Raw genomic sequence first — 115,343 nt, 5'->3', positions numbered from 1 at the left:
CAGGGGGCGCCGGCGGCGGGCTGTTCCCCGCCGAGTGGGAAGGGGCGGGCGCAAGTCAGAGCACGTCCCCGTCCCGCCAGTCGAAGACCAACGCGTCCGACACCGCCGGCAGGCCCGCCGCACCCGGCCACAGATACGTCGTCCCCTCCTCCTCCGGCAGCGCCACCACCCCGCCCGGACCCAGCGCGGCGATCGCCCCGGCCCACACCTGCCACCCCCGCGCCGCATACAGCGCCGCGCCCTCGTCCGACGCGGACAGCGCGCCAACCCGGTACGCCGAGCCGATCACGCACTCCAGCGCGTCCATCACCCGGCCGCCCAGGCCCTGCCTGCGCCGGTCGGACCGTACGGCCACCGCCTCGACGTAACCCACGCGCAGGGAGCGCCCGCGGTGCAGGACCCGGCGCTGGATGACGCTGCCGTGCGCGGCGATGCCGCGGCTGTCCCGCACCCACGCGTGGACGCCACCCAGTGCGTGGTCCCAGTCGTCGTCGCTGAAGTCGTGGTCGAAGGCCGCGTCGAGGAGGTCGCGGATCTCCTGGCGGGCGGCCGGGTCCAGCTCCGAGGTGTGGGCGGTGTGCAGCGACTCAGTCATGCACAGCACTCTCCCAGCACCCGCCCGTGACAGGTACCCGGTTGCCCACCGGGCGGCCGGTCAGTCGCGGACACGCCGCTGCCCCCGCCGGACGTCCGGCGGGGGCAGCGGCCGTGGCTCAGAACACGTTCACGCCGTACGCGGCGAGGGCCTCCTTCACCGGCTGGTGGATCGCCGAGCCGCTGGTACCCGTGCAGCCGGAGCTGCCCGAGTGGATGCCGAGGGCGACGGAGCCGGCGAAGTGGGCGCCGCCGCTGTCGCCGCCGGCCGAGCAGGCGGTGGTGCGGACCATGTTGTGGACCGGGCCGTCCCCGTAGTTGACGGTGACGTTGACCGCGCTGACCGTGCCGCTGGTGACCTTTGTCGTCGAGCCGCTCTTCTTGATGGCCTGGCCGACGACCGCGTCGGCGGCGGACGCGATGTCCTGGTAACTGCCGTTGTAGAGGTTGACGTTGCCGACCGCCGACGAGGCGGCGTTGTAGCGCACGATGCCGTAGTCGTTGGTCGGGAAGCTGCTGCCCTCACGGACTCCGATCACCGGACCGCCCGAAGTGGCCGACCAGTTGGCGGAGATGTTGGTGCAGTGCCCCGCCGTCACGAAGTACCGGGTGGCGCCCTTGGCCACGTTGAACGCCGACGAACAGCGTGAGCCGCCGCCGTAGATGGCGTCGCCCCCGGAAAACTCCCGCTTGAAGACCCCCGGCACGCGCTCGACGCGCACCGCGTCGCCGAGCTTGGCCGCCGTCTTGTTCAGCCGGGCCATGTCCGGCGCGGACACGGACCGGTCGGCCTCGACCGTGATCCGGTTGATCCTGGGGTCCAGGCCCCAGGACGTGCCGGTGATCTTCGCCTCGGACTCCAGGGTGTCCACGGCGGCGTCGAGCTGCGCGGCACTGCGCTGTACGCGCCGGGGTGTCGCACCGGCCGCGCGGACCTGCTCGGCGGCGCGGTCGCTGGTGACGGTGACGACGAGGTCGCCGGTGCGCCGGTCGAGGTAGGTGCCCGCGGTGTCGTCGCCGAGCCGCTGGGTGAGGGCGGAGTCCAGGGCGTACGGCGAGGGGGCGGCCGAGGGCTCGGCGCCCGCCGGGGCCGCGCCGACGCCCAGGGCGCCGATGACGATCAGGGCGGACAGGGCAGCGTGCGTACGAACGGTACGTCTCATGGGGGGGGGAAGCTCCTTGGTCCGTTTTCCGTGGGGGGCTCTGCGGAGAATTTGACATGCCCATTGCCATTCCACAAGACCGCCTGAGCCGCCCCGCCGACGGAGAGCCACCGCACCGGTATGGGGTTCGTTCCGCCCGCGCGGGGCACCAGGAGTTGCGACGAAGGAGGCGAGCACATGAGTAGCAGAACCATGGCAGGGCGGGGCAAACGTACCGCGAGGCAGGCGTCGGACAGTTCTGCCCTGGAGGCCGCCGCACGCTGGGGCTTCGGGGCGCGCGGGGTGCTCTACATATTGATCGGGCTACTGGCCCTGCAGATCGCCTTCGGCGAAAGCGGCGGGAAGACGGCCGACCGGGGCGGCGCGCTCGCGCAGCTCTCCGAACAGCCGCTGGGCTCCGTCATGTTGTGGGTGCTGGGCATCGGACTGGCCGGCATGGCGCTCTGGCGGCTCTCCGAGGCGATCTTCGGCTCCGCGGGCGCCGACGGTCGCAAGCCCCGCAAGCGCCTGTTCTCCCTGGCCCGTTTCGTCTTCTACGGCTTCGTGGCCTACTCGGTGCTCGCGTTCGCCTCAGGTGACAAGGGCAGTGGCAGCGGTGAGAGCGACGGCCAGTCCGAGGACGTGACGGCCAAGGTCTTCGACTTTCCCGGCGGGCGGTGGATCGTCGCCGTCGGTGGCCTGGCCATCGTGGGCGTGGGCCTGTGGATCGGCAGCCGCGCGGCCCTGCGCAAGTACCACAAGCACCTGAGGATGAGCGAGCTGACGGGCCGTACCCGCACCGCCGTCGACGTCACCGGTGTGGCCGGCGGCATCGCACGCGGCGTGGTCTTCGCCGGGGTCGGCGGCTTCGCGGTCAAGGCCGCGGTCGACTACGAACCGGACAAGGCCAAGGGCATCGACGACACCCTCCACTCCTTCACCCAGACCCCGGCGGGACCGTGGCTGCTGGCCGTGATCGCGGTGGGCCTGGTGCTGTTCGGCGTCTTCTCCTTCGCGATGGCCCGCTGGCGCAAGATCTGAGCGGAGCCAAAAGCCCCCGCCCCCGGACACACGAACCGCCCCCGTCCGGCGTGGGGCCAGGACGGGGGCGGGGGCTCGATTGGGCGGCACAACGCCCGGGGCGGTCAGCCCTGGTGCGGGTAGGTGTACTCGGTCGGGGCGACCAGGGTCTCCTTGATGGCCCGCGTCAACGTCCAGCGCTGGAGGTTCTGCGGCGCGCCGGCCTTGTCGTTGGTGCCCGACGCGCGGCCACCGCCGAAGGGCTGCTGGCCGACGACGGCGCCGGTCGACTTGTCGTTGATGTAGAAGTTGCCCGCCGCGTAGCGCAGCTTGTCCATCGTGTGCGCCGCCGCGGCGCGGTCGCCGGAGATGACGGCGCCGGTCAGGGCGTAGTCCGATGCCGACTCCATCTGCTCCAGCATGGCGTCGTACTTCTCGTCCTCGTAGACGTGGACCGCGAGGATCGGGCCGAAGTACTCGGTCGAGAAGACCTCGTTCGCCGGGTCCGTGCACGCGATGACCGTCGGGCGGACGAAGTAGCCGACCGAGTCGTCGTACGTACCGCCCGCGACGATCGTGCAGGTCGGGTCGGCGGCGGCGCGGTCGATCGCGGCCTTGTTCTTGGCGAACGAACGCTCGTCGATGACGGCGCCCATGAAGTTCTGCAGGTCGGTGACGTCACCCATGGTGATGCCGTCGACCTCGGCCGCGAACTCCTCCTTGAAGCCGGAGTTCCAGATCGAGGCCGGGACGTACGCGCGCGAGGAGGCCGAGCACTTCTGGCCCTGGAACTCGAACGAACCGCGGGTCATCGCCGTCTTGAGGACGGCGCGGTCGGCGCTCGGGTGGGCGACGACGAAGTCCTTGCCGCCCGTCTCACCGACCAGACGCGGGTACGTGCGGTACTTCTCGATGTTCTCGCCGACCGTCTTCCACAGGTGCTGGAAGGTCTTGGTCGAGCCGGTGAAGTGGATGCCGGCCAGGTCGCGGTGGGTCAGGGCGACCTCGGAGACGGCGATGCCGTCGCCGGTGACCAGGTTGATGACGCCCTTGGGCAGGCCCGCCTCTTCGAGGAGCCGCATCAGCAGCACCGCGGCGTGCGTCTGCGTCGGGGACGGCTTCCACACGACCACATTGCCCATCAGGGCCGGGGCGGTCGGCAGGTTGCCCGCGATGGCCGTGAAGTTGAAGGGCGTGATCGCGTAGACGAAGCCCTCCAGCGGACGGTGGTCCAGCCGGTTCCACACGCCCGGGGAGTTCGCCGGGGGCTGCTCGGCGAGCAGGTCGCGGGCGTACTTGACGTTGAAGCGCCAGAAGTCGATGAGCTCACAGGGCGTGTCGATCTCCGCCTGCTGGGCGGTCTTCGACTGGCCGAGCATCGTGGAGGCCGCGAGGGTCTCGCGCCAGGGGCCCGAGAGCAGCTCGGCCGCGCGCAGGATGATCGCGGCGCGGTCGTCGAAGGACATCGCGCGCCAGGCCGGAGCGGCGGCGAGCGCGGCGTCGACCGCGTCCTGCGCGTCCTGCTTCGTGGCGTTGGCGGCGGTGCCGAGGACGGCCTTGTGGTTGTGCGGCTGTACGACGTCGAATCGCTCGCCACCACCCAGTCGCTTCTCACCATTGATCGTCATGGGGAGTTCGATGGGGTTCTCGGCCAGCTCCTTGAGCTTGGCGTCGAGGCGGGCACGCTCCGGAGTACCGGGTGCGTAGGAGTGCACCGGCTCGTTGACCGGCGCGGGGACCTGGGTTACAGCATCCATGGTTGCCGAATCTCCTTGGGTAATAGAGGTGATCAGCCGCGGCTGACGAGCGAGCGGAGGAAGAAGGCGAGGTTGGCCGGTCGCTCCGCGAGGCGGCGCATGAAGTATCCGTACCAGTCCGAGCCGTACGCGACGTAGACACGCATCCGGTGCCCCTCCGCGACGAGGCGTTCCTGCTCGCCCTCGCGGATGCCGAAGAGCATCTGGAACTCGTACTCGTCGAGCTTGCGGCCCGCACGGCGGGCCAGCTCCTGCGCGATGGCGACCATGCGCGGGTCGTGCGAGCCGACCATCGGGTAGCCGTCGCCGGCCATCAGGATCTTCAAGCAGCGGACGTACGCCTTGTCGACCTCGGCCTTGTCCTGGTACGCGACGGTCGCGGGCTCCTTGTAGGCGCCCTTGACCAGACGCACCCGTGAGCCTTCCCCGGCGAGTGCCCGGCAGTCGTCCTCGGTGCGGAAGAGGTACGACTGGAGGACCGCGCCGGTCTGCGGGAAGCTTCCGCGCAGCTCGGCGAGGATCGCGAGCGTGGAGTCGACCGTGGTGTGGTCCTCCATGTCGAGGCTGACCGCGGTGCCGATCTCGGCGGCGGCCTCGACGACGGCCCGGACGTTCTTCAGCGCCAGGTCGTGACCGCCGGGCAGCGCCTGTCCGAAGGACGAGAGCTTCACCGACATCTCGGCGCGCACGCCCAGGTCGAGCGGCTTGAGCGCGTCGACCAGAGCCAGATACGCGTCACGGGCGCGCAGGGCCTCGCTCGCGTCGGTGATGTCCTCACCGAGCACGTCGAGGGTGATTTCGAGACCGCGGTCGGCCATCGCCCGGACGGCCGTCATCGACTGCTCAAGCGACTCCCCGACGATGAAGCGGTCCACCACGGGCCGGGTGACCGGCGCGGCGGAAACGATGCGGCGCATCTTGTCGCTGCGCGCGGCAGCAAGAATCACAGGAGCCAGCACGGGGCACCTCCACGGACGAGGAAGGACAAAGCCGCAGACCCTACAGGGCCCGAACGGCACGGAGAACCACCGTGAAATCTAGGGATCGCTCCGATCCTGAGCCATCGACACCTGTCACGCATCCGTGGCCCGCATCTCATACAAATGTCTGAAGGGGTGCGAGTATGGAGAAGTGAAAGACGATTACCAGGAGCTGGTCGACGAGATCTCGGCGCTGCTCGGCGCCCCCGCGACGCTGGAGGACAGGGATTTCCGGCTGATCGCGTTCGGCGCGCACGACAGCGACAGCGGCTTCGACGAAACGGCCATGGACCCGGTCCGTACGCGCTCGATCCTCACCCGGCGCTCGACCGCCGAGGTACGGGCGTGGTTCGAGAAATTCGGCATCGCGACGGCGGAGGGCCCGGTGCACATCCCCGCCGACCCCGCGGCCGGAGTACTGCGCGGTCGGCTCTGCCTTCCCGTGCGCCACCGGGGCACCGTCCATGGCTATGTGTGGCTGCTCGCCGGGGACGACGAGCCGCACGGTCCCGTGCCGGACGAGGCGATGAAGGTCTGCGCCCGGATCGGGGCGCGTCTCGCGGACGAGGCCCGCGCCCGCGCCGACCTCGGCCCGTATCTGCGCACGCTGCTCACCACGGAGTCCGCCGAGCGCCGGGCCGCGGCGCTGGCCTCGCTGGGTACGGCGCTGGGCGGCGGAGGCCCGTACGCGCTGCTGTGCGCGGCGCCCTGGACGGAACTCGCGCCGGGGGTGCGCACGGTCCCGGGCGCGGCGGCCCTGAGCGTGGTCCCGGTGCCGGGACCCGCCGGTCCGAGGCTCGCCGCGCTGATCAGGGTCCGTACCCGCACGGACCTCTCCCCCGCCCTCGCGGCGGCCAAGAATCTCCTCGCCGGCGCCGGACCCGTCGTCGGCATCGGCAACGCCGTGAGCACGCTCGACGAGCTGCCCGGCGCCTGGCGGGAGGCCTCGGCCGCGGCCCGTGCGGCGCTGGCCCGGCCGCATCTCGGACCGGTCGCCGAGTGGGCGTCGATCGGCCCGTACCGGCTGCTGGCCGCACTCCCCGACAGCGGCCCCGGCCATCCCGTCGACCCCGCGGTACGTCCCCTGCTCGACCCCGCGCACGCCGAGCTCGCCCGCACCACGGAGGCGTACCTGGACTGCGCGGGCCAGGCCGGCCGCACGGCGAGTGTCCTGAACATCCACCGCCAGACGCTCTACTACCGCCTGTCCCGGGTGGAGCAGCTCACCGGCCTCGACCTGCACGACGGCGAGGACCGACTGCTGCTGCACATGTCCCTCAAGGCGGCCCGGCTGTAGCCCCCGGCTCCGCAGCGGCGCGCCCGGTATGCAGGGTCTGCATACCGGGCGCGCCGCTCAGTGCGTTGTACAGGGCGTGCGTCAGTCGGCGAGGTTGACCGAGCGGGCCGAGGCCGCGCCGATCTCGTCGCTGATCTCCGCGAGCACGGCCGGCGGGATCGTGTCGTCGATGGTGAGGACGACCAGCGCCTCGCCGCCCACGTCCGCGCGCGAGACCTGCATGCCCGCGATGTTCAGCCCGGCCTCACCGAGGATGCGGCCGACTGTGCCGACGACACCCGGGCGGTCCTGGTAGCGCAGGACGACCATGTGGTCGGCCAGCGTCAGATCGATGTCGTGCTCACCGATCGCGACGATCTTCTGCAGGTGCTTGGGGCCGGCCAGCGTGCCGGAGACCGAGACCTCCTCGCCGCCGGACAGCGTGCCGCGCACCGTGACGACGTTGCGGTGGTCCGGGGACTCCGAGCTCGTAGTGAGGCGGACCTCGACGCCGCGCTCCTGCGCGAAGAGCGGGGCGTTGACGTAGCTCACGGTCTCGTCGACGACATCCTCGAACACGCCCTTGAGCGCGGACAGTTCGAGCACCTTGACGTCGTGCTGGGTGATCTCGCCGTACACCTCGACGTCGAGCCGGGCCGCGACCTCGCCCGCGAGCGCGGTGAAGATGCGGCCGAGCTTCTCGGCGAGCGGCAGGCCGGGGCGCACGTCCTCGGCGATGACGCCGCCCTGGACGTTGACCGCGTCCGGCACGAGCTCACCGGCGAGCGCGAGGCGCACGGACCGGGCGACGGAGACGCCCGCCTTCTCCTGGGCCTCGTCGGTGGAGGCGCCGAGGTGCGGCGTGCAGACGACCTGGTCGAACTGGAACAGCGGGGAGTCCGTGCAGGGCTCCTTCGTGTACACGTCCAGACCGGCGCCGGCGACGCGGCCCTCCTTGAGCGCGGAGGCCAGCGCCTCCTCGTCGACGATCCCGCCGCGCGCGGCGTTGACGATCCGGACCGACGGCTTGACCTTGTGGAGCGCTTCGTCGCCGATGAGGCCGAGCGTCTCGGGGGTCTTGGGGAGGTGGACCGTGATGAAGTCCGAGACCTCGAGGAGCTCGTCGAGCGAGAGGAGCTTCACGCCCATCTGCGCGGCGCGCGCGGGCTGTACGTAGGGGTCGTACGCGACGATCTTCATGCCGAAGGCCGACATGCGCTGGGCTACGAGGACACCGATCCGGCCGAGGCCGACGACACCCAGCGTCTTCTCGCTCAGCTCGACACCCGTGTACTTCGAGCGCTTCCACTCGCCGTTCTTCAGGGCGCTGTTGGCCTGCGGAATGTTGCGCGCGGTGGCGACGAGCAGGCCGCAGGCGAGCTCGGCCGCGGTGACGATGTTCGACGTCGGAGCGTTGACGACCATGACGCCGGCCTTGGTGGCGGCGGAGACGTCGACGTTGTCCAGACCGACGCCCGCACGGGCGACGACCCGGAGCTTCTTCGCGGCCGCGATGGCCTCGGCGTCGACCTTCGTCGCGGAACGGACAAGAATCGCGTCCGCATCGGCAATGGCGGGCAGCAACTCGGCGCGGTCGGCGCCGTTGCAGTGCCGGATCTCAAAATCCGGACCCAGGGCATCGACAGTGGCCGGCGACAGCTCTTCCGCGATGAGTACGACTGGTTTCGAGCTCACGTGAGTCCTCACTGGTCCTTTGCGGACGGCCGTCCCGACGGCCGAAGGCGGTGGAGGGGCTAGCCGCGTGTGAGACGCACGACGCTGTGGGCCTTACGCGTGTATGTGTGGATGAGTGTAGTGGGACCGGAAGACGCGTCCTGTGCCTCGACGGAAGGATCACCCGTCCGTGGCTGGACGTTGTGTCCACTTGCGCTCGGGCCGGGTGTGCCCGAGGGGCCGCGGCGGCTGCCGCGGCCCCTCGGGCGGAAGGCTTACGCCTCGTCGTTGTCGACCCAGCTCATGAGCTTGCGGAGCTCCTTGCCCGTGGTCTCCAGCAGGCTCTCGCTGTCGGCCTTCTTGTACTCGTTGTACTTCTTCAGACCGCCGTGGTACTCGGCCATCCACTGCTTGGCGAAGGTGCCGTCCTGGATCTCGGTGAGGACCTTCTTCATCTCGACCTTGGTCTGGTCGGTGATGATGCGGGGGCCGGTGACGTAGTCGCCCCACTCGGCGGTCTCGGAGACCGACCAGCGCATCTTGTCGAGGCCGCCCTCGTACATCAGGTCCACGATCAGCTTGAGCTCGTGGAGGCACTCGAAGTACGCGATCTCCGGCTGGTAGCCGGCCTCGGTCAGGGTCTCAAAACCGGCCTTGACCAGGGCGGCCGTACCACCGCAGAGAACGGCCTGCTCACCGAACAGGTCGGTCTCGGTCTCCTCGGTGAAGGTCGTCTTGATGACGCCCGCACGCGTGCCGCCGATGGCCTTTGCGTAGGAGAGCGTGAGCGCGAAGGCCTTGCCGGTCGCGTCCTGCTCGACGGCCGCGATACACGGAACGCCGCGGCCCTCCTCGTACTGACGGCGGACGAGGTGGCCGGGGCCCTTGGGGGCGACCATGCAGACGTCGATGCCCTCGGGGGCCTTGATGAAGTCGAAGCGGATGTTCAGGCCGTGGCCGAAGAACAGCGCGTCGCCGGCCTTGAGGTTGTCCTTGATGGACGCCTCGTAGATCTCGGCCTGCAGCGGGTCCGGGACGAGGATCATGATGACGTCGGCCTCGGTGGCGGCCTCGGCGACGGTGACGACGCGCAGGCCCTGCTCCTCGGCCTTCGCCTTGGACTTCGAACCCTCGTGCAGACCGACTCGGACGTCGACACCCGAGTCGCGCAGCGACAGCGCGTGGGCGTGCCCCTGACTGCCGTATCCGATGACCGCTACCTTGCGGCCCTGGATGATGGACAGGTCGGCATCGTCGTCGTAGAACAGCTCGGCCACTGGGATTCTCCTTGGTGTGCACGTCTTGGAATTGACGCTGTTTGCGTCCCACCGTACGGCGGGATGGGGGCGGGGGTTCTTGGGTCTCGCCATGCGAACAACAGGACTGCCGCGAACGGCGGGGCTCAGGGGAACAGCAGGACCAGGCGCCGTGCGAGCCGCCGGACGCGGCACCGCACGGACACCGCGGTCACGCGGACCTGTCCAGCGATCGCAGGCTGCGGTCCGTGATGGACCGGGAGCCTCGCCCTATGGCGATCGTGCCGGACTGGACGAGCTCCTTGATGCCGTACTGCTCCAGCATCTTGAGCATCGCTTCGAGCTTGTCGGCGCCGCCGGTCGCCTCGATGGTGACGGCCTCCGGCGAGACGTCCACGGTCTTGGCGCGGAACAGCTGGACGATCTCGACGATCTGCGAGCGCGTCTCGCTGTCGGCCCTGACCTTCACCAGGACGAGCTCGCGCTGGACCGCGGCGCCGGACTCCAGCTCGACGATCTTCAGCACGTTGACGAGCTTGTTGAGCTGCTTGGTGACCTGCTCAAGCGGCAGCGCCTCGATCACGTTCACCACGATCGTGATGCGCGAGATGTCGGGGTGCTCGGTGGTGCCCACCGCGAGGGAGTCGATATTGAACCCGCGGCGGGAGAACAGGGCCGTGATCCGCGCGAGGACACCCGGCTTGTTCTCGACCAGGACGGAGAGTGTGTGCTTGGACATGGGCTTGAAGTCTCTCTCTCGTCTTCTCAGTCGTCTTCGTTGTCGCCGAAGTCGGGGCGGACCCCGCGGGCGGCCATGACCTCGTCGTTGGAGGTGCCCGCGGCGACCATCGGGTACACCATGGCGTCCTCGTGGACGATGAAGTCGATCACGACGGGGCGGTCGTTGATGGAGTTGGCCTCGGCGATGACCTTGTCGAGGTCGGCCGGGTCCTCACAGCGGATCGCGTAACAGCCCATGGCCTCCGACAGCTTCACGAAGTCCGGGACCCGGGTGCCCGCGCTCGGCTGCTTGCCGTCGGCGTCCGGACCGCTGTGCAGCACGGTGTTGGAGTAGCGCTGGTTGTAGAACAGGGTCTGCCACTGGCGGACCATCCCGAGGGCGCCGTTGTTGATGATGGCGACCTTGATCGGGATGTTGTTGAGCGCGCAGGTGGTCAGTTCCTGATTGGTCATCTGGAAGCAGCCGTCGCCGTCGATCGCCCAGACCGTACGGTCCGGCATGCCGGCCTTGGCGCCCATCGCGGCGGGAACCGCGTATCCCATCGTTCCGGCGCCGCCCGAGTTGAGCCAGGTAGAGGGCTGCTCGTACTGGATGAAGTGCGAGGCCCACATCTGGTGCTGGCCGACGCCCGCCGCGAAGATCGTGCCTTCCGGGGCGAGTTGGCCGACGCGCTCGATGACCTGCTGCGGTGACAGCTGGCCGTTCTCGGGCAGGTCGTAGCCGAGCGGGTAGGTGTCGCGCCAGCGGTTGAGGTCCTTCCACCAGGCGGTGTAGTCGCCGGTGTTGCCCTCGGTGTGCTCGGCCTGGACGGCCTGCACCAGGTCGGCGATGACCTCGCGGGCGTCGCCGACGATCGGGACGTCCACGGCGCGGTTCTTGCCGATCTCGGCGGGGTCGATGTCCGCGTGGATGACCTTGGCGTACGGCGCGAAGCTGTCCAGCTTGCCCGTGACCCGGTCGTCGAACCGGGTGCCGAGCGCGATGAGCAGGTCGGACTTCTGCAGTGCGGTGACGGCGGTGACCGCACCGTGCATACCGGGCATTCCCACGTGCAGGGGGTGGCTGTCGGGGAAGGATCCCAGCGCCATGAGGGTGGTGGCGACGGGTGCTCCGGTGAGCTCTGCGAGGACCTTCAGTTCGGCGGTGGCACCGGCCTTCATGACGCCGCCCCCGACGTACAGCACCGGCCGCTTGGCCTGGGTGATCAGCTTGGCGGCCTCGCGGATCTGCTTGGCGTGCGGCTTGGTCACCGGGCGGTAGCCGGGCAGGTCGTTGGTGGGCGGCCAGCTGAAGGTGGTGCGGGCCTGGAGGGCGTCCTTGGCGATGTCGACCAGAACCGGCCCGGGGCGTCCCGTCGCGGCGATGTGGAACGCCTCGGCGATGGTCCGCGGGATGTCCTCGGCCCTGGTGACCAGGAAGTTGTGCTTGGTGATCGGCATCGTGATGCCGCAGATGTCCGCCTCCTGGAAGGCGTCGGTACCGATGGCCTTGGAGGCCACCTGGCCGGTGATCGCGACCAGCGGGACGGAGTCCATGTGGGCGTCGGCGATCGGGGTGACCAGGTTGGTGGCGCCGGGTCCCGAGGTCGCCATGCACACCCCGACCTTGCCGGTCGCCTGGGCGTAGCCCGTTGCCGCGTGACCCGCGCCCTGCTCATGACGGACGAGGATGTGGCGGACCTTCGAGGAGTCCATCAGCGGGTCGTACGCGGGGAGGATCGCACCGCCGGGAATGCCGAATACCGTGTCGGCCCCGACTTCCTCGAGGGAGCGGATGAGCGACTGCGCGCCCGTCACGTGCTCGACAGTGGCGACGTGCTGTCCGCCGGTGCGGGGCCGCGGTTGCGGATGGTGGGCCCCGGTGGCCTGCTCGGTCATCGGCATTCTCTTCTCGAAGCTGAGGGTTTTACGAGGGTTTGGGAGGTGCCAGTGCAACAAAAAACCCCTCGTGCCGGGAGGCAAGCGAGGGGAGCGCGTCGGGTGGGGTCTGCAGGGCCTTGGTCATGCCCTGCTTCAGCCGACGCGCTTTCCAAGTACGAGAATTCGGGTGCGCATGGCACTGACCTTCCCTCCGGCGCCCGGCGCCTGTCAAGTAGGTGGGACGGGCGTCTCAGTATTTGAACGCATCGGAGTATGGGTGAGCGCGTCGCTTCCGGTCGCGCCCACATGCCTGACGGGAAGTGATCCGCCCACCAGCACCGGCTCCGGCGCCCCGCCGGGCACCGGGAAGTCGCCGCGCACCAGGGCGCGGCGCAGCCGGTACTCGTCGAGCGGCCCGGAGAACGCCATGCCCTGGCCATGGGTGCACCCCATGGCACGCAGCGCGATCACCTGCTCGGGCACGTCCACGCCGTCCGCCACGGACTGCATGCCGAGGTCGCCGGCGATGCGGAGCAGCCCGCTGGTGATCTTGTGCAGCCGGGCGGACTCCACGACGCCCTCGACCAGACCGCGGTCCAGTTTCAGTACGTCGATGGGGAGCCTGCGCAGTGCGTTGATGGCGGCATAGCCACTGCCGAAGCCGTCCAGCGCGATACGGACGCCGAGCCTGCGCAGCGCCACCAGGCGTCGCTCCAGCTCGTCGAAGGAGAACCGCGGGTCGCTGTCGGCCAGCTCGATCATCAGGGCCCCCGACGGCAGCCCGTGCCGAGTGAGGAGGGCCTCGATGGAGCCGAGCGGCATGGCCAGGTCCACCAGCCGGCGCGCCGAGATCCGGACCGCGACGGGCACCGGGTGGCCCGCGCGGTTGCGCTCGGCGGCCTGCTCGACGGCCTCCTCCAGGAGCCAGCGGCCCAGCTCGGCGGTGCGGTCGTTGTCGTCGGCGACCCGCAGGAACTCGGCGGGCGTGAAGAGGATGCCCTGGGTGGAGCGCCAGCGGGCCTGGGCGGCGACGGCGGCGACCCGGCCAGTGGTGAGGCTCACCACGGGCTGATGGAGCAGCGCGAACTCGCCCTCGTGCAGCGCGGTGCGCAGTCGGGCGGCCAGCTCGGTCCTGCGGACGACCTCGGCCTGCATCTGCGGCGCGTACAGCTCGACCCGGTCCTTGCCCGCAGCCTTCGCGCGGTACATGGCGAGGTCGGCGTTGCGCATCAGGTCGGTGGGGGTGACGCCGTGCTCGGCGAAAGCGACCCCGATGGACGCGGCGACCCGCACCTCGTGACCGTCGATCTTGTACGGCTGGGAGAGCATCAGCCGCAGCCGGTCGGCGATCTCGTGCACCTGGCACTCGCGGGAGGCCTGGTCGTGGGAGCCCTCGCCCATGATCAGGGCGGCGAACTCGTCACCGCCCAGCCGGGCGGCGGTGTCCCCGGACCGTACGGAGTCCTGGAGGCGGCGGGCGGCCTGGATCAGCAGCTCGTCGCCGGCCTGATGACCGATGGTGTCGTTCACCGCCTTGAAGCCGTCGAGGTCGATGTAGAGCACGGCGGTGCCCGGATCGCAGACCCGGCGCCCGCCCAGCGCCTGCCGGACGCGCGCGGTGAACAGGGCGCGGTTGGGCAGGTCGGTGAGCGGGTCGTGCTCGGCGTTGTGCTGCAACTGGGCCTGCAGGCGCACCCGTTCGGTGACGTCACGACTGTTGAAGATCAGGCCGCCCTGGTGGCGGTTGACCGTGGACTCGACATTGAGCCACTCCCCCGTACCCGATTTGAAGCGGCACTCCATCCGGGTCGTGGGCTCCTCCGAGGGTGGAGTGGCCAGAAAGCGGCGTACTTCATGGACCACCCGGCCCAGATCCTCGGGGTGGATCAGTGAGGCGAGCTCGGAGCCGATCAGCTCCTCGGCGTCCCGCCCGTAGACCCCGGAGGCGGCCGGGCTGACGTACCGCAGTATCCCGGTGGGCGCGGCGATCATGATGACGTCGCTCGATCCCTGCACCAGGGAGCGGAAGTGGTTCTCCTTCTGCGCCAGCTCCTGGGTGAGGGAGATGTTGTCGACGAGCATGATGCCCTGGCGCACGACCAGGGCGAGCACGACCGTGCATCCGGTGAAGACCACCACCCGGTCGACGCGGCGGCCCTCCGTCACGTTGTAGAGGATGCCGAGCGTGCAGACCGCGGCGGCGAGGTACGGGGTGAGGGCGGCCAGGGAGCCGCCGATGGGCCGGCTGCCCGGATCGCGGGAGCCCCGGTGGTACGGAGCGCCCTCCCCCCACTGCCCCGCGCGGCGCGCGCCCCAGGGCGCGTAGGCGAGGAGCAGCGAGCCGGCGAACCAGCCCGCGTCGAGGAGCTGGCCCGAGCGGTAGTTCTCACGCAGCAGGGGCGAGGTGAACAGCGCGTCGCACAGGACGGTCGTGGCGAGGGCTGCGATGGTGGTGTTGATCGCGGTGCGGTTGGCGTTGGACCGTCGGAAGTGCAGCGCGAGAACCATGCTGACCAGCGCGATGTCGAGCAATGGATAGGCGAGGGAGAGGGCGGCGTGGGCCACGGTCTCGCCCTGGAAGTGCGCGGTGTGCGCGAGCGCGAGGCTCCAGGACAGCGTGAGCAGCGAGCCGCCGATGAGCCAGGAGTCCAGCGCGAGGCAGACCCAGCCGGCCCGGGTGACGGGCCGCTTCGCGAGGACGAGCAGCCCGACGATGGCGGGCGGCCCGAAGCACAGGAAGAAGAAGTCGGCGAAGGAGGGCGAGGGGACCTTGCTGTCCAGCACGACCTCGTACCATCCCCAGACCGCGTTGCCGCAGGCGGCCATCGCGGAGGAGAAGGAGAACAGCAGCCAGGCCGGCCGAAAGCGGCTCTCGCGCGCGCGTGCGTAGAGGAAGCAGGACACCGCGGCGAGCAGGGCGGCGAGCGCGAGGCCGAAGTCGCCCATGAAGAGGGCGAGTTCGGGGGATCCCCAGCCGAGGGCCGCGCCGGTGGCATAACCTCCGCAGATCAGCGCCAGAAGAAGCTGGGAGTACAGCCCCGCTCCGCCGCCGGAGAACGCCCGCCGGGTGAGGAGTGCTCCCGGGGCGGTCACCGGGCCACCAGGGAGTCCGGACCCCGGGGCGCCCGGAGCCGGTGCGGGCCCGGTCTGGCCCCCGGATCGCACGAGGGTTGTCGTAGGTGGCCCCGCCGCGTCGGATCCTTCGCCCATTGGCCGTGCATCGCCCGTCGCCCCCCTCACAGTCCGTTCGCTCCCCAACGCCGTGACGGTGCGCGGCGCAGCCCCTTGGTCGGGACGATACACCAGTCTCGTTACTCAGGGACATAGGTTCTCTACTCTGCGTAACGGTCGGGGGTTTGGCTGAAACTCGGCGCTTCCGGGCGGCTTTCGGAGCGTGTCCGCGACGGCCTTCGGGGTGTCCGGGGCGCGTCGTCCTCAGCCTGTGGTGAGGGCGATGTTGTGCAGCGGTTCCCCGGCGGCGAACCGGGTGAGCTGGGCGGCCAGCAGGCGCTTGGCCCGGGGCGCGAACGCCGAGGTGCTGCCGCCGACATGGGGGCTGATGAGCAGGCCGGGGGCGTGCCAGAGCGGGTGGCCCGCGGGAAGCGGCTCGGGGTCGGTGACGTCGAGAGCGGCGCGCAGCCGGCCCGACTCCAGCTCGGCGAGGAGCGCTTGGGTGTCCACGACGGGGCCGCGCGCGACGTTCACCAGGAGCGCCCCGTCCTTCATACGGGACAGGAAGCCGGCGTCGGCCAGACCCCGGGTGTCGTCGGTGAGGGGCGTGGAAAGGATCACCACGTCGGCTGCCGGGAGCAGTTCGGGCAGCTCCGCCAGCGGATGCACGGGCCCGCGCTCGGTTGTACGGGCGGAGCGCGCGACGCGCACCACCCGCGCACACTCGAAGGGAGTGAGCCGGTCCTCGATGGCGGCTCCGATCGATCCGTAACCGACGATCAGGACGGACTTGTCGGCGAGCGCCGGGTAGAAGCCGGACCGCCATTCCTGCTTGTCCTGGCCGTGCACGAAGCCGGGGATGTCACGCAGCGAGGCGAGGATCAGGGCGAGGGTGAGCTCGGCGGTACTGGCCTCGTGCACGCCCTTCGCATTGCAGAGGCGTACGCCGGCGTGCAGGTCGCCAAGTCCCGGCTGGACATGGTCGATCCCCGCGGAGAGCGTCTGCACGGCGCGCACCTTCGTCATCGCGGCGAGGGGCCGTACCGCGATCTCGGAGCCCTTCAGATACGGGACGACGTAGAAGTCGCAGTTCGCCGGGTCGGCGGGGTAGGTCTCGTCGCCGTCCCAGAAGTGGTAGTTGAAGCCCTCGGGGAGCCCCTCGATCTCATCGGCCCGGTAGGGGAGCCATACGTCGGAAGTCATGGTCAGGAGGCTATGCGAAGAGGGCTGTGCGAAGGGCGGGGAGGTGCGGGGGTTAGCTTTGGGGAGCGGCGAGGGAGGGTACGGGCAGGTGGAGCGCAGGACAATCGGTGCGACAGCCCTCGAAGTGGGCGCGATCGGGCTCGGATGCATGCCGATGAGCTGGGCGTACACCGGCTCGCAGCAGCGCGGGGACAGGTCTTCGCGTACCGTGCACGCCGCGCTCGACCAGGGTTCGAGCCTGCTCGACACGGCCGACATGTACGGGCCCTTCACCAATGAACTGCTGGTGGGGCGGGTCCTCAAAGAGCGCCGCGCGGACGCCTTCGTGTCCACCAAGTGCGGGCTCCTCGTCGGGGACCAGCACCTCGTGGCCAACGGGCGGCCCGGGTACATACGGCGGGCCTGTGACGCCTCGCTGCGGCGGTTGCAGACCGATGTGATCGACCTCTACCAGCTGCACAGGCCCGACCCGGAGGTGCCGGTCGAGGAGACCTGGGGCGCGATGGCGGACCTGGTGCGGGCGGGGAAGGTACGGGCGCTCGGGGTGTGCGCGGTGGGCGCGCGGGCCTCTCGGCGCTCCGGCGCACCGCTGCACGACGGGACGATCCGGCAGCTGCGGCGGTTGCAACAGGTCTTTCCGGTCAGCGCGGTGGAGGCCGAGCTCTCGGTGTGGTCACCGGAGGCCCTGGCGTCGCTGCTGCCGTGGTGCGAGGCGCACGGGATCGGTTTTCTGGCCGCGATGCCGCTGGGCAACGGCTTCCTCACCGGGACGATGAAGCCGGGCCAGGGCTTCGAGCCCGACGACGTACGCGCCCGGCATCCGCGGTTCACCGCGGAGATGATGGCGGCGAACCAGCCGGTGGTGGCGGGGTTGCGGCGGATCGCGGAGCGGCACGCGGCGACTCCGGCGCAGGTCGCGCTGGCGTGGGTGCTGAGCTGCGGGCGGCAGGTGGTGCCGGTGCCGGGCGCCAAACGGGAGCAGTGGGTGACGCAGAACGCGGGGGCGGCCGGGCTGCGGCTGACGGCGGAGGACCTCGTGGAGATCGCGGCGCTGCCGGCCGCGCGCGGTTCCTGGGACTGACGCGTGGGGCCGCCGCGTGGGGCCCGGTGGCGGCGACATCGGCGGCGCCGTGGTGCGTGGGAGTGAGTAGTCGGACCGGGTGATCGGGAACCTTGGGCGCGGCAGCGGTGTATGAACAGTAGAGCTGCTGCCGTCGAAAGGATCCGTACCGTGCAACGACCCGCTGTGACAGCTGTATTGGCTGCCTTCGTCCTCCTGCTCGCGGCGGGCTGCTCGGACCCGCAGGAGGGGACGCCCGGCGGGGACAGGAGCTCGGCGTCCACTCCGACGGGCGACGGGACGGCCTCGCCGTCCTCCTCGCCGCCGAAGAGCGGCTCCCGGGCCGAACCACCGCCCGCGAAGGGCTCGGTGAAGGTGGCGGGCACGCTCACCGAGGGCCTCAAGTCGCCCTGGGGGCTGGCTGCGCTGCCGGACGGCGACCTGCTGGTCTCCTCGCGCGACGAGGGCACGATCACCCGGGTCGACGGCGAGACGGGCAAGAAGACCGGGGCCGGTTCGGTCGGCGGATCCTCACCGGCCGGTGAGGGTGGCCTGATGGGCCTGGCCGTCTCCCCCGACTTCGCCACCGACCGCATGGTCTACGCGTACTTCACCACCGCGTCCGACAACCGCATCGCCCGCATGCAGTACGACGAGAAGAAGCCGGCCGGGCAGCAGTTGGGCGCACCCGACACGATCTTCAAGGGCATCCCGAAGGGGACCATCCACAACGGTGGCCGGATCGCCTTCGGCCCGGACAGGATGCTGTACGCGGGGACGGGCGAGACGGGTGAGGACGGGCTGGCGCAGGACAAGAAGTCGCTGGCCGGGAAGATCCTGCGGATGACTCCGGACGGCGACCCGGTGCACGGCAATCCGGAGGCCGACTCGGTCGTCTACTCGTACGGGCACCGCAATGTGCAGGGACTGGCCTGGGACTCCGAGAAGCGGCTGTGGGCCGCCGAGTTCGGCCAGAACACCTGGGACGAGCTCAATCAGATCCAGCCCGGCAAGAACTACGGCTGGCCCGAGGTGGAGGGCGAGGGAAACCGGGACGGGTTCGTGGACCCGGTCGCGCGGTGGAAGACGTCCGAGGCCTCGCCGAGCGGTATCGCGTACGCCGAGGGCTCGATCTGGATGGCGGGTCTGCGGGGTGAGCGGCTGTGGCGGATTCCGCTGGCGGGCACCGAGGCGCTGGCCGACCCCGAGCCGTTCCTGACGGGCGAGCACGGGCGTCTGCGCACCGTGGTGGCGGCGGGCGGCGACAAGCTGTGGCTGGTCACGAGCGAGACGGACAGCCGGGGTACGCCGGAGCCGGGGGACGACAAGATCCTGCGGCTGGAGGTGAAGTAGGCGCGGCGCCCGCCTCGGGCCCGCTGCCCCGGCCCGTTTCCGGGACGGGTTGCCTACCCTGGAGGGAAGGGCCCGAGACAGGGGGACACCTGCTTGAGGAATTCTTCGCACCGGGGCGCAAGCACACCGACGACGAACGCGAGCGGCTCGTCCAGACCCGGGTCGACCTGGGCGACAGCGACCCGGGGCGAGGCCGGATAGACCTCACCTCCGGGAAGGTCGTCATACGGCTGCCTGATCCACCCGACCCGTCCGACGATCCTGGGCCGGCCCGTCCGTGAAGAGCCGCAGCCGGTGCGCCACGGCCGCCGCCTCACCGCGGCCCGCGACGCCCAGCTTGCCGAGGATGTTGGAGACGTGGACGCTCGCCGTCTTGGGTGAGATGTAGAGCTCCTCGGCGATCTGCCGGTTGCTGCGGCCCGCCGCGACCAGGCGCAGTACGCCCTGTTCGCGCGGGGTCAGCCCCAGCGAGCCCGCCGCACCCTCGGCGGGGACCGGGAGCACGACGGCCGGAGTCAGGGGCAGCCGGGCGCGCTGGGCCAGCAGCGCGATGCTCTCGCCCAGCGGGCGGGCACCCAGCCGCTCGGCGACGGCGCGGGCGCGGCGCAGCAGCTCCGCCGCCCGGTCGCGCGCCTCGGCGTCGGGTCCGGCCGCGCCCGCGGCCGTGAGCAGGGATTCCGCCCGGCGCAGCCGGACCCGGGCGAGGTCGTAGGGCCGGTCGAGCGGCTCGAAGTCGGTGAGGACCTCGGCCCAGTCGTCCGAGGTGTCACTGCCCTCGGCCCGGCGCAGCTCGGCCCGCACCCAGCGCGCGTACGCGCACCACAGCGGCACCGGTGTGGCGAGCCGCTGGGCTCCGGCGCGGACGATCTCCAGCGCTTCGGCCCGGCCCGCCTCCGCCGCCGGGAGCCCGCGGGCCTCCGCCTCGGCGACGGCGGCCTCCAGCAGCAGCGGCCAGGCGTAGCGGTGGGTGCCGAGCGGGAAGCCGGCCGTGGCGCTGCGCGCAAAGGCCGCCCGGACGTCCAGGACGCGGCCGTTGGCCGCCGCGAGACCCAGCTCGACCCGGCTCAGCGGGAGGGAGTGCTGGGGCATCGGGTCGTGGCTGCCGTAGTGCCCGTTGGCCATCGCCAGTTGCTGGGCCGCCTCGGCCACGTCACCGCGGGCCAGCGTCAGCTCGGCCAGCCGCCAGGCGGCGGCTCCCCGGGGCTTGTTGCTGGGGCGGGCGCGCTCGATGCGGTCCGCCTGCTCGGCGGACTCGTCCCAGCGGCCGAGCGAGAAGAGCGACTCGGCCAGGTTCCCCCGGACCCAGGCCTCGCTGTCCACCAGCCCGTACTTCCGGGTGTACGTGACGCCTGCGGTGGCCGTCTCGACGGCTTCCCCGGACCGTCCCAGGGCCTCCAGGTGGGAGGGAATGTTGACGTGGCAGCGGCTCACCAGCTTGGCCAGGCCCAGCTCGGCGGCCCGCTCGCTGACGGCGTACAGCGCGGCAAGGCCGCCCTCGATGTCGCCGGCGTCGACCGTCAGGCCGGCGAGGATGAGCCGGGCGGAGAGCTCGGTCTCCTCGACACCGACCATCCGCGCGTACTCCACGGCCTGTTCGGCGGCGGCGATGGTGTCGGGCCCCGGCTCGTGCAGCATGCCCCAGGACGCGACGTGCACCAGGACCTCCGCGTGGACGGCGGACGGCGGCAGGCCGCGTACCAGGTCCTGCGCGGTGCTGAGCTCCGCCCAGCCGTCGCCGCGCGCCAGGGTCGAGATGAGCTTCGAGCGCTGGAGCCAGAACCAGGCGGCGCGCAGCGAGTCGTCACTGCTCTCGTCGTGCAGCAGCCGGACCGCCTTCTTGGCGATCTTCAGGGCCCGCTCGCGCTCCCCGCCGAACCGGCCCGCGATCGTCGCCTCGGCCATCAGGTCGAGATAGCTCAGCGGGGTGTTCTTGGGGTCGCAGTCGCAGTCGGGGCCGCAGGCCGGGTAGACCTCGGCGTAGTCGATGGGACGCAGTACCGCGCGGACCTCGGCGGGGGCGTCGTCCCACAGCTCCATCGCCCGCTCAAGCAGCCGCAGTTGCTCCGAGTAGGCGTGGCGGCGGCGGGCCTCGACGGAGGCCCGGAGCACCGCGGGCAGCGCCTTGGCGGCGTCGTGGGCGGCGTACCAGTAGCTGGCGAGGCGGGTGGAGCGCTCGTCGGAGCGTACGAGTGCGGGGTCGGCCTCCAGGGCCTCGGCGTAGCGCCGGTTGAGGCGGGAGCGCTCACCCGGCAGCAGGTCGTCGCTGACGGCCTCGCGCACCAGCGAGTGCCGGAAGCGGTAACCGTCGCCGTCCGGGGTCGCGAGGAGCAGCTTGGCGCCGACGGCGGCCCGCAGTGCCTCGATGAGGTCGTCCTCGGCGAGGCGGGCGACGGCGAGCAGCAGCGGGTACTCGACGGTGGAGCCGCCCTCGGCGACGATCCTGGCGGCCTTCTGGGCGTCTTCGGGCAGCGCTTCGACCCGTACGAGCAGCAGGTCGCGCAGGGATTCGGTGAGTCCCGTGCGGCAGCCCTGGACGGCCGCGGTGGCCAGTTCCTCGACGAAGAACGCGTTGCCGTCGGAGCGGGCGAAGACCTCGTCGACCAGGTCGGGTGCCGGTTCGGTGGCGAGGATGCCGGTCAGCTGGCGGTGCACCTCGGCGCGGTTGAAGCGGGAGAGCTCCAGGCGGCGCACCGTGCGCAGCCGGTCCAGTTCGGCGAGGAGCGGGCGCAGCGGGTGGCGGCGGTGGATGTCGTCCGCGCGGTAGGTGCCGACCACGACGAGGCGGCCCCGGCGCAGCGTGCGGAAGATGTATTCGAGGAGGTGGCGGGTCGAGGCGTCGGCCCAGTGCAGGTCCTCAAGGATGAGGACGACGGGCCGGTCGGTGGCTATCCGCTCCAGCAGGCGGACGGTCAGCTCGAAGAGGCGCGTCATGCCGTCCTCGGTGTGCTGACCGCGCGTGGTCTCCCCCAGCTCGGGCAGCAGCCTGGCCAGCTCGCCCTCCTGGCCCGCGGCGGCGGCGGCGACTTCGTCGGGGAGGCGGCGGCGCAGGGCGCGCAGCGCGGTGGAGAACGGGGCGAACGGCAGCCCCTCCGCGCCGATTTCGACGCAGCCGCCCTCCGCGACGACCACGCCGTCGCTGCAGGCCGCCGAGAGGAACTCCTCGATGAGGCGGGTCTTGCCGACCCCCGCCTCGCCGCCCACGAGCAGGGTCTGCGGCTCGCCCGCGGTGGCGCGGGCGAGCGCGTCGGTGAGTTGGGCCAGTTCGTCGGCTCGGCCGACGAACACCGGGCTGACGGACTTGGTATCCACATCGCTGAGCATCGCACAGAGGTCCGACAGCGCGGCTGGTTCGGCGCCCGTGACCGGCACGACGGTCAGTGGTGCGGCAGTCATCGCGCGGCCGTTACGCGGCGCGGGCGAAGCGGCTGCGGAGCGAACTCACCGGCCCCTCGGGGGCGTTCTTCGCCGATCGGCGGCCGACCCGCCGAGCGGCGCGCCGGGCGTCGACGGCCTGCTGTGCGAGGCGGGCCCGGTCGGCCCGGCGGATGAGCTCGGCCTGGTTGACCTTGTGGATCTCCTGCTCGAACATCGTGTGCTCCCCGGTGAGGTTGTCGGTATCGCTCGCTGCGATGCCTCAACTCTCGTTTCCCAGGGGGGTACGGCGCATCGGGAGAGTGCCGCATGCCGACAGCACGAAGGGCCTTAGGCGGCGTACGTGGGGTGCGTACGTCGCCTAAGGCCCCGGAGCTCGCAGCCTTAGGAACCTGCTCCGGCGCCTCCGGCACCCGGGGCGGCCGGGGGCGGCGTAGGCATGGAGGCGAACAGGTCGAAGTACATGCCCAGCGACATGATGATCCCGACGACGCCGAGGGCAACGCCGGCCCAGGCGACGGAGCGGACCCAGCCGGCCTGCTTGCTGATGCCGGGGGTGCCGAAGGCGGGGCGGATCAGGACCACGATGCCGACGACGAGCGCGAGCAGCGCGAAGCCGCCGTTGACGAGGGCGGTGGTGTGCCAGGCGTTGCCGTAGACCGCGGAGATCTGGTCGGCGGGGCTGCTGGTCTGGGTGGTGGTGAGCTGACCCATGAGAGTCTCGCGCTCGGCGGCGATGCGGCTGGTCCAGGTCCCGGTGAGGGCGGAGAGGCCGAGCACGGCCGAGACCACGGCGGCGGCGCCGGCCGCGACGCCGGAGGAGACGCGCGGCGCGACCTCCTCGTCGTCGTCCGCGATGAGGTCGTCATCGTCGGAGTCCTCGGCGGTGACGGCGCTGCCGTCCTTCTCCGTGGCCCTTTCGGCCTTCGCTTCTTCCTCGGCCTCTTCGGCAGCTGCTTCGTCGGCGGCGACTGCGTCGGCCGGGTCGAGCTCGTCTGTGGGGGAGGCTGCTTCATCGGTCTTGGACTTGGCGGTGGCTGTCATACACCGCACGCTAGGCGCCGATTCTGAGAGCTGTCTTAACGCTGCCCGCGTCGCTCCTGCCGCTCCCGCCACTGTGGGGCGAGGACCGCCCAGACCTCCGTGTCGTGGCGTACGCCACGGTAGGAGTACCTCTCGCGCAGTACGGCGTCACGCGTCATCCCCAGCCGCTTCGCCACGTTGACGCTGGCGGTGTTCGCGGAGGACACCAGCCACTCGACGCGGTGCATGCCGCGCTCCTCCACCGCCCAGTCGATCAGCACCTGTGCGGCGCGCGTGACCAGGCCGCGCCCCACCGCGGAAGGCTCCAGCCAGCAGCCCGCCTCGCAGTTCCCGCCCGCCGCGTCGAAGGTCCGGAACAGGACGCCGCCGACGAGCTTGCCGTCGAGCCGGATGCCGTGGATCCGGCCGGCGTCCGCGGCCTGTTTGTCGGCGTACGACTGGAGGTAGGCGCGCGCCGATCCGAGGTCCGCCGCGGCGTCGGCCAGCCCGATGTACTGGCCGATGTACTCCCGGCCCCGGTCCATGTGGGCGAGGAACTCCTCGGCCTGCCAAGGCTCCAGGGGCCCCAGCTGGGCGCCCTCGCCCAGGGATGTCGCGAACATGTTCGTCCTCCACTGCTGAGGGCCACTGGTGACGGCCGCGGCCGATGTCTCGTGCGCCCGGTGCGTCAGCGCACGAGCTGGTCCGTGCGGTCCGGCTCACGCGCGCGGGGCGCGGGAATCGTCGCACGGCGACAGTCCGGCGGCTCAATGCTTATCCGCGGCAGGATCCGGTCGAGCCATTTGGGCAGCCACCAGTTCGCCCCGCCCAGCATGTGCATCAGGGCGGGCACCAGGAGCGTGCGCAGCACGAAGGCGTCCAGTGCGACGGCCGCCGCGAGTGCGATGCCGAACATCGCGATGACCCGGTCGCCACTCAGCACGAAGGCGAGGAAGACCGCGATCATGATGACGGCGGCGGAGTTGATCACGCGGCCGGTCTCGGCCAGCCCGACGCGCACCGACCGCCGGTTGTCGCCGGTCTCCAGCCACTCCTCGTACATCCGGCTGACCAGGAACACCTGGTAGTCCATCGAGAGGCCGAAGAGCACCGAGACCATGATCACAGGTAGGAAGGGCTCGATGGGGCCCGCGCTGCCGAGCCCCAGCAGCTCGCTCCCCCAGCCCCACTGGAAGACCGCCACGACGATCCCGAAGGAGGAGGCCACGGCGAGCACATTCATCAGGGCGGCCTTGAGCGGGATACCGATGCTGCGGAAGGCGACGAGCAGCAGGGCGCAGCCGAGCGCGATGACGACGCCGACGAAGAGCGGCAGCTTGCCGATGATGATCTCGGCGAAGTCGTCGTAGCTCGCCGTCACGCCGCCGACGTGCACCTGGAGCGAGGTGCCCTGCTCGGCCTGCGGCAGGACGTCGTCGCGAAGCCGGTCGACCAGGTCACTGGTGTGCTGGGACTGCGGCGACGAGTCCGGTACGACGGTCAGCAGGGCGGTGTCGCCGCCGCTGTTGTACGTGACCGGGCTCGCGGAGGCGACACCCTCGGTGCCGCGCAGGGTGGCCCGGAGGGCGTCCACGGCGGCCCGGTCGGCGGCGCCGTCCACCTCGGCGACGAGGGTCAGCGGGCCGTTGCCACCGGGGCCGAAGCCGTCGGCGAGCAGGTCGTAGGCGCTGCGGGTGGTCGAGGAAGCCGGGTTGTTGCCCTGGTCGGAGGTGCCGAGGTGCAGCGAGAGGGTGGGCAGCGCGAGAACCAGCATCACGACGGCGGCGACCGCGCCGAGCAGCTTGGGGTGGCGCTCGACGAAGCCGGACCAGCGGGCGGCGAACCCGGTGGGCGGTTCGGGCTGCGGGCCGTGCTCGGCGAGCTGCCCGCGTTCGCGGCGGCTGAGGGCCTTCATTCCGATCAGGGAGAGCAGGGCGGGCAGCAGGGTGACGGCCGCGGCGACGGTGAGGACCACGGTGAGCGAGGCGGCTATCGCGACGCCGTTGAGGAAGCTCAGGCGCAGGATCAGCATGCCGAGCAGGGCGATGCAGACGGTGGCGCCGGCGAAGACGACGGCGCGTCCGGTGGTCGCGACCGCGTTCGCGGCGGCCTCGGCGACGGGCAGGCCGCGGCGCAGCCCCCTGCGGTGCCTGGTGACGATGAACAGGGCGTAGTCGATGCCGACGCCGAGGCCGACCAGCATGCCGAGCATCGGCGCGAAGTCGGCGACCGTCATGACGTGTCCGAGCAGCACGATGCCCGCGTACGCCGTCCCGACGCTGACCAGGGCGGTGGCGATGGGCAGCAGGCTGGCGGCGAAGGAGCCGAAGGCTAGGAAGAGGACGACTGCCGCGACGACGATCCCGACGACCTCGCTGAGGTGCGCGCCGCCCGCCTCGGTGAGGGCGACGGCGCTGCCGCCGAGCTCGACCTGGAGCTTGTCGTCCGCCGCGTCCTTCGCGGTGTCCACGAGCGCCTGGGCCTGTGCCTTCGGGATCTCGTCGGCCTGCGCGTCGAAGGTGACGGTGGCGTAGGCGGTGTGCCCGTCGGCGCTGACTTGTCCCGCGCCCCCGGGCCCGTACGGGCCGGTGACACTCGCGATGCCGGGGAGGTCCGCGATCGTGTCGAGGGCGTCCGTCATCCGCTGCTCGACGCCTGCGGCGCGGACGGTGATGTTGCTGTCGGTGTGCCACACGACGGTGTCACTGTCGCCTCCGCTGCCGGAGAAGCCGGCGTCGAGGAGGGCGGTGGCCCGGCCCGATTCGGTGCCGGGGACGTCGTAGTCGTTGGAGTACGCGGAGCCGGCGAGGACCGCGGCCGTGGATGCTCCGCCAAGGGCGAGCAACCAGAGCAGAACTGCGACGAGACGGTGCCTGACGCACCACCGGGCGATAGCTGCCAACGGACTTGCTCCCTGGGTGGTTCGTGGATCTTTACCGGGAACGGCCCGCAAAGAACACTTGACCTACACCCCGCCACTCTGGCAGCCAAACGTGATCGCTTGTCCCTTTTGTGCGCTTACTCACAGAGGTGTGCACCCACGCCCGGGGGCGCCCGGGAGCCGGGATCACGCTTCCCGGCTCCCCGCACCCTGCCTCGCAGCGCACTTCCCGCCGCACTCCCCCAGGCTCCCCCGAGGCTGCGCCCCGGCCGCGGAACGCCGCGGCCGGGCGAGGAGCGCCGGACGGGCCGCGTCAGCCGGAGACGCTCGCGCGCCCGTTCTCGATGTGCCCCATCAGGCGCCTGCGGAAGCCGCCGTCGCCCGCGGCGGTGAGCTCCAGGTCGTACCAGCCGTGCGCGTCGTCGGCGTCGTGCACGACGGTCCGGCTGCGGCCCGGCTTCACCACGACCCGGCGCGGCCGGTCCTGGCGGCCGTCCTCGTCGTCGTACGCGAGAGTGCGCAGCTCGAAGGTGAGCGCGGTCCGGCCCCGGTTGACGAGGGTGAGGTGCAGCTCACGGTCGCGTACCCCGATGTACGAGGAGACCTCGGCGCGGCCCGCTTTCGAACCGGCGAACTCACGGCGGAAGCCGTTCGGTCCGGTGATCGTGAAGCGGTAGGCGTCCCCGGTGAGGGGCACCCGCCATTGCGCCTCGCCCCTTACATCGCGGTGCTGCGGAACGGTGTACTCCGCGGCGTACGGATAGAGCGCGAAGTGCGCGCTCGCGCGCCCCCGGTTACTGAGTGCGACCTGGAAGACGCCGTCGTGGACCCTGCCGTCCGCGTCCGGCTGGTACGGCAGCGGGCGCGCGGGCCGTGTCCCCTCCTCCTGCACGGGCATGTGCTGTTCCAGCGGCGGCGCGGGACGCCAGCGCCCGCTGAACGGCGGGATCGCGCCCGGCTGCTCCACATCGGGCAGCGAGCGTCCGCGCCTGAAGTCGAAGGCCGAGGTCAGGTCGCCGGTGACCGTGCGCCGCCAGGGCGTGATGTTGGGCTCGCGCACCCCGGTCCACTGCTCAAGGAAGCGGATCACCGAGGTGTGGTCGAAGACCTCCGAACAGACATAGCCGCCGACCGTCCACGGCGAGACGACCAGCATCGGAACCCGGATGCCGAGTCCGGTCGGCTTCCCCTGCCACCGCTCGTCGGTGTTGTCCGCGGGCGGGACGGGCGGCGGTACGTGATCGAAGAACCCGTCGTTCTCGTCGTAGTTGATGAGCACGACGGTGTGCCGCCACACATCGGGGTGCGAGCCGAGCGCGTCCAGGACCTTGTAGACCAGCGAGGCGCTGGCGATCGGCGACGAGGCGCCCGGGTGCTCCGAGTCGACCGCCGAAGGCACCAGGTAGGACACCTCGGGCAGCCGGTCCGCCGCCACGTCGGCCCGGAAGCGGTCGGCGAGACCGCCGGTCTCGACGCGCCGCAGCCCGCGCTCGAACAGGGAGCGCTCCTTCTTCGTCAGAGTGGCGACGCCCTCCTCCAGCGTCGCGAGCAGCCGTCCGCGCTCCGCGGCGTCGGCGGTCTCGCGGACCTTGGCGTAGAAGGCCTCCATGTACGTGAAGCCGCCGGTCTTCGCGAGCGCCTTGCGGGCGATGTTCTTGAAGGTCGTGAAGAACTCGATGTTGTTGTCGGTGAAGTTCTCCCACTCCGTGTACGTCTGCCAGCTGTGGCCGGCCTTCTCCAGCCGCTCCGCGTACGTCGGCCACGCGTAGCCGGGGTGGGTGCCCTCGGCGTACGCGGCGTTGGTGACGGCCCGGCTGCCGTCGGCCTCGAAGCCGGTCCAGCCGCTCCACAGGTAGTTGCGGTTCGGGCTCGTCGACGTATGGATCGAGGAGTGGTAGGCGTCGCAGATGGTGAAGGTGTCCGCGAGCTCGTAGTGCAGCGGCAGGTCCCGGCGGTCGTAGTGGGCCATGGTGGCGGCGGTCTTGGCCGACACCCAGCCGTCCATCCACCCCTCGTTCCAGGCCTTCGCGCCGCCGCCCCACGAGTGGTCCAGGTCGCCGATGTACTGGAGGTCCTTCTTCTGCGCCTCGGCCGCGTCCCGCACCGGGAAGGGCAGCACGGTACGCAGCGGCCCCGGCTGTTCGAAGACCGGCTTGCCCGAGGGCAGTTCGACGGCGTTGCGGTCGCCGAATCCGCGCACACCGCGCAGGGTCCCGAAGTAGTGGTCGAAGGACCGGTTCTCCTGCATCAGGACCACTACGTGCTTGACGGTCCGCAGCCCGCCGGACGACGGCTGCGCCGCGAGCGCGGCCTGCAGCGACGGCGGCAGCAGCGACCCCGCCGCCGCCACGCCGAGTGCGCCCCCGCCGAGCGCGAACAGTCGCCGCCGTGAAAGGTCAGTGTCCAAGTGGTCCTCCCGAGTCCGGTGTTACCGATTTCGCATTACTGCTACGGCCGGGACGGTAGTCACCTTCGGTGACGGAAGGAAGACGCGTGCACGGCGCACCGGTGAACGTCCAAGAGGTGCTGCGGAGAGTCCAGGTGCCCTGGCCGAGCACCACGCGCGCCAAGTCCCCGACCGGTACGAGACCGCGCGGCGTCGGCGAGGGCTCCACGCCCGGCCCACGCCGGAGGATGCGGCCAAGCCGTACGTACGGGCGGGCACGAAGGGCGGGTGGCGGGCGGGGAGGCCGCCCGCGCCGGGCACGGCCGGGGAAACGGGTGAGGGCGGCACCCCGGCCGCAGCCGCAGTACCGCCCTCACACGCGGGGAGCCGCGGGCTCGGCCCGCGCCACCCGGACACGCCAGGTCGTGCTCAGTCATTCCTTCGCAACAAGCCGTTCAAGGCCGCATGCGTTCATTCCCTCGCGGGGCAAGCCCCTCAAGGCAGCGTTCGATCATTCCTTCGGGGCAAGCCGCTCAAGAATCAGCTCACGCACGCGTGCCGCGTCCGCCTGGCCCCTGGTGGTCTTCATGACCGCGCCGACGAGCGCGCCCGCCGCCGCGACCTTGCCGCTGCGGATCTTGTCCGCGATTCCCGCGTTGGCCGCGATGGCCTCGTCGACGGCCGCGGTGAGCGCACCGTCGTCCGAGACGACCTTCAGGCCGCGCTTCTCGACGACCTCGTCGGGACCGCCCTCGCCCGCGAGGACACCCTCGAAGACCTGGCGGGCCAGCTTGTCGTTGAGCGAGCCCTCCTTGACCAGGGCGCCGACGCGCGCGACCTGGGCCGGTGTGACGGGCAGCGACGCGAGGTCGCGGCCCGACTCGTTGGCGTTACGGGCCAGCTCGCCCATCCACCACTTGCGGGCCGACGCGGCGTCCGCGCCCTCGGAGATCGTCGCGACGATCGGGTCGATGGCGCCGGCGTTGAGCATCGACTGCATGTCGTGCTCGGAGACGGACCACTCCTCGCGCAGCCGCTTGCGGCGCAGCCGCGGCAGCTCGGGGAGGCCCTTCCGGAGCTCCTCGACCCAGTCACGGGCCGGGGCGACGGGGACCAGGTCGGGCTCCGGGAAGTACCGGTAGTCCTCGGCGTTGTCCTTGATGCGGCCGGCCGTGGTGGAGCCGTCCTCCTCGTGGAAGTGCCGGGTCTCCTGGACGATCGTGCCGCCCCCGTTGAGCACGGCGGCGTGCCGCATGATCTCGTAACGCGCCGCCCGCTCCACGCTGCGCAGCGAGTTGACGTTCTTCGTCTCGGAGCGCGTGCCGAACAGCTCGCGGCCGTGCGGACGCAGCGACAGGTTCACGTCGCAGCGCATCTGGCCCTGCTCCATGCGGGCCTCGGAGACGTCGAGCGCCTTGATGAGCTCGCGCAGCTCGGCGACGTACGCCTTGGCGACCTCGGGAGCCCGCGCCCCCGCGCCCTCGATCGGCTTGGTGACGATCTCGATGAGCGGGATGCCGGCCCGGTTGTAGTCGAGCAGCGAGTGCGACGCGCCGTGGATTCGGCCGGTGGCGCCGCCGACGTGCAGCGACTTACCGGTGTCCTCCTCCATGTGGGCGCGCTCGATCTGCACCCGGAAGATCTCGCCGTCCTCCAACTGGACGTCCAGGTAGCCGTTGAAGGCGATCGGCTCGTCGTACTGCGAGGTCTGGAAGTTCTTCGGCATGTCCGGATAGAAGTAGTTCTTCCGGGCGAAGCGGCACCATTCGGCGATCTCGCAGTTCAGGGCGAGGCCGATCTTGATGGCCGACTCGATGCCGATCTCGTTGACGACCGGCAGCGCGCCGGGCAGACCGAGACAGGTGGGACAGGTCTGCGAGTTGGCGGGCGCGCCCAGCTCCGTGGAGCAGCCGCAGAACATCTTGGTCTTGGTGCCGAGCTCGACATGGACCTCCAGGCCCATGACGGGGTCGTAGGTCGCGAGGGCGTCCTCGTACGACACCAGTTCAGTGACGGTCACGGTGAAACTTTCCCTCTCAGCCCAGCAGAACGTCGTCGTCGCCGAGCTTCTTCAGCTCGCGATAGAGCAGAGCGAGGCCCGTGACGATGGCGGCGGCGGAGACAGCTGCGTCGACGAGACGAAGCATGTCGCTGTCCTTGCGGGCCATCCGGGCCTGCTTGACGACGCTGATCGCGCCGAAGGCGGTGGAACCGATCGACAGGTACGTACCGGCCTTGGAATTCTTGAATCCCTTGGCCTTGATGGGCATGGGGCTCACAGCGACGGTGCCTCCTCGAGCAGCGGGTGCCCCCACTTTTCCACGAAGGCCGCCTCAACGGCGGCTCCGACCTTGTAAAGCCGGTCGTCCTTCATGGCGGGGGCGATGATCTGGAGTCCGACGGGCAGGCCGTCCTCGGGCGCCAGGCCGCAGGGCAGCGACATGGCGGCGTTGCCTGCCAGGTTGGTCGGGATGGTGCACAGGTCGGCGAGGTACATCGCCATCGGGTCGTCGGCGCGCTCACCGATCGGGAAGGCGGTGGTGGGCGTGGTCGGCGAAACGATCACGTCGACCCGCTCGAAGGCCTTCTCGAAGTCCTGCGTGATGAGCGTACGGACCTTCTGGGCGCTGCCGTAGTACGCGTCGTAGTAGCCGGAGCTCAGCGCGTACGTGCCCAGGATGATCCGGCGCTTGACCTCGTCGCCGAAGCCGGCTTCGCGGGTGAGCGCGGTGACGTCCTCGGCGGACTTCGTGCCGTCGTCGCCGACCCGCAGGCCGTAGCGCATGGCGTCGAAGCGGGCCAGGTTCGAGGAGGCCTCGGACGGCGCGATCAGGTAGTACGCCGAAAGCGCCAGGTCGAAGGACGGGCAGTCCAGCTCGACGATCTCCGCGCCCAGCTTCGTCAGCAGCTCCACCGACTCGTCGAAGCGCTGCAGGACACCGGCCTGGTAGCCGTCGCCGCGGAACTGCTTGACGACGCCGACGCGCATGCCCTGCACCGACCCGTTACGGGCGGCCTCGACGACCGGCGGGACCGGGGCATCGATGGAGGTCGAGTCGAGCGGGTCGTGCCCGGCGATGACCTCGTGCAGGAGCGCGGTGTCCAGGACCGTACGGGCGCAGGGCCCGCCCTGGTCGAGGGAGGACGAGAAGGCGACCATGCCGTAGCGGGAGACGCCGCCGTAGGTGGGCTTGACGCCGACGGTGCCGGTGACGGCCGCGGGCTGGCGGATGGAGCCGCCCGTGTCCGTGCCGATGGCCAGCGGTGCCTGGTACGAGGCGAGGGCCGCGGACGAGCCGCCGCCGGAGCCACCGGGGATCCTGGTGAGGTCCCAGGGGTTGCCGGTCGGGCCGTACGCGCTGTTCTCGGTGGAGGACCCCATGGCGAACTCGTCCATGTTGGTCTTGCCGAGGATGACGACGTCGGCGGCCTTGAGGCGCTTGGTGAGCGTCGCGTCGTAGGGCGGGATCCAGCCTTCGAGGATCTTCGATCCGACCGTGGTCGGGATGCCCTCGGTGGTGAAGATGTCCTTGAGCGCGAGCGGTACGCCGGCCAGTGGGCCGAGCTTCTCGCCCCTGGCGCGCTTCTCGTCGACGGCGCGGGCCTGCGCCAGTGCGCCGTCACGGTCGACGTGCAGGAAGGCGTGCACCTTCTCGTCGACCGCGTCGATACGGGCCAGGTGGGCCTCGGTGACCTCGACTGCCGTGAGCTCGCCCGAAGCGATCTTCGCGGCGGTGTCGGCCGCGGTGAGCTTGATGATGTCCGTCATGGTGATTAGTCCTCCCCCAGGATCTGCGGCACCTTGAAACGCTGCTGCTCCTGGGCCGGGGCACCGGAGAGGGCCTGCTCCGGGGTGAGCGACGGACGGACCTCGTCCGCGCGCATGACATTCGTCAGCGGCAGCGGGTGGGAGGTCGGTGGAACGTCTTGGTCGGCGACCTCGGAGACGCGGGCGACCGCGCCGATGATGTCGTCGAGCTGACCGGCGAAGTGATCGAGCTCTTCGCCCTTCAGTTCCAGACGCGCCAGCCGGGCGAGGTGGGCGACCTCCTCGCGCGTGATGCCAGGCATGCAGCGATCCTCAGGGGTGAGTGTGTGGGTTTTCGCCCAATCCTATGGGGCGCTGTCCAATGTCCACACACGGATGAGCCGCCGCACCCCGATCACGCCCGGCTCCGGATCGAATCCGAGGCGAATCCGGCCCGGCCACGGGTCGTTTCCGGGGCGAGGAGTCCGCCGCCACCGGACCGCGGTCGCTCCCCCGGCCCCGCTCGACGCACGCCCCCCCCGGGGGCTGGCACGGGGCTACTTCACGGTCTGCCCGGACGGCGACTGGCTGTTCGCCTGCTCCAGCGCCCGCGCCGCCGCCACGCGGTCCAGGTCGTCCTGGCGGTGCCAGCCCCGGTCGCCGCGGGCGAGCAGCCAGGCCGTGGCTTCCTCGGGCGGCATCGCGGCGGCCACCAGCCAGCCCTGCACCGCGTCGCAGCCCAGGTCGCGCAGCCGCTCCCAGGTCTCGTCGTCCTCGACGCCCTCGGCGACCACGAGCAGGCCGAGGGAGTGCGCGAGGTCGACCGTGCACCGGACGATCTCGGCGTCCTCGTTGTCGATGGCCAGCCGGGCGACGAACGACCGGTCGATCTTCAGCTCGCTGACCGGCAGCCGCCGCAGGTGCACCAGTGACGAGTAGCCGGTGCCGAAGTCGTCCAGCGACATCTTCACGCCGTGCCCCGTCAGCGCGGCGAGGGTGTCCGCCGCCCGCTGCGGGTCTTCGAGGAGGACGTGCTCCGTGATCTCCAACTGGAGTGATCCGGCCGGGACTCCGTGCCGGGCGAGGCGCGCGGCGACCGATCCCGCGAAGCCGGGGGTGTGCACGTCACGGGGTGAGACGTTGACCGCCACCGGCACCATCAGCCCCTGGGCCCGCCAGCGGGCGACCTGCGCCAGGGCGGTGTCCAGGACGTACTCCGTGAGGTGCGGCATCAGGCCCGAGGACTCCGCGATGGCGATGAACTCGTCCGGGGAGACCCGCCCACGCTCCGGGTGCACCCACCGGACCAGGGCTTCGAGCCCCACGACCTGCCCGTCGAACTGGACCTTGGGCTGGTAGTGCAGCTCGACCTCGCGCGCGTCCAGCGCGCGCCGCAGGTCGCCCAACAGGCCTAGCCTGTCCGGGGTGTTGCTGTCCCGCTTGGACTCGTAGACCTCGACGCCCGTACGGTCCCGCTTGGCCTGGTACATCGCCACGTCCGCGCGCCGCAGCAGCCCCTCCGCGTCGAGCGCGTGGTCGGGGAAGACCGCGACACCCGCGCTGGCCTCCAGGACGAGGGTCAGGCCGTCGAGGTCGAGCGGGGAGGAGAACTCGGCGACCAGGTGCCGCGCTATGCGCTGGGCACTGGTCGTGGAGTCGGCCGTCGGGAGCAGCACCGCGAATTCGTCGCCGCCGAGCCGCGCGGCCTCCGCACCGCGCGGCAGGGCCAGCCGGAGCCGGTCCGCTATCTGCAACAGCAGCCGGTCGCCCGCCAGATGACCGAGCGTGTCGTTGACCGCCCTGAAGCGGTCGAGGTCGATGAGAATCAGGGCGGATCTGGCACCGATGTTCTCGGCCTCCTCCAGCGCCGGCCAGGTCCGCTCCAACAGCCACTGCCTGTTGGGCAGTCCGGTCAGCGGGTCCCGCAACTGCTCCTCCGCCCTCGCCCTGGCGATCCATAGCGTGGAGTCCAGTGCGATCAGCGGTACGGAGAAGAGCGGCAGCAGGACCGGCAGGGCCACCGCGACCACGCAGATCAGCGGGGCTATGCCGAGCAGCGCGACCGCGACGAGCACCTGGCGGACCAGGGCCGTTCGGGCGACGCTGGGCAGTCGGCCGCCGCGCGGAGCGAGGGTGTACCAGAGCAGCAGCCGGGTGGTCAGCAGGTAGGCGGTGGCGGCCAGCACGACCTCGGGGATGTCGTCGACGCCCCATTCCAGCGGGTTCCAGGGCTCCTCGACGGTCGGTACGTCGCCGAACGCGGCCAGGACGAGCGCCGCGGCGCCGATGCCCAGGACGTCCACCGCGCCATGCAGTAACCCAAGCCGCCAGCGGTTTCTGCGGGCCATTCCGACCAGCACCACGACGGTCAGGCTGACCAGGCCGGCCGGCACCCAGCCGTACAGCAGCTGGACGGCGAGCGTGAGTGCGGCGCCCGAGCCGGTGCCGCCCCACCAGCGGTCGCGGCCGAGGGCCACCAGGTGGCCGACGATGATGCCGGTGAGCAGGACGAGCGCCCAGCCGACCGCACCGTCGGGGAACACCGGGTCCCCGATCACCACGGCGCGGCAGACCCCGGTCAGCAGCAGGAGGGCGGACAGCCCGACGACGACGACGGGCAACGCCTTGGCGGCTCCCGCCCACCCGCGCAGCCGCGCAGCCGCCTCGACGCTCTCGGTCGGTTTCATTCCGTCCCTCTCACAGCTGGCGGTGCCCGTGCCACGCGATGGCCCCGTTGTCATGCCATCACGACTGGAATCCCTTCCCCGAGCTCTTCACGAGCAGGAGACGCCGCATTGCAGCCGTGCACGACAGGCGCACACCTCAACAGTAGGCCGCAGACGGCTCCGACGGGCAGCGGTCCATCGCTCTTGCCCGAATGCGACCCAGCCATCCGAATCCGTCTGCTATGCGCTGAACGGGTGGCCGGCGGCTGCGGCTCTTCCCCCCTCACCTGCCCTTTCCCCGCCCCGCACCGCCCCTACTCCTCGCTGGGCACAGCCGCTTCGCGAGCCGCCTCCGGCCCCTCCTCCAAAAGGACGGCAAAACCCTCTTCGTTCAGAACCGGGACCTTCAGCTGCATGGCCTTGTCGTATTTCGATCCGGGACTGTCACCCACCACCACAAAGGCGGTCTTCTTCGAAACAGATCCGGTCACCTTCGCGCCGAGGCTCTGCAGGGCCTCCTTGGCGCCGTCCCGTGTGTGGTGCTGGAGCGTCCCGGTCACCACGACCGTGAGGCCGTCCAGCGGACGCGGCCCCTGGCCCTCGCCGGAGCCCTCCTCCTCCATCCGCACCCCGGCCGCCCGCCACTTGCGCAGGATCTCCCGGTGCCAGTCCTCGTCGAACCACTGCTTGAGCGAGGCTGCGATGGTCGGCCCGACCCCCTCCACCGCGGCCAGCTCCTCCTCGGTCGCCTGCTCGATCCGCTCCAGCGAACGGAACTCGCGGGCCAGCGCCTCGGCCGCCACCGGTCCCACGTGCCGGATGGAGAGCCCGGTGATGATCCGGGCCAGCGGGCGCTCCTTGGCCGCCGCGATGTTCTCCAGCATCGCGAGGGCGTTCTTCTTGGCCACCCCCTCCTGGTTGGCGAAGAAGGTGACGATCTTCTCCTCGCCCGTCTTCGGGTCCCGCTTGGGCAGGCCCGAATCCTGGTCCAGCACATAGGACTTGATGGGCAGCAGCTGCTCGATGCGCAGGTCGAAGAGGTCGCCCTCGTCGCGCAGCGGCGGCTCGGAGGGCTCCAGCGGCCGGGTGAGCGCGGCTGCCGCGACATAGCCGAAGTTCTCGATGTCCAGCGACTTGCGGCCGGCCAGATAGAAGAGCCGCTCCCGCAACTGCGCCGGGCAGGAACGGGCGTTGGGGCAGCGCAGATCGATGTCGGCCTCCTTCATGGGCCGCAGCGCCGTACCGCATTCGGGGCACTCGGCCGGCATCACGAACTCCCGCTCGCTGCCGTCCCGCAGGTCCGCGACGGGCCCGAGAATCTCCGGAATGACGTCGCCCGCCTTGCGCAGCACCACCGTGTCGCCGATGAGGACGCCCTTGGCCTTCACCACGTCCTGGTTGTGCAGCGTCGCGAACTCCACCTCGGAGCCGGCCACCGTCACCGGCTCGACCTGCGCGTACGGCGTGACACGGCCGGTGCGGCCGACCCCCACCCGGATATTGACCAGCTTGGTGTTGACCTCCTCCGGCGCGTACTTCCAGGCGATCGCCCAGCGCGGCGCCCGCGAGGTCGAGCCGAGCCTGCCCTGCAGCCGGATCTCGTCGAGCTTGACGACCACACCGTCGATCTCGTGCTCGATCGAGTGCCGGTTCTCGCCGAAGTAGCCGATGAACTCCCGCACGCCGTCGAGTCCTTCGACGACCTTGTTGTGCTTGGCGGTGGGCAGGCCCCACTCGCGCAGCAGCTCGTACGCCTGCGAGAGCCGGTCGATGTCGAAGCCCTCGCGGGCGCCGATGCCGTGCACCACCATGTGCAGCGGGCGGCTCGCGGTGACCTTGGGGTCCTTCTGCCGCAGAGAGCCCGCCGCCGCGTTGCGCGGATTGGCGAAGGGCTTCTCCTCGGCCGCCACCAGCCGGGCGTTGAGCTCCTGGAACTTCTCCATCGGGAAGTAGACCTCGCCGCGGATCTCGACGAGGTCCGGGATCCGCTCGCCCTTCAGCCGCTCCGGGATGCCCGTGATCGTACGGACGTTGGGCGTGATGTCCTCACCCGTGCGGCCGTCGCCGCGGGTCGCCGCGCGGGTCAGCCGCCCCTTCTCGTACGTCAGGTTGACCGCGAGGCCGTCCACCTTGGGCTCGCACAGGAAGTGGTGCGGCACGTCGCCCAGCTCATTGGCGACGCGCTCGCCCCACGCGGCCAGCTCCTCCTCGTCGAACGCGTTGTCCAGGGAGAGCATCCGCTCGCGGTGCTGGACGGCCGTGAACTCCGTCTCGTACGCCCCGGCGACCTTCTGGGTCGGCGAGTCGGGCGTGCGCAGCTCGGCGTGCCGGTCCTCCAGGGCCTCCAGGGAGCGCAGCAGCTTGTCGAACTCCGCGTCGCTGACGACCGGCTGGTCCTTCACGTAGTACCGGAAGCGGTGCTCCTCGATCTGCTCAGCGAGCTGCGCGTGCCGCTCCCGTGCCTCTGCGGGTACCGCTGCGTGCTGTTCGCCAGCCACCGTCTGTCCTCCCGTTGTGGAAACTCAACCCGTCACTCAGGGTTGTCTGCGAGCGATCTCGCCGCCCGGACGCACTGCGCGAGCGCCGCGCGCGCGTACCCGGGAGAAGCCCCCGCGAGCCCGCACGACGGGGTGATCACCACGGACTCGGCGAGAGTCCCCGGAGTCAGCCCCAGCCTGCGCCGCAGCGTCCTGACACCCATGACGATATCTGCGGGGTCCGACAATCCGGCCGACGCGGCCTCGGTGGACGCCACGACTCCCGCGAAGAGCTGCGTGCCGCCTTCCACCGCTTCGCCGATCGTGTCCTCGTCACGCTCGGTGAGGAGCGAGAAATCGAACGAGACGCCCGCCGCCCCGGCCCGCCGCAGCAGGGCGAACGGCACGTCCGGCGCGCAGGAATGAACGATCACCGGGCCGCCCGCGTCGTGGTTGACGGCCATCACGTCCCGCAGCGTGCCCTCGACGACCTGCCGGTCCACCGAGCGGTACGTCCGGTAGCCGCTCGCGGTCCTGACCTCGCCGCGCAGTACGTACGTCAGCGAGGGCTCGTCGAGCTGGAGCACCACATCGGCGCCGGGCACCCGCCGCCTCACCTCGGCGAGGTGGGCGCGCAGGCCTTCGGCGAGCGAGCCCGCGAGGTCGCGCACCGCGCCGGGGTCCCCCAGGACGGCCTGGCCGCTCCTGAGCTCCAGCGAGGAGGCGAGCGTCCAGGGCCCGACGGCCTGCACCTTGAGGGGGCCCGTGTAGCCCTGGGTGAACTCCTCCAGCGCGTCGAGGTCCTCCCCCAGCCAGGACCTGGCCCGCCGGGTGTCGCGCCCCGGCCGGTCGCTGAGCCGCCAGCCGCTGGGCTCCACATGCCCGTACATCTCGACGAGCATGCCGATGGACCGGCCGATCATGTCCGCGCCCGGCCCGCGCGCGGGCAGCTCCGGCAGGAACGGGAAGTCCTCGAAGGACCCGACGACGCTCTTCGCACTCTCCCGCGCGTCCTCGCCCGGCATGGACCCGACGCCGGTGGCGGGGCCCCAGTTCACCTTGGCGGGCGGCCCGTCGGGCGCGTCCCTCATCGGCTCGTTCATCGGGTCGTTCATCCGCCCGTTCATCGGCCCGGCCTGACGGTCAGGTCGTTGACCTCGGCGTCACGCGGCAGGTCGAGGGCCATCAGGATGGTCGTGGCGACGGACTCCGGGTCGATCCAGCGCGACGCGTCGTACTCCTTGCCCTCCTGGTGGTGCACCTTCTCCTGCATGGCGCTCGCGGTGCGCCCCGGGTACACGGACGTGACCCGCACGCTGTTGCCGTGCTCCTCCTGGCGCAGCGAGTCGGCGAGGGCCTTCAGGCCGTGCTTGCTCGCCGCGTACGCGCCCCACTCGGGTCCGGCGCTGAGGCCGGCGCCGGAGTTCACGAAGAGCACATGCCCCTGGTCCAGGCGCAGTTGGGGCAGGAAGAGGCGGGTCAGCTCGGCGGGCGAGATCAGGTTCACATTGAGCTGGCTGTGCCAGGCCTTGGTACCGAGCTCACCGACCCGGCCGAGGTCCACGACGCCCGCGATGTGCAGCAGGGTGTCCACGCGTTCGGGCATCGGTTGGTGCGAGAAGGCCCAGGAGAGCCGGTCCGGATTGGCGAGGTCGCCGACGAGGGTGCGGGCGCCGGGCAGACCGGCGGCGAGCTGCTTGGCGCGGCCCGCGTCGCGGGCCATCAAGACGACGTCGTCGCCGCGCTCGTGCAGACGGCGGGCGACAGCGGCGCCGATGCCCGAGCCCGCCCCGGTGATCACATGTGTAGCCATACGGGCCATGCTCGCATCACAGCACGCCCGCGGACTCCTCAAGGTACGCCAGCGCCGAGACACCGTCCTCCGCGAAGAACACCAGGTCGGTGAGGGGCACCGGTAGGAAGCCCTCCGCCTCCATCCGCTGGAGCTGCTGCTTGAGGCCGTCGTAGAAGCCCGCGGCGTTGAGCAGCACCACCGGCTTGCTGTGCAGACCGTGCTTCTTGAGCTCCAGGATTTCGGTGGCCTCGTCCAGCGTGCCGGTGCCGCCGACCATGATGACGATCGCCTCGGACCGGGAGAGCAGCAGTGCTTTGCGCTCGGCGAGGTCCTTGGCGACGATCATTTCGTCGGCGTTCTTGCGGGCCTTGCCGGACAGGAAGTCCACCGATACCCCGACCAGGCGCCCGCCCGACTCCTGTACTCCGTCCGCGACGACCTTCATCAGGCCGCTCTCGGATCCGCCCCACACCAGCGTGTGGCCGCCCTTGCCGAGGAGTTCGGCGAATTCGCGGGCGGGCCGGGTGTAGCGCTCGTCGAGGTCGGCGGCGGAGAGGAAGACGCAGATGTTCATCCCCCCACGTTACGACCGAAGTTCCGGGAAAGTTTTTTGCCGGACACCGATGAGTTCCCGCGCGCCGCCCGGTCCCCATCGGTATGAGCAAAGTGATTTCGCGTGACGGCACCCCCATCGCCTTCGAGCGCAGGGGCGAAGGGGCGCCGTTGGTCCTGGTGGGCGGTACCTTCAGCACCGGTTCCTCGGAGGCACCACTGGCGGCGTTGCTCGCGCCGCGCTTCTCTGTCGTCACCTACGACCGGCGTGGCCGCGGGGCGAGTGGGGACACATGTCCCTACGCGGTCGCGCGTGAGGTGGAGGATCTCGCGGCCCTCGTCGACGAGGAGCGCGGGCCCGTTTCGGTGTACGGCATGTCGTCGGGCGCCGCGCTGGCCCTGGAGGCGGCGGCCAGCGGGGTGCCGATGGACCGACTCGCCCTGTACGAGCCGCCCTTCACGGTCGTCGACGACCAGGACCGGGCGGCCAAGGCGCGGTACTCGGCGCGGCTCGCGGCTCTGCTGTCGGCAGGGGACCACGAGGGCGCCGTCGACCTGTTCATGACGCTGGTCGGGATGCCCGCCGAGGTGCGCGCGCAGGTGCGCAAGGCACCGATGTGGCCGGAGCTGGTGGCGATGGCGCACACCCTGGCCCACGACGACGCGGTCATGGGCGACGGCACGGTCCCGGTGGAGCGTCTGGGATCCGTGCGGCCGCCGGTCCTGGTCGTCGAAGGCGGGGCGAGCCCCCAGGCGATGCGGGAGGCCGCCAGGAGGGTCGCGAAGTCGGTACGCCGCGGCCGGCACCGCACGCTCACGGGCCAGGTCCACGACGTGGCGCCGCAGGTGCTGGCGCCGGTGCTGCGGGAGTTCTTCGCGGCTTAGAAGGTGCCGGGCCGGTCTCCGTGGCGGCCCGGCCGGGCCGGGCCGCCGACGCGATCAGACGGAGGCCTTCGCCGCCCGGCTCGTCGTGGCGATCGTCGCCGAGCCGACCACACGCGTGCCGTCGTACAGCACGATCGCCTGGCCGGGCGCGACGCCGCGCACCGGCTCGTCGAAGCTGACGTGCAGCTCGCCGTCGACCAGCTCCGCGCTGACCGGGGTCTCGTCGCCGTGCGCCCGCAGCTGCGCCGTGTACCGGCCGGCGCCGGCCGGGGCCGCGGCGCACCAGCGGGGCTTGATGGCGGTCAGCGCGCCGACGTCGAGGGCCTCCACGGGGCCCACCGTCACCGTGTTGTTCACCGGGGAGATGTCCAGGACGTAGCGCGGCTTGCCGTCGGCCGCCGGGTGGCCGATGCGCAGGCCCTTGCGCTGGCCGATGGTGAAGCCGAAGGCGCCGTCGTGCGAGCCGATCGTGGTGCCCGTCTCGTCGACGATGTCGCCCTGCGCCTTGCCGCCGAGGCGGTCGGCGAGGAACCCCTGGGTGTCGCCGTCGGCGATGAAGCAGATGTCGTGGCTGTCGGGCTTCTTCGCGACCGCGAGGCCGCGGCGCTCGGCCTCCGCGCGGATCTCGCCCTTGGTGGTGAGGGTGTCGCCGAGCGGGAACATCGCGTGCGCGAGCTGCTTCTCGTCGAGGACCCCGAGCACGTAACTCTGGTCCTTGGCCATGTCGCTCGCGCGGTGCAGCTCACGGGCGCCGTCGTTGTTGAGGACGACTGTCGCGTAGTGGCCGGTGGCCACCGCGTCGAAGCCGAGCGCCAGTGCCTTGTCGAGCAGCGCGGCGAACTTGATCTTCTCGTTGCAGCGCAGGCACGGGTTCGGCGTGCGGCCCGCCTCGTACTCGGCCACGAAGTCGTCGACGACGTCCTCGCGGAAGCGCTCGGCGAGGTCCCAGACATAGAACGGGATGCCGATGACATCGGCGGCCCGGCGCGCGTCGCGCGAGTCCTCGATGGTGCAGCAGCCGCGCGCGCCGGTGCGAAACGACTGCGGATTGGCGGACAGGGCGAGATGGACGCCGGTCACGTCGTGCCCGGCCTCGGCGGCTCGGGCGGCGGCGACGGCGGAGTCGACTCCGCCGGACATGGCGGCGAGGACACGGAGGGGGCGCGGGGTCTCAGTCATAGCTCCTCAAGGGTAGACGGAACCAAGGACAGCTCCGCAGGCGTTATCCGCTCATGGAACAGATCAGCAGACGCGCCTTGCTCATCGGGGGTGGCGCGGTCGTCGTGGGTGGGACGGCCGTGGTGTTCGGGGACGAGCTGTCCCGGCTGTGGTGGAGCGCGCCCGGGGTCCACAAGCCGCGCGCGGAGGGCGCGGTCGACCACGTGGGGGCCCAGTGGGTGGCCGCGTCCTCCGGGAATCTCCGGACGGCCGACAGGCCGGACGACTTCGACATCGACCGGATCGTGATCCATACCACTGAGGGAAGTTACGCCACGGCGCTGCGGATCTTCCGCGACCCGGGGCACCAGGCCGCCGCGCACTACGTCGTGCGGGCCAAGGACGGGCACATCACGCAGATGGCCCGGGAGCTGGACGTGGCGTACCACGCGGGAAACCGGTCGTACAACGAGCGCAGTGTCGGCATCGAGCACGAGGCGTTCGTCGCGCGGCCCGAGACCCTCACGGACGTGATGTACCGGTCGTCGGCCGAGCTGGCCGCCGGGATATGCCTGCGCTACGACATACCGGTCGACCGCGAGCACATCGTCGGGCACGTCGAGGTGCCGGGCACCGACCACACCGACCCGGGGCCGCACTGGAACTGGGACCGCTACCTCAAGCTCGTACGCGGTGAACTGGCGAAGCAGGAGCGTGCCGAGGCCGGGAAGGGAAGCGGGAAGGACAGCGGGAAGGCCTGATCCTGCGCCGGGAACCCCCGGCGGTCAGACGAGCCCCGCCGTGCGGGCCCGCCGCACCGCCGGGCCGATCGCCTGCGCGACCGCGGCCACGTCCGCCTCGGTCGAGGTGTGCCCCAGCGAGAAGCGCAGGGTGCCGCGGGCCAGGTCGGGGGCGGCCCCGGTGGCGAGCAGCACATGGCTGGGCTGGGCGACCCCGGCCGTGCAGGCGGATCCCGTCGAGCACTCGATGCCCTGCGCGTCGAGCAGCAGGAGCAGCGAGTCGCCCTCGCAGCCGGGGAAGGTGAAGTGGGCGTTGGCGGGGAGCCGGCCGCCGGGGGCCGGGTCGCCGCCGAGGATCGCCTCGGGGACGGCCGCGCGCACCGCCTCGACCAGGGTGTCGCGCAGCCCGCCGATCTCGTCGGCGAAGCGCTCGCGCCGCTCGGTGGCCAGCCGGCCCGCCACCGCGAAGGAGGCGATGGCGGGGACGTCCAGGGTGCCGGAGCGTACGTGCCGCTCCTGGCCGCCGCCGTGCAGGACGGGGACGGGGGTGTACTCCCGGCCCAGGAGGAGCGCGCCGATGCCGTAAGGGCCGCCGATCTTGTGCCCGGAGACGGTCATCGCGGCCAGCCCGGAGGCGGCGAAGTCGACCGGGAGCTGACCGACGGCCTGCACCGCGTCGGCGTGCAGCGGTACGTCGAACTCGCGCGCCACATCCGCCAGTTCACGGACGGGCATGACGGTGCCGATCTCGTTGTTGGCCCACATGACGGTGGCCAGGGCGACGTCGGAGGGGTCGCGCTCGATGGCCTCGCGCAGCGCCTCGGGGTGCACCCGCCCGTAGGAGTCGACCGGCAGGTACTCGACGGTGGCGCCCTCGTGCTCACCGAGCCAGTCCACGGCGTCCAGGACGGCGTGGTGCTCGACGGGGCTGGCCAGTACCCGCACTCTGCGCGGGTCGGCGTCGCGCCGGGCCCAGTACAGGCCCTTGACGGCGAGGTTGTCGGCCTCGGTGCCGCCCGCGGTGAAGACCACCTCGCTGGGGCGCGCGCCGAGGGCCTCCGCGAGCATCTCGCGGGCCTCCTCGGCGCTGCGGCGCGCCCGGCGGCCGGCTGCGTGCAGGGACGACGCGTTGCCGGTGACGGTGAGCTGGGCAGTCAACGCCAGAGCCGCCTCAGGGAGCATCGGGGTGGTCGCGGCGTGGTCGAGGTAAGCCATGGTGGGCTCGATTCTACGAGTCCATGGCGCGGGGGTTCGCCCCGCCCGCCGCGGGAGGGACCGTTCAGCCGCCGAGGCTCCACGACACGGTGCCGTCGGCGGACATCACGGCGGCGAGCACAACCAGGTCGGCGACGCCGAGACCGAGGCCCAGCAGGGCGCGTCCGCGGCGCCCGGTGCCGCGCCACAGGGCCAGGCCGGCCAGGGCGATGGCGGCGGGGCCCAGGAAGATGTTCATCACGAGAAGTCCGACGAGGCCGAGCACGAACGAGGCGACGGCCATGCCGTCGGCGTCCCGGGTGCCGGTGAGGCGTCGGGGGGACGCGGTGAGTTCCATGGTCCGCACGGCGGTCAGCTCCTTCGGGTCGAGCGGCGCCCGTGACGCTCACGGGCGGTGAACACGAGCAGCCAGCCGCAGATGGCCGCGGCGGCGGCGAGGGTCACCGGAAGCGGAATGTGGGCCACCGGTCCCAGCACGGCCCCCAGCAGAAGCAGGGCGACCACGAGGATGATCATGGGGAGCCTCTCTCAGAGTCGGGAGTACGACTGTTAACTGACTCCTCAGTCTAGTATTCCCATAAACAGAGAACGGTTGTTTACTGAATGTCATGAGTCACATCGTCGGCGCCCGCCAGGCGCAGAAGCAGAAGACCCGCCGGTCCCTGATGGACGCGGCGCTGGTCCTGCTCGAACACCAGAGCCTCAGCAGCCTCGGTCTGCGCGAGGTGACCCGGGCCGTCGGAGTGGCCCCCACCGCGTTCTACCGGCACTTCAGAGACACCGCCGACCTCGGCGTCGCGTTGGTCGAGGAGGCTCTGGGCAGCCTGCACGGGATGATCCGCGCGGCGCTAGAAGCGACCGGTGACAGCGAGGAGCGCATCGACAGCACCGTCGGCCTCATCGCCCGCCATGTGCACGCCTACCCCGCCCATGTTCGTTTCATCGCCCGCGAGCGGCACGGCGGTGTCGAGCCGGTGCGCACGGCGATCGGCGAGCAACTGCGGCTCTTCGTCGAGGAGGTGACGGCCTCCCTGGCCGCGGCGCCCGGCTTCGCGGGCTGGAGCGAGGACGATCTGCGGATGCTGGCGCAGGTGTACGTCGACCACATGGTGATGACGGCCTCCTCGTTCCTGGAGGCGGAAGAGGGCGGCGTGCGGCAGACAGAGGCCGCCGCCTCACTGGCCCGCCGCCAGCTGCGCCTGGTCAGCCTCGGCCGCCGCCACTGGCTCGACTGACCCGCTCGAAGTCCCGGGACCGGCCCGCCTCAGCGGCCCCCGTCACCGGCCGGCCCGCCCCAGCCATGGCCACCCGCGTCCGCGGGACAGCCCCAGCGGTGACCGCCGGCCGCCGGGCCGCCCCAGCCGTCCTCGTCACCACCGGCCGGCCCAACCCAGCCGCCCCACCCGCCGCCGACCGGACCGGCCCCGGGGTCCCACCCGTCACCGGCGCCGTACGCATCGCCACCGCCGCCGCCCTCGCCGTACGCATCGCCGCCCGCACCGCCGAACTCCGGCCCCGCCCCGCCGCCGTACACACCATCGCCCTCCCCCTCGCCGCCCCCGGGGGCATACGCGTCGTCACCGGCCCCGCCCGGGCCCCCGGCACCCTCACCGCCCCCGTACAGCCTCACGACCGCCTCCGCCGCGCGCGCCAGCTCCTCCCGCAGCTTGGGCGGGGACAGCACCTCCACGTTGGCCCCGAAGCCCAGCAGCAGCGCACGCGCCTCCGGCACCGACCCGAAGGCCAGCTCGACGCCCGCCCACTCCCCCGCCCCCTCCAGCACGGGCTCCGCCACCAGGTGCGCCGCCTGGACCCGTACGAACAGCTCCAGGCGTGACAGGCGCACCCGGCCCCGCACCCGCACCCCGGCGGCGCGTTCCTCCACCCGGCGCCGCAGCGTCTCCCACACGTCGGCCAGCTCCACCCCGGCCCGCCGCTCGGCCGCCGCGTCGGTGAGCGTGGCCTCGCGCACCCGGTCGGCGCGGAAGAGCCGGGGCAGCGCCTCGTGGTCCGCGACGAGGTACCAGACGCCCGCCTTAACCACGAGCCCATACGGATCGACCGTGTACGTCCGCACCTCGTCCGCGCCGCTGTGCCGGTAGCGCAGCAGCAGCCGGCGGTCCGTGAAGACCGCCGCGTGCAACTGGGCCAGGTCGACCGCGGGCTGTGGCGCGCTCAGCCAGCGCACCGGGTCGATCAGGATGCGCCGGCTCGTCAGTTCGGCGGCGGGCCGGTGCGGTTCGGGCAGTGCGACCAGCACCTTGCGCATCGCGGAGCCGAGCGCCTCATCGAGCCCGAGTGCGGCGTGCACCCCCTGCGCGGCCAGCACGAACAGGGCCCGCGACTCGTCGCCGGTCAGCCCCGTCACATCGGTACGGAAGCCGGGCAGCAGCGCGATCCCGCCGTGCCGCCCGCGCTCCGCGTACACCGGGACGCCCGAGGCGGACAGCGACTCGACGTCGCGGTAGATGGTGCGCACGGACACTTCGAGCCGCTCGGCGAGGTCGGCGGCGGCGACCAGACCGCGGGTCTGGAGCAGCAGCAGGATCGAGAGCAGCCGGTCTGATTTCACGGCGCCATCCTCCGCGAAAATCCGGCGGCGGCGGCAAGACGCTGCCGCCGAGGCGGAATTCCGTCCTGGCGGCGGCGGGTGTGGCAGGTGAGGCCGGGGTCAGTGGCCGGGGCCGCGCTTGCCGCCGCGGCCCTCCTTGCCCGGTCGCTCGTCGGTGTCGTACTGGATCTCTTCCTTGCGGACGTCCTCGGAGACTTCCCGCTCCTCGGTGACCTTGTCGGTCTCCAGGCGCACACGCTCGACGCCGACGGTCTCCTTTCGGACGACGGGGCGCTCGGCGCTCGGCGTGCAGGAGCGGCCGTGCGCTCCGGTCCTCCCCGCGCCCACTCAGCCGCGCGGCGCCCGCGCCAACTGCCGTGACTGGGCGACGAGACGGTCCGCGCTGTCCCAGACCTCCGCGTCCTCCTCCAGGAAGCCGCCCGCGAGGTTGCGGGTGGTGATGGAGACGCGCAGCGGGCCCGGTGCCGGGCGGCAGCGGATGTGGGTGGTGAGCTCGATGGTCGGCGTCCAGCCCTTGAGGCCCAGCTCGAAGGAGGTCGGCGGCAGGGCGTCGACGGTGAGCAGCAGCGAGAGCGGGTCGGCGTCGCGGCCGTCGGCGAGGCCGAACCAGCCGCGCATCTCGCCCTTGCCCGAGGGTGCGCCGACCGCCCAGCCGATGGTGGCCGGGTCCAGCCTGATGTCGAGCCGCTCGGTGATCGCCGAGCTGCCTGGTATGACGGCGGGGCCGTCGCCGGTGCCCAGGCACTGCCCGTACGGCGGCAGGCGGGGCGGCTCGGCCGTCGTCCGTACGTCGTCGGGCAGGGCGTCCAGGTCGCCGTAGGAGGCCAGCACCCGGATCCTCTCGACCTCGGCGCCGTCGTCGCCGTACTGGAAGAGTGAGGCCTGGCCGGTGGAGAGGGTGCGTCCGGAGCGGACCACCTCGGTACGGACGACCGCCTTGCCCGGCACGGACGGCGTGAGGTAGTGCGCCGAGACCGTGAACGGGTCGGAGTGCGGCAGGGCGTCGCCGAGGGCGCGGCCGAGCAGCGCGAGGAGGTAGCCGCCGTTGACCGCGTGGATGATCGTCCAGCCCGCGGAGAGCTCCGCGTCGTAGACGCCCGGTGAGCGCGGGGAAACGGCGGTGTCGCGGTCGAACTCGCTGTCCCCGATGGATGCCTGTGCCATGGAACGCAGGCTACACCGCGCCCCTACTAAGCGGTAGCTTTTTCTTGCTCCTCGGCCTTCGCCGACGACCGGTTCCAGGCGCGCGGGGCCCGCCAGTGGTAGTGCAGCGCGAGCAGCCGCAGAGCGAAGGCGGTGATCACGGCAAGCCCGCTGGTCGCCGCGTTGAGCATGTCGAAGCGGATGCACAGCGCGGCCATCGCGGCCCCGACGATCGCCGGGACGGCGTACAGGTCGCGGTCCCAGCGCAGCAGCGAGGGCACTTCGTTGGCGAGTACGTCACGCAGTACACCACCGCCGACCGCGGTCGCCAGACCCAGCGCGGCGGACGCGGTGAGGCCGAGCCCGTAGTCGTACGCCTTGGTGGTGCCGGTGACGCAGAACAGCCCGAGCCCCGCCGCGTCGAAGGCCTGGACCGAGCCCTGGATGCGTTCCACCTCGGGATGCAGGAAGAAGACCAGGGCCGCCGCGATGAGCGGGGTGGTGAAGTACCCGAGATCGGTGAAGGCCGCCGGCGGGACGGCCCCGATGATCAGGTCGCGGAACAGCCCTCCGCCCAGCGCCGTGACCTCTGCGAGTACCGCGATGCCGAAGACGTCAAAGTTCTTGCGCACGGCGAGCAGTGCGCCGGAGATCGCGAAGACGAAGATCCCGACGATGTCGAGGGCGTGCTGGACGGAGGGCGTGAAGAATTCGTGGAACACCGGCTCAGTGTGCCGCCTCTACTCCTTGCCGATGTCCTTCGTGCTCCCGGGCGGCGTCGCGTCGCCCTCGGTGGCCGGGGTGGCAGGAGCCGCGGCCGGAGCCTCGGCGTCCCCCTCCGGGGCCTCCGCGTTCACGGTCGCCGCAGGCGTCGCGTCGACCAGCACGACCGCCTCGCGCGCGGTCTCCAGAATCGTGGACTCCGGCACCTGGTCGGGCGCGTTCTCCGGGTGGTGGCAGGCCACCTGGTGACCGGTCTTCAGCGCCACCAGCGGCGGCTCCGTGGTCTTGCACACCTCGGTCGCCTTCCAGCACCGGGTGTGGAACCGGCAGCCCGAGGGCGGCGAGATCGGCGAGGGCACGTCGCCCGTGAGCAGAATGCGCTCACGTTTGCCCTTGCTGCGCGGGTCCGGCACCGGGACGGCGGACAGCAGCGCCTTGGAGTACGGGTGCATCGGCGACTCGTACAGCGCCTTGCGGTCCGCGATCTCCACGATCTTGCCGAGATACATCACCGCGATGCGGTCCGAGACATGCCGGATGACCGACAGGTCGTGCGCGATGATCACATAGGTCAGGCCCATCTCCTGCTGGAGGTCGTCCAGCAGGTTCACGACCTGCGCCTGGATGGACACGTCGAGTGCCGAGACCGGCTCGTCCGCCACGACGAGCTTGGGCTTGAGCGCAAGCGCGCGGGCGATGCCGATGCGCTGGCGCTGGCCGCCGGAGAACTCGTGCGGATAGCGGTTGTAGTGCTCGGGGTTGAGCCCGACGCGGTCCAGGAGTGCCTGGACCTCCTTCTTCACACCGCCGGTGGGCTCGATGCCCTGGAGTCTGAACGGCGCGCTGATGATCGTGCCGACCGTGTGGCGCGGGTTCAGCGAGGAGTACGGGTCCTGGAAGATCATCTGTACGTCGCGACGCAGCGGACGCATCTTCGCGGTGCCCAGGTGGGTGATGTCCTGGCCCTCGAACTCGATCTTCCCGCTGGTCGGTTCGAGCAGCCGGGTGATCAGCCGGCCCATCGTCGACTTGCCGCAGCCCGACTCACCGACGATGCCGAGGGTCTCCCCGGGGCGTACGTCGAAGTCGAGTCCGTCGACGGCCTGGACGGCGCCGACCTGGCGCTGGAGAAGCCCCTTCTTGATGGGGAAGTGCTTCACCAGCCCGCTCACCCTGAGCAGCGGCTCAGGCGACGAGGCGGCCTTCTCCGGATTGGGCATCGCTGGATCCTTGGGGTCTTTTCCGGCCGGGGGTCCGGGGGTGGTCCCCCGGGAAGACGCAGTGCTCACAGCTTGGGCGCAATCTCTTCGGTCCAGATCCGCGTCCGGTCCTCCGCCGACATGTGGCAGGCGGAGTGGTGCCGCTTGCCCTCCTGTCCGGCCAGTACCGTGAGCTCGGGCCGCTCGGTGCGGGTGACCCCGCCCTTGGGCACGTCCGCGTAGGGGCAGCGCGGGTGGAAGGCGCAGCCGCTCGGGATGTTGATCAGACTGGGCGGCGAGCCCTTGACCGGGATGAGGCGGTCGGTCTGGTCCCGGTCGATGCGCGGCATCGAGCCGAGCAGGCCCCAGGTGTACGGGTGTTGGGGCTCGTAGAAGACCTTCTCCGCCGGGCCGCGCTCCACGCACCGGCCGCCGTACATCACCAGGATGTCGTCGGACAGCTCGGCGACGACACCCAAGTCGTGGGTGATGATGATGACCGCCGAGCCGAACTCCTTCTGCAGGTCCCGGATCAGGTCCAGGATCTGCGCCTGGACGGTGACGTCCAGGGCGGTCGTCGGCTCGTCGGCGATGAGCAGCTCGGGGTTGTTGACCAGCGCCATCGCGATCATCGCGCGCTGGCGCATGCCGCCGGAGAACTCGTGCGGATAGCCGTCGAAGCGCTTGTCGGGCTGCGGAATGCCGACCCGGTCGAGCAGTTCGATGGCGCGCCGCTTGGCGGCCTTCTTGTCGACCTTGTTGTGGATGCGGTACGCCTCCACGATCTGGTAACCGATCGTGTAGTACGGGTGCAGCGCCGACAGCGGGTCCTGGAAGATCATCGAGATTTCCCGGCCGCGCAGCTTGCGTACGTCGTCCGGGTCGGCGGTGAGCAGTTCCTTGCCGTCCAGCCAGATCTCGCCGGAGATCTGCGCCTTGCGCCGGCCGTACTGGCCGACGGTGTGCAGGCCCATGATGCCGAGCGAGGTCACCGACTTGCCGGAGCCGGACTCGCCCACGATGCCGAGGGTCTTGCCCTTCTCCAGCTGGAACGAGAGGCCGTCCACCGACTTGACGAGACCGTCGTCGGTGGGGAAGTGCACCTTCAGGTCCCGCACTTCGAGGAAGGAGGTGGGGGCGGGAGAGCCGACCGCGGCGGGCTCGCCGAGCGCGGTGCCCGTCACAGCGAGATCTGCGGGGGCGGGCTTGTTGAGATCGGTCATCCGAGCCTCACTCGCGGGTCGATGACGGCGTACAGAAGGTCCACGACGAGGCTGGCCAGGACGATGAACAGCGCGGCCACCAGCGTGACTCCGAGGATCACCGGCAGGTCCTTCTGGCTGATCGCGTCGACCGCGAGCCGCCCGAGTCCCGGCAGGTTGTACGTGGTCTCGGTGAGGATCGCGCCACCGAGCAGCGCACCCAGGTCAAGGCCCAGCAGGGTCAGGATCGGGGTCCAGGTGGAACGCATCGCGTGCCGTCTGATGACGACCGGTTCTCGTAGGCCCTTGGCGCGGGCGGTACGGATGTAGTCCTCGCCCATGATCTCCAGCATGGTGGCCCGCGTGAGGCGGGCGTACATCGCCGCGTACAGGAAGGCGAGGGTGATCCAGGGCAGGATCAGGCTCTGGAACCACTGGGCGGGATCGTCGCCCAGCGACTTGAACTCACCGCTGATCCAGTCCAGCTGGTAGCTGAAGATGGCCAGCGAGAGCAGACCGGTGAAGTAGATGGGAAGCGAGACGCCGGCCAGGGCGATGGTCATGGCCGCGCGGTCCCACAGGCTGCCCCGCTTGAGCGCGGACACCACGCCGGTGGCGACACCGCCCACCAGCCACAGGATGCACGCGCCCGCTGCGAGCGAGAGTGTGACCGGGATGGCCTCGGTGAGCTGGGGCCATACGGCCTGCTCGGTACGGAAGGAGTAGCCGAAGCACGGTGCGGGGCACTGCGTGACATCCGGGCCGTTGGCATACTCCCGCCCGGCGAACAGTCCCTGGACGAAGTGCCAGAACTGCACCATGACCGGATCGGCGAGCCCCAGCTTCTGCCGGATGCCCTCGATGGCCGCGGGGTCCGACTGCTTGCCGACGAACAGGAGCGCGGGGTCGGACCCGGCCCATTTCGGGAGTACGAAGAAGATGGCAAAGGTCGTCAGCGTGACGACCAGCAGCATCATGGCGACGGCGAACAAGCGCCGGATGACGTAAGAAAGCACTGTGCGCGGCCCGGCGACGGCCCGGAAGCCCCCGGATTACGGGGGTCCCGGACCGCCGCCCGCGGCCATCACCTGCCCTTCGGGACTGGCGGGTTGGGCGATGGTGGGGGTGACTCGTCTGTGCTGGGTGCTACTTGACGACGCCGAGCGAGGCGAAGTCGTAACGGCCGTTGTAGGCCGCGGAGGAGTAGGCGTTCGTCAGACGCGAGCTGCGCCAGGTGAAGTTCTTCTCGTAGATGAACGGCATCTGGACGGCGAGGTCCGAGGTGGCGTGGTTGATCTTCTTGTAGATCTCACCGGCGGCGCCGGGGTCGGTCTCCTTGAGAGCGTCGTCGAAGAGACCGTTGATCTTCGGGTCGTTCGTCTCGGAGACGTTGTAGTTGCCGTTCGGCTCGATGAAGCGACCATCGATCAGCGGCTGCGAGAAGCCCTGGCCGGTCGGGAAGTCGGGGCCCCAGCCGGTCATGACCAGGCCGTAGCCGCGCTTCTTCACGACGGCGGGGGAACCGGTGATGCTGGAGGACTCGGCGCCGTCGATCGGGTCGACCTCGGCCTTGATGCCGACGGCCTTCAGCGACTCCTGGAGCGCCTCGGCGACCTGGACCTCGCCCGGGTTGTTGCTACGGGCGCTGATCACGGTCGAGAAGCCGGCGGGCTTGCCGCACTTCTTGAGCGCGTCCTTGGCCTTGGCCACGTCCGGCTTGCCCTTGCGGGCGAGGATGCCGTACGGGTCGTAGTCGTCCGAGCCCTTGATGGACTTGGGCAGCATGTTGGTCGCGATCTCGCCACCGGCCTGCGGGCCGCCGCGGACGTCCTGCATCGACTTGTAGTCGGCCGCGTACAGGACCGCCTTGCGGCAGTCGACCTTGTCGAACGGCGCGACCTTGGTGGCGATGTCGACGTACCGGATGAAGCTGGTCTCGATGTTGTCGAGGTTGCCCTTGTGCTGCTTGAGCGCCTCGGTACGGCCCGACTGGGACATGCCCGTGCCGTTCATGTCGACGTCGTACTCGCCCTTGATGAGGAGCTTGTCGATCGCCTCGATGTTGGTGTTGATCGTGACCGTGATCTTGTCCGGCAGAGCGGCGCGGATCGAGTCCGAGGCCTTCGACCACTTCGGGTTGCGGACGAGGACGGCGCCCTTCTTGGGCGTGTACGACTCGAACTTGTACGGGCCCGAGGAGAACGGCTTCAGCGGGTACTTGGCGCCGGTGTCCTTCTCGCGCTTCACCGGGGAGCCGGTCGGCATCGCGAGCATCTGCTCGAAGTCACCGTTGGCCTTGGCGAGGTTGAAGATGATCGTCTTGTCGTCGGGCGTCTCGATCGCCTTCAGGCCGAGCTTGTCCGCGGACTTGTCCTTGTACGGGCCCTTGTACGTCTCCTTGGGGTCGAGCGCCTGGCGCAGGTAGCCGGGGCCGCCGGAGATGACGTCCTGGGCCCAGATGCGCTCGATGCCGTACTTGACGTCCTTGGAGGTGATCGGCGAGCCGTCCTCCCAGGTGACGCCGTCACGCAGCGTGTACTCGTAGCGCTTGCCGTCCTCGGAGATCTTGCCGTTGGCGGTCGCGAGGTCGGGGACCAGTTCGGCGCTCGCGTCGCCCGGCTTGGGCGCGTAGCTGATGAGCTGACGCGCGTAGTAGCGGGAGAAGTCCCACGCGAAGCCGTAGTACTGGCGCTGCGGGTCGGTCGAGTCGAAGTCCTGCTTACCGATGAACTTCAGCGTGCCGCCCTTCTTGGCGGACTTGGCAGCGACGCTCTTGGTTCCGGCGTTGAAGCCGGCACCCTCGCTGCTGTCGCTGTCGGACCCGCCGCCACCGCAGGCCGCGGTGGACATCAGGGCTGCAACGACAACCGCCGCGCCGGCGACACGCCTGCTCTTCGACGAACGTAGGGGTTTCATGCTTCTGCAACCTCCGGATTGGCGAGGTCCTTGGCCTGGGGCCGGGGAACCATCGGGGAGCCGCCTGACAGTTGTGACAGGGGCACGTTCAGTGGTGTACGGCCCGTCGAGCACGGCCGGACCGGCGCCGACGGACGGCGCCGCGGGCGTTCTCAGCGGGTCCCCTTGGGGTCGAGCGCATCGCGGACGCCATCGCCGAAGAGGTTGAAGGCGAGCACGGTCACGAAGATCGCGACACCGGGGATGATCATGAACATCGGATCGGTCTCGTACGTATCCACGGACTTGTCGAGCATCTGACCCCAGGACGAGGTCGGCGGCTTGACTCCGGCCCCGAGGAAGCTGAGCGCCGCCTCGGTGAGGATGTTCGTGGGGATCATCAGCGTCGTGTAGACGGTGATGGGCGCGACCAGGTTCGGGAGCAGCTCCTTGAAGAGCACGTAACGCCGTCCCGCGCCCAGGCTCCGCGCCGCCTCGATGTACTCCTTCTCGCGCAAGGACAGTGTCTGACCTCGCACGATTCGTCCCACATAGGGCCAGCCGAAGAAGCCGATCACCGAGATCAGGATGGCGATGCGCACCCCGCTGCCGGTCAGCCCGAGCAGGTCGTTCGGCAGCACCGAGACCAGCGAGATGATGAAGAGCAGCTGCGGGAAGGCCAGCAGCATGTCCATCACGCGGCTGATGACCATGTCGACCCAGCCGCCGAAGTAGCCGGCGATGATGCCGAACACGGTGCCGAGCAACACGGCCACCAGGGCCGCGAGGAACGCCACGAGCAGCGAGATCCGGGCGCCGTAGACGACCCGGCTGAAGACGTCGCGTCCGTTGCCGGGCTCGACACCCAGGAGGAACTCGGAGCTCATGCCGCCGAAGGCCGCCTTGGGGGTGCCGAACAGCGGGTCGATCTCGTCCTGGTGGAACTGCTCCGGCGGGTGCCCGAAGAGATCGACGATCAGCGGAGCGAAGATCGCGACCAGGACCAGGAAGACGACAATGACTCCGCCGGCCAGCGCGAGCTTGTCACGCTTGAGCCGGTTCCAAGCGATCTGGCGCAGTGAGCGGCCTTCGACCGATTTGGTCATGACATCAGTCGCGGCATCGACGGTAGCGACCGCATCCGTCTTCGCGGTCGTGTCGGGCAATGGTGCCGTCATCGTGTCTGGGACCCCTCTCGGCCGGCGGTGACCAGCCCTAACCGGCCGCTGTAGCGGCTTGGTTCACATCACAGGTGCAGATTGCGCAGGTGGTGCGGGTGTTTCAGGTGATCCTGTGTGGGGCACGGTGGCAATTGCACACGTATCCCGCACAGGACCGACTGCTTCTATTGCGGGGAGTCTTCAACGCCTTCGCGATCACCCGCCAGACCTGACGGACAATGGATGCGCAACCGTGATGCGGCCCGGGGCTTTCCGTTATGCGGACGCGGCGCTCGGCTGAGCGGATCAGAACCGGCCTTTACCACTAGACCGGGCATGACACCCAACAGCCGTTATGCGCGGCTTTATTGGGCTATCAGTAAGCGCGCGGTGCGGGGTAGCCGTAGCCCGACGCGGGGGCCTGCGGCGAGAGCGGGGCGTGCGCCTCACGGTCGTAGAACGGGCGGGTGTTGGCGCGCAGCCACATGGCGACCGGGTCGTGGTCGTCCGCCATCGCGACGGTGGACACGGGCAGCCCCTCCGGGACCACACCGATGGACTGCTGCATCATCGTGCGCACCGCGTCGACCGACTGCTGGCTCGTGTCGTAGAGATCGAGCCCGATGGCCAGATACGGCGCACCGAGCGCGGGCTGCACCCAGCCGCGGCGCAACGAGCGGACCGCGGGCGTACGGTGGGCGTTCTGCGTGAGCTGCGCGTAGAACTGCGGGATCTCGATGGCCGGCTCGGACAGCCGCAGCGGCCCTGCGGGCATGCGCTCAAGACCGCTCGCGATGCGCCGCAGATCGAGCCACGGGATGCCGACACCGCCGCCCGGAGCGTGCGGATTGAGCCAGATCCCCCAGCGGTCGGGGAAGAGCACGCGGGCGATGTCGCGCCCCGTGACGACGTCGTACGCCCGGCTCCAGCCGCTGGCGGCGAGCTCCTGGGCGGAGGTTACGCACGGCGCGTAGCCGAGGCCGTCGACCTCCATGTTTCCGTACTGCGCGTCGGGCGAGCCGGCCTGTCCGTGCCAGAGCAGCATCCAGACCTGACCGTCCGCGAGGGCGCGCAGCAGCGCCTCGTACGCGTCGTACCTCCCGGGCGTCACCTGGCGCAGCATGTGCTCGACCTGCCCGGCCGCCGCAGTGCCTGACGCGCTCACCCTGGGTCCCGCCCCTCTTCGATCCACCGTTCGGCCAACCGCCCCCGTGTGGCGGGGCCATCAAACCAGCTTAAACGGCCGTCCTGACACCGACTTGACGCAGGAGGCGGACGCGCGGGCAGGGCACGCCCGCAACCTCGGGGGCGCCGGAAGCCCGCGCGCCACTGCCCCCGAGGCCGTCAGTGCTCCTGCCGGTGCTCGCGCACGTAGAAGGGCCGCACCTTCTCCAGCATCCAGTCGCCGACCGGGTCCTGTGCGACGTCCAGCAGGACGAGGTTGACCGCCCAGGGCAGCTGAACCCGGCCGAGCGCCCGGCCCAGCGCGTCCATCGGGGCGTTGCGGTCGGCGCCCTCCCACGAGGAGAGCTGTACGCCGATGAAGAGCGTCGGCGAGTCGCCCTCGATGCTGGCGAGCGCGCGGCGGGCGGTGACCACCACGCCGCTCTCCTCGAACTCGCCCGCCGCGGCGGCCAGGAAGTCGACCGGCTCCTGCTGCCAGTCCGGCTCGAAGAGGCGGACCCGACCGCCGCTCGCCGGCCCGTCCAGCGGGGAGCGGCCGGCCCGGCAGAGCTCGGCGACGGCGGGCGGCGGCAGCGGCATGCCGACCGCGCCGTCCGGGTTCACCACGATGCCGAGCTGCGGCGGGAGGCCGCGGGCGAACTCGCGGGCGGGCGCGACGGTGAAGGCCATGTGGGGCCCGGCGGACTGCCTGAGCTGCTGCTCGGAGCTGAAGACGGGGACGTAGGGGGCGCCGCCGATGTCCATCGTGGGCAGGTCGAGGTCACGGCTCTGCGGGCCGCCGCCCGCCGGCAGTGGCACCCAAACCTGACTGCGGCCCAGCACTTCGACGAGCCGGGCGCCCGCCGCGGGATTGCCCATCGAGGCGGCGAGCACCTCTTCGAGTTCATTGCCGGGCCATCCGCCGCCCCCGTGCGGATGCGGATGCGCCTGCGCCGGAAATTCCATCTCCACCCCTGCCGACAGCCGTGCTCACGACGGCCGCGCTCGTTGCGGCCGTGCTCGTTTCTGCGCGAGAACCCTAGCCCGCCGGGTCGGCACGCCATCCCTCACCAACCGTCTGACACGTTTGGTAGCCATCCAGTTGCGGAGTGTGCCGGGCGCTCGGAGGGTGGCACCAACGCGTCCTCGGACGTGAACACCGCACCCCCCACAGCGAAAAGGATTTCTCGCATGGCACTCAACCGGCCTGCCACCTTCCTGATCACCTCCGCTCTCTGTGGCGCCGTCACCATAGGCTTCGCCGGTCCGTCCGCCGCGGCAGCCGTGCAGGACCGATCCGCCGAGTCCACCGTGGCGAGCAACGCCGCACCGGACCCGGCGGCGCTGCTGGCGCAGGCGGACGTACTGTCCAAGCTGGGTCTCGTGGGCCCCCTCGGCGACCTCCTCAAGGAGGCTCTCGCCGCGAAGCCCGACCCGGCCAAGGTCAAGGAGCTCGCGGAGAAGGTGACCAAAGCGATCACCGGGGCGGCGCCCGCGGCCCCGGCCGCACCCGGCGTGCCGGCCGTTCCGGGGCTGGGTGGCTCGTCGGCCGACCGCGCCGCGGCGGCCGACCCGGTCGCCGACGCGCTGAAGGCGCTCCAGGCGAAGGTGACCGAGTTGGTGGCGGCTGTCACGGCAGGCGACCCGGCCAAGATCCTGGCCGCGGTCACCGGGACGGTCACCGCGGTGATCCCGCTGATCCTGGGTCTGCTGACGAAGCTGCCCCTGCCCCTGCCGGTGCCGCTGCCGGCGGTGCCGGCGGTGCCGACGCTGCCGGCGCCGGGCGTACCGGCTCTTCCCGCGGTCTAGCGACCACGGGCGCCCGTGCGACGGCGGGACCCGGTCCGCGTGCCCGATGCGGCCCGGGTCCCGTCGCGCTGTCCGGTCGCGCCGTCCGGTCGCCGGAGTCGGGCCGCCGTTCGGAGAGGCCCGACCGCCGCTCGGACCAACTACGCGAAGTCGATGGCCGTCAGCGCGGTCGCCGCCGCCCGGTCGAGCAGTACGGCCGAGGCGCACCCGGCCGGCAGCGTGCCGCCCTCCGCGTCGCGCACCAGCCGCGCCACGGCCCGGCGGTGGCGCGCGAAGGCGTAACCCGAGACACCACGGCCACGCTCCTGCTGCCCGGCCCGCGCCACCTCGGGCGTGACGTCGAGCAGTAACAGGTGCAGCGCCGCGCCTCTGCGCCGGGCGTCGCGCGACAGCCAGCCCCGCACCCATGCGAGCGTGCCGCAGTCGTGCACGACGACGCTCTCGCCGGAGCGCAGGGCGCGCCGCAGACCGGCGTAGTGCGCGACGCGGACGAGGGGGCGGTAGAGCGCGTACGGCAGGAGGCGCGGCATCCGGCGCTCCCATCGCTCGCGCACATCCTGCGAGTCGATGCGGCGGGCAGCCGCCGCGCGCCGGATCAGGGTGCTTTTGCCGCTGCCCGGCAGTCCGGAGACGACCACCACGTCCCCCGCCGCGAAGACCAGGCTCCCTGGGCTGCGGCCGGCACGCCCGCGCAGATCACGGACGGTGAACACGGGCCGACGGGCCGTCTCCCCGGCCGGCGCGGCCTGCTGTGCGGGCACCACGTCGCGCGCGACCCCCGCGCTCGTCGCGTAATACGCACCAGGCTGCTGCACCGTCATCGCACTCCCCCATGTCGGGTCCCCCACCCTTGCCCAAGAAGTGTAAAGAAAAGGTAATGCGCCACAAGCCATTTGCGGATGCGGCCGGGTGAGGTCCGCTTCGGCCCGCCCGACCCGCTTCCCCGCGATGCGTGCAATGATGTGCCCGCCAACTCCATAACGGCCGCTTGAATCCGCGCGGGAGAGTCCGGAGCACCCAGTTCGTCTGGTGCCGCTCAGGACGCCGAAGGAGCAAGTTCCTCCCTTGAATCTCTCAGGCCCCGAACCGCGCGGGCGAGGCAGATCTGAAAAGCGAGCCGCCTTCGTGGCGGCTCCACCCAAGGTGCAAGTCATGACCACACTTACGTGCGGTCGTGGTGAACCTCTCAGGTTCCGATGACAGATGGGGAGGATGTGTCCTCGCCTGTCATGCCCTGGGAGCCCCACACATGAGCAATGTCCCCCGTCTCACCGCCCTCGACGCGCTGCATCGCTCGCTGGGCGCGACCATGACCGACTTCGCGGGCTGGGACATGCCGCTGCGGTACGGCAGTGAGCGCGACGAGCACCTCGCCGTACGCACGTACGCCGGTCTCTTCGACCTCTCCCACATGGGCGAGATCACCGTCACAGGCCCGCAGGCCGCCGCCCTGCTGAACCACGCGCTGGTCGGCAACATCGGCACGGTCGGCCTCGGCCGCGCCCGCTACACCATGATCTGCCAGGAGGACGGCGGGATCCTGGACGACCTGATCGTCTACCGGCTGGCCGACACCGAGTACATGGTCGTCGCCAACGCGGGAAACGCCCAGGTGGTGCTCGACGCCCTGACCGCCCGCGCCGCCGGCTTCGAGGCCGACGTACGTGACGACCGTGACGCGTACGCGCTGATCGCCGTTCAGGGCCCGGAGTCCCCCGGCGTCCTGAAGTCCCTGACCGACGCCGATCTGGACGGGCTGAAGTACTACGCGGGCCTGCCCGGCACCGTCGCGGGCGTCCCGGCGCTCATCGCGCGCACCGGTTACACCGGCGAGGACGGCTTCGAGCTGTTCGTCGATCCGCGGCACGCCGAGGAGCTGTGGCTGGCGCTGACCGAGGCCGGCGCCCCCGTCGGCCTCGTCCCCTGCGGCCTGTCCTGCCGCGACACGCTGCGGCTGGAAGCGGGCATGCCGCTGTACGGGCACGAGCTGACCACCGCGCTGACGCCGTTCGACGCGGGTCTGGGCCGGGTCGTGAAGTTCGAGAAGGAGGGCGACTTCGTCGGCCGCGCCGCTCTTGAGGCCGCCGCCGAGCGGGCCGAGACCGCACCGCCGCGCAAGCTCGTCGGCCTGATCGCCGAGGGCCGCCGGGTGCCGCGCGCCGGGTACCAGGTCGTCGCGGACGGCAAGGTCATCGGCGAGGTCACCTCGGGCGCCCCGTCCCCGACGCTGGGCAGGCCGATCGCCATCGCGTACGTCGATCCGGCGCACGCCGCGCCCGGCACGCCCGGGGTCGGTGTGGACATCCGCGGCGCGCACGAGCCCTACGAGGTCGTCGCGCTGCCGTTCTACAAGCGCCAGAAGTAGACCGCCGGTCCAAGACGCGCGTCTCACCCAGCAAGACCACCGTTCCTCAGCACTCCCCCGCGTACAGGAGAATTCAGGTCATGAGCAACCCCCAGCAGCTGCGGTACAGCAAGGAGCACGAGTGGCTCGCGACCGCCGAGGACGGCGTCGCGACGATCGGCATCACCGAGTTCGCGGCCAACGCGCTCGGTGACGTCGTCTATGCCCAGCTCCCCGAGGTCGGCGACGCGGTGACCGCGGGGGAGACCTGCGGTGAGCTGGAGTCGACCAAGTCGGTCAGCGACCTGTACGCGCCGGTGACCGGTGAGGTCACCGAGTTCAACCAGGATGTCGTCGACGACCCGTCGCTGGTGAACTCCGCCCCGTTCGAGGGCGGCTGGCTGTTCAAGGTGCGCGTCACGCAGGAGCCGGACGACCTGCTCACCGCCGACGAGTACACCGCCCTCTCCGGCAACTAAGACCGAAGCCCGAAGCCCCGACGACTCGAACGGGACCGTGATGACTGTTCTCGACACTCCCCTGCATGAGCTCGACCCGGACGTCGCCGCCGCCGTCGACGCCGAGCTGCTCCGCCAGCAGTCCACCCTCGAAATGATCGCCTCGGAGAACTTCGCTCCGGTGGCCGTCATGGAGGCCCAGGGCTCCGTCCTCACCAACAAGTACGCCGAGGGCTACCCCGGCCGCCGCTACTACGGCGGCTGCGAGCACGTCGATGTGATCGAGCAGATCGCGATCGACCGCGTCAAGGCGCTCTTCGGCGCCGAGCACGCGAACGTGCAGCCGCACTCGGGCGCCCAGGCCAACGCCGCCGCGATGTTCGCGCTGCTCAAGCCGGGCGACACGATCATGGGCCTGAACCTCGCCCATGGCGGGCACCTGACCCACGGCATGAAGATCAATTTCTCCGGCAAGCTCTACAACGTGGTCGCGTACCACGTCGACGACGCCACCGGCGAGGTCGACATGGACGAGGTCCAGCGCCTCGCCAAGGAGTCCCAGCCCAAGCTCATCGTGGCCGGCTGGTCGGCGTACCCGCGTCAGCTGGACTTCGCCGCCTTCCGCCGCATCGCGGACGAGGTCGGCGCGTACCTGATGGTCGACATGGCGCACTTCGCCGGGCTGGTCGCCGCAGGGCTGCACCCCAACCCGGTGCCGCACGCCCACGTCACCACCACCACCACGCACAAGACCCTCGGCGGTCCGCGCGGTGGTGTGATCCTGTCCACACAGGAGCTCGCCAAGAAGATCAACTCGGCGGTCTTCCCGGGACAGCAGGGTGGCCCCCTGGAGCACGTCATCGCGGCCAAGGCCGTCTCCTTCAAGATCGCGGCAACCGAGGACTTCAAGGAGCGCCAGCAGCGCACCCTGGACGGCGCCCGCATCCTGGCCGAGCGCCTGGTGCAGTCCGACGTCACCGAGCACGGCGTCTCCGTGCTGTCCGGTGGCACGGACGTCCACCTGGTCCTCGTCGACCTGCGCAACTCCGAGCTGAACGGCCAGGAGGCCGAGGACCGCCTCCACGAGGTCGGCATCACGGTCAACCGCAACGCCGTCCCGAACGACCCGCGGCCCCCGATGGTCACCTCGGGTCTGCGGATCGGCACCCCGGCGCTGGCCACCCGCGGCTTCACCACCGAGGACTTCACCGAGGTGGCGGACATCATCGCCGCCGCGCTGAAGCCGACCTACGACCGCGACGGGCTGGCGGCCCGGGTCACCGCGCTGGCGGACAAGCACCCGCTCTACCCTGGTCTGAAGTAGTTACGTACCGAACAGCCCAGTAGCACCACAACTGAACATCGGGGCACCGCGCACACTGGACAGTGGGAGCGGTGCCCCGTCTCGTGCCCCCCACCCGCACCACCCGGCAGACAACGGCGTCTACCAATCAGCTAGGAGTTCTCCCGTGGCCCTCTCGGTCTTCGACCTGTTCTCGATCGGCATAGGCCCGTCCAGCTCCCACACCGTGGGCCCCATGCGCGCCGCCCGGATGTTCGTGGGCCGGCTGAAGAAGGACGGCATCCTCGCCCAGACCGCGTCCGTACGGTGCGAGCTCTTCGGCTCGCTCGGCGCGACCGGCCACGGGCACGGCACGCCCAAGGCCGTGCTGCTCGGTCTTGAGGGCCACTCGCCCAAGTCCGTCGATGTGGAGGCCGCCGACGCGGATGTCGAGCGGATCAGGAAGAGCGGCCGGCTGCGGCTGCTGTTCACCGAGATCGGCACGGACCACGAGATCGACTTCAACGAGTCGACCCAGCTGATCCTGCACCGGCGGCGTTCCCTGCCCTACCACGCCAACGGCATGACCCTCTTCGCATACGACGCCGCGGGCAGCCCCCTCCTGGAGAAGACCTACTACTCGGTGGGCGGCGGCTTCGTCGTCGACGAGGACGCGGTGGGCGAGGACCGCATCATCCCTGACGACACAGTGCTCAAGTACCCCTTCCGAACGGGCGACGAGCTGCTGCGCCTCTCCCGCGAGACGGGACTCTCCATCTCCGCGCTGATGCTGGAGAACGAACTGTCCTGGCGCACCGAGACCGAGATCCGCGAGGGGCTCCTGGAGATCTGGGGCGTCATGCAGGCCTGCGTCTCACGCGGCATGTCGCGCGAGGGCATCCTCCCCGGCGGCCTCAAGGTCCGCCGCCGCGCCGCGAACTCGGCCCGCCAGCTGCGCGCCGAGGGTGACCCGCTGGCCCACGCCATGGAGTGGATCACCCTCTACGCGATGGCGGTCAACGAGGAGAACGCGGCGGGCGGCCGGGTCGTCACCGCCCCCACCAACGGCGCCGCCGGCATCATCCCCGCCGTCCTGCATTACTACATGAACTTCGTGCCCGGCGCCGACGAGGAGGGCATCGTCCGCTTCATGCTCTCCGCCGGCGCGATCGGCATGCTCTTCAAGGAGAACGCCTCCATCTCCGGCGCCGAGGTCGGCTGCCAGGGCGAGGTCGGCTCCGCCTGCTCAATGGCCGCGGGCGCCCTGGCCGAGGTGCTCGGCGGCACCCCCGAACAGGTCGAGAACGCGGCCGAGATCGGCATGGAGCACAACCTCGGCCTGACCTGCGACCCGGTCGGCGGCCTCGTGCAGATCCCGTGCATCGAACGCAACGGCATGGCCGCGGTCAAGGCCGTCACGGCGGCGAAGATGGCAATGCGCGGCGACGGCCAGCACAAGGTGTCCCTGGACAAGGTCATCAAGACCATGAAGGAGACCGGCGCCGACATGAAGGTCAAGTACAAGGAGACGGCGCGCGGCGGTCTCGCGGTCAACGTCATCGAGTGCTGAGCCGGAGCCCCGGGACCGGCCCCGGGGCCGTACGGATCCGGCGGGCCGTCGCGCGGGACGCGAAGCGGCTCACCCGGATCGTGCGGGCCTCCCGCGCCTACGAGGGCCCGTACGCCCCGATGATCGCCGGATACCGGGTGGGGCCCGACTACATCGAGGCCCATCGGGTCTTCGTGGCGGTCGCGGGCGGCTTTGCCCCGGACGCCGGTTCGCCGCCGGATTCCGGCGGGTGCGGGGCGGCCGGTGGGCCGGACGGTTCCGTCGAGCGGGTGCTCGGGTTCTACGCCCTCGTCCTCGACCCGATCGATCCGCCCGAGCTCGACCTGATGTTCGTCTCCGACGCCGCCCAGGGCCGCGGCATCGGCCGGCGGCTGGTCGCGCATCTGCGTGGCGAGGCGCGGGCCGCCGGGGTCGACGAGGTGCGTGTCGTCGCGCATCCGCCCGCCGAGGGGTTCTACCTCGGAGTGGGCGCCGAGCGGACCGGAACCGTGCTCGCACGGCCGCCCGCGGTGATGTGGGACCGGCCGGAGATGGCCCTCACCATCGCCCCGGAATGACTTCGCGGCCATTCGGAGGACTACGAGGAACTTTCGGGAACTGACCGGGCTCCGCATCCGTTGGCGGGTTGGGCAAAGAGATCGTCAAGGGGCGTGGCCCGCGCCGGATTGAGCAGGGATCTTCATGGGTGTCAGTCTCTCCAAGGGCGGCAACGTCTCGCTCTCGAAGGAGGCCCCCGGCCTGACCGCCGTCACGGTAGGCCTGGGCTGGGACGTACGCAGCACGACCGGGACCGACTTCGACCTCGATGCCAGCGCCCTGCTGGTGGACGCCAGCGGCAAGGTCGTCTCGGACCAGCACTTCGTCTTCTTCAACAACCTCAAGAGCCCCGACGGCTCCGTGGAGCACACCGGTGACAACACCACCGGTGAGGGCGAGGGCGACGACGAGCAGATCAAGGTGGGCCTCTCGACGGTTCCCGCCGAGGTCGACAAGATCGTCTTCCCCGTCTCCATCCACGAGGGTGAGAGCCGCGGTCAGAGCTTCGGCCAGGTTCGCAACGCGTTCATTCGCGTGATCAACCAGGCGGACAGCAAGGAGCTCGCCCGCTACGACCTCTCCGAGGACGCGTCGACGGAGACCGCCATGGTCTTCGGCGAGCTCTACCGCAACGGCGCGGAGTGGAAGTTCCGCGCCGTCGGCCAGGGCTACGCCTCGGGCCTGCGCGGCATCGCGACGGACTTCGGCGTCAACATCTGACCTGAATCAGCATGAGGTGGAGCCGTCAGTCGTACGGCTTCGAGTGAATGCCCGCGCCGATTTCCTCGGTGCGGGCATTCTCCGTTCCCTGGCTCTCCCCCACTCGCTCCCGCCACCGTCTTCCCGCCGCCCTCTTCCCGCCAGTCCGACCAGTCGGTACGGTCCTGGCCATCGAGTGCCGTCCGGAGGGGACCCATGACTCAGCCCGTGCCAACCGTCCATGGCCAGTGCGACGACCGCTTCGCCGGCGTGCGTGCCGCCTTCGAGGAGAACTTCCGGGAGCGCGGCGAGCTGGGCGCCGCCGTCACCGTGCTGGTCGGCGGAGAGACCGTGGTCGACCTGTGGGGCGGCTGGGCCGACGCGGCGCGCAGCCGCCCCTGGGAGCAGGACACCCTGGTGAACGTGTGGTCGACGACCAAGGGCGTCACCGCGCTGTGCGCGCATCTGCTGGCCGACCGGGGGCTGCTCGACCTGGACGCGCCGGTCGCCGCGTACTGGCCGGATTTCGCGGCGGCGGGCAAGGAGGCCGTTCTCGTACGGCAGCTGCTGTCGCACCGGGCGGGGCTGGCCGGTCTGCGGGAGCCGCACACCGTCGCCGAGCTGTACGACTGGGACCTGACCTGCGCGCGGCTGGCGGCGACCGAGCCGTGGTGGGAGCCCGGCACCCGGTCCGGGTATCACGCGCTCACCTTCGGCTTCCTGGTCGGCGAGGTGGTCCGCCGGATCACCGGGCAACTGCCCAGGGACTTCCTCCACCAGGAGATCACCGGGCCGCTCGGCATCGACTTCGCGATCGGGCTGCCCGAGAAGGAGGCCGGGCGGGCCGCCGAGCTGGTGCATGCGCGGGCCGCACGCGGCAGCGAGCAGGCCGCGGCCTTCGACCAGCTGCCCCCGGTCGCGCTCGCGGCCCTGCTCAACCCCGTCGCCGGGGCCGCCGAGGCCAATACCCCCGAGTGGCGGGCCGCACAGATCCCGGCCGCCAACGGCCACGGCACGGCCCGTGCGGTCGCCGCGCTGTACGGGATCTTCGCGCGGCAGGGCCGGGCGGGCACCCACCGGGTGCTGTCCCCGCAGGCCGCCGAGCGGGTCCGCGAGGGCCAGGGCCGCTGCCGGGACCTGGTGCTCGGCGCGGGCTTCCAGCACGACACGGAGACGGCGCTCGGCGTGTGGCTGAGCGGGACGAACGGCTCGTACGGCCCCAACCCCCGGGCCGTCGGCCACGACGGGTTCGGCGGCTCCTGCGGCCTGGCCGACCCCGAGGCGGACCTCAGCCTGGGGTACGTCATGAATCGGATGGGTCCGCACATCGCCGACGACCCGCGCAAGATGGCGCTGGTCGACGCGGTCTACTCCGCCGTGTAGCGGCGCCCAAGGGCTGTTCCGTCGTCCTTGGTGGATCGGCGTGCCGGCTCCCGACGCCCTGCGGGGTCGTTACGGCGTGAGCTCGCCGCTGAGCTTGTCGTGCATCTGCGCGCTGCGTCCGTTCAGGCCGACGATCCCGACGGTCTTCCCCCGTCGCTCGTACTTCGTCGAAATGGCGTCCAGGGCCGCCACCGAGGACGCGTCCCAGATGTGGGCCGCGGTCAGGTCGATGACGATCAGCTCCGGACTCTCCTGGTAGTCGAACTGCTCGACCAGGTCGTTGGACGAGGCGAAGAACAGCTCACCGGTGACGGTGTAGACGGTTCGGCCGCCGTCGGCGTCGGTGGCCGCGGTGACATTGACCAGGTGGGCGACGCGCCTGGCGAAGATGACCATGGCGGTGATGGAGCCGACGACGACCCCGACGGCGAGGTTGTGGGTCACCACCACGCAGGCGACGGTGACGACCATGACCGTCGTCTCCCCCACCGGCATCCGCCGCAGGGTCGCGGGCGCGATGGAGTGCCAGTCGAAGGCGGCGGCGGAGACCACGATCATCACCGCGACCAGGGCGGCCATCGGGATGTCGGAGACGACCGGGCCGAAGACTATGCACAGGACCATCAGGAAGACGCCCGCGAGAAACGTCGACAGGCGGGTGCGGGCGCCCGACGTCTTGACGTTGATCATCGTCTGGCCGATCACCGCGCAGCCGCCCATCCCGCCGAGGAAGCCCGTGACGATATTGGCGATGCCCTGGCCGATGGATTCGCGGGTCTTGCTGGAGTGGGTTTCGGTGATGTCGTCGACCAGCTTCGCCGTCAGCAGCGACTCCATCAGGCCCACCAGCGCCATCGCCAGCGCGTACGGAGCGATGATCTGCAGGGTCGCCCAGGTGAACGGCACATCGGGCAGGCCCGGGAGCGGCAGCGCCGTCGGCAGCGCCCCGCGGTCGCCCACCGTCGGTACGGCGATGCCCGCGGCCACCGTGATCACGGTGAGGATGACGATGGAGACCAGCGGCGCCGGCACCGCGCGGGTGATCCTCGGGAAGAGCACCATGAGCGCGAGACCCGACACGACAAGCGGATAGACCGGCCACGGCACGTCGGTGAGCTCGGGCACCTGCGCCATGAAGACCAGGATGGCGAGCGCGTTGACGAAGCCGACCATCACCGAGCGCGGCACGAACCGCATCAGCTTGGCGACCCCCAGCGCGCCGAGGGCGATCTGGAAGACGCCCGCGAGGATCACGCAGGCGATCAGATACCCCAGGCCGTACTCGCGGTTGAGGGGGCCGATGACCAGGGCGACGGCGCCCGTCGCGGCGGAGACCATCGCGGGCCGCCCGCCGACGAAGGCGATGGTGACGGCCATGGTGAACGAGGCGAACAGGCCGATCCTCGGATCGACACCGGCGATCACCGAGAACGCGATGGCCTCGGGGATGAGCGCGAGCGCGACGACCAGACCGGCCAGCACCTCGGTGCGGAAGACCTTGGGCGAGAGCCAGGCCGGACGAGGCAGTGCGAAGGAGGACAAGGGGAGCGACCTGTCGTGCGCGGGGGAAGCCGGTACGTACCGGCACGGGCAAAGCCTACGAGGCCGCCAGTGCGCCGATGGCCGATGTATACGGGCCGGGGGCGCCGGGGCCGGGCCTAGACCCCCAACGAGCCGGGGGCCGCCGGGGCCGGGCCTCGGGCATAGACGCGACGGCCCGGCCCTCGGACCCGGACGCGACGGGCCTGGACCCGGGCATAGACGCGACGGCCCGGCCCTCGGGCCTGGACGCGACGGCCCGGCCCTCGGGCCGGGCCCCGGGCCCGGACGCGCGGGGCGGGTGTCGCCCAACTAACACCGATCTCCTTATGCAACTTGTTGCACAAGACGCGCCGGGTGGACTACACATGGCCTCATGAGTCCGACGACTGAATACCCGAACTTGCTGAGCCCCCTCGACCTCGGCTTCACCACGCTGCCCAACCGCGTGCTGATGGGCTCGATGCACGTCGGGCTCGAAGAGGCGGAGCGCGGCTTCGAGCGGATGGCCGAGTTCTACGCGGCCCGCGCCCGCGGCGGCGTGGGCCTCATGGTCACCGGCGGCATCGCGCCCAACGACCGCGGCCGCCCCTACCCGGGCGGCGCCAAGCTGACCACCGAGGCGGAGGCGGCGCAGCACCGGCAGGTGACCGACGCCGTACACCGCGAGGGCAGCCGGATAGCGATGCAGATCCTGCACTTCGGCCGGTACGCGCACCACCCCGAACTGGTCGCCCCGAGCGCGCTCCAGGCTCCGATCAGCCCCTTCGTACCGCATGCCCTGACCGATGCCGAGATCGAGGAGACGATCGAGGACTTCGTACGGACGGCGGCGCTCGCCAAGTCGGCCGGCTACGACGGCGTCGAGATCATGGGCTCCGAGGGCTACCTGATCAACGAGTTCATCGCCGCCCACACCAACCACCGCGACGACCGGTGGGGCGGCTCGTACGAGAACCGCATCCGCTTCCCCCTCGAAATCGTTCGCCGGGTGCGCGAGCAGGTGGGCCGGGACTTCATCCTGATCTACCGACTCTCCATGCTCGACCTGGTCCCCGGCGGCTCGTCGCTGGCGGAGGTGATCACGCTCGCCCAGCAGATGGAGGCGGCCGGCGCGACCATCATCAACACGGGCATCGGCTGGCACGAGGCCCGCATCCCCACCATCGCGACCTCCGTGCCGCGCGGCGCCTACGCCTGGGTGACCAAGCGGGTGATGGGCTCGGTGGGCATTCCGCTGGTGACGACCAACCGGATCAACACCCCTGAGAAGGCTGAGCAGTTGCTCGCCGAGGGCCATGCCGATCTGGTCTCGCTCGCCCGGCCCTTCCTCGCCGACCCCGACTTCGTGGCCAAGGCGAGCGCGGGGCGCGCCGACGCCATCAACACCTGCATCGGCTGCAACCAGGCCTGCCTGGACCACACCTTCAGCGGGAAGATCACATCCTGCCTGGTCAACCCGCGCGCCTGCCACGAGACCGAGTTGGTCCTCTCCCCCACCCGCCGCGCCAAGCGCGTCGGCATCGTCGGGGCCGGGCCCGCGGGCCTCGCCTGCGCCGTCGCGGCGGCCGAGCGCGGGCACGAGGTGACGCTCTTCGACGCGGCGGACGTGATCGGCGGCCAGCTCAACGTGGCACGCAAGGTCCCCGGCAAGGAGGAGTTCAACGAGACGCTCCGCTACTTCCGCCACCAGCTCGGCGCGCACGGCGTCGAGCTGCGGCTGGGCACCCGCGCCACCGCCGAGTCGATCACCGCGGCCGGCTTCGACGAGATCGTCCTCGCCACCGGCGTCACTCCCAGGACCCCGGCCATCCCCGGTATCGACCACCCCAGCGTGGTCAGCTACCTCGACCTGCTGCGCGAGGACGCGAAGGCCGGGGAGCGCGTCGCGGTCATCGGGGCGGGCGGCATCGGCTTCGACGTCGCGGAGTTCCTCACCGACACCAGTACGGACGCCGACGCCGCCCCGAGCCTGAGCCCGGAGGAATTCTTCCGTCAGTGGGGCGTCGACACCGACTACCGCTCCCGCGGCGGCCTCCAGGCTCCCGCCCGCCCGGCGCAGACCCGCACCGTGCACCTGCTGCAGCGCAAGGCCACCAAGGTGGGTGCGGGCCTCGGCAAGACCACGGGCTGGATCCACCGCACCGAGCTCAAGCACCGCGGCGTCACGATGGTCGCGGGCGCGACGTACGACCGCATCGACGACGCCGGCCTGCATGTCACGGTCGACGGCGAGCAGCGGCTGATCCCGGTCGACACGGTCGTGCTGTGCACCGGCCAGGAGCCGCGCCGTGAGCTGTACGACGCGCTGCTGGCGGCGGGGCACCCGGTGCATCTCATCGGGGGCGCCGACGTCGCCGCCGAGCTGGACGCCAAGCGCGCCATCCGGCAGGGGACGGAACTCGCGGCCACCCTGTGACCCGTGCCCGCTCCCACACCTGCGCGTCCCCGGCCGCGCCCGGCCGTACCTAGGATGCGGGCATGTCCCTCCCGCACGCGATCCTCACGGCCCTGCTCGAGAAGCCGTCATCGGGGATCGAGCTGACCCGCAGGTTCGACAGGTCCATCGGCTATTTCTGGTCCGCGACGCATCAGCAGATCTACCGCGAGCTGGGCAAGCTGGAGCAGTCCGGCGCGATCAGGGAACTGCGCCGGCAGCAGCCGTCACAAGGCCAGAAGAAGGAGTACGAGGTCCTGCCCACCGGTCGCGCCGAACTGGCCGCCTGGGTGGGCAGGATCGAGGACCCCAAGCCCATGCGGGACGCCCTCCTGCTGCGGCTGCGCGCGGCCGGGGTGGTGGGCACGCAGGGCCTCGATGCCGAGGTGGGGCGTCATCTCACCCTGCACCGGGCGCAGTTGGCGAAGTACCGAGCGATCGAGGCACGCGACTTCGGCCCGGAGCGGGCCCGTCCTGGCGACCGCGTCCGGCATCTGGTACTGCGCGGCGGCATCGACCTGGAGCGCTTCTGGGTGGGCTGGCTCGAAGACGCCCACCGGGAGCTGCGGGCCATCGCCGAGGAAACGGGTACGGGCCCGGAACCCACCGCGAAGTGAGATCCGGGCCCGTACGCACCAGGCAGCCGGGCGCGGGTGTCAGCCCTTGTTCCTGGAGGCCCAGAACTCGTCGAAGGTGAGCTTGCCGTCGCCGTTGCTGTCATGGGCGTTGATCACGGCCTGCGCGACGGTCTCGGTGACATAGGGGTCACCGAGCTGCGCCATCACGCTCTTGTACTCCACCGCCGAGATCAGCCCGTCCCCGTTGACGTCGTACCGCGCGAACGTCTTGCGCGCCAACTCGATGTCCACCACTGGATCCGCCCCTTCACATGCCGTCATTACGTACACAGATTATCGGGCCGGGTGGGGTGGGTGGTACCGGTGCGAAGGGCGGGTGCGGGTGCGGGTGCGGGTGCGGGTGCGGGTGCGGGTGCGGGTGCAGGTCGGTCAGCCCGTCCCGCGATCGCGCCTCACCGGAAGATGCCCGTGTGCCCCAGCGAGTAGCGGCCCGGCTGCGGGTAGACCGCCAGGCCGTGCGGGCCGCCGCCGACGGGGATGCGGGCGAGCTGGCGGCCCGTCGTGGTGTCGATCGCGTACACCTCCGAGTCGTACCGCCCGGAGAGCCAGAGGACCTTGCCGTCCGCCGACACCCCGCCCATGTCGGGACTGCCCCCGTCCGGCAGATGCCACTTCTTCGTCAGCTTGTCCTTCGCGAAGTCGAAGACCGAGATGGAGCCCTCGCCACGGTTGGGGACGTACATCTCCTTCGAATCGCGGCTGATGTAGAGCCCGTGGGCGCCCTTGCCCGTGGGCATCAGTTTCGGCGTCGGGAACTTCTCGCCGTTGAGCACCCACATGCCGTGCGCCATCATGTCCGCGACATAGAAGGTCTTGCCGTCGGGCGAGATCTTGACGTCCTGCGGCATGGCCCCCTGGAAGGGCAGCTTCTGCTGGCCGATGACCTTCATCTTCTCGGTGTCGACCTTGAGGAGCTCCCCGGAGAACTCGCAGGAGACGATGAAGTACCGGCCGTCCGCGGAGAAGTCGGCGTGGTTGACGCCCGCGCAGGAGACCGGGACGGTCTTGACCCGGTTCATGGTGTGCGGGTCGCGGAAGACCAGTTCGCGGTCCATCGACGCCATGACGATCGCGTGCTTGCCGTTGGGCGTGAAGTAGAGGTTGTACGGGTCGTGCACCTCGACGGGCTTGCCCGCGACGCCGGTGGCCGGGTCGATGGGGGTGAGCGTGTGACCGCGGTTGTTGTTGACCCACAGCGTCTTGAGGTCCCAGGACGGCACGACGTGCTGCGGCTGGATGCCGACCGGGATGGTCTCGGTGACCTTGTACGTCTTGGGGTCGATCACCGACACCGTGTTGGACTTGGTGTTGGGGACGTACACCCGGGACGGGAAGCCCTTGACGACGGGGGACAGCTGGTTGGGGCGGTCCGCCGCGTACACATCCTTCGGGTCGAGCACCGGCGGCATGCCGGGCAGCCCGGCCGGGACGGCGGGCGCGGCCTTCTTCAGCTTGGCCGGCGGCGGTGCGATGCCCTTGGTGCCGAGCGCTTCGGTCGGCTTCTTCGCATCGGTGTCGGCGCAGCCCGCGAGGGCCGCGATGAGGACGCAGGCGAGCAGCGCGGGTGTGTGTCGGGTGCGGCGGGTGCGTGGGGTGATCATCTTCATCGGGTCAGCAGCTCCGTGGTGGTCACCGCGCGCAGTCCGCGGCGGTCGAGTTCGTCGAGGAGGGCGGGCAGCGCGGCGACCGTATCCGCATAGCCGAAGTGCAGGCTCACCACGGATCCGTTGCGGATCTCGCCGGCGACCTTGCGGGTGACGGCCGGGGCGCCGGGCGAGGTGAAGTCGAGGGAGTCGACGTCGTAGGACAGAACGTGCGGATATCCGGCCCGGCCCGCCAGTTTCTGGACGAGGGGGGTGGCGAACTGGGTGCGGGAGGGCCGGAACCAGGTGCCGATGGACCCGGTGAGCCGGCGCAGCCGGTCCGCGCAGCCGGTGATCTCGGCGTACGCCTCCCGCTCTCCCATGCCGGAGATGGTGAGGTGGCGTTGCGTGTGGTTGCCGAGGTCGTGGCCGCCGTCGAGGATCCGGCGGGCCAGGGCGGGGTGCTCGTCGAGCCAGCCGCCGACCGCCAGGACGGTCACCCGGGCACCGGCCCGCTCCGCCTCGGCGAGGACGGACTTCGCGATGGCGGGGTCGCCCTGGCCGTGGAAGGTGAGGGCGACCCGGGGGCGGTCGCGCGGGCCGTGGGTGATCTGGACGGGCAGGCCGGGGAAGCGGCGGGGGGCCGGGGCGGGGCGCGGGGCGGCTGGCTGTTTCGCCGGGGCGGCGGCGGGGGTGTCGGCGGACGGTGCGGGCCCGGACGCGGCGTCCTGCGTACCGCAGCCCGCGGCGAGTGTCCCGGCGAAGGCCGCCCCCAGTGCGCCCGCTCCCACACGCAGTGCGTCGCGTCGGCAGATCAATGTCACGCGCCCATTTAAAGGGTTATGGGGGGAGAAGGTAATGATTGACCAAATTCATGGGCTTCGCGGGTCGTGGACGTCAGCTCCCACCCGCCTCGCGCGATCGATGAATCAGCCCTCAAGCCCCACACTTGCACGCTCTTTAGTAGGCAAGTGGCTCAACTCACCTACGATTCACAAACGGAACATCACTCTATGCGGGCATTTGTCCGAGTAAATACTTTTGGCGCTCCGTACGCCGTCTGCCATAGTCGGAGCCACGACCCCCATTGACCCGGGCCAGGTCGTCGTAAGCGCCGTGGATCACACCCCCCAGCTCCACGGCCGCTCCACAGAAGCCCCCGAAGCGCCGCACGTCGGCCGCAGGGGGCTTCTGTGTTTCCGCGCCCGCACGCCCGGCGCCCGCCTCACCTGTCGGCGGCGCGCTCCGTGACCCGCATCTCGAACCAGGTGTTCTTGCCGCGCGGCAGCAGGTCCACACCCCACCGGTCGGACAGCTTGTCGACGAGAAACAGACCCCGCCCGCTGGTGTCGAGCTCATGCACCGGCATCAGACAGGGCAGGCCGCGCGACGGGTCGCGCACCTCGATCCTTATCCAGCCCCTGCGGCGCAGCATCCGCAATCCGAAGACGCGGGCGCCGGTATGCCGCACGGCGTTGCCGACGAGCTCCGAGACGAGCAGCACCGCGTATTCGGCGGTCTGCGGGGAGAGCGCCCACTGGCGCAGCACCACACACTGTGTCAGCCGCCGGGCCGTGGCGGCGGATTCGGGACGCGAGGGCAGCCGAACCTCGCCGTCCGTCGGATTCCCGAACAACTCCAGTGCTTTCAGACCCTGTTCATCCTCTACCGCAGGCATCCACCGCGCGGCGGTCGCGCTGCCGCGCGGCCGCGGCTGCTCCATACCCTCCAGCCCCGCCATGGCACCATCATGGCCGCACAGCGGACCTTCCGGGGCCGTTCCGGGGGATTCGACCCCCCGGAACACCCCTGTCCGGGGGTGTCGCTCGGCATATGCCATGGGCAGCACGCCCCCCTCCGCAACCCCTCTGACCTGCGATGACCTCCCGCTTATAAGTGATCACCGAGGGTTCCGTACAAGGCCGTCTTGAGGTTGCTTTAAGACCGACTTAATCCGCCCAAGAGGAGTACACCCCCCAACTGACTTCTGGTCAGAGGAACTTCGCCTTGCCCGGCCCCTCGTCGACAAAACTACGCATTCCACGCTCCCGGTCCTCGGTCGCGAACAGCCCGGCGAACCAGTTCCGTTCGATGGTGAGCCCCGTGTCCAGGTCCGTCTCCAGGCCCGCGTCGATGGACTCCTTCGCGGCGCGCAGCGCCGTCGCGGGGCCCCGTGCGAGCTTCGCGGCCCAGGCGTGCGCCTGCTCGTACACCTCGGCGGCGGGCACCACCCGGTCGACCAGACCGATCGACAGCGCCTCCTCCGCCCGCACATGGCGCCCGGTGAAGATCATGTCCTTGGCCCTGGACGGGCCGACCAGGCGCGCGAGGCGCTGGGTGCCGCCCGCGCCGGGGATCAGGCCCAGCAGGATCTCGGGCTGGCCGAGCTTGGCGTTGTCGCCGGCGATACGGAAGTCGGCGCACAGCGCCAGCTCGCAGCCGCCACCCAGCGCGTACCCGGTGACCGCGGCGACAACGGGCTTGGGGATACGGGCCACGGCGGTGAACGAGTCCTGCAGGGCCCTGGACCGTACGACCATCGCCGCGTGGTCCATCGCCTGCATCTCCTTGATGTCCGCGCCGGCCGCGAACACCTTCTCGCCGCCGTAGAGCACGACGGCCCGCACGTCGTCGCGCCGGGTCGCCTCCTCGGCAAGCTCGCGCAGCCGGTCCTGCGTGGCGACGTCCAGCGCGTTCATCGGGGGGCGGTCCAGGCGAATGGTGCCGACGCCCTCGGAGACTTCGAGATTCACAGTCATGCCAACGAGGTTAGCGCCCGTTAACGACATGGCAACGGGCCCGTCGCACCTGGTCGAGGTGCGGCGGGCCCGTCCGTACTGCGGGTACTGCTACTTCTTCCACTCCGACCAGGACAGGTTCCAGCCGTTGAGGCCGTTGTCCGGCTGGATCTGCTTGTCGTTGGAGTTCTTCACGATCACGACGTCACCGATGATCGACTCGTCGAAGAGCCAGGCGCCCGGCAGCTTCTTGTCGTAGCCGCCCCGCACGTCCTGGAGGCCGACGCAGCCGTGGCTCACGTTGGACGAGCCGAAGACTCCGGCGCCCGCCCAGTAGTTGCCGTGGATGAAGGTGCCCGAGGTGGACAGGCGCATCGCGTGCGGCACGTCCTTGATGTCGTACTCGCCGCCGAAGCCGACGGTGGCGCCGTTCATGCGCGTCACCTTGTACTTCTCGCTGATCACCATCTGGCCGTTGTACGTCGTCGTCGACGGCGCACCCGCGGTGATCGGGATGGTCTTGAGGACCTTGCCGTCACGCTTGATGGTCATCGTGCGGGCCTTGGCGTCCACCACGCTGATCTGGCTGCGGCCGACGGTGAACTTCACGGTCTTGGTCTGCTTGCCGTAGACCCCGGGCCGTCCCTCGACACCGTCGAGGCTCATCTTCAGCGTCACCTTGGTGCCCTTGGCCCAGTACTTCTCGGGGCGCAGGTCGAGGCGGTCGTTGCCGAACCAGTGGCCCTCGATCGGCACTGCGGGCTCGGACGTCACCTTGACCGCCTTGGCGACGGCCTTCGGGTCGGTGATGCCGCGGCTGAAGCGGACCGAGACGGGCATTCCGACGCCGACGGTCGAACCGTCCTCCGGCGTGAAGTACGCCACGAAGGTGTTCTTCGGGACGAGCGTGGTGAAGGAGATGTCCTTCGCCGACTCGCGACCCTCGGCGTCCTTGGCTATCGCGTGCACTTTGTACTTGGTCGCGGCGCCGAGGTGCTGCGCCGGCTCCCAGCCGGTGCCACCGCCGGTTATCCTGCCGTCGACCTCATTGCCCTTGGTGTCCTCGACCGAGACGGACGTCAGCTTGCCCTTGTCCGCACCGATCTTGAGGGCACCGCTGGTGGCGACGTCCTTCGCACCGTCCTTGGGTGCGACCGTCACCACCGCCTGGGAAGCCTTGTTGTCGGTCTTCCCCGCGCCGTCCTTGCCCTTGCTCTCGCCGTCGCCGGAGTCCGAACCCCCGCCGCACGCCGTGACCAGCAGCAGCATCGCCCCCAGCAACAGGGCGAGCAGACCCGGGCGTCCACGCCCACGTCCCCGCCGCGCCCCGGCCGATGCCCCCGATATCCGCTGCCTGTTCACTTTTCTGTTCTCCCCTCGCACGGCCTGGCCCCAGCCATGGCCCGCACCCCACGCGCTGCTCCCACGCGCCTTGGAAAAGATAAGCACACCGGGCGTGTCGGGAACTCCCCGCGCATGTCACCGTTCCGTCTCAAGTGCGCCGACGGGGCGAGGGCGAGCCATGCAGGTCAGCGGGGGTTATCCGAGGGCGGATCCGGCCTTCCACCGGTTCCACTCCATGTTCCAGCCGCCGAGGCCGTTGTCGGGAGCGACCTTCCGGTCGTGCGAGTTGATGACCTCGACGACATCCCCGACGAGCGTGCGGTCGAAGAACCAGCCGGCCGGGGTCGCCGAACTGCCGCCCTTCACATCGCGCAGCCCGACGCAGCCGTGGCTGGTGTTCGCCGACCCGAAGGTCCGCGACGCGGCCCAGTAGTTGCCGTGCAGGAAGGTCCCCGACGTGGTCAGCCGCATCGCGTGCGGGACGTCCGGGATGTCGTACTCGCCGCCGAATCCGACCGTCTGCCCGTTCATCCGCGTCACGTCGTACAGCTCGGTGACGACCATCTTCCCGTTGTACGTCTTGTTCTTCGGCTCCCCCGCGCTGACCGGCACGCTCACCGGCGCCTCCTGGCCGCGCCGCACCACCATCGTGTGTGCCTCGGCGTCCACCGTGGAGACCTGGGAGCGGCCGACGGTGAAGTCGACGGACTTCTGCTGGACGCCGTACACGCCGGGCGACGCCTGTACGTCGCGCAGTCTCATGGCGACGCTCACGCGAGTGCCCGGCTTCCAGTAGTCGCGCGGCCGGAAGTCCAGCCGCTGCTTGCCGAACCAGTGGCCGGTGACCTCCACCGGCGGCTCCGAGCTGATTTCGATGGCGCGCTCGACCGCGGCGCGATGGGTCACCTCGCGGTTGAAGTCGAAGGAGACGATCATGCCGGTGCCGACGGTGGAGCGGTTCTCCGGCTTGAAGTAGCCGATGAAGCGGTGCTCGGGAACGTACGTCGTGAACGAGGTGTGCCGGGCCGATCGGCGGCCCCGGCCGTCCAGCGCCACCGCGTCGACCGTGTACTTGGCGGCCAGCAGCAGCGGCCCGCCCACCGGCTGCCAGCTCAGGCCGTCCGGCGAGATCCGGCCCTCGACCTCCTGCGGGTCCGCGTCCTCGACCCGCAGCACCTTGACTCTCTCCAGCCGCCCGTCGGGGACCTTCACCTCGATGCGGCCGTCCGCCTTGATGTCCTTCGCCCCGTCGTCGGGGAGAATCCTGATCGCGTCCCTGGGCGAACGCGGCTTGTCGCCAAGGCCCAGGCCTCCTCCGCCGGTGCAGCCGGACAGTCCGGCGATCAATCCTGCCCCTGCCAGTACGGCGGCCAGCGCCGTCCGTGCGCGTCTCACTGCGTCTCTCACGTCCGGCCCAACGATCGCCCCCCTCCGGGGGAAACGTGAGTACGACCCCTGTTCCGGGCAGAACAGGTGCAGGGAGCCACACCAGGAAGCCGCAGCCGGGATGCCGCACGGCCTGGGAGGATCCGCCCGTCCAGCCGAGCCGCGGGAGGACTACAGGTGTCGAGCGCACCCGAGCAGCAGGCAATCGCAGTACCGGAGGCGGTGCGGGCCAGTGGGCCCGCACCGGCCGGGGTCAACGGGCACCGCCCGGCACCCGGCAGGGCGCGGCCACCCGTGTGGCCCGGTGCGCCGACTCCGCTCGGGGCGCGCTTCCGCGTCGGCCCCGACGGCGTGGCGGGCACCAACTTCGCGCTGTGGGCGGCCGGGGCGGAAGCGGTCGAGGTGTGCCTGTTCGACGAGAACGGCGCCGAGACGCGCTGCCCGCTGACCGAGCTGACGCACGAGATCTGGCATGGCTTCGTGCCGGGCGTCCGGCCGGGACAGCGCTACGGCTTCCGGGTGCACGGCCGCTGGGACCCCTGGACGGGCGCCCGCTGGAACCACGCGAAGCTGCTCCTCGACCCGTACGCGCGGGCCGTGGACGGGGACTTCGCGCTGCCCGGCGAGGTGTACGGGCATGTGCGCGACTGGCCGCAGCAGCATGTCGCCGACACGGTCCGCGACGACCGGGACTCCGCGCCGCACGTCCCCAAGGGCGTCGTCGTGCACGCGGACGCACCCGACGACGAGTGGCTGGACGACCGGCGGCCCAAGACGCCGTGGGCCGACTCGGTCATCTACGAGCTGCATGTGCGCGGCTTCACCAAGCTGCACCCGGGCATCCCGGAGCCGCTGCGCGGCACGTACGCGGGACTCGCCCACCCGGCCGCGATCGAGCATCTCGTACGTCTGGGGGTGACGGCCGTCGAGCTGCTGCCGGTGCACCAGTTCGCGCACGAGGACCATCTGCTGCGGCGCGGCCTGCGCAACTACTGGGGCTACAACTCCATCGGCTACTTCGCGCCGCACGCCGGATACGCGGCGACGGGGACGGCCGGCCAGCAGGTCGAGGAGTTCAAGGGGATGGTGCGTGCGCTGCACGCGGCCGGCATCGAGGTCATCCTCGACGTGGTCTACAACCACACGGCGGAGGCGGGCGAGCTGGGCCCGACGCTGTCGCTGCGCGGCATCGACAACCGCGGCTACTACCGCCTGCAGTCCGACGCCCGGCGGTACGCCGACTACACGGGCTGCGGCAACACCCTGCACGTGGTCCAGCCGCACGTCCTGCGGCTGATCACCGACTCGCTCAGATACTGGGTCACGGAGATGGGCGTCGACGGCTTCCGCTTCGACCTGGCGGCGGCGCTGGCCCGCTCGATGCACGACGTCGACATGCTGTCCCCGTTCCTCGCGGTCATCGCCCAGGACCCGGTGCTGCGCCGGGTGAAGCTGATCGCCGAGCCGTGGGACGTCGGCAGCGGCGGCTATCAGGTGGGCGCGTTCCCGCCGCTGTGGACGGAGTGGAACGACCAGTACCGCGACGCCGTACGGGACTTCTGGCGCGGCGCCCTGCCCGACGTACGGGACCTGGGCTACCGCCTGTCGGGCTCCAGCGACCTCTACGCGTGGGGCGGCCGGCGCCCGTACGCCTCCGTCAACTTCGTCACCGCGCACGACGGCTTCACACTGCGCGACCTGGTGTCGTACGAGCAGAAGCACAACGCGGCGAACGGGGAGGGCAACCGGGACGGCACCGGCGACAACCGGGCGTGGAACTGCGGCGCCGAGGGCGAGAGCGACGACGTACGGGTGAACGAGCTGCGCCGCCGCCAGCTGCGCAACATGCTCACCACGCTCCTGTTGTCCACGGGGGTGCCGATGCTGGTGGCGGGCGACGAGATGGGCCGCACCCAGGGCGGCAACAACAACGCGTACTGCCAGGACAACGAGACCAGCTGGATCGACTGGTCACTGCTCGAAGAGCCGGGCTGGCGCGGCCTGTTCGCGCTGACGTCCCGGCTGCTGGCCCTGCGCCACGCCCACCCGGTGCTGCGCCGCCGCGCCTTCTTCTCGGGGCGTCCGCAGGCCGCGGACGGGCTGCGGGACCTGGCCTGGTTCACGCCACGCGGCCCGGAGATGACCGAGCAGGACTGGTACGCGCCCGCCTCGACGCTGGGTCTCTTCCTGTCGGGGCGTGACATCCCGGGGCGGGACGCACGGGGGGCGCAGGTGACCGACGACAGCTTCCTGGCGATCCTGCACGCGGCGGACCGCCCGGTGAGCTTCCTGTTGCCGGGCGGCCCGTGGGCCCGGTCGTACGAGCTCGTCGTGGACACCTCGGCGGAGGTCCAGACCGAGGAGCCGGGCACGGTGTACCAGGGGGGCGGTTCGGTGACCGTGCCCGCCAGGTCGGTGCTGCTGCTGCGGGTCGCGTCGTGACGGGCGTCAGCCCAGGATTCCGCGGTCGTACGCCGCCGCCACGGCCGCCGCCCGGTCCTTGGCGTCCAGCTTGGCGTAGATGTGGGTCAGGTGGGTCTTGACGGTGGCCTCGCTGATGAACAGGGCCGCGGCGATCTCGCGGTTCGACGTGCCCTTGGCGACGAGTTCGAGCACCTCGCGCTCGCGGGCGCTCAACGGCTCGTTGCCGGGGCTGCGGCTTGGGCGTGCAGTCCGGCGTTCTCCGCCAGCGCCTGCTCAAGGCGGGCGTTGGTGCGCTCCAGCTCGACGATGGTGGCTGCGCGTCCCTCGTTCTTCTCGTCCTCCTGGGTGCCGAGGTGGGCGAAGACGAGGCAGAGCGAGGCGTTGAGGACGAACAACCCGCCGAAGGCGAGCCAGCTCATGGTCGACGGCGGCGGCAGCCCGCCGGACTGGGAGCCCGCCATGGTCACGGCGGTGGCGAGCAGCCCGGCGCGGGCCGCGCGGCGCGGCAGCAGGGCGGAGACGTCGAAGTAGCCGAGGACGGCGTAGATGGAGAAGAAGGGGTTGAGCCAGGACAGGGCGAAGCCGAGCAGGGCGCGCAGGACGTAGTACACCCGGCCGGGGACGGCCTGCTCGGGCAGGTCACGGCCCGCTCTGCCCCACCACAGCTGGAGGGCGAGCGCGGCCAGGATCAGGGCTCCGGCGGCGTACATCTCCGGGCGGGTCATGAGGAGGTCGGCCGCCCCCGCGCCGATGAGCGTCGCGAGGCCCAGCAGGCCGTAGGGTCCCCAGCGGAAGAACTGGCCCCAGCGTTCCTCGACCGTCGGCGGCGCTGTCGCCGCGGCCGTCCCGGTGCCCGTCATCGTGTCCCGCTCCCATTTCCCCGTCGCCTTCGCGGCCGTCATGGCCGCTATTCCCACTTGAACCGGCGTGCCGCGACGCCGGTCAGCAGCACGGCCCACACTGCCATCACCCCCAGGTGCGTCCAACCGGGCCAGCCGCCGGTGGCCGCCTGGTCGAGCGCCTGCGAAGCGGCGCCGAAGGGGGTGAGCTCGACGATGCGCCGGAGGGTCTCCGGCATCGCCTGGACCGGAACCCAGACGCCCGCGGTGAACATCGCCGGGAAGAAGACCACCGAGCCGATGACACTGGCGATCTTCGTGGTGCGCGAGAGCGCGCAGACCAGGGAGCCCAGCGCGAGGGCGCAGCCCGTGGTGAGCAGCAGTGCCAGGACGTAACCGGGGAACTGCTCGGGCAGCGCGACGCCGAAGCCGATGCGGCCCACGGCGATGACGAGGGCCGTGGAGGCCAGGGCGGCGGCGCCGTGCAGCGCGATCTGCGCGGCGAGCAGCGACATGGGCCTGACCGGGGTGGTCGACATGCGGCGCAGGATGCCGTGTTCGCGGTAGCCGGTGAGGACGGGCGGCATCGCCTGGATCGCGGCCATGATCGAGGCGAGGAGTACGGCGACGGGCACGTACAGGTCGATGACGCGTCGGCCGCCGAGGGCTTCGTCGGCCTCGCGGAAGGACGGGATCAGGCCGAGGATCGTCATCAGCAGGGTCGGGAAGAGCAGGATCCAGAAGAGGCTGCCCGGTTCGCGGCCGAAGAGCCTGGCCTCGGTCCTGAGCACGGCGACGGATGCGGACATGTCAGGCGCCCTGTTCTGTGAGGTTCTTGGCGGGGTCTTCGGCGAGGCTCTCCGTGAGGTCGAGGAAGGCGTCGTCGAGCGTCGCGTCGCCGACCCGCAGCTGGTTCGCGGTGATCCGGTGCCTGGCGAGCAGGGAGATCACGGCGTTGACGGTCGCGTCGGTCCCGTTGATCAGTACCCGGCCGTCCCGGTGCTCCACGGAGGCCGCTTCGGGCAGTTGGGCCAGCTCGTGCTCGTCGAGCGGGCGCGAGGGGGTGAAGGAGATGACGGTGGAGGTCGTGGAGCGCCCGATGAGGCCCGCCGGGGTGTCGAGGGCCGCCACCCGGCCCTTGTTGATCACCACGACGCGGTCGCAGAGGCGCTGCGCCTCCTCCATGAAGTGGGTGACCAGGACGACGGTCACCCCGGAGTCCCGCACGTCCTCGATGAGCTTCCAGGTGTCGCGGCGGGCACGCGGGTCCAGGCCCGTGGTGAGCTCGTCGAGTACCACGATCCTGGGGTTGCCGATGAGCGCGAGGGCGATGGAGAGCCGCTGCTTCTGGCCGCCGGAGAGCTTGCCGAAGCGGTCGGTGAGGCGGTCGGTGAGGCCCAGGCGCTCCGCCAGGACACGCCAGTCGGCGGGGGCCGGGTAGAAGGCGGCGTACAGTTCCAGCGCCTCGCGCACGGTGAGCTTGGCCTGCACCTCGCTCTCCTGGAGCTGGGCGCCGAGGATCGCGGTGACGCGGTCGTGGTCGGCGACCGGGTCGAGTCCGGCGACCCGGACCGTGCCGGAGTCGGGGACGCGCAGCCCCTCGACGCATTCGACGGTGGTGGTCTTGCCCGCGCCGTTGGGGCCGAGGATCCCGAAGATCTCCCCCTCCTCGACGGTGAAGCTCACGCCGTCCACCGCGGGCCGCCCCGCGTAAGCCTTGCGCACCGCGCTGACTTCGATGATTGCCATGGGTACGAGGATCCCGGCGGCCGGGGTTCGGAACATCGGCCATCGCGCTCGAACCGGCATCGGCCGATCGGTTGATGCCGGGGTACGACCGGGCGGGGTCCGGGTCCGTCCCGCCGAAAACCAGATGAACGATGTCAGTGGTGAACCATAGGCTCACCCCTGATGCCAGAAACAGATTCAGCACCCCCGGACCGGTCGGCCGTACGCTCGCTCCTGCGGCTGTGGCCCTACGTGCGCCCGGTGCGGGCGCGTCTCTTCGGTGCGGCATTTGTCGCTGTTGTCGCGTCCTGCCTCAGCCTGGTCTTCCCGTTCGTCCTGAAGTGGATCGTGGACGGCCCGGTCGCGGACGGCAATCCGGGCGGGGTGTGGCTGGGCGCCGTGTTCCTGCTGGTCCTCGGCGTGGTGGAGGCGGTGCTGTTCGGCATCCGGCGCTGGATGGTGGCGCGGCCATTGGCCGGCGTCGAGGCGGGCATGCGGGCCGACCTGTACCGGCATCTCCAGCGGCTGCCGATGGCCTTCCACGACCGTTGGGCGTCGGGGCAGTTGCTCTCGCGCGGCACGACTGACTTGATGATCGTGCGGATGTTCCTGGCGTTCCCGCTGACCTTCCTGCTGGTCAACGGGGTCACCATCCTGGTCGGGTTCGTCATTCTGCTGTTCCAGGAATGGTCACTCGGGCTGGTGCTGCTGGGGCCCGTGATCCCGATGGTGGTGCTGTGCTCGCTCTTCGAGTCGAAGTACTCCGGGGTGTCACGGCTCTCCCAGGACCAGGTCGGCGATCTGACGACGGTGGTCGAGGAGAGCGTCCTGGGCATTCGCATCATCAAGGGCTTCGGCCGCCACCGCAGCCAGGCCGTCGCGTTCCGTGAGCTGTCGCTGAAGCTGCGCGGCACCGAGCTGGTGAAGGCCCGGCTGCTGGCCGCCATCTGGGCGCTGATCACCATCCTGCCGGAGCTGGCCATCGGCGCGGCCCTGGTCCTCGGCACGGTCCAGGTCGCCGACGGTGTGCTGTCGGCGGGGACCCTGGTGGCGTTCCTCTCGACGGCGCTCGCGCTGCGCTGGCCGGTGGAGTCGATCGGCTTCCTGCTGGCGATCAGCCAGGACGCGGCGACCGCGACGGACCGCTACTTCGAGGTGATGGACGCGCCCGAGGAGACGGACGCGGGGACCCTGGCGGTCCCGGCGGCGAGCGCGGGCCCCGCCGGGGCCGCCGACGGGATCCGCTTCGAGGGCGTCGCGTTCCGCTATCCCGACGCGGCAGCGGACTCCCCTCCGGTACTCGCGGACATCACCCTGCACATCAGACCCGGCGAGACCATGGCGATCGTCGGAGCCACCGGCAGCGGCAAGACCACGCTCACCACGCTCGTACCGCGGCTGCACGAGGTGACCGGTGGGCGCATCACGCTCGACGGCGCCGACATCACCGCGCTGCCGCGCGAGCGGCTGCGGGAGCTGGTGTCCGTCGCCTTCGAGGAGCCGACGCTCTTCTCGGCGACGGTCGGCGAGAACGTACTGATGGGCGCGGCGGGCGCGGGTGAGGCGGAGCTGGAGCTGGCTCTGGACACCGCGCAGGCCGGGTTCGTGGGAGAGCTTCCGCACGGCGCCGGTACGCAGGTCGGCGAGCAGGGGCTGAGCCTGTCCGGCGGACAGCGGCAACGGCTGGCGCTGGCGCGGGCCGTGGTGGGCGAGCCCCGGTTCCTCGTCCTGGACGATCCGCTGTCGGCGCTCGATGTGCACACCGAGACGCTGGTGGAGGCGGCGCTGCGGCGGGTGCTGGCCAGGACCACCGCGCTCGTCGTGGCGCACCGGCCGTCCACCGTGCTGCTCGCCGACCGGGTCGCACTGCTCTCCGGGGGCCGGATCAGCGCCGTCGGCACCCACTACGAACTGCTGCGCAGCAGCGACGAGTACGCCTGGCTGATGTCGGGCGCGGGCGACGGCGAACCCGTCGGCGCCGCAGGCAAGGGGGATCACGCATGACCACCACCGTGGACGGCAGGCCCGCCCCCGAATCCGACCCGGGTACCGGCCCCGACCCCCGGCCCCGGCCGGGGACCACTCCCCCGCCGCGGACCGAGGACCTCTTCGACCGCGACGCGCTGCCCGCCGTCAAGGGGGCGACGGGCACGCTGCTGCGCTCGCTGCTGCGGGCCAGGCGGGGCGCGGTCGCCGTCGCGACGCTGCTCCTGCTCCTCCAGCAGGCCGTGGTGCAGGCCGGGCCGCTGCTGGTGGCGTACGCCATCGACCGCGGTGTGCCGGCGCTCAGGCGCGACGACTTCGGGCCGCTGATCGCCGTCGGGGCTGGCTATCTGGTGTGCGCACTGGGCGCGGGGGCGCTCCAGTACGCCTTCATCCAGGCGTCCGCCCGGGTCAACCAGGACGTGCTCCTCGATCTGCGCGGCCGGATCTTCCGCCACGCGCAGGCCCTGAGCGTCGACTTCCACGAGCGGTACACCTCGGGGCGGCTCATCTCCCGCTCCACGACCGACGTGGAGTCGCTGCGGGAACTGCTCGGCGAGGGCCTCCAGGAGCTGCTCGGGGTCATCCTGTCCGTCGTCTACATCTGCGCGCTGCTGCTCTACCTGGACATCGGGCTCGGCGGATTCGCGGTGCTCTCCTTCGTACCGCTGTATCTGCTCGTGCGGCTCTATCAGCGCCGCGCCGGACGGATCTTCAGCAGGCGGTCCACGGCGATCGCCGCCGTCATCGTGAAGTTCGCGGAGACGATCAACGGCATCCGGCCGGTGCGGGCCTTCCGCCGCGAAGCGGCCAACGACGCGGACTTCCAGCTCCTCAACCGCCGCCACGAACTGACGAACGGCGACACCCTCCTTGAGATGGCGCGCTATGTGACCGGCTCCCGGCTGGTGGCGAACACCGCGATCGCGGGACTCGTACTGTGGGGCTCCTACCGGGTCGCGGACGGCACGCTGGCGCTCGGTGTGCTGGCCGCCTCGGTGCTCTACCTGCGGCGGCTGTACGACCCGATCGACCGGCTCGGCATGTTCCTCAACTCCTACCAGTCCGCTGCCGCGTCGCTGGAGAAGATCGCGGGCCTGCTCGCGCAGACACCGACCGTGCCCGAGCCCGCACAGCCGCGCGCGCTGCCCGCGACGGCCCGCGAACACCGGGGCCGCGAGGTCGTCTTCGCCGGGGTCAACTTCGCCTACCGCACCGGCGGCGAGGTGCTGCCGCGCTTCGACCTGTCGCTGCCGGCCGGCCAGACGGTCGCCGTCGTCGGCTCGACGGGCGCGGGCAAGTCGACGCTCGCCAAGCTGCTCGCCCGCTTCTACGACCCTACCGAGGGCCAAGTCCTGCTCGACGGTGTGGACTTGCGCGACCTCGCGGTGCCCGAGCTGCGGCGCGGGGTGGTGATGGTGACGCAGGAGGCCTTCCTGTTCTCCGGCACGGTCGCGGAGAACATCGCCATCGGCCGCCCGGACGCCACCCGCGAGGACATCGAGCGGGCGGCCGAGGCCATCGGCGCCCACGAGTTCATCAGCGGCCTGCCGGAGGGGTACGACACGGACGTACGCAAGCGGGGCGGCCGGATCTCGGCCGGCCAGCGCCAACTGGTGGCCTTCGCCCGCGCGCTGCTCGCCGACCCGGCGGTACTGATCCTCGACGAGGCCACCTCGTCCCTGGACATCCCGGGCGAGCGGGCCGTCCAGCGCGCGATGCACACCGTGCTGCACGGCCGCACCGCCGTGGTGATCGCCCACCGCCTGTCGACGGTGGAGATCGCCGACCGGGTGCTCGTCATGGAGCACGGCCGCGTCGTCGAGGACGGCGCCCCGGCCGAACTCGTCGCGGGAACAGGCCGGTTCGCCGGTCTGCACCGGGCATGGCGGGAAAGCCTGGCCTGACGGCGCGGGGCCGGCCGTGCGCAGGGTGGGTGATCGCGGCCAGGTCGCCAACGGGCCCCTGCGGAGCGCTGGCTACGCTTGCGGCATGACGATGCCCAGCACCGGCCACGTGAGTGTCGACGCGATGCTCGACGACCTCAGGACGCTCGTCGAGGTCGAGTCCCCGTCGCGCGATCCCGACGCCCTGACGGCATCGGCCAAGGCTGTCGCCGCCGTCGTCGAGAGCCGCCTCGGCGGAGAGGCCGTCCTCGTGGCGAGCGCGGCGGGGCCGCACGTCCACTGGTCGGCCGGTGGCGAACCCCAGGTGCTGGTCCTCGGTCACCACGACACCGTGTTTCCGCTCGGCACCCTGGAGCGCCGCCCCTTCCTGGTCGAGGACGGCCGCGCGACCGGCCCCGGGGTCTTCGACATGCTGGGCGGTCTCGTGCAGGCCGTTCATGGTCTGGCGACGCTCGACGACCGGTCGGGCGTCGAGATCCTGGTGACCGCCGACGAAGAGGTCGGCTCCGGCTCGTCCCGCGCCCTCCTCGAAGAGCGGGCCCTTGCCTGTGGCGCCGTACTGGTCCTTGAGGGCGCCGCCGACGGAGGCGGGCTGAAGACCGGCCGCAAGGGTTGCGGCACGTTCCAGGTCTCCGTCACGGGCCGGGCGTCCCACGCGGGCCTTGAGCCCGCGGCCGGGGTCAACGCCCTGGTCGAAGCGGCACACCAGGTGCTGGACATCGCGGCGCTCGGCCGGCCCGGCATCGGCACGACGGTCACCCCGACCGTCGCGTCCGCGGGAACCCTGGACAACGTCGTGCCCGCGGAGGCGACCGTCGTCGTCGATGTCCGGGTCGAGTCGGCCGGCGAGAAGGACCGCGTCGAGGCCGCGTTCGCGGCGCTGGCCCCGCATCTCGACGGGGCGCGGCTCTCGGTTCAGGGAGCCGTCGGCCGCCCCCCGATGCCCGAGTCGGCGTCGGCCGAGCTCTTCGCGGTGGCCAAGCGGCTGCTTCCGGAAATCGAAGGCAGGGCGGTCGGCGGCGGAAGCGACGGCAACTTCACGGCCGCGCTGGGAGTGCCCACACTCGACGGCCTCGGAGCGGTCGGGGGCGGCGCCCACGCCGATCACGAGTACCTGCTGGTCGAGGCCATGACCGAGCGGGCGAACCTGGTCGCCGGACTGGTGAAGGCCATCCGGAAGGCCTAGGCGCACCGGGATCCGAGCACCTGGAAGGTGCCGGTGCGCCGCGATGTCCGTACGGCGCCCTACACGGCGGCCGGGGACCCGGCGGCGGCAACCGGACCGGCGTTGACGTCGGCAGTCGCGCCGGGCCTGGCTTCGGTGCCGGACAGCGGGCGCGTGGTGCCCGTGCCGCGCAGCAGGGTCAGGGCGAGGACCTCCGCGCGGGTGCTGGGCGCCCTCCGGGGGGCCGGGCTCGCACCGTACGACATGATCTACACCCACCTCGCGCTCTTCGCGTACGTCCAGGGGCTGGCCGTCGCCGTCGAGTCGGAGGACCGGCCCTGCAGGGCACCGGGATGTCCGGCGGCGAGTGGGTGGCACGGAACGAGCCACAGTTCGAAGCGATCACCGCTGCGGGTGCGTACCCCTTGCTCAACAGCATGTTCGAACAGGACGAGTTCGAGCTCAACATCGACGTCCTCTTCGAATTCGGGCTGCGCCGGACTCCGGATGACGTCGGGGCAATGATCGGCAACTCCCGGTAGATGCCGTTGAAACGTCCGGTTAACGAACGTGACCATTCGGGCAACGGACGATTTTTGGCCAACTTCTTGATGCGCTCCTGACAGGTACACGTCCCGACTGGCACTCTTCCCCCGATCCACGCATCACTCGTACCTCAGCACGTAGCTCGTACTGACGCTCTGCCTGTTCTTCCGTTCTGCTGCCTTGCCCGGTCGGCCCACCCAGTCGCCCGGTACCTTCTTCGCAGATGGAGTTCGCGTGAGACCCACGACCCCCCGCAGGCGTAACCGCGCCACTGCTACCGGCGCGCTCATCGCCGCCAGCGCCCTGCTCGCCGTAGGCGTTCAGGCCGGCGCCGCCAGTGCCAGCCCCGACACGGGGGCTGCCACCAAGGCGGCCGCACAGCCCAACCCGGGCGCTCTGCCCGCCAAGCTCTCCCCCGCGCAGCGCGCCGAGTTGATACGCGAGGCCAACGCCACCAAGGCGGCCACCGCGAAGGAACTCGGCCTCGGCGCCAAGGAGAAGCTGGCCGTACGCGATGTCGTCCAGGACCGCGACGGCACCACCCACACGCGCTACGAGCGCACCTACGACGGACTCCCGGTCCTCGGTGGCGACTTGGTCGTCGCCGAGACCAAGGCGGGGAAGACCGAGGCTGTCACCAAGGCGTCGAAGGCCGAGCTGAAGGCCGTCGACACCACCGCGGAGGTCGCCCCGGCGGCAGCCGAGAAGCAGGCGCTGAGCGCCGCCGAGGCGGAGGGCTCCACCAAGGCCGACGCCAGCCGGGCGCCCCGCAAGGTCGTCTGGATGACCGACGGCAAGCCGACGCTGGCGTACGAGACGGTCGTTGGGGGTCTCCAGCACGACGACACCCCCAACGAGCTGCACGTCGTCACCGACGCCTCCACCGGCAAGAAGCTCTTCGAGTGGCAGGCCATCGAGAACGGCACCGGCAACACCCAGTACAGCGGCCAGGTCACGGTGGGCTCCACACAGTCGGGTTCCACCTTCAACCTGACCGACGGTGGCCGCGGCAACCACAAGACGTACAACCTCAACCGCGGCACCTCGGGCACCGGCACCCTCTTCTCGGGTCCCGACGACGTCTGGGGCGACGGCACCCCGCAGAACGCCGAGACCGCGGGCGCCGACGCCGCCTACGGCGCGGGTCTCACCTGGGACTACTACAAGAACGTGCACGGCCGCACCGGCATCAAGGGCGACGGCGTCGGCGCGTACTCGCGGGTCCACTACGGCAACGCGTACGTCAACGCGTTCTGGTCGGACGCCTGCTTCTGCATGACGTACGGCGACGGCGCGAACAACGCCAAGCCGCTGACCTCGATCGACGTCGCGGCGCACGAGATGACGCACGGCGTCACCTCCAACACCGCCGGCCTCGTCTACAGCGGCGAGTCGGGCGGTCTGAACGAGGCGACCTCCGACATCTTCGCGGCGGCCGTCGAGTTCAACGCCAACAACCCCCAGGACGTCGGCGACTACTTCGTCGGCGAGAAGATCGACATCCGGGGCAACGGCACTCCGCTGCGCTACATGGACAAGCCGAGCAAGGACGGCTCGTCCAAGGACGCGTGGTACTCGGGCATCGGCGGCATCGACGTCCACTACTCATCGGGCCCGGCGAACCACTGGTTCTACCTGCTCTCCGAGGGCAGCGGCACCAAGACCATCAACGGCGTCAACTACGACTCGCCGACCTCCGACGGTCTGCCGGTGACCGGCATCGGCCGGGCGAAGGCACAGCAGATCTGGTTCAAGGCGCTCACCACCAAGTTCAACACGCGCACCGACTACGCGGGCGCCCGTACCGGCACCCTCGCGGTCGCCGGTGAGCTGTACGGCACCACCAGCGCCGAGTACAAGGCCGTCGCCGACGCGTGGGCCGGCATCAACGTCGGCAGCCGCCCCGGTGGCGACACCGGCACTTCCTTCGAGAACCTCGCGGACGTCGCCATCCCGGACAACGGCGCCGCGGTGACCTCCTCGATCACCTCCACCAAGACGGGTGCCGCTCCGGCCACCCTCAAGGTCGCCGTGGACATCGTGCACACCTGGCGCGGTGACCTGGTCGTCGACCTGCTCGCCCCGGACGGAACGTCCTACCGGCTGAAGCCGTCCTCGTCGAACGACTCGGCGGACAACGTCAAGGAGACATACACGGTCAACGCGTCCTCCGAGACCGCGAACGGCGTCTGGAAGCTCAAGGTCCAGGATGTCGCCGCGCAGGACACCGGCTACATCAACAGCTGGAAGATCACCTTCTGACGCGTCAGCAGCGTCCGAACCACTGATCCGCACAGTGCCCGGGGCCACCGGCCCCGGGCACTGCCCGTTCACAGGGCGCACGGATCAAGCCCCGGTCACCGCATCAAGACCCCCGCCGCCTCCCCGGTCGACTCCGAGGGCACCGCGACCAGGCCCAGGTCCGCATGGGTCGCCAGCAGGCGGTGCGCGGGCAGGATGCGGACCGTGTAGCCGAAGGCGCCCGTTCGGTCCAGGGCCAGCGGGCCCTCGTACACCCAGCGGCCCTCCAGGTCCGGGCCGCCCGTCGGCTTCAGCGGGAAGGTCCTGGCCTTGCCGATCGCGTCGTCCGGGTCCACCCGGCCCGCCACCGCCTGCACCTCCACGTCGTCCGGCCCCAGCGCGCCGAGCGCCACCCGTACCCGCAGGGCGAGCGTGGAGCCGAGCTCCGCGGCGCCGTTCACTGCGGTCGGCGTCAGCGCCTCCACGTGGTCGACGGCGACCCGCGGCCACGCCTCGCGCACCCGGGCCTTCCAGAGCGCCAACTCCCGTGCGGTGTCCGGGTCCAGGGACCGGTGGGCGTGGGCGGCCGGGGCGTACAGCCGCTCCACGTACTCCCGCACCATGCGTCCCGCCAGCAGCTTCGGGCCGAGCGTGACGAGCGTCTGGCGGACCATCTCGATCCAGCGGTCGGGCAGCCCGGCCGGTCCCCGGTCGTAGAAGCGCGGGGCGACGCGCTGCTCGATCAGGTCGTAGAGCGCGTTCGCCTCCAGCTCGTCACGGCGGTCGTCGTCGGTGGCCGCGCCGTCGGCGGTCGGGATGGCCCAGCCGAAGTCCGGCTCGAACCACTCGTCCCACCACCCGTCGAGCACCGACAGGTTGAGGCAGCCGTTGAGCGCCGCCTTCATCCCGCTCGTCCCGCACGCCTCCAGCGGACGCAGCGGATTGTTCAGCCACACGTCGCAGCCCGGGTAGAGCTTCTGCGCCATCCGCATGCCGTAGTCGGGCAGGAAGACGATCCGGTGGCGCACCCGCGGGTCGTCCGAGAACCGCACCAGATCCTGCACGAGCCGCTTGCCGCCGTCGTCCGCCGGATGGGCCTTGCCCGCCACCACGATCTGGATGGGATGCGTCGGGTGGAGCAGCAGCTCCATCAGGCGGTCGCGGTCGCGCAGCATCAGGGTGAGGCGCTTGTACGAGGGGACGCGCCGGGCGAATCCGATGGTCAGGACGCCCGGGTCGAGGACGTCGTCGACCCAGCCGAGCTCCGCCTCCCCGGCGCCGCGCTGGCGCCAGGACGCCCGCAGCCGCTCCCGTACCTCCTGGACCAGCTGCTCGCGCAGGGTGCGCCGCAGCTCCCAGATGTCGGTGTCCGCGATGTCGGCGACGGTGTCCCAGCGCTGCGAGTCGCCCACCGACAGGGCCTCCTCGGTGCGGTTCAGGCCGATCTGCCGTGCCCCGAGCCTGATGACCTCGGGCGCGACCCAGGTCGGCGCGTGCACCCCGTTGGTCACCGAGGCGATCGGCACCTCTTCGGGGTCGAAGCCCGGCCACAGACCGGCGAACATCGAGCGGCTGACGGAGCCGTGCAGCGTCGAGACACCGTTGGCCCGCTGCGCGAGCCGTAGGCCCATCACCGCCATGTTGAAGAGGTTCGGCTCGCCGCCCGGGTAGGTCTCCATGCCGAGCTGGAGGATCCGTCCGACGTCGAGGCCGGGCAGCTCGCCCTGGTCCCCGAAGTGGTGCGCGACGAGCTCCCGGTCGAAACGGTCGATGCCGGCCGGTACGGGGGTGTGCGTCGTGAAGACGGTCCCGGCCCGCACCGACTCCAGGGCGGCGTCGAACTCCAGCCCCTCGGCGCCGAGTTCACGGATGCGTTCCAGGCCGAGGAATCCGGCGTGCCCCTCGTTCGTATGGAAGACCTCGGGCTCGGCGTGCCCGGTGAGCCGGCAGTAGGCCCGGACCGCCCGGACCCCGCCGATGCCGAGGAGCATCTCCTGGAGCAGCCGGTGCTCGCTGCCTCCGCCGTACAGCCGGTCGGTCACCTCGCGCTCGGACGGCGCGTTCTCCTCGACGTCCGAGTCGAGCATCAGCAGCGGTACGCGCCCCACCCGGGCCTGCCAGATGTGCGCGCGCAGCGAGCGTCCGCCGGGCAGGGCGAGCACGACCTGGGTGGGGGTGCCGTCGGGCTCCCTGAGGAGTGAGACGGGCAGCTCGTTGGGGTCGAGCACCGGGTAGTGCTCCTGCTGCCAGCCGTCGCGGGTCAGGCTCTGCCTGAAGTAGCCGTGCCGGTAGAGCAGTCCGACGCCGATGAGCGGCAGCCCCAGGTCGCTGGCGGCCTTCAGGTGGTCACCGGCCAGGACACCCAGGCCGCCGGAGTACTGCGGCAGGGCGGCGGTGACTCCGAACTCGGGCGAGAAGTAGGCGACGGCGCCCGGAAGTTCGGCTCCTTCGTCGTTCTGTTTCTGGTACCACCTGCTGCCGTTCAGATAGTCGTCGAGGTCGTCGGAGACCTCAGTCAGCCTGCGCAGAAATCGCCGGTCGCCGGCCAGCTCGGCCAGCCTCCGGGACGACACGGTCCCGAGCAGCCGTACGGGATCGCCGCCCGAGGCCACCCAGCACTCGGGGTCGACGGCCTGGAACAGCTCACGGGTCTCGGTGTGCCAGGACCAGCGCAGATTGCGGGCGAGGTCGCTGAGTGGTCGCAGGGGTGCGGGGAGGACGGGGCGGACGGTGAATCGACGAATGGCCTTCACGGGTTCCACCTTCACAGGGAGGGACACATCCGAGGGGACCCACCACGCTGTGCGCCCCTCCGTCATCCCCGACGTTAGTGGCAGCGCGCCGTTCGTCACCACGGCGCACACGGGGGCGGCCTGCGGGTCTCCGCCGCCCCCGTGCGCGGTCGCGTCGGCGCACGCGGAGGTGTCCGCGCACCACCCCCACAGCCCCACCGGACCCACGGGAAACACCGGGTCGTCGGCCCTTCGGGCACGGCCGGCCCGCTTTCTGTTTTCGCCCGTCATTACGCGGCAGTAGTTAACACAGCACCGGATTGCCCACCCGTTCGGGGAGGGAAGGCTCCTCCGGTACGCACACGCAATCGAACCCTCAGCCGATCTGAGTCGGTCCACCCGAGTGAACGTGGACAGGAGCGGTCATGCCCGCAGCCCGTCAGCCCTCAACGGAGCAGCTAAATAGGACAGACCCCCAGAAGTCCCGAAAACGCGAGCCGCGGTCAGCCACGGCCGCACTGCCCCCAGGTGAGCCAATGATCGGTCGCATTCCCGTCCTGGACGTACGCCCCGCAGTCGACTGCGGGAGAAGGCCCGCCAAGGCGGTGGCAGGTGAGTCGTTCCCGGTCACCGCCACCGTTTTCCGCGAGGGCCACGACGCCGTCGCCGCGCAGGTGGTCCTGCGCGACCCGGCGGGTCACGACGGGCCGCGCATCGCGATGCGTGAGCTCGCCCCCGGCACCGACCGGTGGGGCGCCGAGGTCGCACCGGACGCCGAGGGCCACTGGACGTATACCGTCGAGGCCTGGAGCGACCCGGTGTCGACCTGGCGCCAGCACGCCCAGATCAAGATCCCGGCCGGTATCGACACCGAGCTGGTCCTCGCCGAGGGCGCCGAGCTGTACGAGCGGGCCGCCTCCGGTGTGCCCAAGGACGACGGGCGCGAGGGTGTGCTGGCCGCCGTGGACGCGCTGCGCGACACCGCGCGGTCCGCCGCCGCCCGGCTGGCCGCGGCCCTCGCCCCGGAGACCGACGCCGCGCTGAGCCGCCACCCGCTGCGTGAACTGGTGACGGCGTCGCGGCCGATGCCCCTGCTGGTCGAGCGCGAGCGGGCGCTCTTCGGCTCCTGGTACGAGTTCTTCCCGCGCTCGGAGGGGGCTCGCACCGAGGCGGACGGCACCGTGGTCGGCGGCACGTTCCGGACGGCGGCCGAACGGCTGACCGCCGTCGCCGCGATGGGCTTCGACGTGATCTATCTGCCGCCGGTCCACCCCATTGGCCGTACCTTCCGCAAGGGGCCGAACAACACCCTCTCGGCGTCCGCTTCGGACGTCGGCGTCCCTTGGGCCATCGGCTCGGCCGAGGGCGGTCACGACGCGCTCCACCCCGGCCTCGGGACCTTCGAGGACTTCGACCACTTCGTGGCGCGCGCCCGTGACCTGCGTATGGAGGTCGCGCTGGACTTCGCGCTGCAGTGCTCGCCCGACCACCCGTGGGTGAGCGAACACCCCGAGTGGTTCCACCACCGCGCGGACGGCACCATCGCCTACGCGGAGAACCCACCGAAGAAGTACCAGGACATCTACCCGATCGCTTTCGACGCGGACATGCCGGGCCTGATCAGCGAGACGACACGGCTGCTGCGCTTCTGGATGGGCCACGGCGTGCGGATCTTCCGCGTCGACAACCCGCACACCAAGCCGGTGGTCTTCTGGGAGCGGGTGATCGCGGACATCAACGGCACCGACCCGGACGTGATCTTCCTGGCCGAGGCCTTCACCCGTCCCTCGATGATGCACACCCTGGGCGCCGTCGGCTTCCAGCAGTCGTACACCTACTTCACCTGGCGCAACACCAAGGAGGAACTGACCGAGTACCTCACGGAGCTCTCCGGCGACGCGGCCTCGTACATGCGTCCGAACTTCTTCGTGAACACCCCGGACATCCTGCACGGCTACCTCCAGGACGGCGGCCGTCCGGCGTTCGAGGCGCGGGCCGTGCTGGCCGCCACACTGTCACCGGCCTGGGGCATGTACGCGGGCTTCGAGCTGTGCGAGCACACCCCTGCCCGGCCGGGCAGTGAGGAGTACCTCGACTCGGAGAAGTACCAACTCAGGCCGCGTGACTGGGAGTCGGCGGAGCGCGAGGGGCGCACCATCGCCCCGCTGATCACCACGCTGAACCGGCTGCGACGCCGCCACCCCGCCCTGCGGCAGCTGCGCTCCCTGCATTTTCACCACACGGACAACGACGCGATCATCGCGTACTCGAAGCGCTCGGGATCGAACATCGTTGTGATGGTCGTCAACCTCGACCCGCACCACACCCAGGAGGCCACGGTCTCGTTGGACATGCCGGAACTCGGCCTCGACTGGCCGGATTCCGTCCCGGTGCGCGACGAGCTCACCGGCGAGACCTATCACTGGGGCAGGGCCAACTATGTGCGCCTCGATCCGGGCCGTACGCCCGCGCACATCGTCGCCCTGCGACCGTCCCCGCCGATCGGAGGGTCACCCACATCATGATCGTCAATGAGCCCGTCCAGGACACATTCGAGGACACGCCCGCCAAGGACCGCGATCCCCAGTGGTTCAAGCGCGCCGTCTTCTACGAAGTGCTCGTACGCTCATTCCAGGACAGCAATGGAGACGGCGTAGGCGACCTCAAGGGCATTACCGCCAAACTGGACTACCTCCAGTGGCTGGGCGTCGACTGCCTATGGCTGCCGCCGTTCTTCAAGTCACCGCTGCGCGACGGTGGTTACGACGTCTCGGACTACACGTCCGTCCTCCCCGAGTTCGGCGATCTCGCCGACTTCGTGGAATTCGTCGACGCCTCGCACCATCGCGGCATGCGCGTGATCATCGACTTCGTCATGAACCATACGAGCGACCAGCATCCGTGGTTCCAGGAGTCGCGGTCCGATCCGGACGGGCCCTACGGGGACTACTACGTCTGGGCCGACGACGACAAACAGTTCCAGGACGCCCGGATCATCTTCGTCGACACGGAGACCTCCAACTGGACGTTCGACCCGGTCCGCAAGCAGTACTTCTGGCACCGGTTCTTCTCCCACCAGCCGGATCTCAACTACGAGAACCCAGCCGTCCAGGAGGAGATGATCTCGGCCCTGCGCTTCTGGCTGGATCTGGGCATCGACGGATTCCGCCTCGACGCCGTGCCCTACCTCTACCAGGAGGAAGGGACGAACTGCGAGAACCTGCCGCGCGCCCACGCCTTCCTCAAGCGGGTCCGGGCCGAGATCGACGCGTCGTACCCGGACACCGTGGTGCTCGCCGAGGCCAACCAGTGGCCGGAGGACGTCGTCGACTACTTCGGCGACTTCGAGTCCGGTGGCGACGAGTGCCACATGGCCTTCCACTTCCCCGTGATGCCGCGCATCTTCATGGCCGTGCGCCGTGAGTCCCGGTACCCGGTCTCGGAGGTCCTCGCCAAGACTCCGGCGATCCCGTCCAACTGCCAGTGGGGCATCTTCCTGCGCAACCACGACGAGCTGACGCTCGAAATGGTCACGGACGAAGAGCGCGACTACATGTACGCCGAGTACGCCAAGGACCCGAGGATGCGGGCCAACATCGGCATCCGGCGCAGGCTCGCCCCGCTGCTCGACAACGACCGCAATCAGATCGAGCTGTTCACGGCCCTTCTGCTGTCGCTGCCGGGCTCGCCGATCCTCTACTACGGCGACGAGATCGGGATGGGCGACAACATCTGGCTCGGCGACCGCGACGCCGTCCGCACCCCCATGCAGTGGACCCCGGACCGCAACGCCGGGTTCTCCTCCTGCGACCCGGCCCGGCTCTCCCTGCCGGCGATCATGGACCCGGTCTACGGCTACCAGGTCACCAATGTCGAGGCGGCCATGACCTCGCCGTCCTCGCTGCTGCACTGGACACGGCGGATGATCGAGATCCGTAAGCAGAATCCGGCCTTCGGCCTCGGTTCGTACACCGAACTGCCGTCGTCCAACCCGGCGGTGATCGCCTTCCTCCGGGAGTACAAGGACGACCTGGTGCTGTGCGTGCACAACTTCTCGCGGTTCGCGCAGCCCACCGAGCTGGACCTGCAGTCCTTCAACGGACGGCATCCGGTGGAGCTGATCGGCGGGGTGCGCTTTCCCCCCATCGGCGAGTGGCCGTATCTGCTGACCCTCGCAGGTCACGGCTTCTACTGGTTCCGGCTGCGCAAGGACACCTCGCAGCTGTTGAAGAAGAACACCTGAGGTCCCACCCGGGCCGGGCGGTTTCCACCGCCCCGCCCGGGGCACTCTCCCCGTCATCATCGGGTCCGTACGGAGCATCCTGACCCGACACTCCCCGCGCTCGCCGCGGAGAGAACCCCACGCACCGCCCGGACAGCTACGGTCGCAATCCGGGACACTCTGCGGATCCTGTGGTGTGCCCGGGGAAAGGACGCGATGCCATGTCGGAGGCTGCATCCACCCGGAGTACGGCATCAATCGGGAGTACGGAGCCGCACGCCGCTCCGGTGGCTCCCTCACCGGCCCTGCTCCCCTCCCTCGTCCCCCTGCTGAGGGGCTGGCTGCCCAGGCAACGCTGGTTCGCGGGCAAGGGCCGACCGATCACCGACATCTCGCTGGTCTCCGCCACCGAGCTGCTGCCGATGGGCTCCGCCGCGGGCCCCGGCCTGCTGCATCTCCTGGTGCGGGTCCAGCAGCCAGTGCCGTCCGCGCAGGCGCCGCCCGTCGCCGACTGCTACCAACTGCTCATCGGCGTGCGGTCCACCCTGCCGGTCCCGCTGGCCCCGGCCCTCATCGGGCACGTCCAGGACGGGCCGCTGGCCGGCCGCACCGTCTACGAGGCACTCCAGGACCCGCGCCTGGCCGAGCTGCTCCTTGAGCGGCTGCGCACCCCGGGCGCGCCCGGCACACTGCGGTTCCAGCGCGATCCCGCGGTCTCCCTCCCGGTCGGGCTCAACCCCCGCATGCTCGGCACCGAGCAGTCCAACTCCTCGCTGGTGTACGGCGATTCGTACATCCTCAAGGTGTTCCGCCGCATCCACCCGGGCGTCAACCCCGATCTGGAACTGCCGCTCGCCCTGGCCCGCAAGGGCTGCGGCCGGGTGCCGGCCCCCGTCGCCTGGTTCGAGGCCGCCAACGCCGAGGACCAGCGGGAGCCGTACACCCTGGGCGTCCTCCAGCCCTTCCTGTACGGCTCCGACGACGGCTGGCAGCGCGCGCTGCGCTCCCTGCGGGCCGGTGACGACTTCACCACCGAGGCGTGGGCCCTGGGGCGGGCCACCGCCGAGGTGCACACCGCGCTCGCCGACGCCCTGCCGACGACGACGCTGGGCAGGCAGCAGACGGAGCTGCTGGCGGGCGCGATGACCGAGCGGCTGGACGCGGCGGCGCAGGCGGCGCCCTCGCTCGTCCCGTACGTGCCCGCGCTGCGCACCGCCTTCGACGCGGTCGCCGCGCTCGGCCGGGCCGGCCGCGAGTGGTCCGCCCAGCGGGTGCACGGCGATCTGCACCTGGGGCAGACCCTGCGGGCGCCGGACGGCGAGTGGGCGGTCATCGACTTCGAGGGCGAACCGGCGCGGCCCCTCACCGAGCGGCGGCGACCGCAGCCGGTGGTCCGTGATGTCGCGGGCATGCTCAGGTCCTTCGACTACGCCGCCCGTTCCTGCGAGCCGTGGGCCCCGGGCTGGGCCGAGCGGTGCCGCGCCGCGTTCTGCGAGGGGTACGCGCACACCTCCGGCTCCGATCCGCGCGAGGAGCCGGAGCTGCTGCGGGCGTACGAGACCGACAAGGCGATCTACGAGGTGCTGTACGAGGCCCGGCACCGGCCCGACTGGCTGCCGGTACCGCTGGCGGCGGTGCACCGGCTGGCCGCCGAGGCGAAACCGGTCCCGTCCGCCGCCGCATCCTCCGCGGAGAAGCCGGACGTGCAGCCCGACGTGGCTCAGCCCCCGCCGGCGGGCCCGCAGACCGGCAGCCCGTCCGCCACCGGCACATGACTCTCCCCTGCCCGCCCACCGCACCCGACCGGACCCTCCCGAGGAGGCCGCACCAGTGACCCCCCGTCCGTCCCGCAAGCCCGGCAAGCCCACCGAATCCACGAGCCCGCCGCCCGCACCGCCCGCCTTCCTGCCCGCGCCCTCGAACGAGTTGGAGCCGCTCGGGTCCCTGGCCACGCACCCCGCGCCCGACTCCGACGTGAAGGCGGTGCAGGACAAGCCGACGGCGCCGGTGCCCGGGGGGACACCCGCGCCTCTCGACGAGCCGCCGGTGCGGCCGGGGCCGAAAGCGGCGAAGCCACCCAGGCCTCCGAAGCCGCCGAAGGCCGCCAAGCCGGAAAAGGCGGAGAAGCCGGAGAAGTCGCCCAAGCCCGCGAAGGCCGCCAGGGCGACCAAGGCGACCAGGGCATCCGGCCCGAGCCGGAGCGGCGGCCCCGGCGTACAGCCCACTGTGCCCGTCGACGACGGGGAGCGGGAGCGGCTGCTGGCCGGCTCGCACCACGATCCGCACGGTGTGCTCGGCGCCCACCCGGCGCCCGGCGGCATCGGCTTTCGGGCCCTGCGGCCGTACGCGACGGCCGTCACCGTGCTCGCCGACGGCCTGCGGGCCGAGCTGATCGACGACGGTGACGGGCTGTTCTCCGGTGTGCTGCCGCTGAGTTCCGTCCCCGAGTACACCCTGCTCGTCACGTACGCGGACAACGAGCTCGAAATGCAGGACCCGTTCCGCTTCCTGCCCTCCCTCGGCGACCTGGACCTGCACCTGGTCGGCGAGGGCCGCCACGAGGAGCTGTGGCGGGCCCTCGGTGCGATGCCGATGGTCCACCAGGAGGTGACCGGCACCCGCTTCACCGTCTGGGCGCCGAACGCGCGTGGTGTGCGCATCGCCGGTGACTTCAACTACTGGGACGGCACCGCGTATCCGATGCGCTCGCTGGGCGCCACCGGCGTCTGGGAGCTGTTCGTGCCGGGGGTCGCCGAGGGCGCGCTGTACAAGTTCGACATCGTGCGCCCCGACGGCAGCCACACCCTGCGCGCCGACCCGATGGCCCGGCGCACCGAGGTGCCGCCCGCCACCGCGTCGATCGTGACGGCCTCGCACCATGTGTGGCACGACGAGCAGTGGATGGCGACGCGCGCGCGGCGGCCGGTGCACGAGGCCCCGTTCTCCGCTTACGAGATCCATCTGGCGTCCTGGCGGCCGGGATTGACTTACCGTCAGCTCGCCACTCAGCTTCCGGCGTATGTCAAGGACCTGGGCTTCACCCATGTCGAGCTGATGCCGGTCGCGGAACACCCCTTCGGCGGCTCCTGGGGCTACCAGGTCACCGGCTTCTACGCGCCGACGTCCCGGATGGGCACCCCCGACGACTTCCGCTTTCTCGTCGACGCCCTGCACCGGGCGGGCATCGGCGTACTGGTCGACTGGGTGCCCGCGCACTTCCCGCGCGACGCCTGGGCGCTCGCCGAGTTCGACGGCCGTCCACTGTACGAGCACGAGGACCCCCAGCGCTCCGACCACCCTGACTGGGGCACCCTCGAATTCGACTACGGGCGCCCGGAGGTACGCAACTTCCTGGTCGCCAACGCGACGTACTGGTGCGAGGAGTTCCACATCGACGGGCTGCGCGTGGACGCGGTCGCCTCGATGCTCTACCTCGACTACTCGCGCGAGCACGGCGAGTGGTCGCCGAACGAACACGGTGGCCGGGAGAACCTCGACGCGGTGGCCTTCCTCCAGGAGATGAACGCCACCGTCTACCGCCGCACCCCCGGCGTCGTCACCATCGCGGAGGAGTCGACGGCCTGGGACGGCGTCACCCGGGCGACGCACCACATCGGCCCCGGCGGCTTCGGCGGGCTCGGCTTCGGCCTGAAGTGGAACATGGGCTGGATGCACGACTCGCTGGACTATGTCTCCAAGGAGCCCGTGCACCGCAGGTACCACCACCACGAGATGACCTTCTCGATGGTCTACGCGTACAGCGAGAATTACGTCCTGCCCATCTCGCACGACGAGGTGGTGCACGGCAAGCGCTCGCTGGTGAGCAAGATGCCCGGCGACTGGTGGCAGCAGCGCGCCACCCACCGCGCGTACCTCGGCTTCATGTGGGCGCACCCGGGCAAGCAACTCCTGTTCATGGGGCAGGAGTTCGCCCAGGGCGCGGAGTGGTCCGAGGCGCACGGACCCGATTGGTGGCTGCTCGACCCGTCCTACGCGGCCGAGCCCGAACACCGGGGCGTGCGGGACCTGGTCCGTGACCTCAACGCGGTGTACGTGGCCACGCCGGCCCTGTGGGAGCGCGACACCGTCCCTGACGGCTTCGCCTGGGCCGAGGGCGACGCCGCCGAGGACAATGTCTTCGCGTTCCTGCGCTTCGACGCCGCGGGGACGCCACTGCTGGCCGTCTCCAACTTCTCGCCGGTGGTCCGGCACGAGTACCGGATCGGCGTCCCCGACGACGTGCCCGCCTGGACCGAGGTGCTGAACACGGACGCGGCCAGGTACGGCGGCAGCGACGTGCACCGCACCGAGCCGCTCAAGGCCGATTCGGTCGCCGCGCACGGGCGGCCGGCGAGCGTGCGGTTGACGCTGCCGCCGCTGGCGACGGTGTGGCTCAGGCCGGCCGGCTGACCCGCGCCCCACTCACCGCGCCCACGCGTCCGGCAGAGTCCCCGTGTGGACGATGCCGAGGCGCTGGGTGGCGCGGGTGAGGGCGACGTAGAGGTCGCTGAGTCCGCGCGGTGACCCGGCGCGGACGGCCTCCGGCTCGACCACGATCACCGTGTCGAACTCCAGGCCCTTCGCCTGCCGCGGGTCGAGCAGGACGACGGGGCTGGTGAGGTCGGGTGCCTCGCCGCGGGCGGCGTCCGGGAGGGCCGCGGCGAGGGCCGGGAGCAGGGTGGCCGGGGCGATGACGGCCAGCCGCCCGCCCGCTCCGTGCTCCGCGGCGGCGGCGGCGAGTTCGCCCGCGCACTTGGCGGCGCTCTCGGCGACCGTCCGCAGCAGGGTTTCCGGTTCGGCGGCCAGCGTCCAGGGGCGCACCCCGGTGGCACGGACCGAGCTCGGCGGCTGGAAGGACGGGTCGGCGGCGCGCATCACGGCTGCCGCCGTGTCCATGATCTCGGCGGGTGTGCGGTAGTTGACGCCGAGGCGGGTGTGCTCCCAGCGGTCTTCGACGAAGGGGCCGAGGATCTCCTGCCAGGATGCGCAGCCCGCCGCGTCGCCGGTCTGGGCGGGGTCGCCGACCAGGGTCATCGAGCGGGTCGGGCTGCGGCGCATCAGCAGTCTCCAGGTCATCGCGGACAGCTCCTGCGCCTCGTCGACGATGATGTGCCCGAAGGCCCAGGTGCGGTCGGCGGCGGCGCGCTCGGCGGCGCTGCGGTAATCCTCCTCGTCGTGCCGGTCGGCGAAGCGTTCGGCGTCGATGACGTCGTGCGCGGCCAGCACCTCGGACTCCTCCCCCTCGAACTCGAAGGTGCGCGAGCCGTACGACATGTCGAGGACTCCACGGGCGTACGCGACCCGCTCCTGGTACTCCCTGGCCGCGGCGCGGCGGGCCGCGATGTCGTCGTCGCCCAGCAGCTCGGCGGCCTCGTCGAGCAGCGGCACGTCGGCGGTGGTCCACGGCGATTCGCCGGTGCGCCGGATCAACTCGGTGTCACCGTCCGGGAGATGGGTGGGCTCGGCCAGATAGTTGGTGATGAACTCCTGCGGAGTGAGATACGGCCACAGCGTGTCGATCGCGGCGTGTACCTCGGCGTCCCCGGCGATCTCCTTGCCGAGCTGTTCGATGTCGGAGGCGTCCAGGAGGTTGGGGCCGCCGTAGGGGTCGGCGCCGATCCGGTCGGTCAGCTGCGCGGTGAGGGCGTCGAGCACGAAGCGGGTGAAGTGCGGCCTGGCCAGGTTGTGCGGCAGACCGGTGGCGCGGGCGTGGGCGCGGGCGTCCTCCGCCATGGCCCGCTCCAGGGACAGCGGCAGCGTCCCGTCCTCGTACGCGATCTCCATCGCCGCCTCGGGGGCCTGCTGCCGGTCGCGCACGGCCTGGGCCAGCGCGTCCGCCATGGCGGCGCGGCCCTTGACCACGGCCGTCGCCGGGGTGTCGGAGGCGGTGGCGCGTACGCCGGGGAAGAGCTCGCCGGGGGTGGCGAGGAGCACGCCGGACTCCCCCAGCGAGGGCAGCACCTCGCCGATGTAGCCGAGGAAGGCCGGGTTGGGCCCGACGATCAGCACGGCGCGGCGGGCGAGCTGCTCGCGGTACGCGTACAGGAGGTACGCGGCGCGGTGCAGGGCGACGGCGGTCTTGCCGGTGCCGGGGCCGCCCTCGACGACGAGGACGCCCTGGTGCGGGGCGCGGATGATGCGATCCTGCTCGGCCTGGATGGTCTGCACGATGTCGGCCATGCGGCCGGTGCGGGCGGCGCCCAGTGCGGCGAGGAGCACGGCGTCGCCGGCCGGGTCCTCGTGGCCGGTGCGCGCGGTGTCGCCGAGGTCGAGGATCTCGTCGTGCAGCGCGGTGACCTCGCGGCCGCGGGTGGTGAGGTGCCGGCGGCGGCGCAGCCCCATCGGCCGGTGCCCCGTGGCGAGGTAGAAGGGGCGCGCGACGGGGGCGCGCCAGTCGATGAGGAGGGGCGCGCGGCCCGGATCGTCCTCGCGGATGCCGATGCGCCCGATGTGACGGTGGCTGCCGTCCTTGAAGTCGAGCCTGCCGAAGCACAGACCGGAGTCCACGGAATTCAACGCGGCCAGCGTGGCGCTCCGTTCAACGACGGTCACCTCACGCTCCACCCGCGCCTGCCGGCCGGTGCCGGTCTGGCCGAAGGCCCCCCGGACAGCGGTCTCGGCCTGCGCACGGAGCGCGTCGAGGCGCTCGTACAGCCGTTGAATGAATTGCTGTTCATTCTGCAATTCCTCGGTTGACAATTCAGCTCCCACCCGGTTAGACTGTGGCCACATAGCTTCTCCGTGACCTTTTGCATTCAGTTATGGAAGCGTCAAATATACGCAGAGAAATACCCCGGGTGTCAATTCGCCCGGGGTATTTCTCTGTGCGTCGGCCACTGCCGAGGGGCTTCCTTAGCCGATCGCCGCGAGCGCGACCACATCCTCCAGCTCCGCCAAGAGCTTGCGCTTGGGCCGGGCCCCGACCAGCTGCCGCACCGGCTCACCGTCCCGGAAGACCATGAGCGTCGGCATCGAGAGCACCCCGTACCGCAATGTCGTCTCGGGATTGACATCCACATCCAGCTGGACGACCTTGAGGTGGCCGGCCTGTTCACGGGCCACCGCGCTCAGCACCGGCGCGATCTGCCGGCACGGGCCGCACCAGTCCGCGGTGAACTCCACCAGTACGGGCTCGCCCCAGTTCAGTACGTCGTCCTCGAAGGTCGCGTCCGTCACCGCGTCCACACCGTTGGCATGCGCCATCGCTGAACTCCCCTGTTGTTGTCGGTTCTGTCGGTCAGTGCGTGAGTTCGCACCGGGGCTCGGGCCCGCCGGGCTCCCGCGCCCCGGCCGCCAGCTCGGCGCGGGCGAGCTGGTCGCCGACCTGCACGCGCACGGCCCGCAACTGGCCGATCAGCGTGTCCAGGTCGGTGAGCTTGCGCCGGTAGACCTCCAACGAGGCCGGGCAGGAGTCGCCCGCGGGATGCCCGGCCCGCAGGCAGTCCACGAACGGGCGGGTCTCCTCCAGCTCGAACCCGAAATCCTGCAGGGTCCGGATCTGCTGGAGGAGCCGCAGGTCGTTGTCGTCGTACGTGCGGTAGCCATTGACCGCACGCCGCGCGGGCAGCAGCCCGCGCGACTCGTAGTAACGCAGCGTCCGGGTGGTTGTCCCGGCCCGGTCCGCCAGCTCGCCGATTCGCATGCCTTGACGGTAATCCTTGACGCCGGGGTCAAGGCCAGTCGTTGAGCTCGCCGTTCATGTGCCCGACGATCTCGAAGGGTTCGTCCAGGATCAGATAGCGCAGGATGCGCAGCAGTCGGGGGTTCGGCGACAGGATCCGCACGGTGCTGCCCTGGGCCAGGGCCACGCGGCGGATCTTGAGCAGCAGCTCAAGGCCGCTGCAGTCCACAAAGGTGACATCGCACAGATCGATGACCACCAGCCCGTCGGCCGGCCGCAGAGCGTCGGCCACGGTCGGGGAGATTATGAGCGACGCATGGAGGTCCAACTCTCCGGCGAGCGCCAGCACCAAGCTGTCCCCGGCCACATCCGTACGAACAAGCTCGTGCACAACAGGCTCTGACACGACCCCTCATCCCCCAGGTTCTCCGCCACTGTGCAGGTTACGAAGCGACGCACCGGGGTCTGGGATGGTCATCACGAAGCTAGTCCCCACGCGGCCAGAAGAATCGATTGCGCACCCAAGGGCAACCCGTAAGGGTGAATGAATGTGATTGCTCTTGACTGCAATGCGTCGGGTCCGTTAATTCCGGGGTAATTCCAGTCGCCGCTCGACAATGTCATCGGCCACCTCGTGGAGCTTGCGCTGCCGGGCGCGCGCGTACACGCGCAGGGACTCAAACGCGTCGTCCGGATGTACGTCCCAGCGCGCGGCCAGCATCCCCTTGGCCTGCTCGATGCGCACCCGGCTGGTCAGTGCTGTCCGCAGGCTCTCGGCCGATTCCGTCGCGTCCCGCAGCGCCAGCGAGTGGGTCAGGACCAGCATCGTGATGTCCGCCAACTGCTGGGCCAGGCCCAGTGACGCCCGGTCCGGGAGCCGACCCTGGCCGAACACCTGCCAGACCCCCAGCACTTCCTCGCCGTGGCGCAGCGGCAGCACGGCCGTCCTGTCGATGCCGACCGCCATGGCCTGGGCGCTGAACTCCGGCCAGCGCTCCCCGCACTCCAGGAGGTCGATCGCGTACAGCGGTTTCCCGGACCGTAAGCAGTCGAAGAACGGGCTCCCCTGCCGGTCCGCGGCGACCAGGGAGAGCAGCCGGGTCTTCTCGTCCGAGGCGACGGCGGCACGAATGCCGCCACCGCCGTTCTCGACGAGTATCGTCGCGACGGACGGCACATCGAGCAGGTCGACGGATCGCTCGCAGAACCCCTGGAGAAATCCCGGGACTTCCCGCTCCGCCGTGATCATTCCGGCGAGTGCCGCGGAAGCCTCCACCCAACGATGTGCCCACTCCATGGCCGTCACCTTCGCTTGTCGTGAACGAAGCCTACCCAGCGAGAGACCCCGCAGAGGGGTCCGCCACCCTTCGTCATTCCCTGGGCATGGCTCCAACTTCCTTGAACGCAGGACTACTTCATCCGCGTCAGTAGCCGTAGACGCTCAGCTCGGTGATCGTCGCGAAGATGTGCTTCCAGACTTCCCGGGACGGGGCTTCGGCGGCGAGTGCCCGCGGATCGAGGTCCTCCATGCGGTCCTCGTACTCGAACTCCGCGCCCGTCTCCTCCTCGTACGGGTCCCAGCTCGCGCCCATGTAGCGCCGCATGTTCTCCAGGAACAGGGTGAAGGTCTCGACGTCGCGCGCGAAGTAGAAAACCGGGTCGGGCCGATCCGCCTCGGCGCCGTACGCCCCCGAGTGCCGGAGGTGAACGACCCCGGTGGCGCGGTGCACGCAGACCTCGCCGTCCTCGCCGGGCCGCAGCTCGAAGGTCCCGATCGACAGCAGCTCCGGGTCCTTCGCGAGCGGCTCGATCGTCCGGGCCGCGTTGAACACGGTGACGCCGCCCGCCCACCAGACGGGTATCCCGACCTCGGCCAGGAAGACGCGGGTCGGCCGGTGCTCCAGGGCCGCGGGCAGGTCCCGATCCGGGAAGCGCAGCACGCCGTCCGCGTCGAACGCTTCGTCCATCCGCGCGGCGGTGAGCGGCGGGTCCAGGTCGGGCGAGGGATCGAGGTCGACGCCGCCCTCCTCGGCCGACTCGTAGGACGCGCCGCCCGTCGGCCAGCCCTCCAGCGCCTCGCTGTTGATCCGCAGCACGGCGATGCCACGCGCCTCCTCGATGAGGTAGCGCCCCTCGGCGTCGAGCGGCTCCGCGTACTCCCAGGTGGGCGGCACCGACAAGGCCGGGGCGGCGGCGTCCGTGTCGAAGAGGACGGGCAGCACCGCTTCGGCGTCGCGGCCGGGGCTGTACTCCCGGATCTCGTCCTCGGGCGGCGCGGGGACCGGCTCACCGGTCCTCAGGTCGAACCACCGGTCGTCGCACCACTGCCCGTCGACCTGGATCAACGGCCGCCCCCGGTACAGCAGTTGATCGGTGCCGCAGTCACCGCTCAGGTTGGGGTGGGCCCGGTGGTGACCCACCGGACGCCACCAGGTCCACTCCGTGCTCCACGGCATGTCGGGCTCCGCGGCCATGATCCGCTCCGCGTACGCCGTGCGGTCCAGGACCGCGGCGGCGAAATGCAGCCAGGAGGCGAACTCCGCGCGCGGCACGTCCTCGGTGCCGAATATCGCCTCGGCCTGACGGAAAACGGCCCGCCCGTCCTCGGCCGGCGCCGTGGGCCGCGCGTCCGAGGACAGGCGCCCCCTGATGTCGTCCCGGTCCGCGTGCAGCAGCGCGTCGGGATCGGCCAGCAGCGCGTCCAACTCCCGCTCGTCCCCGCGGTCGTACGTGCCCCGATTGCCCTGAGTGCCCCGAGTCCCCTGTGTGCTCATGGAGATCATCCTGGCACCCGGCACTGACACCCGGGCGTGCGGGCCCGCGCCGTCGGCCGGCCGGCCCGCACGGTCGGCGAGGGGTGGCCGCGCGGCCGGCGGGAGGGGGTGGCCGTCCGGTCAGCGGGGGCCGGCCGAACCCACCGACTCCGCTTCCGGAGCGGCTTCCGCCACCTCCGCGTCGGCCGGCCCGGTGCGGCGCGGTAGCAGTACCGCGACCAGTACCGTGCCCACGCCGAGGATCGCCGCGCCGACCAGGCTGGTGTGCGCGACCGCGTCGGAGAACGCGCCGCCGACCGCGTCGGCCATCCGGTGCGCCCCCTGCGAGAGCTGTTCGGCCTGGCCCTTGAGCTGCGCCGCCTGCTCGGGCGTGCCGGCCTTCGCCGCCTGTCCCGCGAGCTGCTTGGCCTGCTCCCCGATGCCCTGCGCGACGGCGTAGCCGGCGCCGACCGAGTCCTGGGCGGTGTTCAGCGCGTCGCCGGGCAGCTTGGTGCCCGACGTGGCCTCGGCGAGGTGCGAGGAGTACGACCCGGCGAGCACCGAGCCGAGGATGGCGATGCCGAGCGAGCCGCCGAGTTCGAGGGAGGTGTCGTTGACCGCGCCGCCGACGCCCAGTTCGGATTCGGGGAAGGCGCCCATGATGGCGTCGGTGCAGGGCGACAGGGACAGCCCGATGGCGAGGCCGAGGATGACCAGGGGCGCGACGAAGTCCCCGTACGTCGAGCCCGCGTCGATCCGGGTGAGCAGGGCCAGGGCGACCGTGCCGCCGATCATGCCCGCCGTGACGGTGACCTTCATGCCGAGGCGCGGGGTGAGGAACCCGGTCAGCGCGGAGCCGACGAAGACGGCGCCGGCCAGCGGAAGCATCCGTACGCCGGTCTCGAAGGGGTTGTAGCCGAGCACGAACTGGAGGTGCTGGGTGAGGTAGTAGAAGGCGCCGAAGACGGCGAGGAAGAAGAGGGCGACGGCGAGGTTGGAGCCGGCGAAGCCGCGGTCGAGGAAGCGGCGCACGTTCAGGACGGGCCGCGGGTGGCGCAGTTCCCAGCCGACGAACAGCACCAGGCCGACGCCCGCCACCACGGCGGCGCTGATGGCCGACGTCCCCCAGCCGAAGTGCGGGCCCTGGATGATCATGTAGACGAGTGCGGCGACCCAGACGACCGACAGGAGTCCGCCGACATAGTCGATCCGGCCGTGCCGCGCGGCCTTGGACGGCGGCACCAGGAGGTACGTACCGATGATCGCGACGATCACGATCGGCACGTTGATAAGGAAGGTCGAGGCCCAGCCGTGGTCTTCGAGCAGCGCGCCCGCGACCAGCGGGCCCGCGGCGATGGCCAGTCCGGCGGTCGCCGTCCACAGCACGATCGCCTTGGCGCGTTCGGCGCGCGGGAAGGTCGCTGCGAGCAGCGAGAGGGTGGCGGGCATGATCATCGCGGCGCCGACGCCCATGACGGCGCGGGCCGCGATGACGCCGGCCGAGCTGTCCACCAGCGACCCGGCGACCGCTCCGCCGCCGAAGACGACAAGCCCGAGGACAAGCGCTCCGCGCCGGCTGTACTTGTCGCCGATCGCGCCGAGCAGCAGCATCAGCGCGGCGTACGGAACGGTGTAGCCGTCGATGACCCACTGCAGGTCGGAGCTGCTGAGCCCGAGGTCCTCGGTCATGTCGGGGGCGGCGACCGTCAGGGCCGTGTTCGCCATCACGATCATCAGCAGACTCAGGCACAGCACGAGCAGCGCCCACCAGCGCCGCCGGTACGGCTGTCGCATGTCATCCACCGGCTGGTTCGCGATCACGCGCATGGCGACCACACCTTCCTCCCACAATCTTGCACACGACTGTGCAATTACACATCAGTGTGCAATTTAGACGACTGCACGGCCATGTGCAAAATGGACCCCATGACCCCCGGTAACCGCGTACGCGCCGAGCAGGGCGAGAAGCCGCCGAGCGGCAGCAGGGCCGACGCCAACCGCCGCCGCATCCTGGACGTCGCGCTCACGGAACTGCTACGTGATCCGGACGCCTCGATGGACCAGATCGCGCGCGCCGCCGGCGTCGTACGCAGGACGGTGTACGGGCACTTCCCGAGCCGCGAGGCGCTCATCGCGGCGCTCGTGGACAACGCGGCGGCGGCCGTCGCCGACGCGCACCGGGCCGGGCGCGAGGGAGTCACCGACCCCGCGCAGGCACTGGCCCGCGCCACGTACGCGGTCTGGCAGATCGCCGACGGCTACCGCCTGCTGGTCGCCCTCGCGCAGCGGAGCGTCACGATGGCAGGCATCAAGCAACGCCTCGCACCGGTCCGCAAAGCCTGCGTCGAGCTGCTCCAACGCGGCGTGGATCAGGGCGTGTTCGACTCACCCCTCCCCCCGGCCGCGCTCGCCTACGTGCACGAGCAGACGCTCTTCGGCCTGATGGAGGCGGTCAACGAGGGGGCGCTGGACCCGGCCGACGCGGGCCGGGCGGCGGCCTCGACCGCACTGCTGTCGGCAGGCGTTCCCGCCGCGCGGGCGCGGGAGATCGTGGCCGGGATCCGGGCGGCGCCCCGCGAGTAGGACGCCGGGTGTCCGACCCCGCGATTACGGTGGGAGTGGCACCACACAGAGACACGAACCCACCACGAAGGAGTCACCCGTGGCTTTGAGCCGTGAAGAGCGTGAGCAGTTTCTGACCGAGCCCCACATCGCGGCCCTGGCCGTGGACGCGGGAGAGGACGGACGCGCTCCCCTCACCGTGCCGATCTGGTATCAGTACGCACCGGGCGGCGACATCTGGATCATGACGGGGCGCGACTCCCGCAAGGGCAGGCTGATCGCTCGGGCGGGCCGGTTCTCCCTGATGGTCGAGCGCGTCGAGCCCACCGTCCGATACGTCTCCGTCGAGGGACCCGTCACCGAGACGGTCCCCGCGACGCGCGAGAAGCTGGTGGAGATGTCCAGCCGCTATCTGGCCGCAGAGAAGGTCGACGGCTACGTCGACTTCGCGTGGAAGGAGCACGGCGATCAGGTCGTCATCCGCATGCGCCCGCAGCGCTGGGTCAGCTCGGATCTCGGCCAGGTCTGAGGGCACCCGCGCCGGGGTCCCCCGACGCGCGGATGTGCCACAACCCCCACCCAAGGGCCGTGGCACACCGCTCAGCGGCTCCGGATCAGCAGGGTCGGCCCTGCCGCGGAGGCGCCGCGTCAGGCCCGCTGCCAGAGCGCCGGGACGTTCGGCGGCTCCCAGCCGGGCTGGGCCTGGTGGCCCTGGAGGCAGCGGTAGGTGGCGCCGCCGTAGGTGACCTGGGCGCCGGCGGCGTAGACCGCACCCGCCGACCAGGTGCCGCCCGGATCGCCGGGGTCACCCGGGTCGCCGGGATCGCCGGGGTCCGCCGCGGTGGTCTTCAGGGTCAGTCCGTAGCCCTGGAGCAGGGGGTTGATCGGCTGGTAGAACGTCGTGCCGCCGCTCCGGCAGTCGCCGGACCCGCCGGAGGTCACGCCCTGGGCCTGACTTCCCGAGATGTACGAGCCGCCCGAGTCACCGGGCTCGGCGCAGACCGTGGTCCGGGTCACGCCACTGATGGTGCCCTCGGGGTAGGTGACGCTGGTGTTGTGCTGCTGGATGGTGCCGCAGTGCCAGCCGGTGGTGGAGCCGGAGCGACAGACCGAGGCGCCGACCGGGGACTGGACCGAGCCGGTGACCTGGACGTTCTGGCCACCCGAGCCCTTCACGTAGGGCGTCGACGTCCAGTTGGAGTTGGCCGCCACCCAGGCCGTGTCACGGCCCGGGAAGGTGGACGCCTGGAAGGAGCCCTGGGCAACCTGGTTGTAGCCGGTGGTCGTGGTGCCGGCCCGGCCGCAGTGTCCCGCGGTGGCAAAGCCCTGGGTGGCGCCGCGGGTGATGGCGAAGCCCACCGAGCAACGGCCGCTGCCGCCCATGTAGTAGGCGTCGCCACCGCGTATGTCGTAGAGCGGGCGCGGCTGTTCGGGCGACGAAGCCACCCGGACGAGGCCGCGGTCGGCCCCGCTCCCGGCGATCAGCGCGTCGGCCGCCGCGGGCCGCACCGCCTGTACGACCACGGAGTTGGCGCGCACATCGACGTACCAGACGGGCGCGGCGGTGGAGGAGTTGCGGGCGGCGGCGCGGTCCAGGGCCGCCTTGGCCCCTTCAAGTGCGGCGAGGGTGTGGGGCACGACCTTGGCGCGCGCCCCGGCGGCGGTGATCACGGCGGCGTCCGCGGCCCTGGTGGTGGCGACGGTGAGCGTGCCGGAGTCCGCACCGCTCACCCAGGATCCGGCGTAGGCACCGGCCAGCCGCTGACGCAGCCGGCCCGCGACGGCGCCCGCCCCGGCCTCGTTCACCAGCCGCTCGCGGGCCTCGGCCCCGGTGAGCCCGAGGTCGCGCTGCATGGCCCGGAGCACCTGCGGGGACGCGGCGGCGACCCCGAGGGTGTCCGCGGCGGACCCGGCCGTCGGTTCGGCGGCCTGCCGCGCGGCGGCGGAGCCGGGCAGCAGGGTCAGGACTACCGCGCCGACAGCGGCGATGGCGACGCACCCTGCCTTGGCGTGTCTGTGGAGCATGGGGAAGTCTCCTCGGTATCGGTGGGGGGTGTACCGGCACCGTAGGCAGCGTGAATCCCCGTACGGCAGATGTCAGTTGGCCCCCTGCCCGATGCTATGGACCCGCGCGGGCAGGGGCACGGAGGGCGCCGGCGGCCTGCTCGCGAGCCACTGGGTGTAGCTCACGCTGCGCGCGACGGCGTCGGTGTGCGCGGCGCGGGCGTGTACGACGACGGAGGTGGCGGTGGCCGCGGCCGGGCCGTCCGGGTGCCAGCCCAGCAGATGCCGCCAGAACAGCGGCATGCCGGACAGCGGTCTGGTCACCAGCCCCGGGGTGGCGGGGAACGTGGCCCGGCAGAGCCCCACGGCCCGGCCGACCTGGACCAGATGCACGCAGGAGGCGGTGTCGGTCTCGTACACACAGGACGGTGTGAATCCGGCCCGTACGCACGCGGCGGCGAAGCACTCCCCGAAGCAGCTGTCCCCCGGTACGTCGGTCCAGGCCTCCGCCGCGAGTTCGGCCAGCTCGATCTCGGTGCGCCCGGCCAGCGGGTGGTCCATCGCCAGCATGACGAAGACCGGGTCGCGCGCGACCTCGCTCCACACCAGCCGGCCCGCCTCCGGCGGCGCGTCCTCGCCGCAGGTGCCGATCAGCGCGTAGTCCAGCAGCCCGTCGGCGGCCCAGGCGGCGATCTCCCGCTCCGACCAGGCGGTACGGGTCGTCACCCGGACCCCCGGATCGGCGGCGGCGAGCCGGTCGACCAGACCGCCGAGGAGCGGGCCGTGCGTCCCGCCGAGCCGGACCCCCGGCCGGTCCACCGGGGCGTGCGCGAACCGCTCCGCCTCCGACTGGAGTTCCTGCACGGCGGGCAGCACGACACGGGCCCGGTCGAGTACGAAGTCACCGAGGGCGGTGGCCCGTACACCACTGCGGCTCCGCTCGAACAGGGCGCCGCCCAGGGCCCGTTCTATGCGCTTCAGCTGTGCGCTGACCGCGGGCTGGGCGAGTCCGAGGGCGGTGGCCGCCTTGGTGAGACTGCCCGCGTCCGCGATCGCCCGGATGATCTTCAGGTGCCTCAGCTCCAGGTCCATGAGCCGAGCTTGGCCGCCGGGCAACCAGGCGGCAATAAGGAGGTCCAGACCAAATGAACTCACGGTTGCGGCGGGCCGGGAGGCGGCGGGCAGCCGGAAGGGGCCCGGCCGTGATCGGCCGGGCCCCTTCCGTACAACGGACCCGCGAGTGGTCGGCGCGGTTACACGCCGGCCGGGGACTTCTCGCCGCTGACACCGTCACGCGGCTCGGGGACGTCCTGCTCGTCCGCCCTGTCCTGCGGCGTGGGGTTGTGGTCGTCGACCAGGGTGCGCTCGTCGAACGGGACCTTCCCGGCCAGCACCAGGGCGACCCGCTCCTTGTCGATCTCCTTCGTCCAGGTGCCGACCAGCACCGTGGCCACCGCGTTGCCCGCGAAGTTCGTCATGGCGCGGGCCTCGCTCATGAAGCGGTCGATGCCGACGATCAGGCCGACGCCGTCGACCAGGTCGGGGCGGTGCGAGCTGAGGCCGCCCGCCAGGGTGGCCAGACCCGCGCCGGTGACACCGGCGGCACCCTTGGACGCGATGACCATGAAGACGAGGAGCGAGATCTGCTCGCTGATCGCCAGCGGATTGCCCATCGCCTCGGCGATGAAGAGCGAGGCCATCGTCAGATAGATCGCCGTGCCGTCGAGGTTGAAGGAGTAGCCCGTCGGGACGGTGATGCCGACGACGGGCTTGCTGACACCCAGGTGCTCCATCTTCGCGATGAGCCGCGGCAGCGCGGACTCCGAGGAGGAGGTGGACAGGATCAGCAGGAACTCCCGGCCCAGGTACTTCAGCAGCGTGAAGATGTTGATGCCGGTGACGAGCTTGAGGATCAGGCCGAGCACCAGGAAGACGAACAGCGCACAGGTGATGTAGAAGCCGATCATGATGACCGCGAGCGACTTGAGCGCGTCCAGGCCCGTCTCGCCGACCACCGCTGCCATCGCGCCGAACGCGCCGACGGGTGCCAGCCACATGATCATCGCGAGGATGCGGAAGACCAGCCGCTGGATGTGTCCGATGCCGCGGATGATCGGCTCGCCCGTGGAGCCCATCGCCTGCAGTGCGAAGCCCACGAGCAGGGCGATCAGCAGCGTCTGGAGCACCTCGCCCTCGGTGAAGGCGGAGATCATGGTCTTCGGGATGATGCCGAGGAGGAAGTCCACGGTCGACTCGCTCGCACCCGCCGCCTGCGCCTCGCCGGCACTGCGGGCAGCGTCGGTCAGGTGCAGGCTGGAGCCGGGCTCCAGGATGTTGCCGACGACCAGGCCGATGGCGAGCGCCACGGTCGACATCACCAGGAAGTAGCCGAGTGCGAGCCCGCCCACGGCGCCGACCTTGGCGGCCTTGCGGACCGAGCCGACGCCCAGCACGATCGTGCAGAAGATGATGGGCGAGATCATCATCTTGATGAGGTTGACGAAGCCTGCACCGATCGGCTTGAGCTCGACGGCCACACCGGGGGCCGCGAAGCCGACGATGATGCCGAGGATGACCGCGCCGATGACGGCGAGATACAGGTAGTGCGTGCGGTCCCGCCTTGCGGCTGTACCTGCCACGGGGTTCTCCTAGTGTCCTGACGCGCCGGCCGCTCCGGCTGGCTCGGGCGCCGGCCCTGTGACTTGCTCGTTCCACCCACGTCCCGGTGGGTCCCGGTGACTATGCAGCACCCTGTGACCCCGGTCACCCTTACGTGCATTTCGTTCATACGATTCAGGCCAGGCAGACTGAGAGACATGCGCATCC

At 70.9% G+C, this 115,343-nt stretch carries 94 protein-coding genes, 2 pseudogenes and 2 riboswitches (1 of these 98 cut by a window edge); of the genes and pseudogenes, 31 read left to right on the top strand and 65 right to left on the bottom strand.

The annotated features are described in order from the left end of the window. Positions 1-55: 55 nt before the first annotated feature. Both ACLLJJ_RS29560 and ACLLJJ_RS29555 read right to left on the bottom strand, forming a co-directional pair. Positions 56-595: a GNAT family N-acetyltransferase gene (locus ACLLJJ_RS29560; protein WP_434596984.1), complete on the bottom strand. Its 540-nt coding sequence runs from the start codon at positions 593-595 to the stop codon at positions 56-58. A 118-nt stretch (positions 596-713) separates the two neighbouring features. After that, entirely contained in the window at positions 714-1,757 is a 1,044-nt protein-coding gene (locus ACLLJJ_RS29555; protein WP_434596981.1) for a S1 family peptidase, read from the bottom strand. A 177-nt stretch (positions 1,758-1,934) separates the two neighbouring features. Here ACLLJJ_RS29555 and ACLLJJ_RS29550 point away from each other — a divergent pair, with 177 nt between their 5' ends. Then, the gene (locus tag ACLLJJ_RS29550) at positions 1,935-2,777 is read left to right on the top strand and encodes a DUF1206 domain-containing protein (protein ID WP_434596979.1); all 843 of its coding nucleotides are present in this window, start codon (positions 1,935-1,937) and stop codon (positions 2,775-2,777) included. Positions 2,778-2,881: 104 nt separating this feature from the next. Here ACLLJJ_RS29550 and pruA read toward each other — a convergent pair whose 3' ends face one another. Both pruA and ACLLJJ_RS29540 read right to left on the bottom strand, forming a co-directional pair. Further along, positions 2,882-4,513, bottom strand: a complete 1,632-nt coding sequence (gene pruA / locus ACLLJJ_RS29545) for an L-glutamate gamma-semialdehyde dehydrogenase (RefSeq protein WP_434596977.1) — start codon at positions 4,511-4,513, stop codon at positions 2,882-2,884. 32 nt (positions 4,514-4,545) lie between these two features. Further along, positions 4,546-5,472 (bottom strand): proline dehydrogenase family protein, encoded by a 927-nt coding sequence (locus ACLLJJ_RS29540; protein ID WP_434596974.1) that lies wholly within the window; start codon positions 5,470-5,472, stop codon positions 4,546-4,548. 172 nt (positions 5,473-5,644) lie between these two features. Here ACLLJJ_RS29540 and ACLLJJ_RS29535 point away from each other — a divergent pair, with 172 nt between their 5' ends. Continuing rightward, on the top strand, positions 5,645-6,790 hold the full coding sequence (locus tag ACLLJJ_RS29535; RefSeq protein WP_434596973.1) for a PucR family transcriptional regulator: 1,146 nt from the start codon (positions 5,645-5,647) through the stop codon (positions 6,788-6,790). Positions 6,791-6,871: 81 nt separating this feature from the next. On the opposite strand, the gene serA is transcribed toward ACLLJJ_RS29535, so the two are convergent. From serA to ACLLJJ_RS29505, 6 genes are all read right to left on the bottom strand, one after another. After that, a complete protein-coding gene (gene serA / locus ACLLJJ_RS29530; protein ID WP_434596971.1) occupies positions 6,872-8,464 on the bottom strand; it encodes a phosphoglycerate dehydrogenase in 1,593 nt (530 codons plus the stop codon). 254 nt (positions 8,465-8,718) lie between these two features. Next, positions 8,719-9,720, bottom strand: a complete 1,002-nt coding sequence (gene ilvC / locus ACLLJJ_RS29525) for a ketol-acid reductoisomerase (protein ID WP_434596968.1) — start codon at positions 9,718-9,720, stop codon at positions 8,719-8,721. Positions 9,721-9,910: 190 nt separating this feature from the next. Further along, a complete protein-coding gene (gene ilvN / locus ACLLJJ_RS29520; protein ID WP_283515712.1) occupies positions 9,911-10,438 on the bottom strand; it encodes an acetolactate synthase small subunit in 528 nt (175 codons plus the stop codon). Between the two features lie 26 nt (positions 10,439-10,464). Further along, complete coding sequence (locus tag ACLLJJ_RS29515; protein ID WP_434596965.1) at positions 10,465-12,324, bottom strand: acetolactate synthase large subunit; 1,860 nt, start codon at positions 12,322-12,324, stop codon at positions 10,465-10,467. A 204-nt stretch (positions 12,325-12,528) separates the two neighbouring features. Then, positions 12,529-15,393 carry a putative bifunctional diguanylate cyclase/phosphodiesterase gene (locus tag ACLLJJ_RS29510; protein WP_434596963.1) on the bottom strand — a complete coding sequence of 955 codons (2,865 nt, stop codon included), beginning with the start codon at positions 15,391-15,393 and terminating at the stop codon, positions 12,529-12,531. A 342-nt stretch (positions 15,394-15,735) separates the two neighbouring features. After that, the gene (locus tag ACLLJJ_RS29505; protein ID WP_434596961.1) at positions 15,736-16,674 is read right to left on the bottom strand and encodes a 2-hydroxyacid dehydrogenase; all 939 of its coding nucleotides are present in this window, start codon (positions 16,672-16,674) and stop codon (positions 15,736-15,738) included. Between the two features lie 88 nt (positions 16,675-16,762). On the opposite strand from ACLLJJ_RS29505, the gene ACLLJJ_RS29500 reads away from it, so the two are divergent. The 3 genes from ACLLJJ_RS29500 to ACLLJJ_RS29490 all read left to right on the top strand — a co-directional run bounded on the left by ACLLJJ_RS29500 (position 16,763) and on the right by ACLLJJ_RS29490 (position 19,368). Then, complete coding sequence (locus ACLLJJ_RS29500) at positions 16,763-17,755, top strand: aldo/keto reductase (protein ID WP_434596959.1); 993 nt, start codon at positions 16,763-16,765, stop codon at positions 17,753-17,755. A gap of 111 nt (positions 17,756-17,866) precedes the next feature. After that, the gene (locus ACLLJJ_RS29495; protein ID WP_434596957.1) at positions 17,867-19,087 is read left to right on the top strand and encodes a PQQ-dependent sugar dehydrogenase; all 1,221 of its coding nucleotides are present in this window, start codon (positions 17,867-17,869) and stop codon (positions 19,085-19,087) included. After that, positions 19,006-19,368, top strand: a complete 363-nt coding sequence (locus ACLLJJ_RS29490) for a DUF6191 domain-containing protein (RefSeq protein ID WP_434596955.1) — start codon at positions 19,006-19,008, stop codon at positions 19,366-19,368. Before ACLLJJ_RS29495 ends, ACLLJJ_RS29490 begins: the two co-directional genes overlap by 82 nt. Here the strand turns inward: ACLLJJ_RS29490 and ACLLJJ_RS29485 are convergent. The 15 genes from ACLLJJ_RS29485 to ACLLJJ_RS29415 form a co-directional block, all read right to left on the bottom strand. Further along, on the bottom strand, positions 19,310-22,480 hold the full coding sequence (locus ACLLJJ_RS29485; RefSeq protein WP_434596953.1) for a helix-turn-helix transcriptional regulator: 3,171 nt from the start codon (positions 22,478-22,480) through the stop codon (positions 19,310-19,312). The two genes, ACLLJJ_RS29490 and ACLLJJ_RS29485, sit on opposite strands and share 59 nt — an antisense overlap. Before the next feature lie 10 nt (positions 22,481-22,490). Continuing rightward, positions 22,491-22,676: a hypothetical protein gene (locus ACLLJJ_RS29480; protein ID WP_434596951.1), complete on the bottom strand. Its 186-nt coding sequence runs from the start codon at positions 22,674-22,676 to the stop codon at positions 22,491-22,493. Positions 22,677-22,843: 167 nt separating this feature from the next. Beyond that, positions 22,844-23,503, bottom strand: coding sequence for a hypothetical protein (locus ACLLJJ_RS29475; RefSeq protein WP_434596949.1), 660 nt, complete (start codon positions 23,501-23,503; stop codon positions 22,844-22,846). 35 nt (positions 23,504-23,538) lie between these two features. Then, complete coding sequence (locus tag ACLLJJ_RS29470) at positions 23,539-24,105, bottom strand: GNAT family N-acetyltransferase (protein ID WP_434596946.1); 567 nt, start codon at positions 24,103-24,105, stop codon at positions 23,539-23,541. Positions 24,106-24,170: 65 nt separating this feature from the next. After that, the gene (locus tag ACLLJJ_RS29465) at positions 24,171-26,384 is read right to left on the bottom strand and encodes an MMPL family transporter (protein WP_434596943.1); all 2,214 of its coding nucleotides are present in this window, start codon (positions 26,382-26,384) and stop codon (positions 24,171-24,173) included. A 292-nt stretch (positions 26,385-26,676) separates the two neighbouring features. Then, positions 26,677-28,770 carry a phosphocholine-specific phospholipase C gene (locus tag ACLLJJ_RS29460; protein ID WP_434596941.1) on the bottom strand — a complete coding sequence of 698 codons (2,094 nt, stop codon included), beginning with the start codon at positions 28,768-28,770 and terminating at the stop codon, positions 26,677-26,679. A 490-nt stretch (positions 28,771-29,260) separates the two neighbouring features. After that, positions 29,261-30,769, bottom strand: coding sequence for an Asp-tRNA(Asn)/Glu-tRNA(Gln) amidotransferase subunit GatB (gene gatB, locus ACLLJJ_RS29455; protein ID WP_434596939.1), 1,509 nt, complete (start codon positions 30,767-30,769; stop codon positions 29,261-29,263). Positions 30,770-30,785: 16 nt separating this feature from the next. Then, positions 30,786-31,019, bottom strand: a complete 234-nt coding sequence (locus ACLLJJ_RS29450) for a hypothetical protein (RefSeq protein WP_434600558.1) — start codon at positions 31,017-31,019, stop codon at positions 30,786-30,788. Positions 31,020-31,024: 5 nt separating this feature from the next. Then, complete coding sequence (gene gatA / locus ACLLJJ_RS29445; RefSeq protein WP_434596937.1) at positions 31,025-32,518, bottom strand: Asp-tRNA(Asn)/Glu-tRNA(Gln) amidotransferase subunit GatA; 1,494 nt, start codon at positions 32,516-32,518, stop codon at positions 31,025-31,027. Positions 32,519-32,523: 5 nt separating this feature from the next. Beyond that, positions 32,524-32,820 (bottom strand): Asp-tRNA(Asn)/Glu-tRNA(Gln) amidotransferase subunit GatC, encoded by a 297-nt coding sequence (gene gatC / locus ACLLJJ_RS29440; RefSeq protein ID WP_015036350.1) that lies wholly within the window; start codon positions 32,818-32,820, stop codon positions 32,524-32,526. A 234-nt stretch (positions 32,821-33,054) separates the two neighbouring features. Then, positions 33,055-35,238 (bottom strand): putative bifunctional diguanylate cyclase/phosphodiesterase, encoded by a 2,184-nt coding sequence (locus ACLLJJ_RS29435; protein WP_434596930.1) that lies wholly within the window; start codon positions 35,236-35,238, stop codon positions 33,055-33,057. Between the two features lie 239 nt (positions 35,239-35,477). Then, positions 35,478-37,661, bottom strand: coding sequence for an NAD-dependent DNA ligase LigA (gene ligA / locus ACLLJJ_RS29430; protein WP_434596928.1), 2,184 nt, complete (start codon positions 37,659-37,661; stop codon positions 35,478-35,480). A 32-nt stretch (positions 37,662-37,693) separates the two neighbouring features. After that, positions 37,694-38,731: a methionine synthase gene (locus ACLLJJ_RS29425; RefSeq protein WP_434600557.1), complete on the bottom strand. Its 1,038-nt coding sequence runs from the start codon at positions 38,729-38,731 to the stop codon at positions 37,694-37,696. A 32-nt stretch (positions 38,732-38,763) separates the two neighbouring features. Beyond that, positions 38,764-39,453 (bottom strand): SDR family oxidoreductase, encoded by a 690-nt coding sequence (locus tag ACLLJJ_RS29420; protein ID WP_434596925.1) that lies wholly within the window; start codon positions 39,451-39,453, stop codon positions 38,764-38,766. A gap of 16 nt (positions 39,454-39,469) precedes the next feature. After that, complete coding sequence (locus ACLLJJ_RS29415) at positions 39,470-40,009, bottom strand: TIGR00730 family Rossman fold protein (protein ID WP_434596923.1); 540 nt, start codon at positions 40,007-40,009, stop codon at positions 39,470-39,472. An 83-nt stretch (positions 40,010-40,092) separates the two neighbouring features. Between ACLLJJ_RS29415 and ACLLJJ_RS29410 the strand changes: the two genes are divergently transcribed. Further along, entirely contained in the window at positions 40,093-40,872 is a 780-nt protein-coding gene (locus ACLLJJ_RS29410) for an alpha/beta fold hydrolase (protein ID WP_434596922.1), read from the top strand. Between the two features lie 54 nt (positions 40,873-40,926). On the opposite strand, the gene mnmA is transcribed toward ACLLJJ_RS29410, so the two are convergent. Then, a complete protein-coding gene (gene mnmA, locus ACLLJJ_RS29405; protein WP_434596920.1) occupies positions 40,927-42,051 on the bottom strand; it encodes a tRNA 2-thiouridine(34) synthase MnmA in 1,125 nt (374 codons plus the stop codon). 53 nt (positions 42,052-42,104) lie between these two features. Between mnmA and ACLLJJ_RS29400 the strand changes: the two genes are divergently transcribed. Beyond that, a complete protein-coding gene (locus ACLLJJ_RS29400; protein WP_434596918.1) occupies positions 42,105-42,791 on the top strand; it encodes an N-acetylmuramoyl-L-alanine amidase in 687 nt (228 codons plus the stop codon). Between the two features lie 24 nt (positions 42,792-42,815). On the opposite strand, the gene ACLLJJ_RS29395 is transcribed toward ACLLJJ_RS29400, so the two are convergent. The 3 genes from ACLLJJ_RS29395 to ACLLJJ_RS29385 form a co-directional block, all read right to left on the bottom strand. Continuing rightward, complete coding sequence (locus ACLLJJ_RS29395) at positions 42,816-43,985, bottom strand: cysteine desulfurase family protein (RefSeq protein WP_434596916.1); 1,170 nt, start codon at positions 43,983-43,985, stop codon at positions 42,816-42,818. 64 nt (positions 43,986-44,049) lie between these two features. Further along, complete coding sequence (locus ACLLJJ_RS29390) at positions 44,050-44,322, bottom strand: DUF4190 domain-containing protein (protein WP_434600556.1); 273 nt, start codon at positions 44,320-44,322, stop codon at positions 44,050-44,052. Positions 44,323-44,336: 14 nt separating this feature from the next. Further along, the gene (locus ACLLJJ_RS29385) at positions 44,337-44,501 is read right to left on the bottom strand and encodes a hypothetical protein (RefSeq protein ID WP_434596914.1); all 165 of its coding nucleotides are present in this window, start codon (positions 44,499-44,501) and stop codon (positions 44,337-44,339) included. Positions 44,502-44,593: 92 nt separating this feature from the next. On the opposite strand from ACLLJJ_RS29385, the gene ACLLJJ_RS29380 reads away from it, so the two are divergent. Further along, positions 44,594-45,220 carry a TetR family transcriptional regulator gene (locus tag ACLLJJ_RS29380; RefSeq protein WP_434596912.1) on the top strand — a complete coding sequence of 209 codons (627 nt, stop codon included), beginning with the start codon at positions 44,594-44,596 and terminating at the stop codon, positions 45,218-45,220. Positions 45,221-45,603: 383 nt separating this feature from the next. Here the strand turns inward: ACLLJJ_RS29380 and ACLLJJ_RS29375 are convergent. The 11 genes and pseudogenes from ACLLJJ_RS29375 to ACLLJJ_RS29325 form a co-directional block, all read right to left on the bottom strand. Beyond that, positions 45,604-46,557, bottom strand: a pseudogene (locus ACLLJJ_RS29375) (helix-turn-helix transcriptional regulator); the annotation flags it as partial. Positions 46,558-46,656: 99 nt separating this feature from the next. Continuing rightward, complete coding sequence (locus ACLLJJ_RS29370) at positions 46,657-46,884, bottom strand: DUF2382 domain-containing protein (protein WP_434596910.1); 228 nt, start codon at positions 46,882-46,884, stop codon at positions 46,657-46,659. Further along, a complete protein-coding gene (locus ACLLJJ_RS29365) occupies positions 46,885-47,721 on the bottom strand; it encodes a thioesterase family protein (protein ID WP_434596908.1) in 837 nt (278 codons plus the stop codon). Between the two features lie 26 nt (positions 47,722-47,747). Further along, a complete protein-coding gene (locus ACLLJJ_RS29360) occupies positions 47,748-48,422 on the bottom strand; it encodes a trimeric intracellular cation channel family protein (RefSeq protein ID WP_434596906.1) in 675 nt (224 codons plus the stop codon). Positions 48,423-48,440: 18 nt separating this feature from the next. Beyond that, on the bottom strand, positions 48,441-49,643 hold the full coding sequence (locus tag ACLLJJ_RS29355; protein ID WP_434596905.1) for an ABC transporter ATP-binding protein: 1,203 nt from the start codon (positions 49,641-49,643) through the stop codon (positions 48,441-48,443). Positions 49,644-49,708: 65 nt separating this feature from the next. Beyond that, positions 49,709-50,845, bottom strand: a complete 1,137-nt coding sequence (locus ACLLJJ_RS29350; RefSeq protein WP_434596903.1) for an ABC transporter ATP-binding protein — start codon at positions 50,843-50,845, stop codon at positions 49,709-49,711. Then, positions 50,842-51,840, bottom strand: coding sequence for an ABC transporter permease (locus ACLLJJ_RS29345; RefSeq protein ID WP_434596901.1), 999 nt, complete (start codon positions 51,838-51,840; stop codon positions 50,842-50,844). The genes ACLLJJ_RS29350 and ACLLJJ_RS29345 overlap by 4 nt, the downstream gene beginning before the upstream one ends. Before the next feature lie 130 nt (positions 51,841-51,970). After that, positions 51,971-53,740: an ABC transporter substrate-binding protein gene (locus ACLLJJ_RS29340; RefSeq protein WP_434596899.1), complete on the bottom strand. Its 1,770-nt coding sequence runs from the start codon at positions 53,738-53,740 to the stop codon at positions 51,971-51,973. Between the two features lie 152 nt (positions 53,741-53,892). Beyond that, on the bottom strand, positions 53,893-54,897 hold the full coding sequence (locus ACLLJJ_RS29335) for an ABC transporter permease (protein ID WP_434596897.1): 1,005 nt from the start codon (positions 54,895-54,897) through the stop codon (positions 53,893-53,895). Between the two features lie 358 nt (positions 54,898-55,255). Next, positions 55,256-56,044, bottom strand: coding sequence for an enhanced serine sensitivity protein SseB C-terminal domain-containing protein (locus ACLLJJ_RS29330; protein WP_434596895.1), 789 nt, complete (start codon positions 56,042-56,044; stop codon positions 55,256-55,258). Between the two features lie 179 nt (positions 56,045-56,223). After that, positions 56,224-57,009 (bottom strand): enhanced serine sensitivity protein SseB, encoded by a 786-nt coding sequence (locus ACLLJJ_RS29325; protein WP_434596893.1) that lies wholly within the window; start codon positions 57,007-57,009, stop codon positions 56,224-56,226. Positions 57,010-57,234: 225 nt separating this feature from the next. Here ACLLJJ_RS29325 and ACLLJJ_RS29320 point away from each other — a divergent pair, with 225 nt between their 5' ends. Then, positions 57,235-57,852: a hypothetical protein gene (locus tag ACLLJJ_RS29320; protein ID WP_434596891.1), complete on the top strand. Its 618-nt coding sequence runs from the start codon at positions 57,235-57,237 to the stop codon at positions 57,850-57,852. Positions 57,853-57,992: 140 nt separating this feature from the next. Here ACLLJJ_RS29320 and ACLLJJ_RS29315 read toward each other — a convergent pair whose 3' ends face one another. Next, on the bottom strand, positions 57,993-58,673 hold the full coding sequence (locus ACLLJJ_RS29315; protein ID WP_434596889.1) for an AAA family ATPase: 681 nt from the start codon (positions 58,671-58,673) through the stop codon (positions 57,993-57,995). Positions 58,674-58,841: 168 nt separating this feature from the next. Further along, a riboswitch (glycine riboswitch) is annotated at positions 58,842-58,951 on the top strand. After that, positions 58,952-59,065: riboswitch (glycine riboswitch) on the top strand. A 36-nt stretch (positions 59,066-59,101) separates the two neighbouring features. On the opposite strand from ACLLJJ_RS29315, the gene gcvT reads away from it, so the two are divergent. From gcvT to ACLLJJ_RS29280, 7 genes are all read left to right on the top strand, one after another. Continuing rightward, entirely contained in the window at positions 59,102-60,217 is a 1,116-nt protein-coding gene (gene gcvT / locus ACLLJJ_RS29310; RefSeq protein ID WP_434596887.1) for a glycine cleavage system aminomethyltransferase GcvT, read from the top strand. A gap of 80 nt (positions 60,218-60,297) precedes the next feature. Then, complete coding sequence (gcvH, locus tag ACLLJJ_RS29305) at positions 60,298-60,675, top strand: glycine cleavage system protein GcvH (RefSeq protein WP_434596884.1); 378 nt, start codon at positions 60,298-60,300, stop codon at positions 60,673-60,675. A 40-nt stretch (positions 60,676-60,715) separates the two neighbouring features. After that, the gene (glyA, locus tag ACLLJJ_RS29300; RefSeq protein WP_434596882.1) at positions 60,716-61,978 is read left to right on the top strand and encodes a serine hydroxymethyltransferase; all 1,263 of its coding nucleotides are present in this window, start codon (positions 60,716-60,718) and stop codon (positions 61,976-61,978) included. 145 nt (positions 61,979-62,123) lie between these two features. Beyond that, positions 62,124-63,506, top strand: coding sequence for an L-serine ammonia-lyase (locus ACLLJJ_RS29295; RefSeq protein ID WP_434596879.1), 1,383 nt, complete (start codon positions 62,124-62,126; stop codon positions 63,504-63,506). Next, positions 63,500-64,063 (top strand): GNAT family N-acetyltransferase, encoded by a 564-nt coding sequence (locus tag ACLLJJ_RS29290; protein WP_434596876.1) that lies wholly within the window; start codon positions 63,500-63,502, stop codon positions 64,061-64,063. Before ACLLJJ_RS29295 ends, ACLLJJ_RS29290 begins: the two co-directional genes overlap by 7 nt. Positions 64,064-64,187: 124 nt before the next feature. Next, positions 64,188-64,763 (top strand): TerD family protein, encoded by a 576-nt coding sequence (locus ACLLJJ_RS29285; RefSeq protein WP_434596874.1) that lies wholly within the window; start codon positions 64,188-64,190, stop codon positions 64,761-64,763. A 195-nt stretch (positions 64,764-64,958) separates the two neighbouring features. Continuing rightward, positions 64,959-66,125, top strand: coding sequence for a serine hydrolase domain-containing protein (locus ACLLJJ_RS29280; protein WP_434596872.1), 1,167 nt, complete (start codon positions 64,959-64,961; stop codon positions 66,123-66,125). A gap of 69 nt (positions 66,126-66,194) precedes the next feature. On the opposite strand, the gene ACLLJJ_RS29275 is transcribed toward ACLLJJ_RS29280, so the two are convergent. Then, complete coding sequence (locus ACLLJJ_RS29275) at positions 66,195-67,667, bottom strand: SulP family inorganic anion transporter (RefSeq protein ID WP_434596870.1); 1,473 nt, start codon at positions 67,665-67,667, stop codon at positions 66,195-66,197. A gap of 373 nt (positions 67,668-68,040) precedes the next feature. Here ACLLJJ_RS29275 and ACLLJJ_RS29270 point away from each other — a divergent pair, with 373 nt between their 5' ends. After that, positions 68,041-70,083: an FAD-dependent oxidoreductase gene (locus tag ACLLJJ_RS29270; protein WP_434596868.1), complete on the top strand. Its 2,043-nt coding sequence runs from the start codon at positions 68,041-68,043 to the stop codon at positions 70,081-70,083. A 62-nt stretch (positions 70,084-70,145) separates the two neighbouring features. Then, positions 70,146-70,718 (top strand): PadR family transcriptional regulator, encoded by a 573-nt coding sequence (locus ACLLJJ_RS29265; RefSeq protein WP_434596866.1) that lies wholly within the window; start codon positions 70,146-70,148, stop codon positions 70,716-70,718. Between the two features lie 39 nt (positions 70,719-70,757). Here the strand turns inward: ACLLJJ_RS29265 and ACLLJJ_RS29260 are convergent, their stop codons facing one another. The 7 genes from ACLLJJ_RS29260 to ACLLJJ_RS29230 all read right to left on the bottom strand — a co-directional run bounded on the left by ACLLJJ_RS29260 (position 70,758) and on the right by ACLLJJ_RS29230 (position 77,799). Continuing rightward, positions 70,758-70,973, bottom strand: a complete 216-nt coding sequence (locus tag ACLLJJ_RS29260) for an EF-hand domain-containing protein (RefSeq protein WP_434600555.1) — start codon at positions 70,971-70,973, stop codon at positions 70,758-70,760. Between the two features lie 158 nt (positions 70,974-71,131). Then, a complete protein-coding gene (locus ACLLJJ_RS29255) occupies positions 71,132-72,340 on the bottom strand; it encodes a YncE family protein (RefSeq protein ID WP_434600554.1) in 1,209 nt (402 codons plus the stop codon). 2 nt (positions 72,341-72,342) lie between these two features. Next, entirely contained in the window at positions 72,343-73,146 is an 804-nt protein-coding gene (locus ACLLJJ_RS29250; protein WP_434596864.1) for a polysaccharide deacetylase family protein, read from the bottom strand. A gap of 401 nt (positions 73,147-73,547) precedes the next feature. Further along, on the bottom strand, positions 73,548-74,063 hold the full coding sequence (locus tag ACLLJJ_RS29245) for an ATP-binding protein (RefSeq protein ID WP_434596862.1): 516 nt from the start codon (positions 74,061-74,063) through the stop codon (positions 73,548-73,550). Positions 74,064-74,313: 250 nt separating this feature from the next. Continuing rightward, positions 74,314-75,081, bottom strand: a complete 768-nt coding sequence (locus ACLLJJ_RS29240) for an enoyl-CoA hydratase/isomerase family protein (RefSeq protein ID WP_434596859.1) — start codon at positions 75,079-75,081, stop codon at positions 74,314-74,316. A 90-nt stretch (positions 75,082-75,171) separates the two neighbouring features. Then, the gene (locus ACLLJJ_RS29235) at positions 75,172-76,422 is read right to left on the bottom strand and encodes a L,D-transpeptidase (protein WP_434596857.1); all 1,251 of its coding nucleotides are present in this window, start codon (positions 76,420-76,422) and stop codon (positions 75,172-75,174) included. Positions 76,423-76,599: 177 nt separating this feature from the next. Continuing rightward, positions 76,600-77,799 (bottom strand): L,D-transpeptidase, encoded by a 1,200-nt coding sequence (locus ACLLJJ_RS29230; RefSeq protein WP_434596855.1) that lies wholly within the window; start codon positions 77,797-77,799, stop codon positions 76,600-76,602. A gap of 168 nt (positions 77,800-77,967) precedes the next feature. Between ACLLJJ_RS29230 and glgX the strand changes: the two genes are divergently transcribed. Next, the gene (gene glgX, locus ACLLJJ_RS29225) at positions 77,968-80,232 is read left to right on the top strand and encodes a glycogen debranching protein GlgX (RefSeq protein WP_434596853.1); all 2,265 of its coding nucleotides are present in this window, start codon (positions 77,968-77,970) and stop codon (positions 80,230-80,232) included. Between the two features lie 6 nt (positions 80,233-80,238). On the opposite strand, the pseudogene ACLLJJ_RS29220 reads toward glgX, so the two are convergent. From ACLLJJ_RS29220 to ACLLJJ_RS29205, 4 genes and pseudogenes are all read right to left on the bottom strand, one after another. Then, positions 80,239-80,457, bottom strand: a pseudogene (locus tag ACLLJJ_RS29220) (response regulator transcription factor); the annotation flags it as partial. Beyond that, positions 80,424-81,116 carry a hypothetical protein gene (locus ACLLJJ_RS29215; protein WP_434596851.1) on the bottom strand — a complete coding sequence of 231 codons (693 nt, stop codon included), beginning with the start codon at positions 81,114-81,116 and terminating at the stop codon, positions 80,424-80,426. The pseudogene ACLLJJ_RS29220 and the gene ACLLJJ_RS29215, both read right to left, overlap by 34 nt. Before the next feature lie 5 nt (positions 81,117-81,121). Further along, positions 81,122-81,862: an ABC transporter permease gene (locus tag ACLLJJ_RS29210; protein ID WP_434596849.1), complete on the bottom strand. Its 741-nt coding sequence runs from the start codon at positions 81,860-81,862 to the stop codon at positions 81,122-81,124. Between the two features lies 1 nt (position 81,863). Next, entirely contained in the window at positions 81,864-82,802 is a 939-nt protein-coding gene (locus ACLLJJ_RS29205; protein ID WP_434596847.1) for an ABC transporter ATP-binding protein, read from the bottom strand. A gap of 162 nt (positions 82,803-82,964) precedes the next feature. On the opposite strand from ACLLJJ_RS29205, the gene ACLLJJ_RS29200 reads away from it, so the two are divergent. The 3 genes from ACLLJJ_RS29200 (at position 82,965) to ACLLJJ_RS29190 (ending at position 87,857) form a co-directional block, all read left to right on the top strand. Next, positions 82,965-84,785, top strand: a complete 1,821-nt coding sequence (locus ACLLJJ_RS29200; protein WP_434596845.1) for an ABC transporter ATP-binding protein — start codon at positions 82,965-82,967, stop codon at positions 84,783-84,785. Beyond that, on the top strand, positions 84,782-86,671 hold the full coding sequence (locus ACLLJJ_RS29195; protein ID WP_434596843.1) for an ABC transporter ATP-binding protein: 1,890 nt from the start codon (positions 84,782-84,784) through the stop codon (positions 86,669-86,671). The genes ACLLJJ_RS29200 and ACLLJJ_RS29195 overlap by 4 nt, the downstream gene beginning before the upstream one ends. Before the next feature lie 85 nt (positions 86,672-86,756). Beyond that, the gene (locus tag ACLLJJ_RS29190; protein WP_434596841.1) at positions 86,757-87,857 is read left to right on the top strand and encodes a M20 family metallopeptidase; all 1,101 of its coding nucleotides are present in this window, start codon (positions 86,757-86,759) and stop codon (positions 87,855-87,857) included. A gap of 59 nt (positions 87,858-87,916) precedes the next feature. Here the strand turns inward: ACLLJJ_RS29190 and ACLLJJ_RS29185 are convergent, their stop codons facing one another. Then, entirely contained in the window at positions 87,917-88,102 is a 186-nt protein-coding gene (locus ACLLJJ_RS29185; RefSeq protein WP_434596839.1) for a hypothetical protein, read from the bottom strand. Positions 88,103-88,189: 87 nt separating this feature from the next. Between ACLLJJ_RS29185 and ACLLJJ_RS29180 the strand changes: the two genes are divergently transcribed. Both ACLLJJ_RS29180 and ACLLJJ_RS29175 read left to right on the top strand, forming a co-directional pair. Further along, entirely contained in the window at positions 88,190-88,378 is a 189-nt protein-coding gene (locus tag ACLLJJ_RS29180; RefSeq protein ID WP_434596837.1) for a hypothetical protein, read from the top strand. A gap of 238 nt (positions 88,379-88,616) precedes the next feature. Next, complete coding sequence (locus tag ACLLJJ_RS29175) at positions 88,617-90,644, top strand: M4 family metallopeptidase (RefSeq protein ID WP_434596835.1); 2,028 nt, start codon at positions 88,617-88,619, stop codon at positions 90,642-90,644. 95 nt (positions 90,645-90,739) lie between these two features. Here the strand turns inward: ACLLJJ_RS29175 and glgP are convergent, their stop codons facing one another. Then, a complete protein-coding gene (glgP, locus tag ACLLJJ_RS29170) occupies positions 90,740-93,376 on the bottom strand; it encodes an alpha-glucan family phosphorylase (protein ID WP_434596833.1) in 2,637 nt (878 codons plus the stop codon). Between the two features lie 515 nt (positions 93,377-93,891). Here glgP and ACLLJJ_RS29165 point away from each other — a divergent pair. The 4 genes from ACLLJJ_RS29165 (at position 93,892) to glgB (ending at position 101,987) form a co-directional block, all read left to right on the top strand. Next, entirely contained in the window at positions 93,892-95,880 is a 1,989-nt protein-coding gene (locus ACLLJJ_RS29165) for an alpha-1,4-glucan--maltose-1-phosphate maltosyltransferase (protein ID WP_434596831.1), read from the top strand. Continuing rightward, the gene (treS, locus tag ACLLJJ_RS29160; protein ID WP_434596829.1) at positions 95,877-97,598 is read left to right on the top strand and encodes a maltose alpha-D-glucosyltransferase; all 1,722 of its coding nucleotides are present in this window, start codon (positions 95,877-95,879) and stop codon (positions 97,596-97,598) included. Before ACLLJJ_RS29165 ends, treS begins: the two co-directional genes overlap by 4 nt. A gap of 200 nt (positions 97,599-97,798) precedes the next feature. Then, positions 97,799-99,352, top strand: coding sequence for a maltokinase N-terminal cap-like domain-containing protein (locus tag ACLLJJ_RS29155; RefSeq protein ID WP_434596827.1), 1,554 nt, complete (start codon positions 97,799-97,801; stop codon positions 99,350-99,352). A 271-nt stretch (positions 99,353-99,623) separates the two neighbouring features. Next, entirely contained in the window at positions 99,624-101,987 is a 2,364-nt protein-coding gene (glgB, locus tag ACLLJJ_RS29150) for a 1,4-alpha-glucan branching enzyme (protein ID WP_434600553.1), read from the top strand. A gap of 12 nt (positions 101,988-101,999) precedes the next feature. Here the strand turns inward: glgB and ACLLJJ_RS29145 are convergent, their stop codons facing one another. From ACLLJJ_RS29145 to ACLLJJ_RS29115, 7 genes are all read right to left on the bottom strand, one after another. Next, positions 102,000-104,309: a HelD family protein gene (locus ACLLJJ_RS29145; protein WP_434596825.1), complete on the bottom strand. Its 2,310-nt coding sequence runs from the start codon at positions 104,307-104,309 to the stop codon at positions 102,000-102,002. Between the two features lie 120 nt (positions 104,310-104,429). Beyond that, complete coding sequence (gene trxA / locus ACLLJJ_RS29140) at positions 104,430-104,780, bottom strand: thioredoxin (RefSeq protein ID WP_434596824.1); 351 nt, start codon at positions 104,778-104,780, stop codon at positions 104,430-104,432. A gap of 34 nt (positions 104,781-104,814) precedes the next feature. Continuing rightward, positions 104,815-105,219, bottom strand: coding sequence for a MerR family transcriptional regulator (locus ACLLJJ_RS29135; RefSeq protein ID WP_434596822.1), 405 nt, complete (start codon positions 105,217-105,219; stop codon positions 104,815-104,817). Between the two features lie 28 nt (positions 105,220-105,247). Next, entirely contained in the window at positions 105,248-105,604 is a 357-nt protein-coding gene (locus tag ACLLJJ_RS29130) for an STAS domain-containing protein (protein WP_434596820.1), read from the bottom strand. A gap of 177 nt (positions 105,605-105,781) precedes the next feature. After that, complete coding sequence (locus tag ACLLJJ_RS29125; protein ID WP_434596818.1) at positions 105,782-106,495, bottom strand: GAF and ANTAR domain-containing protein; 714 nt, start codon at positions 106,493-106,495, stop codon at positions 105,782-105,784. Between the two features lie 127 nt (positions 106,496-106,622). Then, positions 106,623-107,972: an SUKH-4 family immunity protein gene (locus tag ACLLJJ_RS29120; protein ID WP_434596816.1), complete on the bottom strand. Its 1,350-nt coding sequence runs from the start codon at positions 107,970-107,972 to the stop codon at positions 106,623-106,625. Positions 107,973-108,092: 120 nt separating this feature from the next. Beyond that, complete coding sequence (locus ACLLJJ_RS29115; protein WP_434596814.1) at positions 108,093-109,778, bottom strand: MFS transporter; 1,686 nt, start codon at positions 109,776-109,778, stop codon at positions 108,093-108,095. Positions 109,779-109,877: 99 nt separating this feature from the next. Between ACLLJJ_RS29115 and ACLLJJ_RS29110 the strand changes: the two genes are divergently transcribed. Then, entirely contained in the window at positions 109,878-110,534 is a 657-nt protein-coding gene (locus ACLLJJ_RS29110; protein WP_434596812.1) for a TetR/AcrR family transcriptional regulator, read from the top strand. A 79-nt stretch (positions 110,535-110,613) separates the two neighbouring features. Continuing rightward, on the top strand, positions 110,614-111,042 hold the full coding sequence (locus tag ACLLJJ_RS29105; protein ID WP_434596810.1) for a pyridoxamine 5'-phosphate oxidase family protein: 429 nt from the start codon (positions 110,614-110,616) through the stop codon (positions 111,040-111,042). 119 nt (positions 111,043-111,161) lie between these two features. Here ACLLJJ_RS29105 and ACLLJJ_RS29100 read toward each other — a convergent pair whose 3' ends face one another. The 3 genes from ACLLJJ_RS29100 to ACLLJJ_RS29090 all read right to left on the bottom strand — a co-directional run bounded on the left by ACLLJJ_RS29100 (position 111,162) and on the right by ACLLJJ_RS29090 (position 115,156). Beyond that, complete coding sequence (locus tag ACLLJJ_RS29100) at positions 111,162-112,538, bottom strand: carbohydrate-binding protein (RefSeq protein ID WP_434596808.1); 1,377 nt, start codon at positions 112,536-112,538, stop codon at positions 111,162-111,164. A gap of 72 nt (positions 112,539-112,610) precedes the next feature. Further along, positions 112,611-113,609, bottom strand: coding sequence for a LysR family transcriptional regulator (locus ACLLJJ_RS29095; protein ID WP_434596805.1), 999 nt, complete (start codon positions 113,607-113,609; stop codon positions 112,611-112,613). A 161-nt stretch (positions 113,610-113,770) separates the two neighbouring features. Next, positions 113,771-115,156 carry a cation:dicarboxylate symporter family transporter gene (locus ACLLJJ_RS29090; protein WP_434596803.1) on the bottom strand — a complete coding sequence of 462 codons (1,386 nt, stop codon included), beginning with the start codon at positions 115,154-115,156 and terminating at the stop codon, positions 113,771-113,773. 177 nt (positions 115,157-115,333) lie between these two features. Between ACLLJJ_RS29090 and ACLLJJ_RS29085 the strand changes: the two genes are divergently transcribed. Next, positions 115,334-115,343 carry the start of a sensor histidine kinase gene (locus tag ACLLJJ_RS29085; RefSeq protein WP_434596800.1) on the top strand. Its footprint extends 1,586 nt past the window's final position, so only the first 10 of its 1,596 coding nucleotides appear in the window; its start codon is at positions 115,334-115,336; the stop codon falls past the right edge of the window.

Origin of the sequence: Streptomyces sp. A5-4 (genome assembly GCF_051131715.1) — a bacterium.
Lineage (GTDB): Bacteria > Actinomycetota > Actinomycetes > Streptomycetales > Streptomycetaceae > Streptomyces.
The sequence above is the reverse complement of the archived record's forward strand: the minus strand, read 5'-3'. Positions and strand labels throughout refer to the sequence as shown.

Excerpts from the sequence above, each read along its gene's own strand:
- ACLLJJ_RS29560 (WP_434596984.1), bottom strand. The coding sequence starts at position 595 with ATGACTGAGTCGCTGCACACCGCCCACACCTCGGAGCTGGACCCGGCC.
- ACLLJJ_RS29555 (WP_434596981.1), bottom strand. The coding sequence starts at position 1,757 with ATGAGACGTACCGTTCGTACGCACGCTGCCCTGTCCGCCCTGATCGTC.
- ACLLJJ_RS29550 (WP_434596979.1), top strand. The coding sequence starts at position 1,935 with ATGAGTAGCAGAACCATGGCAGGGCGGGGCAAACGTACCGCGAGGCAG.
- pruA (WP_434596977.1), bottom strand. The coding sequence starts at position 4,513 with ATGGATGCTGTAACCCAGGTCCCCGCGCCGGTCAACGAGCCGGTGCAC.
- ilvN (WP_283515712.1), bottom strand. The coding sequence starts at position 10,438 with ATGTCCAAGCACACACTCTCCGTCCTGGTCGAGAACAAGCCGGGTGTC.
- ACLLJJ_RS29515 (WP_434596965.1), bottom strand. The coding sequence starts at position 12,324 with ATGCCGATGACCGAGCAGGCCACCGGGGCCCACCATCCGCAACCGCGG.
- ACLLJJ_RS29505 (WP_434596961.1), bottom strand. The coding sequence starts at position 16,674 with ATGACTTCCGACGTATGGCTCCCCTACCGGGCCGATGAGATCGAGGGG.
- ACLLJJ_RS29495 (WP_434596957.1), top strand. The coding sequence starts at position 17,867 with ATGAACAGTAGAGCTGCTGCCGTCGAAAGGATCCGTACCGTGCAACGA.
- ACLLJJ_RS29485 (WP_434596953.1), bottom strand. The coding sequence starts at position 22,480 with ATGACTGCCGCACCACTGACCGTCGTGCCGGTCACGGGCGCCGAACCA.
- ACLLJJ_RS29480 (WP_434596951.1), bottom strand. The coding sequence starts at position 22,676 with ATGTTCGAGCAGGAGATCCACAAGGTCAACCAGGCCGAGCTCATCCGC.
- ACLLJJ_RS29475 (WP_434596949.1), bottom strand. The coding sequence starts at position 23,503 with ATGACAGCCACCGCCAAGTCCAAGACCGATGAAGCAGCCTCCCCCACA.
- ACLLJJ_RS29470 (WP_434596946.1), bottom strand. The coding sequence starts at position 24,105 with ATGTTCGCGACATCCCTGGGCGAGGGCGCCCAGCTGGGGCCCCTGGAG.
- ACLLJJ_RS29450 (WP_434600558.1), bottom strand. The coding sequence starts at position 31,019 with ATGCCCATCAAGGCCAAGGGATTCAAGAATTCCAAGGCCGGTACGTAC.
- gatA (WP_434596937.1), bottom strand. The coding sequence starts at position 32,518 with ATGACGGACATCATCAAGCTCACCGCGGCCGACACCGCCGCGAAGATC.
- gatC (WP_015036350.1), bottom strand. The coding sequence starts at position 32,820 with ATGCCTGGCATCACGCGCGAGGAGGTCGCCCACCTCGCCCGGCTGGCG.
- ACLLJJ_RS29435 (WP_434596930.1), bottom strand. The coding sequence starts at position 35,238 with ATGACAACGGGGCCATCGCGTGGCACGGGCACCGCCAGCTGTGAGAGG.
- ACLLJJ_RS29425 (WP_434600557.1), bottom strand. The coding sequence starts at position 38,731 with ATGAGGGACGCGCCCGACGGGCCGCCCGCCAAGGTGAACTGGGGCCCC.
- ACLLJJ_RS29420 (WP_434596925.1), bottom strand. The coding sequence starts at position 39,453 with ATGGCTACACATGTGATCACCGGGGCGGGCTCGGGCATCGGCGCCGCT.
- ACLLJJ_RS29415 (WP_434596923.1), bottom strand. The coding sequence starts at position 40,009 with ATGAACATCTGCGTCTTCCTCTCCGCCGCCGACCTCGACGAGCGCTAC.
- ACLLJJ_RS29410 (WP_434596922.1), top strand. The coding sequence starts at position 40,093 with ATGAGCAAAGTGATTTCGCGTGACGGCACCCCCATCGCCTTCGAGCGC.
- mnmA (WP_434596920.1), bottom strand. The coding sequence starts at position 42,051 with ATGACTGAGACCCCGCGCCCCCTCCGTGTCCTCGCCGCCATGTCCGGC.
- ACLLJJ_RS29400 (WP_434596918.1), top strand. The coding sequence starts at position 42,105 with ATGGAACAGATCAGCAGACGCGCCTTGCTCATCGGGGGTGGCGCGGTC.
- ACLLJJ_RS29395 (WP_434596916.1), bottom strand. The coding sequence starts at position 43,985 with ATGGCTTACCTCGACCACGCCGCGACCACCCCGATGCTCCCTGAGGCG.
- ACLLJJ_RS29390 (WP_434600556.1), bottom strand. The coding sequence starts at position 44,322 with ATGGAACTCACCGCGTCCCCCCGACGCCTCACCGGCACCCGGGACGCC.
- ACLLJJ_RS29385 (WP_434596914.1), bottom strand. The coding sequence starts at position 44,501 with ATGATCATCCTCGTGGTCGCCCTGCTTCTGCTGGGGGCCGTGCTGGGA.
- ACLLJJ_RS29380 (WP_434596912.1), top strand. The coding sequence starts at position 44,594 with ATGAGTCACATCGTCGGCGCCCGCCAGGCGCAGAAGCAGAAGACCCGC.
- ACLLJJ_RS29365 (WP_434596908.1), bottom strand. The coding sequence starts at position 47,721 with ATGGCACAGGCATCCATCGGGGACAGCGAGTTCGACCGCGACACCGCC.
- ACLLJJ_RS29355 (WP_434596905.1), bottom strand. The coding sequence starts at position 49,643 with ATGCCCAATCCGGAGAAGGCCGCCTCGTCGCCTGAGCCGCTGCTCAGG.
- ACLLJJ_RS29350 (WP_434596903.1), bottom strand. The coding sequence starts at position 50,845 with ATGACCGATCTCAACAAGCCCGCCCCCGCAGATCTCGCTGTGACGGGC.
- ACLLJJ_RS29340 (WP_434596899.1), bottom strand. The coding sequence starts at position 53,740 with ATGAAACCCCTACGTTCGTCGAAGAGCAGGCGTGTCGCCGGCGCGGCG.
- ACLLJJ_RS29335 (WP_434596897.1), bottom strand. The coding sequence starts at position 54,897 with ATGACGGCACCATTGCCCGACACGACCGCGAAGACGGATGCGGTCGCT.
- ACLLJJ_RS29325 (WP_434596893.1), bottom strand. The coding sequence starts at position 57,009 with ATGGAATTTCCGGCGCAGGCGCATCCGCATCCGCACGGGGGCGGCGGA.
- ACLLJJ_RS29320 (WP_434596891.1), top strand. The coding sequence starts at position 57,235 with ATGGCACTCAACCGGCCTGCCACCTTCCTGATCACCTCCGCTCTCTGT.
- ACLLJJ_RS29315 (WP_434596889.1), bottom strand. The coding sequence starts at position 58,673 with ATGACGGTGCAGCAGCCTGGTGCGTATTACGCGACGAGCGCGGGGGTC.
- gcvT (WP_434596887.1), top strand. The coding sequence starts at position 59,102 with ATGAGCAATGTCCCCCGTCTCACCGCCCTCGACGCGCTGCATCGCTCG.
- gcvH (WP_434596884.1), top strand. The coding sequence starts at position 60,298 with ATGAGCAACCCCCAGCAGCTGCGGTACAGCAAGGAGCACGAGTGGCTC.
- glyA (WP_434596882.1), top strand. The coding sequence starts at position 60,716 with ATGACTGTTCTCGACACTCCCCTGCATGAGCTCGACCCGGACGTCGCC.
- ACLLJJ_RS29285 (WP_434596874.1), top strand. The coding sequence starts at position 64,188 with ATGGGTGTCAGTCTCTCCAAGGGCGGCAACGTCTCGCTCTCGAAGGAG.
- ACLLJJ_RS29280 (WP_434596872.1), top strand. The coding sequence starts at position 64,959 with ATGACTCAGCCCGTGCCAACCGTCCATGGCCAGTGCGACGACCGCTTC.
- ACLLJJ_RS29270 (WP_434596868.1), top strand. The coding sequence starts at position 68,041 with ATGAGTCCGACGACTGAATACCCGAACTTGCTGAGCCCCCTCGACCTC.
- ACLLJJ_RS29265 (WP_434596866.1), top strand. The coding sequence starts at position 70,146 with ATGTCCCTCCCGCACGCGATCCTCACGGCCCTGCTCGAGAAGCCGTCA.
- ACLLJJ_RS29255 (WP_434600554.1), bottom strand. The coding sequence starts at position 72,340 with ATGATCACCCCACGCACCCGCCGCACCCGACACACACCCGCGCTGCTC.
- ACLLJJ_RS29245 (WP_434596862.1), bottom strand. The coding sequence starts at position 74,063 with ATGGCGGGGCTGGAGGGTATGGAGCAGCCGCGGCCGCGCGGCAGCGCG.
- ACLLJJ_RS29240 (WP_434596859.1), bottom strand. The coding sequence starts at position 75,081 with ATGACTGTGAATCTCGAAGTCTCCGAGGGCGTCGGCACCATTCGCCTG.
- ACLLJJ_RS29215 (WP_434596851.1), bottom strand. The coding sequence starts at position 81,116 with ATGACGGCCGCGAAGGCGACGGGGAAATGGGAGCGGGACACGATGACG.
- ACLLJJ_RS29210 (WP_434596849.1), bottom strand. The coding sequence starts at position 81,862 with ATGTCCGCATCCGTCGCCGTGCTCAGGACCGAGGCCAGGCTCTTCGGC.
- ACLLJJ_RS29205 (WP_434596847.1), bottom strand. The coding sequence starts at position 82,802 with ATGGCAATCATCGAAGTCAGCGCGGTGCGCAAGGCTTACGCGGGGCGG.
- ACLLJJ_RS29200 (WP_434596845.1), top strand. The coding sequence starts at position 82,965 with ATGCCAGAAACAGATTCAGCACCCCCGGACCGGTCGGCCGTACGCTCG.
- ACLLJJ_RS29195 (WP_434596843.1), top strand. The coding sequence starts at position 84,782 with ATGACCACCACCGTGGACGGCAGGCCCGCCCCCGAATCCGACCCGGGT.
- ACLLJJ_RS29190 (WP_434596841.1), top strand. The coding sequence starts at position 86,757 with ATGACGATGCCCAGCACCGGCCACGTGAGTGTCGACGCGATGCTCGAC.
- ACLLJJ_RS29185 (WP_434596839.1), bottom strand. The coding sequence starts at position 88,102 with ATGTCGTACGGTGCGAGCCCGGCCCCCCGGAGGGCGCCCAGCACCCGC.
- ACLLJJ_RS29180 (WP_434596837.1), top strand. The coding sequence starts at position 88,190 with ATGTCCGGCGGCGAGTGGGTGGCACGGAACGAGCCACAGTTCGAAGCG.
- ACLLJJ_RS29165 (WP_434596831.1), top strand. The coding sequence starts at position 93,892 with ATGATCGGTCGCATTCCCGTCCTGGACGTACGCCCCGCAGTCGACTGC.
- treS (WP_434596829.1), top strand. The coding sequence starts at position 95,877 with ATGATCGTCAATGAGCCCGTCCAGGACACATTCGAGGACACGCCCGCC.
- ACLLJJ_RS29155 (WP_434596827.1), top strand. The coding sequence starts at position 97,799 with ATGTCGGAGGCTGCATCCACCCGGAGTACGGCATCAATCGGGAGTACG.
- ACLLJJ_RS29145 (WP_434596825.1), bottom strand. The coding sequence starts at position 104,309 with ATGTGGCCACAGTCTAACCGGGTGGGAGCTGAATTGTCAACCGAGGAA.
- trxA (WP_434596824.1), bottom strand. The coding sequence starts at position 104,780 with ATGGCGCATGCCAACGGTGTGGACGCGGTGACGGACGCGACCTTCGAG.
- ACLLJJ_RS29135 (WP_434596822.1), bottom strand. The coding sequence starts at position 105,219 with ATGCGAATCGGCGAGCTGGCGGACCGGGCCGGGACAACCACCCGGACG.
- ACLLJJ_RS29125 (WP_434596818.1), bottom strand. The coding sequence starts at position 106,495 with ATGGAGTGGGCACATCGTTGGGTGGAGGCTTCCGCGGCACTCGCCGGA.
- ACLLJJ_RS29120 (WP_434596816.1), bottom strand. The coding sequence starts at position 107,972 with ATGAGCACACAGGGGACTCGGGGCACTCAGGGCAATCGGGGCACGTAC.
- ACLLJJ_RS29115 (WP_434596814.1), bottom strand. The coding sequence starts at position 109,778 with ATGCGCGTGATCGCGAACCAGCCGGTGGATGACATGCGACAGCCGTAC.
- ACLLJJ_RS29110 (WP_434596812.1), top strand. The coding sequence starts at position 109,878 with ATGACCCCCGGTAACCGCGTACGCGCCGAGCAGGGCGAGAAGCCGCCG.
- ACLLJJ_RS29100 (WP_434596808.1), bottom strand. The coding sequence starts at position 112,538 with ATGCTCCACAGACACGCCAAGGCAGGGTGCGTCGCCATCGCCGCTGTC.
- ACLLJJ_RS29095 (WP_434596805.1), bottom strand. The coding sequence starts at position 113,609 with ATGGACCTGGAGCTGAGGCACCTGAAGATCATCCGGGCGATCGCGGAC.